Genomic DNA, 84724 nt, shown 5'->3' on the forward strand with positions numbered 1-84724 from the left:
GAGATACGCCAGTACCACCGGACGATGGTGGAGATACGCCAGTACCGCCAGATGACAAACCGGACCCGATCAAATACAACAACAACGTTACCTGGGATCAAGCTGAAAAAACGGTGCAAATCCGTAACGCAACATTTACCTACACTGAGAATGCGGATGGCAGCTATACCCTGACGGCAAAAGATGGTCGCCAGACAATTGTCAAACAGTGGAAGGTAAATGAAGGCAGCAACACGGCAGTCTTCGAAGGTGTTAACAAAGCGGGTGGAATCACCTGGAGCTACGACGACGAGGGTAAAATCCACATCACCAAACAAGCTGGTGTGGTGGTTGATGGAACCTCGGGCAACGACATCAAAGTTAGTGATGCCATTATTACCGACCAGGGCGGTAACACTGCGCTGAATGGCGGTACGGTAATGACCGTGGAAGGCGATAATATCGTTCTGAACAATGACGGTAAAACTACCGCGATTGGCGAAGGTTCCGTGGTGGGGATTCTGACGGGCGATGACATCACCATCAATAATAATGGTGAAACCGAAGTGGATGGCGGTACGGCCGTTATTGTTAACGGTAACAATACGACTATTAATACACAGGGCGATGCCATATTTACCAACGGTGGTACAGGTAGTCTGATTAACGGTGACGATGCCACTATCGATAATAAAGGCAATATGACCGTAGATGGTGAAAATTCGGCTGGCACAAAAATTATTGGTAACGATGCACTTATCAAGCAGGAAGGCGATCTTTACGTCAGCGGCGGCGCCCATGGTATTGACGTAGCGGGTAATAGCACCATCGTAAGTAACAAAGGCAATATTACCGTGGTGGATGATAAATCCATCGGCGTATTGCTGGATGGTAGTAACGCCACATTTATGAACATCGGTGATATTGCGGTTGGCGAAACAGGGCACAACGGAAATCCATTCGGTGTGCTGATCGACGGCGACAACGCCACCTTCGTCAACGTGGGGGATATCACCACTAATAATAGCGGTACTGGGATAAAGGTTGCTGGTAACGAAGGTAGTGTTTCACTTTCAGGCAGGATGTCTGTCAACGACGCCACAACCGGGCTGGACGTGAGCGGCAGCGATAACGACATCACACTGACAACCTATGAACTGAGCATCGCGGGCGAAAATGCGACGGGCGTAAATTTATCTGGCAACGGCAACAATCTCGAAATTTCAGGGGATATGAGCGTTGATGGAGTGAACGCGGTGGGAACCCGGGTGACGGGCGATGATGCAAGCGTTCTTCAGAATGGCGATCTTCACGTCAGCAGTGGTGCACACGGTATTAATGTCAGTGGCGAACGCGTCAAAATCGGCAATACGGGTAAAATCACCGTTGTTGATAAGGGGTCGAGTGGTGTCATGATCGACGGCGACGACGCGCAATTTATCAATATTGGCGAAATCGATATCGCGAAAAATGGTACAGGTGTAGCCATTACCGGCGATCGCGAGCAGGTTGATTTGCGGGGTGATATCAACATCATCCGGGAAAAAGATGACAGCGGGCAATTCCAGGGTGCGACTGGTGTCAAGATGATGAGCAACGGCAGCGAAGTCACTCTGGACGGAAACATCAATCTGATTTCCAACATGGATGATGACATGACCAGCATACCGTTGCCGCTGGATGGGATGAATATCAGCGGTGACAATAACACCATTAATTTGAACGGCAGCGTAAACTTTTCACTTAATGACGGTATGACTATCCCGGAAGACTCCACCAATATTCAGGGAATCAATATTATCGGCGCGGGCAATACCGTCAATCTTCAAGGCGGTATCAACGTTTCGGGGGTTAGCGGGAAACAGATGATTACTGGCGTTAACGTTTCGGGCGCTAATACCGTCAACGTTAGCGGTCACTCCACCGTGGACGCCAGTACGCTTCGCGGCGAGATTTCGCTTGTTTCAGCATCCGGCGGTGCATCGGTAACACTCAACGATGATTCGGTGATTGATGCCGCCGGGACTGTGTTTAATGTCAATTATGTTTATACCAATGCCATTCTTCTGGCAGCGGGCAACGGAACGCATATTGATAACCATGGAATTATTAATGCGACCACATCACAAGAGTTGATGAAATCTCAGAATGGAGCCTCGGTCACGAATTTCGGCACTATAAATGCCTTACCTGGGGAAAATCAGGAAGGTGATTTAAAGGCTGCGGTGATTCACGCCAGCGGCAACGGGTCAAGTGCGATCAATATGGCTGGCGGTACAATTAATGTTATTTCCACCACGACACCTGAGGGTAGTGCTGCTGAAGGCGAGTACCCCGTTCCATGGCATAACCGCGTGTACTTCGCCTTAATGGCGGATAACTATGGGCTGGCCACTAACGAAGCGGGCGCGACGATTAATCTGCACGGCACTGGAACCTATGGCGTTTCTGTGTCGAAAGGCACCGCCACCAATGCCGGAGAAATTAACGTCGACGGTTTTATCCCGGTTCTGGATGAAAACGGAAATATTACTGATAAAACCTTCTGGCAGGCAGACGACGTTTATTTAATGTCTGGCGGTATGCTGGTTGGGTCAACCAACAGTCCGAATCAAACCTGGGGGGATGGAACTGGCCTCAACACTGGCACCATCAACGTCAACAACGAAGGCTTCGGTATGCTGGCCGCGAAGGGGGGAACGGTGACAAACCAGGGCACCATCAATCTGACTTCGGATGAAGGTGTCACTGAAAGGCACAATAACCAGCTGTTCGGCATGGGAGCAATTGAAGGCGGTGTCGCGATAAATGACACGATCGGCGTCATTAATATTGATACCAGTCTCGGCCAGGCATTTTACAATGACGGCACAGGCACCATCATTAATTACGGCACCATCTGTACATTTGGTGACTGTCAAAATGCTGGAGAGTATAACCCTACCGATCCGATTGTGAGCCTGGGCTATACCGGGGGAGACGTGCTCACCGCCGAAGGACAGTCAACCAATTTCACCAAGAATGTGGTGATCATAGACAGCACTCCAGGCAGCGTGACTAATGCGGGTATCGTTTCTGGTCAGACCGTCACTGTGCTGGAGGGGGAACTGGATAACACCAGCACCGGGAATATCAGTAGCCTGGTTAAAGTTGACGAAGGTGGCGTGGTTAATAACGCCGGTACGCTTAATAATATTGAAATTGCCGATAATTCACTGGTGAACAACACGGGCACCGTCAATAAATTGGTACAGAACGCGGGTGTCTTTAACAACAGCGGTACTGTCACTGGTCGTATCGATCAGCGAAACGGCACCTTCAATAACCTGCAGGGTGGTACGGTTAAAAACGGTTCTAAATTAGCCAACAGCGCGGTGGTGAATAACGAAGGTGAATGGATCCTTGGCGAGAGCAGCGGCGGCACTAATGCCGGTATGTTAGAAATCAACAATAACGCCGTCTTTAATAACAGCGGCGAGTTTGTTCTCGATAACAACAAAAACGCCGTCCACCTGAATCAGTCTGGTACGCTGTACAACACCGGGCATATGTCATTGCTGGATTCCTCAAATAATGGAGCCGTGAATATTTGGGGCGGCAACGGGCGCTTTATCAATAACGGTAAAGTGGATTCAACCGCCAAATCTGTTGTTGTCAGCGCCAGTAACGCGGCGGCGACCGACGCGTTCTTCTGGAACATGAGCGAAGGTGAGATTAATTTCGACCGTGATAACGCCAGCGCGGTGAAATTCACCCATAACAACTATGTCGCGCAGAATGACGGCACCATGAACATCAGCGGCAACAATGCCGTGGCGATGGAAGGGAACAATAATGCGCAACTGGTCAACGAGGGCATCATTAACCTGGGTACGGAAGGCACGACCGATACCGGCCTGATCGGTATGCAACTGGATGCTAACGCTACGGCGGACGCAGTCATTGAGAACAACGGCACCATTAATATTTATGCCAATGATTCTTTTGCTTTCAGTGTGCTGGGGACGAATGGTCACGTCGTCAACAACGGTACGGTGATGATCGCCGATGGTGTGACCGGATCTGGCCTGATTAAACAGGGCGACAGCGTGAACGTGGAAGGGGTTAATGGTAACAACGGTAATACTACCGAAGTCCATTACGGCGATTACACGTTACCAGATGTGCCGAACACCACGGTGACATCGTTTGCTGATAACTCAAGTGGCGAAGCTGGCGCTACCAACAACCTCAGCGGCTATGTTGTGGGCACTAACGCCGACGGCAGCGCAGGCCGGTTGATGGTCAATAACGCCAGCATGAACGGCGTGGAGATCAACACTGACTTCGCTGCTGGTACAGCAGAGACCACCGTTAACTTTGATAACGTGGTGCAGGGCAGCAACCTCACTGACGCGAACGCCATCACGTCCACTACTGTGATGTGGAATGCGCAAGGAAGTACGGATGCGAGCGGCAACGTAGACGTGACGATGACCAAAAACACCTACACCGATGTCGCAACGGATGCCTCCGTTGACGGTGTGGCGAAGGCGCTGGACGCGGGCTACACCAATAACGAGCTGTACACCAGCCTGAACGTGGGCACCACGGCGGAACTGAACAGCGCACTGAAGCAAATCAGCGGCAGCCAGGCAACCACCGTGTTCCGTGAAGCGCGCGTGTTAAGCAACCGCTTCAGTATGCTGGCGGATGCCGCACCGAAGGTGGGCAACGGTCTGGCGTTCAACGTGGTGGCAAAAGGCGATCCGCGCGCGGAACTGGGCAACGACACGCAATACGACATGCTGGCGCTGCGTAAAACGCTTGACCTGAGTGACAGCCAGAGCCTGAGCCTGGAGTACGGCATCGCCCGTCTGGATGGCAACGGTTCTGACAAGGCAGGGGACAACGGCGTCACAGGCGGCTACAGCCAGTTCTTTGGTCTGAAGCACCAGATGGCGTTCGAAAACGGGATGAACTGGAACAACGCCCTGCGTTATGACGTTCATAACCTCGACAGCAGCCGTGCCGTAGCCTACGGCGACGTAAGTAAAACAGCCGATACCGACGTGAAGCAGCAGTACCTTGAGTTCCGCAGTGAAGGGGCGAAAACCTTTGAACCGCGCGAAGGGCTGAAAATCACGCCGTATGCCGGAGTAAAACTGCGTCACACGTTGGAAGGCGGTTATCAGGAACGTAACGCCGGTGACTTTAACCTGAATATGAACAGTGGCAGCGAAACGGCGGTGGACAGCATCGTCGGGCTGAAACTGAACTACGCAGGGAAAGACGGCTGGAGCGCGAACGCCACGCTGGAGGGCGGGCCGAACCTGAGTTATGCGAAGAGCCAGCGCACGGCGAGCCTTGCCGGGGCAGGCGGTCAGCAGTTTAACGTTGACGACGGGCAGAAGGGCGGCGGCATCAACAGCCTGGAAAGCGTCGGCGTGAAGTACAGTAGCAAAGAAAGTTCGCTGCATCTGGATGCTTACCACTGGAAAGAGGACGGCATCAGTGACAAAGGCGTGATGCTGAACTTTAAGAAAACGTTCTAATTTTTCGCATGTGACACAAAAACCGCAACGCTGATACTGGTTGCGGTTTTTTATTGCCGAATACGATCTTATACAGCCTGAGTTTTGGCTGTCTTTCAGGTCAAATAAGTGCTGCGCATCCGGTAATCTTATTTATGCCTTCACATCATTTATCTCTTTTCATTTCTATACTGATTTTTCTTTATCCGTTTTATTAAAGGGCAGGATGTTATGAGCAGCGACACATTTACTCTAGGGACAAAATCCGTTAACCGTCTTGGTTATGGCGCGATGCAGTTGGCAGGGCCTGGTGTTTTCGGTCCGCCGAAAGATCGCCATGTTGCTATTACCGTGCTGCGTGAGGCACTTGCTTTGGGCGTTAATCACATTGATACCAGCGACTTTTATGGCCCGCACATCACCAACCAGATCATCCGTGAAGCACTGCATCCCTATTCTGACGACCTGACGATTGTCACCAAAATTGGCGCTCGCCGTGGTGAGGATGCCTCCTGGCTGCCTGCATTCTCTCCCGCTGAACTGAAAACGGCGGTGCATGACAACCTGCGAAATCTGGGGCTTGATGTGCTGGATGTGGTTAACCTGCGCGTAATGCTGGGGGATGGTCACGGTCCGATGGAAGGATCGATTGAAGCCAGCCTGACCGTGCTGGCAGAGATGCAGCAGCAGGGACTGGTAAAACATATCGGTTTGAGCAATGTCACGCCGACACAAGTCGCTGAAGCGTGCAAAATCGCTGAAATCGTTTGTGTGCAAAACGAATACAACATTGCACACCGTGCCGATGACGCATTAATTGATACTTTGGCTCGCGATGGTATTGCGTACGTGCCGTTCTTCCCGCTCGGCGGTTTTACGCCGCTGCAATCCTCCACACTTTCGGATGTTGCTGCAAGCCTGGGCGTGACACCAATGCAGGTGGCGCTGGCGTGGCTGTTGCAACGTTCAGCGAATATTTTGCTGATCCCCGGTACGTCTTCCATTGCGCACTTGCGGGAGAATATGGCTGCAGGGAAATTAGTGTTATCTGATGATGTGTTGGCAACACTGGACAGCATTGCGAAAAAGGCGGGTTAAGTAAAAAGCCTCCCGCATTTGCAGGAGGCCCCTTAAAAATTATGCTGCAACAACTGCGTCAATTGCTGCTTTTGCGTCTGCCTGCGCTTTCGCCGCCATTTCAGGACCGTAGGCAATACCTTCCGCAAAGACGAATTTCACATCGGTAATACCGATAAAGCCCAGGAACGTGGACAGATACGGCGTTACCAGATCCGTCGGCCCATCTTTATGGATACCGCCACGGCTGGTAATCACGATGGCTTTTTTACCTGTTACCAGACCTTCCGGACCGTTTTCGGTGTAGCGGAAAGTAACGCCTGCACGCGCAACCAGGTCAAAATAGTTTTTCAGCTGAGTCGAGATGTTAAAGTTGTACATTGGTGCCGCAATCACAATAACGTCATGGGCTTTCAGCTCGGCAATCAGCTCATCGGAAAGAGCCAGAGCTTCCTGTTGACGTGGGGTCAGCGGCGCATCGCTCGGACGCAGAGCGCCAACCAGTTCGCCATCCAGCACCGGAATCGGATTTGCAGCCAGGTCACGAACGGTGATTTCATCAGCAGTGTGTTTTTCGCGCCATTGTTCAACAAAATAATCGGACAACAAATTAGACTGAGAGTACCCTGCCAGGATGCTGGATTTAAGAACTAATACCTTGCTCATGGTGTTTCCTTATAGATGTTTGAATGGGCGATGCCCCGTTGCTTGTTGACACTTTATTCACAATCCTGCCACAGAGATAGCGCAATAAATCGAAGCCTATGTTCGAATTTATTGAACAACGCATAGAAAGCCGCGATGTGGTACTCTATATCTATCATTTAAAAGAAAATTAATCAGGCAGACTACTGCCCTCTAACGTTATGACAGAACAACAAAAATTGACCTTTAATGTCTTGCAACAGCGGCTGGATTCGCTAATGCTGCGTGACAGGCTGCGCTTTTCCCGCCGTCTGCATGGTGTGAAAAAGGTTAAAAATCCTGATGCACAACAGGCCATTTTCCAGGAAATGGCAAAAGAGATTGACCAGGCGGCAGGGAAAGTCCTGCTGCGTGAAGCGGCGCGTCCGGAGATTACTTATCCGGACAATTTGCCGGTTAGTCAGAAAAAACAGGACATTCTTGAAGCGATTCGTAACCACCAGGTCGTCATCGTTGCCGGGGAAACGGGGTCAGGTAAAACCACTCAGTTACCGAAAATCTGTATGGAACTGGGGCGCGGAATTAAAGGGCTGATCGGTCATACCCAACCGCGCCGTCTGGCAGCAAGAACCGTCGCGAATCGTATTGCCGAAGAGTTGCAGACCGAGCCGGGTGGTTGCATCGGTTATAAGGTTCGTTTTAGCGATCACGTAAGCGATAATACGATGGTCAAACTGATGACTGACGGTATCTTGCTGGCGGAAATCCAGCAGGATCGCCTGCTGATGCAGTATGACACCATCATCATCGATGAAGCGCACGAGCGTAGCCTGAACATCGATTTTCTGCTCGGTTATCTGAAAGAGTTGCTGCCGCGTCGTCCAGATCTGAAAGTGATCATCACCTCGGCGACCATCGATCCTGAACGTTTCTCACGCCACTTTAATAATGCGCCGATCATCGAAGTCTCCGGTCGCACTTATCCGGTGGAAGTGCGCTATCGTCCGATTGTTGAAGAAGCGGATGACACCGAACGCGACCAGTTGCAGGCCATTTTCGATGCGGTAGAAGAGCTAAGCCAGGAAAGTCCTGGTGATATCCTGATCTTTATGAGCGGCGAGCGGGAAATTCGCGATACCGCCGATGCGCTGAACAAGTTGAATCTGCGTCATACCGAAATCTTGCCGCTTTACGCAAGACTGTCTAACAGTGAACAGAATAGGGTGTTCCAGTCGCACAGCGGGCGGCGCATTGTGCTGGCGACCAACGTCGCAGAAACTTCGCTGACCGTACCGGGTATTAAATACGTGATCGACCCCGGTACGGCGCGTATCAGTCGCTACAGCTATCGCACCAAAGTGCAGCGTTTGCCGATTGAGCCAATTTCGCAGGCTTCTGCTAATCAGCGTAAAGGTCGCTGCGGACGTGTGTCAGAAGGGATCTGTATTCGTCTCTATTCCGAAGATGATTTCCTGTCGCGCCCGGAGTTTACCGACCCAGAAATTCTGCGTACCAACCTGGCATCGGTTATTTTGCAGATGACCGCGCTGGGGCTGGGCGATATTGCCGCGTTCCCGTTTGTCGAAGCGCCGGATAAACGCAATATCCAGGATGGCGTGCGTCTGCTGGAAGAGCTGGGCGCGATCACCACTGATGAACAGGCCAGCGCCTATAAACTGACGCCGCTCGGTCGCCAGCTCTCGCAACTGCCTGTCGATCCTCGTCTGGCGCGAATGGTGCTGGAAGCGCAGAAACATGGCTGCGTGCGTGAGGCGATGATTATCACTTCCGCGCTCTCCATTCAGGACCCGCGTGAGCGTCCGATGGACAAACAGCAGGCATCGGACGAAAAACATCGTCGCTTCCACGACAAAGAATCCGACTTCCTGGCATTTGTTAATCTGTGGAATTATCTCGGCGAACAGCAAAAGGCGCTCTCTTCTAACGCCTTCCGTCGCCTGTGCCGCACCGATTACCTCAACTATCTGCGCGTGCGCGAATGGCAGGACATCTACACCCAGTTGCGCCAGGTAGTGAAAGAACTCGGTATTCCGGTCAACAGCGAACCGGCGGAGTATCGCGAAATTCACATCGCCTTACTGACCGGTTTGCTTTCGCATATCGGCATGAAAGATGCCGATAAACAGGAATATACCGGCGCACGTAACGCGCGTTTTTCCATCTTCCCGGGTTCTGGTTTATTCAAAAAGCCACCGAAATGGGTAATGGTGGCAGAACTGGTAGAAACCAGCCGCTTGTGGGGGCGCATTGCGGCACGCATCGATCCGGAATGGGTGGAGCCCGTCGCTCAGCACCTGATCAAACGTACCTACAGCGAACCTCACTGGGAAAGGGCGCAGGGCGCGGTGATGGCGACGGAAAAAGTTACCGTCTATGGCCTGCCGATTGTTGCCGCGCGTAAAGTTAACTATAGCCAGATCGATCCGGCGTTATGTCGTGAACTCTTTATCCGTCACGCACTGGTGGAAGGTGACTGGCAGACGCGTCACGTATTCTTCCGCGAAAACCTGAAACTGCGGGCAGAAGTGGAAGAACTGGAACACAAATCACGTCGCCGCGATATTCTGGTGGATGACGAAACGCTGTTTGAGTTTTACGACCAGCGCATCAGTCACGATGTCATCTCCTCGCGCCACTTCGACAGTTGGTGGAAAAAGGTCAGCCGCGAAACGCCAGATTTGCTCAACTTTGAAAAGAGCATGTTGATCAAAGAAGGTGCGGAAAAAATCAGCAAGCTGGATTACCCGAACTTCTGGCATCAGGGCAATCTCAAGCTGCGTTTAAGTTATCAGTTTGAGCCAGGGGCGGATGCTGACGGTGTGACCGTGCATATTCCGCTGCCGTTACTTAACCAGGTGGAAGAGAGTGGTTTTGAGTGGCAGATCCCCGGTCTGCGCCGCGAACTGGTGATTGCGCTGATTAAATCGTTGCCGAAACCGGTACGGCGTAATTTTGTACCCGCACCAAACTACGCTGAAGCGTTTTTAGGCCGCGTCACACCGCTGGAGCTGCCGTTGCTCGACAGCCTTGAGCGCGAGCTGCGGCGGATGACCGGCGTTACCGTTGACCGCGAGGACTGGCACTGGGATCAGGTGCCCGATCACCTGAAAATCACCTTCCGCGTGGTGGATGACAAAAACAAGAAGCTAAAAGAAGGGCGCTCGCTACAAGATCTGAAAGACGCGCTGAAAGGCAAAGTGCAGGAAACACTGTCTGCGGTGGCGGATGACGGTATCGAGCAGAGTGGCTTACATATCTGGAGTTTTGGTCAACTGCCGGAAAGCTACGAACAGAAACGTGGCAACTACAAAGTGAAAGCGTGGCCTGCGCTAGTGGATGAACGCGACAGCGTAGCGATCAAACTGTTTGATAATCCGCTGGAACAGAAGCAGGCGATGTGGAACGGCCTTCGCCGTTTGCTGCTGCTGAATATTCCATCGCCGATCAAATATTTACATGAGAAGTTGCCAAACAAAGCCAAGTTAGGGCTGTACTTTAACCCGTATGGCAAAGTACTGGAGCTGATCGACGACTGTATCTCCTGCGGTGTGGATAAATTGATCGATGCCAACGGTGGCCCAGTCTGGACGGAAGAAGGCTTTGCTGCGCTGCATGAAAAAGTGCGTGCCGAGCTGAACGATACGGTGGTGGATATTGCGAAGCAGGTCGAGCAAATCCTCACAGCGGTGTTCAATATCAATAAACGCCTGAAAGGGCGCGTTGATATGACGATGGCGCTGGGACTTTCAGATATCAAAGCGCAGATGGGCGGGCTGGTATATCGCGGTTTTGTCACCGGTAACGGCTTCAAACGTCTGGGTGATACGCTGCGTTATTTGCAGGCGATTGAAAAACGCCTGGAAAAACTGGCGGTTGATCCACATCGCGACCGTGCCCAGATGCTGAAAGTCGAAAACGTCCAGCAGACATGGCAGCAATGGATCAACAAACTGCCGCCTGCTCGTCGTGAGGATGAAGACGTGAAAGAGATTCGCTGGATGATAGAGGAGTTGCGCGTCAGTTACTTCGCCCAACAACTCGGTACGCCGTATCCGATTTCAGATAAGCGTATTCTGCAAGCGATGGAGCAAATTAGCGGATAACGCTGCTATTTGCCTGATAAATCTAAAACCCGGTAAGCCTATGCTGCCGGGTTTTTTATTAAATCTGAAAACGATAAGGGCAAAAGTTCAGGGATTCAGGAGAATACAATTCTCTGCTGCAAGATGAATAATGTTTATCTACAGCTTTTCTGTAAAACATATGCCAGGTTTGCGGAGAGGCGATTAACGAAATACGACCTCCTCCTTTCAGAGTGCTCCGCTTCTCATTATTATCTCACGCAGTATTCTTAAGGGAACGAGAAGGAGGAACCATGAATATTACCCCGTTTCCGACGCTTTCGGCGGCAACCATCGATGCCATAAACGTTATCGGTCGATGGCTGGCGCAGGATGATTTCTCCGGTGCTGCTCCGTATCAGGCTGATTGCGTGATCCTTGCAGGTAATGCGGTTATCCCTACTATCGACGGCGCTTGCAAGATTGCCAGTGATCAGCAAATTCCGTTACTGATCAGCGGTGGTATCGGTCACTCGACAACATTTTTATACAGTGCTATCGCACAGCATCCGCATTACAACACCATTCGCACAACAGGCAGGTCAGAAGCTACCATCCTCGCAGATATTGCCCATCAGTTCTGGCATATACCACATGAAAAAATCTTGATTGAAGACCAGTCAACAAACTGCGGAGAAAATGCCCGCTTCAGCATCGCGTTACTGAATCAGGCCAAAGAACGGGTTCACACGGCTATCGTCGTGCAGGACCCCACCATGCAGCGGCGCACGATGGCGACATTCCACCGTATTACAGGTGATAATCCCGATGCGCCTCGTTGGTTAAGTTATCCAGGATTTGTACCACAATTAGTGAATAACGCAGACAGTGTCGCATTTGCTAATTCACTGGAAGGGTTATGGCCAGTTGAGCGTTATTTATCGCTTCTTACTGGCGAGCTACCTCGTTTGCGTGATGATAGCGATGGCTATGGGCCACGCGGGCGCGATTTTATCGTTCATGTTGACTTTCCCGCTGAAGTCACCCAGGCCTGGCAGACGCTGAAACACGACGCTGTGCTTATTGAAGCGATGGAAAGTCGTTCACTACGTTAAAAATTGCCCGTTTGTGAAATACCGTTGGCAAACGGGCATGATTCTTTACTTTTACTTCTGCCTTTTATTCCTTTCACACTTGTTTTTATGAAACCCTTCACAGAATCGTTTTTCCACGATGCCGTCATCTACGATGATTGATGTTTACACAGGAACAGACTTTTTTGACCGGGACGAGTCGCGTTTGCTTACTGACGAGCTTTCTCTGCTAGCTGGAATGACCAATACAGGGCCATTATCCTGAATACACCTTCAGTTGTTGTGAATGCTATTGCTCAGCAGATCGGATGCACTCCGGTATCTCTTCCGCTTCAGGGACGGCAGGCTCCGCACCTTGTATCCTCCCGTTAAATCCGGGCGACAGAGCATATCAGTGGCTCCGTTGCTGTCAGTGAACAACCAGGAATTCATACATTTGAATATGGCAACTGCATCTTGTGCAGAAGATAGAGCGTTGATTTTATTTAAGAACTGAAGGGGGGAGTATGATGTGCCTGATTTAACCTTTCAGACAAAAGGGATTTTTTATGGCAGCAGGCGAGAATACTGAGCCGGGTAATACCGGCTATCACCGGTATGAAACTACCGGGGAGAACACGCACTACACCGATGTTTTATGTAGTGGAAAAGTCATCCGGTGCCGGTCAGAGGGATCACGCTGACGGTGGGGGTGTTCTTTGATGGTACCGGGAATAACCGGGCAAACGCAGACGATCTGCGGCTGGCGCATGCCCACTGCGCCGGTTTGGTCGGTGAGGAACGAGCCAGGGCGTGCGCGAAGTATGAAGAACACGCCAGAGAGGGGGCAGGCAATGCCAGCTGGCAGGGCGGCATCACCAATATTTCCCGGCTCAATGACCTTTACAAATCTGATACTGCCCTTGGTGAAGATGAGATGGAGGCACAGGTGAAAGCCTACGTCAGTGGCATCGGGACGGCAGATGGGAAAAGCGACTCGTTGCTGGGGATGGGGCTGGGCAGCAGCCTTATCAGGCGGTTTGAGGGAGTGGTAACTAAGACCGATGAAACTCTTGAGGAAATAGCTTCTGCACTGAATGTATTTAGCAGTCGTAACCGCGATAAAGTGGCGATCGCGAAGGTGCAGTTTGATGTGTTCGGGTTCAGTCGCGGCGCGGCAGCGGCACGGCACTTTGCCAACCGGGTGATGAACCAGGATACGGCGATAGTGGCTGCGATAGAGAACGGGCTGGATATGTCCGGACACCATGGAAAATCTGCGGGAGAGGTGCGTTTTCTGGGGCTTTTTGACACAGTGGCAGCCATCGGGAGCCTGCTGAATTTCTACGATATTAACGGACGCAGTAATCCTGGTGTCAACCTTGAGTTGCGTCCTTCTGTGGCGCAGAAGGTGTTTCAGATAAGCGCAATGCACGAGTGCCGTTATAACTTCAGTCTGAACAGCATCGTGGGGATGTGGCCGGAGCTGGCACTGCCGGGGGCGCATTCGGACATTGGCGGGGGCTACAACGCGGGCGAGGATGAGATTTCCCTGCTGACGATGCCGGACTTTGACGTGATACCGGAGAGCGCGGACGAGACGCAAACTGCGGTGTACCGTCAGGCGGAGAAGATGCGTCAGGCGCTGTTTTCACTGCCGGCGCTGAAGTACCTGATGCCACACGGTAAGGTGGAGACAAAAATGATTTCGTGGCGCTGGTTAACCTTGACAAGGCTCGGGCTTTTATTTTTGAGAAGAAAGCCGGCGCGGCGGTGTTTATGACGCGCAGGGCGGTGCCGAACGACTGGGAAAAGGTGTGTATGCGGGTGATGCTCGATGCGGCACAGGACGCCGGGGTTATGTTTGGAGATATTGACCCGCAAAACCCTGACACAGCTCTTCCTGCTGAGCTGGTTCCCCTTGTGTGACAAAGCAACAGCCCAGGGGCGTGCGATCCGGCGCGGCGCAGAGCCGGAGGGCTTCACGGCGGAGGAGATGCGAACCATCGGGCGTTATCTGCACTGTTCGGCGAACTGGAACATCGACTCGGACCTGAGCCTGTGGGTGAGTCCGTCCTCGGGAGAGGTTTTTCTGCGAAACCACTATGCGCCGACTGACGACCGCTCGTTCGTGTGGCCGATGGCTCCGGGCAAAGGGGGGGTGCGGACGGTGTGGAGGATGGATGACCAGCAGCAGTGGGAAGACCGGGCGCGGGCGAACGTGGACGTGCTGGACGAACTGTTCTGAGGAGGAAGGGATGAGACGATTACCGCTGATGGTGGCCGTGCTGGGGGGCATTCTGCTTTCAGGCTGCCATGACCGCCGGGCAGGCGTGAAGACGCTGCTGGGAGACGGCGTGGAGCAGTGGGGAAAGAAGCTGCCTTACGATAACTGGAATTTTAGTTTTATATACCCGAAAAATCTGCCTGCACTAGTGACGATGGTGTACCTGGAGGACGGGGATATTCGGGAAAGTATCTTCCGTCGGTTAGATCCTATAGACATCAGTGATCTGAGTGTCGGGCGCTGGCATGATTTGATAGGGGGGTATGGCGGGTATTTTAACCGGGGAAAAGCACTGCCGGTACGAATGACGGTGTGCTGGGACTCGGTTATTGACAAGAAAGCGTATGAAACGGAGATCTGGTTCAGTCGGGAGACGTGGCAGCAGATGGCTACGGCATATCCTGATCCGTATCATCCAGGTAAACCTTACTACCGGAAGCGAATGGCTGTTGGTCTTGCTCCAGGCGGTACTGTACGGATCTGGCTTGAGGATAACGGGAACCCATCCGTACTCCAGCAACCAGCACGGCAGCTTACCCTGACGGGGGATGATATGCTGATATGCAAAGGGGTAACGAAACATCCTAACGGGTATGTTTATTACGGAAAGACACCAGATTTCATCAAAGGGAAAACCTATCCGTATGGTAACTGGTAGGGCATAACGATGAGAAAACTCAAAAGGATCTTCTTGAGATCCTTTTGAGCATCAATCTGATTGTTTTGACGGGTTAAACTTCAATACTGCGAACGCGCCAGTGAAATCAGTGCGCTGATTGTCGAGTAAGGGGCAAAATCCAGCAATTGGCTGAAATCGAAGTGGGCGCGGCGTTATGAGGGAAAAATTATTCAAAGCGATCATATTCTTCTGTTTAAACGTGCCCTTGGCGTGACCACTGGTATTCTGCCGTGGAACTTCCCGTTCTTCCTTATTGATTGCCCACAAAATGTCGCCTGCTCTAGTGACCGGTAAACATGGCTTGCATGAGTACCTTCAAACCCAGGTAGTCTATTTACAGTCATAATGTGTAAAACAGGCGGAGGCATTTTTCTCCGCCTGTATCTGTCAGAGTTTGGCGAATTTTTCGAGAGTGCGAATAAGCTGGGTAACAAACCCATATTCGTTATCGTACCAGGCGACTGTTTTCACCAGTTGTAGATCGCCCACGGCGGTAATCTCCGTTTGCGTGGCATCAAACACCGAACCGAAATGGCTACCAATGATATCGGAAGAGACTATTTCTTCATCGGTATAACCAAATGACTCGTTATTGTTTGTCGCTTTTTTAAGCGCGTTGTTCACCTCTTCGGCAGTGACTTTTTTCCCGAGAATAGACACCAGTTCGGTGACCGAACCTGTTTTCACGGGTACACGCTGCGCATGGCCTTTCAGTTTGCCGCTCAGTTCCGGGATCACCAGGCCAATGGCTTTTGCCGCGCCAGTGGTGTGGGGAATGATATTTTCTGCCGCCGCACGTGAAGCGCGTAGATCTTTACCACGCGGACCATCCACCAGTGACTGGGTGCCGGTATAAGCATGAATGGTCGTCATCGTGCCGACTTCTATTCCGAAACTGTCGTGCAAGGCTTTAGCCATCGGCGCAAGACAGTTTGTGGTACATGACGCTACAGAAACAATGGTGTCGTTACCATCCAGAGTGTCGTCATTGACGTTATAAACGATAGTTTTCATCTCACCGGCAGGGGCGGAAATCAGTACTTTCCTGGCGCCAGCATCCAGATGCGCCTGCGATTTTTCTGCAGAGGTATAAAAGCCTGTACATTCGACAATGATTTCTGCACCTTTCGCTTTCCACGGAATATTTTTCGCCTCTTTTTCGGCGTAAACCGCAATGCTTTTCCCATCAACGATAAGTGAATCTTCAGTGAAATCAACGTTCCAGGGGAACGGGCCGTAGTTTGAATCATGTTTCAGCAGATAGGCGAGAATTTTCGGGGATGTGAGATCATTAATAGCGACAACGTCTATGTTGCTTTTGACCTCAAGTAATCGACGCAACACCAGTCGACCGATACGACCAAAACCGTTAATGCCAACTTTACTCATGGTTTTCTCCTGTAAGGAACTCTTGGGTGAAAATTGATCCTTTCCAGGCTTAGACCAGGATGGCGGGATGAGCAATCTACATTCGTGCAGCGAAACGTAACGTACTGAAAAAGGGCGAACAATATTTAATGAAATTTTAAGAAAAGCTGGTTATGTTAACGATAAGTTGTTTTAAATCAGGAAATATTATGGAAAATAAATACGCAAGGTTACAAATTGGCATTCACTGGCTGGTCTTTTTGCTGGTTATTGCAGCCTATTGTGCAATGGAGTTTCGTGGCTTTTTCCCACGTAGCGATCGGCCGCTCATCAACATGATCCATGTTTCCTGCGGCATTTCGATTCTCGTATTAATGGTGCTTCGTCTTGTGCTAAGACTGAAATACCCAACCCCGCCAATTGTGCCTAAACCGAAACCGATGATAACGGGGCTTGCGCATCTTGGGCATCTGGTCATTTACCTGCTGTTTATCGCGCTGCCGCTGATTGGCATCGTGATGATGTATAACCGTGGCAATCCCTGGTTTGCGTTCGGTGTAACGATGCCTTACACATCAGAGCCAAATTTCGATCTGGTAGATATTTTAAAGTCATGGCATGAAACGCTGGCAAATTTGGGATATTTCGTTATCGGGCTACATGCTGCTGCTGCATTGGCACACCACTATTTCTGGAAGGACAACACGCTTCTGCGCATGATGCCGCGTAAGCGTTCCTGACGACAATAAAAGAAAACGCCTGTACTAAACCAGACCCGTGGTACAGGCGAAGAATACGGGTCTACATCGGAAGCATCTATTATATTTATTTGTATGACAAATAAAACCATAATTAGTATTTATGCGTTTGTCTGGTTTATATTTAACCATTTTATCTTTCAGTTAATATTGAAATCCATTTTCCTCAATCTTTGATCTCGCTAAGTGAAATCAAGTCCACCCAGCGTATAACTTTTATACCGAACATAAAATTTGGTAAACAATGGCTGGTGGCAAATTTGTTTGTAACGATGGATCTATCAGCGCATCGAAAAAGACATGTACTAACTGAAAGGAAAAAAGGGGTGCCATGAGAAAATGAACTCGCCATCCAGATGCGCGGGGAAAACTCCCCGCGCAGACCCTTACCTGGACTTACAGGCCATGAGAGCCGCCACCTCCTTATTACCGTCCCAGAACCGCAGTTCGTAGAGCGTCTGTCGGGTCAGAAGTGTGAATGCCAGTATTGTGAAACAAATAATGAGCAGACACACCACCAGGGGGTTGCGCTTCATAGCCTTTCTCCTTGCCGGATGGCAGGTAAGAGACTAACATCTGAATTGTGGGTTTCATTCGTTGGCCTCGGTTGATAGAAATATCGGTCGGGGCCTCCGTCTTTCTGATTCCCGGTTAGCCTGAAAACAGAAAGTCTCAGGCACCCGCGATCATCCTATGTAGTTTCTATTAGCATGGAAATAATCACTTTACGAAATTGCGTGACGGCTTCCGGCAAATTTTAATCAGATAACATAAACGACAGGATTAAATGCGAGCCAGGTTCCGGTTGCAGTTGCAGTATGAAAAGGGGTGCCATGAGAAAATGAACTCGCCATCCAGATGCGCGGGGAAAACTCCCCGCGCAGACCCTTACCTGGACTTACAGGCCATGAGAGCCGCCACCTCCTTATTACCGTCCCAGAACCGCAGTTCGTAGAGCGTCTGTCGGGTCAGAAGTGTGAATGCCAGTATTGTGAAACAAATAATGAGCAGACACACCACCAGGGGGTTGCGCTTCATAGCCTTTCTCCTTGCCGGATGGCAGGTAAGAGACTAACATCTGAATTGTGGGTTTCATTCGTTGGCCTCGGTTGATAGAAATATCGGTCGGGGCCTCCGTCTTTCTGATTCCCGGTTAGCCTGAAAACAGAAAGTCTCAGGCACCCGCGATCATCCTATGCAGTTTCTCTTAGCAGAGAAATAATCACCTTGCGAAATTGCGTAACGCTTTCCAGAATTTCACGCAATACATCTCAAAAAGCATCCTTATTCGCCAGCCTATTCATTGCGGCGCCCGATGATCTCTTAACGCATAAAATGTTGTGAAAATGTGAAGTGAAAACGTTTTTGGCAGTAAGCAATTACCACCGATTGCCGATGATTCTCTCTCGGGAGTAAATCTGGAAGAGAGACAACGGCCATGCATACAACACCCTCACACCGCTTAGGTTTTTTATATCACATCAGGCTGGTTCCGCTATTTGCCTGTATTCTGGGCGGCATATTACTTCTATTTGCCCTGAGTTCAGCTCTGGCTGGGTATTTTCTCTGGCAGGCTGACCGCGATCAGCGTGACGCTACTGCAGAGATCCAGATTCGCACCGGTTTGGCAAATAGCTCTGATTATCTGCGTTCAGCCCGCATCAATATGATTCAGGCCGGGGCGGCGAGCCGTATCGCAGAAATGGAAAAGATGAAGCGAAATATCGCACAAGCGGAATTGCAGATTAAACAATCGCAGCAAGGTTATCGTACTTACCAGAATCGCCAGGTGAAAACGGCTGCAGATAAAGCTCTGGATGCTGAATTAAATCAACGTTTTCAGGCTTATATAACTGGCCTCCTGCCTATGCTGAAATATGCCAAAAACGGCATGTTTGAAGCGATTATTAATCATGAAAGTGAGCAGATCCGAACGCTGGATAATAGTTATACCCATATATTAAACAAAGCCGTTGAAATACGTAGCGCCAGAGCGAACCACCTGGCGGAGCAGGCGCATCAGCGCACTCGACTGGGTGTGATGTTTATGATTGGTGCGTTTATCCTTGCCCTGGTCATGACGCTGATGACCTTCATCGTTTTGCGTCGGATTGTGATTCGACCTCTGCAACATGCCGCGCAACGTATTGAACAAATCGCCGGTGGCGATCTGACAATGAACGACGAACCTACGGGGCGCAGCGAAATAGGACGATTAAGTCGTCATCTACAGAAAATGCAGCATTCTCTGGTGATGACCGTCGGGACGGTACTCCAGGGGGCGGAGGAGATTTATCGCGGCACCAGCGAAATCTCCGCTGGCAATGCTGACCTTTCTTCGCGCACGGAAGAACAGGCGGCGGCGATTGAACAAACCGCTGCCAGCATGGAGCAACTGACTGCGACGGTGAAACAGAATGCGGACAATGCACACCACGCGAGCCGTCTGGCACAAGAGGCTTCCGTTAAAGCAAGCGATGGCGGGAAGACAGTCTCTGGCGTGGTGAAAACAATGGGCGATATCTCCAGTAGCTCGAAAAAAATTTCCGAAATTACCGCCGTGATCAACAGTATTGCTTTCCAGACAAATATTCTGGCGCTCAATGCCGCCGTTGAAGCTGCGCGAGCTGGTGAGCAAGGTCGCGGATTTGCGGTTGTCGCCAGCGAAGTGCGTACACTTGCCAGTCGCAGCGCCCAGGCGGCGAAAGAAATTGAAGGCTTGATTAGCGAATCAGTCAGATTAATTGGGCAAGGATCCGATGAGGTTACAACCGCCGGGAAAACGATGAGTGCCATTGTGGATGCCGTGGCGAGCGTCACACATATCATGCAGGAAATTGCCGCTGCCTCCGATGAGCAAAGCAGGGGGATAACGCAGGTCAGCCAGGCGATTTCTGAAATGGATAAAGTAACGCAACAGAATGCCTCTCTGGTGGAAGAGGCCTCTGCAGCGGCAGTGTCTCTTGAAGAGCAGGCGGCACGATTAACTGAGGCTGTGGATGTATTCCGCCTGAAGAAACAATCGTTACCTGCGAATCAACGAGGGGCAGGGCGCTCGGTTAGTTTGGCAACGGCGTGATAATGTCAAAGAAGGGATCGCAAGATCCCTTCACCTTTCAGAATGGCATTGATTTCCGAATTGCGTTAATCATTAGCTGACAGCCGGAAGAGAGCGTTGCATCTACGCGGGTCAGTATTCCAATCGGTTCGCCTGCACCATGTCCCGGAACAGGCAGCGCCACCAGCGTGGCATGACGCAGGTCGTCTTTTACAGCGCCAGAAGGGACAAACCACACATAGTCATATTCAACCGTAAGCTGACGCGAAAGCGATGCTGAAAGCGTTTCAATACAACCCGAAGGAATTTTGCAGCCCTGGCTTTGTACTAACGCATCTGAATGTTGGCGGGGCGCAGTGCCTTCTGGCGATACGACAACCGGCCATTCCAGCACCCGACTTAACGTCACGTTTTCCTGAAGAAGCGGGTGGTTAGGCCGGACAACCAGTTTCAGTGATTCGAGAAACAGCAATTCGTAATTAAGCCCGGTCATCAGTTCAGGATCTGACATCCGACCAACACCGATATCAATTTCCCCCGTTTTTAAGCCTGCCAGAATCATGGTGTTACTCATAGTGGCAACTTGCAGAGTGGTCTCTTTTTGTTGCTGATGAAACTGACCAATAACGGAAGGCAAGATCCCCAGTGCAGCAGTGGGTAATGCACCAACCCTTACAACATCATTGTTAAGCCCTTCTTTACGATTAAGCGCCTGACCTGCGGTGTTGATAGCGTCAAGCACTCTGACTGCATGGGTTAAAAATTGCTCGCCAGGTAAGGTAAGCTGTGCGCCCTGACGTCCACGGTCAAATAAGCGGGTGCCTGTCAATTGTTCAAGTTCATTCAATGTTTTAGAGAGCGCAGGTTGACTCAAATTAAGGGTTTCAGCCGCGCGCCCCAAAGTTCCTTGTTGTGCGACAGCTACGAAAGTATGAAGGTGGCGCAAACGGATGCGCTGACTAAACAGACTATTTTTTTCCATAAGCGATGTTAAAAACGAAGCGGTGCCGCTGACAAGTGAAGTTGTTTGATTATGATAACTTGATTGCAAAATATTATTAACATATAAAGCAATTTTGTTACGTTTCCAGGCGTGGTTTTACTGATTTCGTGGGGAGATCACAGTTTGTAAATTCTTCCCACCAGAGTAAATGTGGTTACCTACACTCCAGATTACTGACCACTGGAGGCAGAGATTATGGCGAACAGCATCACGGCGGATGAGATTCGGGAACAGTTTTCGCAGGCTATGTCAGCCATGTATCAGCAAGAAGTTCCACAGTACGGTACGCTGCTGGAACTGGTGGCTGACGTCAATCTGTCTGTGCTGGAAAACAATCCCCAATTGCATGAAAAAATGGTAAATGCGGACGAACTGGCGCGACTTAACGTTGAACGTCATGGGGCGATTCGCGTCGGCACCGCGCAAGAACTTGCCACTCTACGGCGGATATTTGCCATTATGGGGATGTATCCGGTCAGTTATTACGATCTCTCGCAGGCTGGCGTGCCGGTACATTCCACGGCATTTCGTCCTATCGATGATGCCTCGCTGGCGCGTAATCCTTTCCGGGTTTTTACCTCATTACTTCGCCTTGAGCTCATCGAAAACGAAACCTTGCGCCAGAAGGCGGCGGAGATTTTACATCAGCGCGATATCTTTACCCCGCGTTGTCGACAGCTGTTAGATGTATATGATCAGGAGGGCGGCTTTAGCAAAGCTCAGGCGCGGGAGTTTGTGCAGGAAGCCCTGGAGACGTTTCGCTGGCATCAGTCAGCAACAGTAGATGAAGAAACCTATCGCGCGTTGCACAACGAACATCGACTGATTGCTGATGTGGTCTGTTTTCCTGGCTGTCATATTAACCACCTGACGCCACGCACGCTCGACATTGACCGGGTGCAGTCGATGATGCCCGAATGCGGTATTGAACCCAAAATTCTGATCGAAGGGCCGCCGCGCCGCGAGGTGCCGATTTTACTGCGCCAGACCAGCTTTAAGGCGCTGGAAGAGACCGTGTTGTTTGCTGGGCAAAAGCAGGGAACGCATACCGCACGCTTTGGTGAGATAGAGCAACGTGGTGTGGCGTTAACGCTGAAAGGACGGCAACTGTATGATGAGCTTCTGCGTAACGCCGGAATCGGACAGGATAATCTCACTCACCAACTGCATTTGCAGGAAACCTTCAGCGCCTTCCCGGACAGTGAATTTCTGATGCGCCAGCAGGGATTGGCATGGTTTCGTTATCGCCTGACGCCATCGGGTGAGGCGCATCGTCAGGCAATCCATCCCGGTGACGATCCACAACCTTTGATCGAACGTGGTTGGGTAGTGGCGCAACCTATTACTTATGAGGATTTCCTGCCGGTTAGTGCAGCGGGGATCTTCCAGTCTAATCTGGGTAATGAAACGCAAATGCGCAGTCACGGTAATGCCAGTCGGGAGGCTTTTGAGCAGGCGCTGGGGTGTCCGGTATTTGATGAATTTCAGTTGTACCAGGAAGCGGAAGAACGCAGTAGACGCCGCTGTGGTTTGCTTTAAATTCTGGCCATCCGACTTTGCAAAAATTTGCCTGATTTTACAAACGAATCAGGCTCTTCCCATCGACAGAAAAAAATTGCCGATTTATGCATATTCTCTGAGTTCAACAATTGGATTATTAATAAATATTGTCTAGAGTGAGCGGTCATTAATAAGCATTTTCTTGCCGCTGAATACGACCAGCGCGGGACCATTCACTACACCAGAAGGACTCACTTTCAGGTATGGATCGTAGACGATTTATTAAAGGTTCAATGGCTATGGCCGCCGTGTGCGGGACTAGCGGCATTGCTTCTCTTTTTTCTCAGGCTGCGTTCGCAGCAGAATCTGACATTGCCGACGGGCAAACCCAGCGTTTTGACTTCTCTGTTTTACAGTCGATGGCGCACGACTTAGCGCAAACAGCGTGGCGTGGTGCGCCGCGTCCGTTACCCGATACGTTGGCGACGATGACGCCGCAGGCTTATAACAGCATTCAGTATGACGCCGAAAAATCACTCTGGCATAACGTTGAGAACCGCCAGCTGGACGCTCAGTTCTTCCATATGGGGATGGGATTCCGTCGCCGTGTTCGCATGTTCTCTGTTGATCCAGCAACACATCTGGCGCGCGAAATACACTTCCGTCCGGAGTTGTTCAAATACAACGATGCGGGTGTTGATACCAAACAATTAGAAGGGCAAAGCGATCTCGGTTTTGCGGGGTTCCGTGTATTTAAAGCCCCGGAACTGGCGCGCCGCGACGTGGTTTCTTTCCTGGGAGCCAGCTATTTCCGTGCCGTTGATGACACTTATCAATACGGTTTATCGGCGCGTGGTCTGGCGATCGACACTTACACCGACAGCAAAGAAGAGTTTCCCGACTTTACCGCCTTCTGGTTCGATACGGTAAAACCTGGCGCGACCACTTTTACCGTTTATGCGTTGCTCGATAGCGCCAGCATTACCGGTGCTTACAAGTTCACCATCCACTGTGAGAAGAACCAGGTGATTATGGATGTCGAAAATCATCTGTATGCGCGTAAAGACATTAAACAGCTGGGCATCGCGCCGATGACCAGTATGTTCAGTTGCGGGACTAACGAACGTCGTATGTGCGACACCATTCATCCGCAAATCCATGATTCCGACCGTCTTTCCATGTGGCGGGGCAATGGTGAGTGGATCTGCCGTCCGCTGAATAATCCGCAGAAATTGCAGTTCAATGCCTATACCGATAACAATCCAAAAGGGTTTGGCTTGTTGCAGCTGGATCGTGATTTCTCCCATTATCAGGACATTATGGGCTGGTATAACAAACGCCCAAGTCTGTGGGTGGAACCGCGTAACAAGTGGGGTAAGGGCACTATCGGTTTGATGGAGATCCCGACGACCGGCGAAACGCTGGATAATATTGTTTGTTTCTGGCAACCAGAAAAAGCAGTCAAAGCGGGCGACGAACTGGCGTTTCAGTATCGTCTTTACTGGAGTGCGCAACCTCCCGTTCATTGTCCATTAGCACGAGTCCTGGCGACGCGTACTGGCATGGGGGGCTTCCCTGAAGGCTGGGCGCCAGGTGAGCATTATCCGGAAAAATGGGCTCGTCGTTTTGCCGTCGATTTTGTCGGTGGTGATCTGAAAGCTGCTGCGCCGAAAGGGATTGAGCCTGTTATCACACTTTCCAGTGGTGAAGCGAAACAAATAGAAATTCTCTACATTGAGCCGATTGATGGTTACCGTATTCAGTTTGACTGGTATCCGACTTCGGATTCAACTGATCCGGTCGATATGCGTATGTATTTGCGCTGCCAGGGCGATGCCATCAGTGAAACATGGTTGTATCAGTATTTCCCTCCAGCACCGGATAAACGCCAGTATGTTGACGATCGCGTGATGAACTAAGCGTCATTTTTTCGGCATCTTCTTCCGGGAGGGTGCCGTCTGGTTAAACACGATCCCGCTCGCATTTTTCCTCAAGTTAAATGGGTAATCTGATGTTGTATATTCCATATACATGTTGTCAGCCACTAACAGGGAGTGCGTATGTTTCCAGAATATCGAGATTTAATATCCCGTCTGAAAAACGAAAATCCTCGCTTTATGTCCTTGTTCGATAAACACAATAAACTTGATCATGAAATTGCCAGAAAGGAAGGTTCTGACGGTCGAGGATACAATGCGGAAGTCGCCCGCATGAAAAAACAGAAATTACAAATGAAGGATGAGATGCTTAAAATCCTGCAACAGGAGAGCGTCAAAGAGGTGTAAACTTTGCTGAGCCGCCTGCCAGGCGGCTTTTTTAACGACTGCAAAGAGTGACTGGAGATAAGATGACTGAAACGATAAAAGTAAGCGACTCACTTGAATTACATGCCGTTGCAGAAAGTCACGTCACACCCCTTTATCAGTTAACCTGTAAAAATAAAAACTGGTTACAGCAGTCGCTAAACTGGCCGCAGTTTGTTCTCAGCGAAGAGGACACGCGAAAAACGGTGCAGGGGAATGTGATGCTGCATCAACGCGGCTATGCCAAAATGTTTATGATTTTTAAAGAAAATGAACTCGTCGGCGTTATATCGTTTAATCGAATTGAACCGCTGAATAAAACCGCTGAAATTGGCTACTGGCTGGACGAATCCCATCAGGGGCAGGGGATCATTTCTCAGGCGCTACAGGCATTGATTCACCATTACGCCCAGTCTGGTGAACTTAGACGCTTCGTGATCAAATGTCGGGTGGACAATCCGCAAAGCAACCAGGTTGCCTTGCGCAATGGTTTTATCCTCGAAGGTTGCCTGAAACAGGCTGAGTTCCTTAATGATGCTTATGATGATGTGAACTTATACGCGCGCATTATCGAATCATAATAACCCTGCCAGAGGCGTTCGCGTAATACGTTCCTCACCGTTAATGACTTTTGGACCACGGACATGAATCGTGTCGCCATCAAAGGCTTCAACGACGGCGTGGTCGGTTACCTCGACATGGTTTTCAATCATTACCGCACCTGCAATACGGCTCTCACCTTGTATTATAACGTGCTCGTCGAGCAGAACCGGGCCGCCACGCACAACGGCATTTCCGCCAATCAGAACATGATGTTTTAACACGCAATTGCCTTCTACAATGGCATATTCCGCCACCTGAGAGCTGTAATGAATTGTTGGAATCGCATCTTCTCCAGTTCCGGCAATCACACGTGCGTGACCGTAGACTTTCGCACAGTCACACAGCCAGACGTTATTTTCTTCATTACCTTCAATACGCGCAAAATCAAAAACTTCGGCACGATGCTCAATAAAAGCATGGCGGACGACGGCATCGCCATAAATTTGCGCCTGATGGACAACGCGCGAGGCGCTGACGCTGGCTCGGTCATAAATTTGCAGCAGAAGATGGTGGTCGGGCGTTAACCCTTGTGCGGCGACGATCATTGAATGTTGATCGATACAGGCCTGACCAAAAATTCTACACTGACCGCAAACTAATGAATCACGAATTGTGACACTGTCACTTATATGAACGCCCTGGCTGATTTCACTATTATCGATCCAGGTGTTATCCGTCGCGCAAACCTCTCCCCATAGCACGCTGGTCCCGGTGATGCGCGTATTACCGGAAACAACCGTTCCGTCGAACGCGAGGGCATTCTGGTCGTAAATCCAGCAATTTCCTTCCTGCGCCAGCACAGTTTCGCTATCGATCCAACCACCAGCCGTTCCTGCTATCACATCGTTAAAATCGGCTATGGCAATAATCTGCCGTAATAGCACACTTTTTTTGAGGCCATCTTCTTGATAACTAAAGGCTCGTTGCTCTTCACTTAGACGATATTTGTGCATAGCGTTTTCCCGCAGGTGACTTACTATAATCGTAGCAAATTCTGCGACTCTGGCTATGTTTGAGAAATTTCCATAAAATGCATTTCAAATATACTTTATAAATTAAACAAAATGAGTAAGAAGATGCAGAGCGATAAAGTGCTCAATTTACCAGCAGGTTATTTTGGCATTGTGTTGGGGACGATAGGGATGGGATTTGCCTGGCGCTATGCCAGCCAGGTTTGGCAGGTCAGTCACTGGTTGGGGGATGGGCTGGTGATTCTGGCGATGGTCATCTGGGGATTATTGACCACCGCATTTATTACCCGACTTATGCGCTTTCCGCACAGCGTGCTGGCGGAAGTGCGCCATCCGGTGATGAGCAGTTTTGTTAGTTTGTTTCCGGCGACGACGATGCTGGTGGCAATTGGTTTTGTGCCGTGGTATCGCCCGCTGGCAGTGTGTCTGTTCAGCGTTGGGGTAGTGATTCAACTGGTTTACGCCGCCTGGCAAACTGCCGGATTATGGCGCGGTTCTCACCCTGAAGAAGCGACGACACCGGGGCTTTATTTGCCGACGGTTGCCAATAACTTTATCAGCGCGATGGCCTGCGGTGCGCTGGGTTATACCGATGCCGGACTGGTATTTTTAGGGGCTGGTGTCTTCTCCTGGTTAAGCCTTGAACCGGTGATCCTTCAACGACTGCGCAGTTCGGGAGAATTACCCACGGCGCTGCGGACATCGCTCGGCATTCAGCTTGCCCCTGCGCTGGTGGCTTGTAGCGCCTGGTTGAGCGTCAATGGCGGCGAGGGTGACACGCTGGCGAAAATGCTCTTTGGCTACGGGCTGCTGCAATTGCTGTTTATGCTGCGCCTGATGCCGTGGTATCTCTCACAGCCGTTTAATGCCTCATTCTGGAGTTTTTCGTTCGGTGTTTCTGCGCTGGCAACCACCGGTTTGCATCTGGGAAGCGGCAGCGATAATGGCTTTTTCCATACACTGGCGGTGCCGCTGTTTATCTTTACCAATTTTATTATTGCATTACTGCTCATCCGTACTTTCGCGCTTCTGATGCAGGGAAAATTGTTAATCAGAACTGAGCGCGCCGTTTTAATGAAATCCGAGGACAGAGAATGATCATTCGTGACGAAAACTACTTTACTAACAAATACGAACTCACCCGCACACACTCCGAAGTTCTGGACGCTGTGAAAATCGTTAAACCGGGGAAAACGCTGGACTTGGGCTGTGGCAACGGTCGTAACAGCCTTTACCTTGCAGCCAATGGTTATGATGTTGACGCATGGGATAAAAATGCCATGAGTATTGCCAACGTTGAGCGCATTAAAGCCATTGAAAATCTGGAAAATTTACGTACTCAGGTTATCGATCTGAATAGCCTCACGTTTGATGGGCAATATGATTTTATTCTTTCGACAGTGGTGCTGATGTTCCTGGAGGCGAAAACCATCCCAGGGCTGATTGCCAATATGCAACGTTGTACTAAACCTGGCGGTTACAACCTGATTGTGGCAGCGATGGATACCGCTGATTTTCCATGTACCGTCGGCTTTCCGTTTGCCTTCAAAGAAGGAGAGCTACGTCGTTATTATGAAGGCTGGGATTTATTGAAATACAATGAAGATGTCGGTGAATTACACCGCACCGATGCCAACGGTAATCGTATTAAACTGCGTTTCGCTACTATGCTGGCACGTAAGAAATGACCTGAAAAGGATCAACGTAAGAAGTTTGCCTGTTGATCTATTCGGTAAGCATATTTTTTAGCAGGATGATGTGAAATAAGTCACAGCGGATGTGCTTTTTTATCGCCTCAAGTCTCTGAAAATAAATCAATGATGATTGACTCAGCTCCTTTTTCAGCATTGACTATATTGTCGAAAAAGGGGCCGATAAATTTATTTCTGCCAACACTTTTTTTGCCACAACACGAAGCGGTGCTTTTTGCTATAACTTAAAAAGTAATATAATCATCTCAGGAAACTATTCATGCGTACCACATCAATTGCGAAAGTTGCAGCTTTATGCGGCTTGTTGGCTCTGTCCGGCTGTGCCTCTAAAATCACCCAGCCGGATAAATACTCTGGCTTTTTAAAGAATTACTCTGATCTTCAGGAAACAACATCGGCAACAGGTAAACCCGTTTTACGCTGGGTTTCCCCTGATTTCGACCAAAGTAAATATGACAGTATTGTCTGGAATCCAATCACTTATTATCCGGTGCCGAAACCCTCTACCCAGGTAGGGCAGAAAGTGTTGGATACAATTTTGAGCTATACCAATACCGAAATGAAAGAGGCTATCGCGCAGCGTAAACCACTGGTGACTACCGCTGGTCCGCGTAGTCTGATTTTCCGTGGTGCCATTACCGGTGTTGATACCAGCAAAGAAGGGCTGCAATTCTATGAAGTGGTTCCTGTTGCATTAGTGGTAGCGGGAACACAAATGGCAACCGGTCACCGTACCATGGATACCCGCCTGTACTTTGAAGGCGAACTGATTGATGCGGCTACCAATAAACCTGTTATCAAAGTCGTTCGTCAGGGCGAAGGTAAAGATCTGAATAACGAAAGTACGCCAATGGCTTTTGAAAACATTAAGCAAGTTATTGATGACATGGCGACCGATGCCACCATGTTTGACGTTAACAAAAAGTAATGCCAGTCGCGCCATCGTAAGATGGCGCTTCTTATTATCGGTTTCTGTCAGCAATTAAATTCAACACCACGTAACAGACGCCGCCGGCAATTAATCCCCAAAACGCCGAACCAATCCCAACCAATGTCAGCCCGCTCGCTGTTACCAGAAATGCCACCACAGCAGCGTCGCGCTCACGCTCATTATGCAGCGCCTGATACAAACTACCGCCAATGGTGCTTAACAGCGCCAGACCAGCCAGCATCTGGATCCAGCTAACCGGTAGGGCTGCCATCATTCCGGTAATGGCGCTACCAAACAGACCAGCAAGCAAATAAAAGACGCCCGCAACGGCGGCAGCCAACCAACGCCTATCTTTGTCCGGATGCGCTTCCGGGCTTTGGCAAATAGCGGCAGTAATTGCCGCGATACCGACGGAATAAACCCCGAAAGGGGAAAAAAACAGCGCCAGCAACCCTGTGAATACAATCAGTGGCGAAACCGGAGCCGAATACCCGGCTGCTTTCATTGCCGCAATACCCGGTGCGTTTTGCGACGCCATTGTCACCAAAAACAGAGGCAAGGCAACGCTAAGGCTATGAGCAAACGAAAAGTCAGGGGCTATATAAGCAGGGAGAACGGGTTTAAAGATAACGTCAGTTGTTACAACGTCACCTTGTGCGATAACGATCACGATCCCAATAATCATCGCGGCGATCACCGCATAGCGTGGCGCAAAGGCTTTCGTCGTCAGCCACACCAGCAACATACTGCCACACAACGTAAACTGACCATCCAGACTGGCAAACGCCTGTAAACCAAAGCGTAATAAAATCCCGGCAAGCATTGCTGCTGCAAGTGAGTGCGGAATAATGCGCATCAGACGAGCAAAGAGTCCCGTTATGCCGCAGAGGACAATTAATGCGTTAGTGACTATAAAAACGCCAATGGCTTCGCCGAGCGTTAATCCCTGTAAACCGGTGACTAACAACGCCGCGCCAGGCGTTGACCAGGCGGTGAGAACAGGCACGCGATACCATAATGTCAGAGCCAGCGTACTGACGCCCATTGCCAGTCCCAGCGCCGTCATCCAGCCGGAGATTTGTGTAGTGGTTGCTCCGGCGACGATCGCCGCTTGCCAGATTATTGCTGCTGAACTGGCGTAGCCAATCAATACCGCCAGAAACCCCGCCAGTAGCGTGGGTGGGGGAATAGAAAACAGACGCATAGTCACCTCGTGCGTTATAGCGTACAGGCACCGTATCATTTGTCCGTTATAACGCACAAGTGATAAACTCCTGTTTTGCAGGAGGACTCGCATGGAAAATCTCGCTCACTATTTATCCGCCACGCTAAAACAACTACGTCAGCAGCGCGGCTGGAGTCTTTCGCGACTGGCAGAAGCCACGGGCGTTTCTAAAGCGATGTTAGGGCAGATCGAGCGCAATGAATCCAGCCCGACGGTCGCGACATTATGGAAAATTGCCACCGGGATGAACGTGCCATTTTCGACATTTATTTCGCCGCCACAGACCGTCACGCCATCAGTTTATGATCCACAACAGCAGGCAATGGTGATCACTTCGCTGTTTCCTTATGATCCGCAACTCTGCTTTGAACACTTCTCGATTCAGATGGCACCCGGTGCAATAAGCGAATCGACGCCGCACGAAAAGGGGGTAATTGAGCATGTTGTCGTCATTGATGGGCAGTTAGATCTGTGCGTTGATGGTGAATGGCGTAGCCTTAATTGCGGAGAAGGTGCTCGTTTTGCTGCCGACGTCACGCATACCTATCGTAATGGCGGCAAGCAAGCCGTGCATTTTCATTCCCTTATTCATTACCCACGCAGTTAAGCGGGAAAACTATTTCGCAACGTCGCGCTTGTGGCTAAAATAGCCGCCATTTTTCAGCTACTGGATAAGAATGTGACCGTATCTTCTCATCGCCTTGAACTGTTAAGTCCGGCACGCGATGCCGCCATTGCCCGCGAAGCTATTTTGCACGGTGCCGATGCTGTTTATATCGGCGGCCCTGGTTTTGGTGCCCGTCATAATGCCAGTAATAGCCTGAAAGATATTGCCGAGCTGGTGCCATTTGCCCATCGTTATGGTGCAAAAATTTTCGTCACGCTTAACACCATTTTGCATGACGATGAACTGGAACCTGCGCAGCGACTGATTACCGACCTTTACCAGACAGGCGTTGATGCACTGATCGTTCAGGATATGGGGATTCTGGAACTTGATATTCCGCCGATTGAACTACACGCCAGTACGCAGTGTGATATTCGCACTGTAGAGAAAGCGAAGTTTCTTTCGGACGTCGGTTTTACGCAGATTGTGCTGGCGCGTGAGCTTAATCTGGAGCAGATCCGCGCGATTCATCAGGCCACGGACGCGACCATTGAATTCTTTATTCATGGCGCACTGTGCGTGGCCTATTCGGGTCAGTGCTACATTTCTCATGCGCAAACAGGGCGTAGCGCCAACCGTGGCGATTGCTCGCAGGCGTGCCGTTTGCCATACACATTGAAAGACGATCAGGGGCGGGTGGTTTCCTATGAAAAACATCTGCTGTCGATGAAAGATAACGATCAGACTGCCAACCTGGGCGCGTTGATTGATGCAGGCGTGCGTTCCTTCAAGATTGAAGGGCGTTACAAAGATATGAGCTACGTGAAGAATATCACCGCCCATTATCGCCAGATGCTGGATGCCATTATTGAAGAACGTGGCGATCTGGCGCGAGCTTCATCCGGTCGTACCGAGCACTTCTTCGAACCGTCGACGGAAAAAACCTTCCATCGTGGCAGCACAGACTACTTTGTTAATGCGCGTAAAGGCGATATTGGCGCGTTCGATTCACCGAAATTTATCGGCCTGCCGGTGGGTGAAGTCGTGAAAGTAGCGAAAGATCATCTTGATGTTGAGGTTACCGAACCGCTGGCTAACGGCGATGGCCTGAACGTAATGATTAAACGTGAAGTCGTCGGCTTTCGTGCCAACACGGTAGAGAAAACCGGGGAAAATCAGTACCGCGTCTGGCCAAATGAGATGCCAGCAGAGCTGCACAAAATTCGCCCGCACCATCTGCTTAATCGCAACCTCGACCATAACTGGCAGCAGGCGCTGACCAAAACCTCCAGCGAACGTCGAGTGGCGGTAGACATTGAACTGGGCGGCTGGCAGGAACAATTGATTCTGACTCTGACCAGCGAAGAGGGCGTCAGTATCACGCATACCCTGGACGGGCAGTTCGACGAGGCGAATAATGCCGAAAAAGCACTCAACAATCTGACCGAAGGATTGTCGAAGCTGGGGCAGACTATCTATTACGCTCGTAATGTACAAATTAACTTGCCGGGGGCGCTGTTTGTGCCAAATAGTCTGTTAAATCAGTTCCGCCGTGAGGCTGCTGAAATGCTGGATGCTGCGCGTCTTGCCAGTTATCAGCGCGGTAGTCGTAAACCGGTTGCTGACCCTGCGCCAGTTTATCCGCAAACACATTTGAGTTTCCTCGCGAACGTTTACAACCAGAAAGCGCGTGAATTTTATCATCGCTATGGTGTGCAACTGATTGATGCTGCCTATGAAGCGCATGAAGAGAAGGGCGAAGTGCCGGTAATGATCACCAAGCACTGTCTGCGCTTTGCCTTCAATCTGTGTCCGAAGCAGGCGAAAGGCAATATCAAAAGCTGGAAAGCAACGCCAATGCAGCTGGTTAATGGTGATGAAGTGTTAACGCTGAAGTTTGATTGCCGCCCGTGTGAGATGCACGTCATCGGCAAAATCAAAAATCACATTCTGAAAATGCCGTTACCGGGGAGTGTTGTCGCCTCCGTAAGCCCGGATGAACTGATGAAAACATTGCCGAAGCGAAAAGGGTAAAAACGCAAGTTTTCAGACCTGTTCACAACTTATTGAATTTGCAGATATTACAGGCCGGGTAAGGCGTTCATACCGTATCCGGCAACAAACGACTCAACGCTGTCCCGCTTCTGGTTTGCGTGACTTTTGCCAGTAAAAATGCTCGCGCAAACCTTCTGCCGATTCTTCCGCAACGGCGCGCAATTCATCACTGTCCGCTTCATGACGCAGTTGATGATCCACATTTTTTACCCACAAAAATTCATGTCCTTTGTGTCCTGCCATCAACTGTCCAGAGAACAGCGCACACGTTAATAAGACAACCGATAACGCCTTCGTAAACATCCCGACACCTTTTTCTTACCTTTTGCCGCTATGATGCCGATAGTTTCTTGAGGTTATTATTCAGTTTTGCAAATTAGCGCAAAGAAATTCTGGAATCAGCCTTCCTGATTTTGCATCGCATTCTGCCGTTGCGGCAATTAAGTGCTATTTTCGAGCAAATTACATACGGAGGTAAACAATAATGTTTACTTTGTTGATATACTCAGCGGCAGGGAGGCGATGTGAAACAAAACGAGTTCAGACGTTGGCTCGAATCTCAGGGCGTAGATGTGACGAATGGCAGCAACCATTTGAAACTCCGGTTTCGCGGGAGGCGCAGTGTCATGCCGCGTCACTCCAGCGATGAGATCAAAGAACCATTGCGTAAAGCCATTCTGAAACAACTCGGTTTGAGTTAATCGCCAGTTAAAAGGTTAATGACATGCGAGAGACAGTCGAAATTATGCGTTATCCCGTCACTCTTACACCCGCGCCGGAAGGCGGTTATGTGGTTTCTTTTGTAGATATTCCTGAAGCGTTGACTCAGGGAGAAACAGTCGCTGAAGCGATGGAGGCAGCAAAATATGCCTTAATCACCGCATTTGATTTTTATTTTGAAGACAACGAGCTTATCCCGTTACCTTCGCCATTAAATAATAACGATCACTTTATTGAAGTACCTTTAAGCGTCGCCTCTAAGGTATTGCTGCTAAATGCTTTTTTGCAGTCAGAAATCACCCAGCAAGAGCTGGCGAAGCGAATTGGTAAACCTAAGCAGGAGATCACCCGCTTGTTTGATTTGCACCACGCGACAAAAATCGACGCCGTCCAGCTTGCGGCTAAAGCTCTGGGCAAAGAGTTATCGCTGGTGATGGTTTAATTACAGTTAACGAAAAGTTGTCATTTTTAACAACTGATATAGACTGCCGGATCATCTGCACATAAAAACGATCCGATAATGAAAAAATACCAGCAACTGGCAGAACAATTACGTGAGCAAATTGCGTCGGGCATCTGGCAACCCGGCGATCGTTTGCCTTCGTTGCGTGAACAGGTGGCGCTTTCTGGCATGAGTTTTATGACCGTCAGCCATGCCTATCAGTTGCTCGAAAGTCAGGGGCATATTATCGCGAGACCGCAGTCGGGTTATTACGTTGCGCCACAGGCATTAAAACTGCCGAAAGCGCCAGTCATTCCGGTCACACGTGATGAAACGGTCGATATCAATACCTATATTTTTGACATGTTGCAGGCCAGTCGCGATCCTTCAGTGGTGCCGTTTGCATCCGCTTTTCCCGATCCGCGCTTGTTTCCGCTTCAACAACTTAATCGCTCCCTGGCCCAGGTAAGCAAAACCGCAACGGCGATGAGCGTGATTGAAAACTTACCGCCAGGAAACGCAGAACTGCGGCAGGCTATTGCTCGTCGCTATGCTCTACAGGGCATCACAATTTCGCCTGATGAGATCGTCATCACCGCCGGGGCGCTGGAAGCACTAAATCTCAGTTTACAAGCGGTAACCGAACCGGGTGACTGGGTGATTGTCGAGAATCCTTGTTTTTACGGCGCGTTACAGGCGCTGGAGCGGTTACGGCTGAAAGCGTTATCGGTGGCGACGGATGTTAACGAGGGGATCGACCTTCAGGCGCTTGAACTGGCGTTACAAGAGTATCCAGTGAAAGCGTGCTGGTTAATGACCAACAGCCAGAACCCGCTCGGTTTTACCTTAACGCCACAGAAAAAAGCGCGGCTGGTAGAACTCCTTAGTCAGTACAACGTGATGCTGATTGAAGATGACGTCTACAGCGAACTTTACTTCGGACGGGAAAAACCGCTGCCCGCAAAAGCGTGGGATCGCCACGATGGCGTGCTGCATTGTTCATCATTCTCCAAATGCCTAGTGCCAGGTTTTCGCATCGGTTGGGTCGCCGCAGGAAAACATGCGCGTAAAATCCAACGTTTGCAGTTGATGAGTACACTTTCCACCAGTTCACCGATGCAGCTTGCCCTGGTGGATTACCTTTCTACACGCCGCTATGATGCGCATCTGCGTCGTCTACGTCGTCAGCTCGCGGAACGCAAACAACGCGCCTGGCAGGCGCTGCTGCGTTACCTGCCTGCGGAAGTGAAAATACACCATAACGACAGTGGTTATTTTCTCTGGCTGGAACTTCCCGAACCGTTAGATGCGGGAGAATTAAGTCTGGCGGCACTGGCGCATCACATCAGTATTGCGCCGGGTAAAATGTTTTCTACTGGCGAACGCTGGTCGCGTTTTTTCCGTTTTAATACCGCGTGGCAATGGGGAGAGCGTGAAGAGCAGGCAGTAAAAGAATTAGGCAAACTTATTCAAGAACATCTTAAGTAGCTTTCAATTTAATTCCTCTCAGGTTGGGTAATATGAATTTCGAATAGAAGCCATATTTCGTAACCCCTTGTCTATACTCCAGAAGATAGCTTCACAGACGGCATAATGCGCGTTAGCTCACAACCTGATTAAATTTTCTCAGGGGCGAAGGTGTGCCTGCAAGCCGCCGTCTATGGTTAAACAAGGAGATATTTTTACGGCACGGCGGCTGAACAATTAATTACGACAGGAGTAAGACCTTATGAGCAAGACATTTGCCCGCAGCAGCCTGTGTGCGCTCACCATGACAATAATGACTGCCCACGCCGCCGAGCCCCCCACCAATTTAGATAAATCGGAAGGGCGCCTGGATATAATCGCCTGGCCGGGATATATCGAACGCGGACAAACCGATAAACAATACGACTGGGTAACGCAATTCGAAAAAGAGACAGGTTGCGCGGTGAATGTGAAAACCGCCGCGACTTCCGATGAAATGGTCAGCCTGATGACCAAAGGGGGTTACGATCTGGTTACGGCGTCCGGCGATGCCTCGCTGCGTTTGATTATGGGTAAACGCGTGCAGCCGATTAATACCGCGCTCATCCCTAACTGGAAAACACTCGATCCTCGTGTAGTAAAAGGCGACTGGTTTAACGTCGGCGGTAAAGTTTATGGTACGCCGTATCAGTGGGGGCCTAACCTGTTGATGTACAACACCAAAACCTTCCCGACACCGCCGGATAGCTGGCAAGTGGTTTTTGTTGAGCAGAATCTGCCGGACGGCAAGAGCAACAAAGGCCGGGTACAAGCCTATGATGGCCCCATCTATATTGCCGATGCCGCGTTGTTTGTCAAAGCTACGCAGCCGCAGTTGGGCATCAGCGATCCATACCAACTTACCGAAGAACAATATCAGGCGGTGCTGAAAGTGCTGCGCGATCAGCATGGGTTAATCCATCGCTACTGGCATGACACCACCGTACAAATGAGCGATTTCAAAAACGAGGGTGTCGTGGCTTCCAGCGCCTGGCCGTATCAGGCCAACGCGTTGAAAGCCGAAGGCCAACCGATCGCCACCGTATTCCCAAAAGAGGGCGTTACCGGCTGGGCCGACACCACCATGTTGCATAGCGAAGCGAAACATCCGGTTTGCGCTTACAAATGGATGAACTGGTCATTAACGCCAAAAGTGCAGGGCGATGTGGCAGCCTGGTTTGGCTCATTGCCGGTCGTGCCGGAAGGATGTAAAGCCAGTCCGTTATTAGGCGAAAAAGGCTGTGAGACCAACGGTTTTAACTATTTCGATAAAATTGCTTTCTGGAAAACGCCTATAGCAGAAGGGGGCAAGTTTGTTCCCTACAGTCGCTGGACGCAGGATTACATTGCCATTATGGGCGGTCGCTAACTTCGCTGAGGTGTTTTATGACGTACGCAGTGGAGTTTGACAACGTCTCGCGGTTGTACGGTGACGTGCGCGCGGTAGATGGCGTCAGTATTGCGATAAAAGATGGTGAGTTCTTTTCAATGCTGGGGCCGTCCGGCTCCGGCAAAACCACCTGCCTGCGCCTGATTGCCGGATTTGAACAACTTTCCGGCGGGGCGATCGCTATCTTTGGTAAACCCGCCAGCAATCTGCCACCGTGGGAGCGGGATGTTAATACCGTTTTCCAGGACTATGCGCTGTTTCCCCATATGTCGATTCTCGATAATGTGGCCTACGGGCTGATGGTCAAAGGAGTGGAGAAAAAACAGCGTTACATCATGGCGCAAGAGGCGCTGGAAAAAGTGGCGCTGGGTTTTGTTCAGCAACGTAAACCATCACAACTTTCTGGTGGTCAGCGCCAGCGGGTTGCTATCGCCAGAGCGTTAGTGAATGAACCGCGCGTATTATTGCTGGATGAACCACTCGGCGCGCTGGATCTCAAGTTGCGTGAGCAGATGCAACTTGAGCTGAAAAAGCTGCAACAATCTCTCGGCATTACGTTTATTTTCGTCACCCACGATCAGGGGGAAGCATTATCAATGTCCGACCGTGTGGCGGTGTTCAACAACGGTCGCATTGAGCAGGTCGATTCACCACGTGATCTCTACATGCGCCCGCGCACGCCGTTTGTTGCCGGATTCGTGGGTACATCCAACGTTTTTGATGCGCTGATGGCAGAGAAACTTTGCGGAATGATGGGTAGCTTCGCATTGCGCCCGGAACATATTCGCCTCAATACACCTGGCGAAGTGCAGGCTAATGGCACGATCCAGGCGGTGCAGTATCAGGGGGCGGCGACCCGTTTTGAACTGACACTGAGCGGCGGTGAAAAACTGCTGGTTAGTCAGGCCAATATGACGGGGGAAGAACTCCCCGCTACGCTTACTCCAGGACAACAGGTGATGGTTTCCTGGTCGCGTGATGTGATGGTGCCGCTGGTTGAGGAGAGGTGAATGGCGATGAATGTATTGCAATCACCTTCACGTCCAGGTCTGGGTAAGGTGTCCGGTTTCTTCTGGCGTAATCCGGGGCTGGGGCTGTTTTTACTGCTGCTTGGCCCGTTGATGTGGTTTGGCATCGTCTATTTCGGTTCGCTGCTGACGATGTTATGGCAGGGTTTTTATACCTTTGATGATTTCACCATGTCGGTAACACCGGAACTGACACTGGCGAATATCCGCGCGCTGTTTAATCCGGCCAATTACGACATCATTCTCCGCACGCTGACTATGGCTGTGGCAGTCACTATCGCCAGCGCCATTCTGGCTTTTCCAATGGCGTGGTATATGGCGCGCTACACCAGCGGTAAGATGAAAGCGTTTTTTTACATTGCAGTAATGTTGCCGATGTGGGCGAGCTATATCGTCAAAGCCTATGCCTGGACGTTATTGCTGGCGAAAGATGGCGTGGCGCAGTGGTTTTTACAGCATTTGGGGTTGGAACCGTTATTAACTGCGTTTCTCACGCTACCGGCGGTGGGTGGTAATACACTGTCAACTTCCGGACTGGGACGCTTTCTGGTGTTTCTCTACATCTGGCTGCCGTTCATGATTCTGCCGGTGCAGGCGGCGCTGGAGCGTTTGCCCTCGTCACTTTTGCAAGCCTCAGCGGATTTAGGCGCACGTCCACGGCAAACCTTCCGTTATGTGGTGTTACCGCTGGCGATCCCTGGCATTGCAGCCGGCTCTATTTTTACCTTCTCGCTAACGCTGGGCGATTTTATTGTCCCGCAGCTGGTTGGCCCGCCGGGGTATTTTATCGGCAACATGGTTTACTCGCAGCAAGGCGCGATTGGCAATATGCCGATGGCAGCAGCGTTCACCCTGGTGCCGATTGTTCTCATCGCACTGTATCTGGCGTTCGTGAAACGTCTGGGAGCGTTCGATGCACTCTGAGCGCGCACCGTTTTTCCTCAAACTGGCGGCCTGGGGCGGCGTGGTTTTCCTCCATTTTCCCATCCTGATTATCGCGGCCTATGCTTTTAACACTGAAGATGCGGCGTTTAGTTTTCCACCGCAAGGTCTGACGCTGCGCTGGTTTAGCGTGGCAGCACAGCGTAGTGATATTCTTGATGCCGTGACACTGTCACTTAAAGTGGCGGCGCTGGCGACATTAATGGCGCTGGTGTTAGGGACGCTGGCAGCCGCCGCGCTCTGGCGACGAGACTTTTTCGGCAAAAACGCCATTTCGCTGTTACTGCTGCTGCCTATTGCGTTGCCGGGCATTGTCACAGGCCTGGCGTTATTAACCGCGTTTAAAACTATCAATCTGGAGCCGGGATTTTTCACCATCGTAGTCGGTCATGCGACTTTTTGCGTAGTGGTGGTGTTTAACAATGTCATCGCCCGTTTTCGCCGTACCTCGTGGAGTCTGGTAGAGGCGTCAATGGATCTTTGAGCCAATGGCTGGCAAACCTTCCGCTACGTGGTGTTGCCGAATCTCAGTTCGGCGCTACTGGCAGGAGGAATGCTGGCGTTTGCCTTGTCGTTCGATGAAATCATCGTTACGACTTTTACGGCAGGTCATGAACGAACGTTACCGTTGTGGTTGCTCAATCAGCTTGGGCGACCGCGTGATGTACCGGTAACCAACGTGGTGGCACTGCTGGTTATGTTGGTAACAACCTTGCCGATCCTGGGAGCCTGGTGGCTAACCCGCGAAGGCGACAATGGTCAATAACCACTGATACAGGAATATGCTATGCAACATAAGTTACTGATTAACGGAGAACTGGTTAGCGGCGAAGGGGAAAAACAGCCTGTCTATAATCCGGCAACGGGGGAAGTATTACTGGAGATTGCGGAGGCATCCGCAGAACAGGTGGATGCTGCTGTTCGCGCGGCAGATGCAGCATTTGCTGAATGGGGGCAAACCACGCCAAAAGCGCGTGCGGAATGCCTGCTGAAACTGGCGGATGTTATCGAAGAAAACGGTCAGGTTTTTGCCGAACTGGAGTCCCGTAACTGTGGCAAACCGCTGCATAGTGCGTTCAATGATGAAATTCCGGCGATTGTCGATGTCTTCCGCTTTTTCGCCGGAGCGGCGCGCTGTCTGAATGGTCTGGCGGCAGGTGAATATCTTGAAGGTCATACTTCGATGATCCGTCGGGATCCGTTGGGGGTTGTGGCTTCTATCGCGCCGTGGAATTACCCGCTGATGATGGCTGCGTGGAAACTGGCTCCGGCGCTGGCGGCAGGGAACTGCGTCGTGCTTAAACCATCAGAAATTACCCCGCTGACAGCGTTGAAGCTGGCAGAGCTGGCGAAAGATATCTTCCCGGCAGGCGTGATCAACGTACTGTTTGGCAGAGGCAAAACGGTGGGTGATCCGCTGACCGGTCATCTCAAAGTGCGGATGGTGTCGCTGACGGGCTCTATCGCCACCGGCGAGCACATCATCAGCCATACCGCACCGTCCATTAAGCGCACTCATATGGAACTTGGCGGTAAAGCGCCAGTGATTGTCTTTAATGATGCTGACATTGAAGCGGTTGTCGAAGGTGTACGTACATTTGGCTATTACAATGCCGGGCAAGATTGTACTGCTGCCTGTCGTATCTACGCGCAAAAAGGCATTTACGACGTACTGGTAGAAAAACTCGGTGCCGCAGTGGCAACGTTGAAATCAGGCGCGCCGGATGATGAATCCACAGAGCTTGGCCCGTTAAGTTCACTGGCGCATCTCGAACGCGTCAGCCGGGCGGTGGAAGAGGCGAAGGCGACGGGACACATTAAGGTGATCACCGGCGGTGAAAAGCGGCAGGGTAATGGTTATTATTATGCGCCTACACTGCTGGCGGGTGCGTTACAAGAAGATGCTATCGTCCAAAGAGAGGTATTTGGGCCGGTAGTCAGCGTGACGGTCTTCGACAACGAAGAGCAAGTAGTTAACTGGGCGAATGACAGCCAATATGGCTTAGCTTCTTCAGTATGGACGAAAGATGTGGGTAGAGCGCACCGCGTCAGCGCGCGTCTGCAATATGGCTGCACCTGGGTTAATACCCATTTCATGCTGGTAAGTGAAATGCCGCACGGCGGGCAGAAACTCTCAGGCTATGGCAAAGATATGTCACTTTATGGGCTGGAAGATTACACCGTAGTACGCCACGTAATGGTTAAACATTAAGGATAATGTTGTAAATCTGGAGAGTGTGAGAAGATCTAACGCACTGTCAGAGAGTTGATTTTTCTCTGACAGTGCGTACTGCGTGCAATTTTGCTACATCAGATAAACCATCCAAATCTCATAGAGATAAGAGTAAACAACCCAACAGCAGCAAAGAGATTTATCAGCACTACAGTTCTACTGGAAACGTTCATTTTTGCCACCTTTTGTCATAGCCCTTATGTGTATAGTACGGGTTAAGAAAATCCGCAATCATACTTATTCTGAAGATGGACAAGAACATGCCGTAGGTTATTGAATTTATCTCAAATGGACTGAAAACTTGATATACATCAAGAAATGACGCATATTTGCGCGCGTTTTATTCATCTGGCTGGATGCCCGTACATGTCTCTTTTTCAATGTTTGCTTGTTTTTTATGCTGTCATGGCAGCAATCGCCTTTCTCATTACCTGGTTTCTTTCCCACGATAAGAAGAGCATTCGCTTTTTGAGCGCCTTTCTGGTGGGGATTACATGGCCGATGAGTTTTCCGGTGGCGCTACTGTTTTCTCTATTTTAAATCTCACTCGCTGGCTTGACGGCACAACGCAGACTTATATCATTTGGGTGAATCGATAAATTTCACAAGTGGCTAAGGAGAAAGTATGTCGCATCTGGATGAAGTCATCGCGCGCGTGGATGCCGCGATTGAGGAGAGCGTCATTGCCCATATGAACGAGTTGTTAATCGCCCTGAGCGATGACGCAGAGTTAAGCCGGGAAGATCGCTACACACAGCAGCAGCGTTTGCGTACCGCAATCGCTCATCACGGTCGCAAGCATAAAGAAGATATGGAGGCGCGCCACGAACAATTAACCAAAGGCGGCACCATCCTCTGATTAGAACGTGCGTCTGGCCACCAGCCAGGCGCCAACTACCAATAAAACTGCCCCGCAAATTGGGCCAATCAGCGCCCGAAGTGGCACGCCATGACTGCGGAAAATATCCAGCACCAGACCACCAATAAGTTGACTGGCGACCAGTACAGCAATGGTCGTTGCCGCGCCAACATTCTGATATCCGCTGATACTGGCGAAAACAAAAAACGATCCCAACAAACCAGGGATTAGAGTCCACCAGCGCACGCTGGAAACCAGTTCGCCAAAGCCTGCTGTTCCTTGCCTAAACCACAAAATAGACACGAACAGCACAATCCCCACCAGTGAATTCAGCAGCATGGCGATGAGAATGGTAGAGGATGTCTGGGTGATGCGTACCATCAATGTGTTTTGCACCACAAGACCAATCCCGGCAGCGATCAAAAAGGCAAGGGTAAGCGACTGATTCATTCGAGTGAATCCGGTTCGCTACGATCGTCGAGTTGTAATTGCATAAAGGTGAGATCCAACCAGCGACCAAATTTAGTACCAACCTGTGGCATTTGCGCTGTGACGACAAATCCCAGCGACTGGTGCAGATGCAACGACGCCTGATTTTGTGATTCTATGCCGGCAACCATCACATGCTTACCGCAGTTCCGCGCTTCATCAATCAACGCGCGTAACAATTTTCGCCCAAGACCTTTACCCTGATGATCCGGATGGACATAAACCGAATGTTCCACGGTATGGCGAAAACCGTCGAAACTACGCCAGTCACCAAACGAGGCATATCCTGTAACTACGCCATCTTCTTCGCTCACCAGCACCGGATAACCCGATAAAGTCCGTGCTTCAAACCAGGCAATGCGGTTATCTGTATCCACAGTCTGGTCGTTCCAGATAGCTGCCGTATGCAGTACAGCATGGTTATAAATTTCCGCAATTGCAGCACAATCGGCTTTGCGGGCAGAACGGATGGACATCTTAAGCCTCGATAAAATAATGATGATGACGTTATCAATACTATCGAAAACAGCCCGAAGCAACGGATTCCTCAATGAAATTATTGCGTGTCGCAGAGGGGATGTGACGGCTGCAAACAAAACCAATCCAGTGAGCCTGCTACTATTGATGGATTCATGCCAAAAGCACAGGAGAGCATTATGGAGCAACAAAAGCAGCGTAATCGCCGTTGGGTTCTGGCGTCGCGTCCACACGGCGCGCCGGTTCCGGAGAATTTCCGTCTTGAAGAAGATGATGTCGCCACACCGGGTGAAGGACAGGTGTTATTACGCACGGTCTACCTGTCGTTGGATCCGTATATGCGCGGGCGCATGAGCGATGAGCCATCTTATTCACCACCAGTTGATATTGGTGGCGTGATGGTCGGTGGCACGGTGAGTCGGGTGGTGGAATCTAATCATCCGGATTACCAGCCTGACGACTGGGTGCTGGGTTACAGCGGTTGGCAGGATTACGACATATCCAGTGGCGATGATCTGGTGAAACTTGGCGATCATCCGGAAAATCCTTCGTGGTCACTGGGTGTGCTGGGAATGCCTGGCTTTACGGCTTATATGGGGCTGCTGGATATCGGTCAACCCAAAAAGGGAGAAACGCTGGTAGTTGCTGCGCAACGGGGCCGGTTGGCGCGACAGTGGGGCAAATCGGCAAACTAAAAGGCTGCCGCGTGGTGGGTGTTGCCGGTGGCGCGGAAAAATGTCGTCATGCCACAGACGTTCTGGGTTTTGATGTTTGCCTTGATCATCACGCAGATGATTTTGCCGAACAACTGGCGAAAGCGTGTCCGAAAGGCGTGGACATCTATTATGAAAACGTTGGTGGTAAGGTGTTTGATGCGGTGCTGCCTTTACTCAATACATCCGCGCGTATTCCCGTTTGCGGTTTAGTGAGCGGTTATAACGCCACCGAACTGCCTTCCGGGCCGGATCGGTTACCGCTACTTATGGCTACGGTGCTGAAAAAACGTATTCGCCTGCAAGGGTTTATTATTAGTCAGGATTACGGTCATCGCATCCATGAGTTCCAGCAAGAGATGGGGCAATGGGTGAAGGAGGGGAAAATTCACTATCGTGAACAAATTACCGATGGTTTAGAGAACGCCCCGCAGACATTCATCGGCCTGCTGAATGGTAAAAACTTCGGCAAAGTCGTGATCCGTGTTGCGGATGATGATTAACATTTCAGGTGGCGGCATTCTTGCCGCCACTAATGAATATTATTCAAATCGCCATGCGAGATTTACGCCTACACCATAATTCCGCCCAGGCGCAGGCTCGTAATATCGACCATTGGATTCATTAACAATCACCGAGCCGACATATTCTTTATCGAATAAATTATCGACACGACCAAATAAATCTATTGTCATATTACGATAATTATATTTGTAACCGGTGAACAAACCGACGAGAGTATAAGAGGGCGCTTTTGCTGTATTTTCGTCATCCGCCATGATATCGCCCATATAACGTGCTTCTGTGCCTGCATACCAGCCTTCTTCTGGTACATAACCTAACGATGCAAAGCCCATATTGCGGGCGATCCCGGGCATTCGGTTACCATTACAGTCCTGAGCGTTACAAACATTGCTGCGATAAGTTGCGTCAAGCCACGTCCACGACGCTTTCACACGGAAATCTCCGGCAAAACGCTGATCCCACGCCAGCTCGGCCCCCTGACGACGCGTCTTCCCGGCATTTTTATAAGTGGTACGCCCGCCGCTACTGCTATCAACAACGATTTCATCATCGGTATCGGTCTGGAATAACGCAGCGGTAAGCAGTCCATCGCCGATACGTGTTTTACTGCCGATTTCGATTGTGTCGTTGGTGGACGGTTTTAAACCAAAGTTCATGCCACTTTGCCCGTCGGCACGGTAAGAAAGCTCATTAATGGTTGGTGTTTCAAAACCGCGTCCGGCTGCCAGATAGACGTTCCAGGCATCGGTCATGGCGTATTTCAACGATCCCGCAGGAAGCCATTTGTGATAACTGGCATCACCGCTGTCATCACCGTTACCGGGGGTAACGTAATGATCGTTAGAATCAAACCACACGGAGCTGTAGCGCACGCCAGCATCCAGCGACAGTTTGTCGGTTAGTTGCCACTGGGTTTGTAAATAGGGATCGACGTTCCACATCAGATTGCGTTCGTCGCGACGCAAATCACCTTTTTGTCCGTACTCCGGCACGCCGTTATTAAGGCGGAAGTTATTGTAACCCTTTCGGTTTTCACTCATGTTTTCATAGTTCAGGCCAGTAGTGAAAGTGACCGGAACACCCAGTTCGCCACGATGTGTCCAGCGACTGTCTATACCCTGGTAATGACGTTGCAGGGTAATTACACCGCCTGCGTGTGACGGGTTAAGCTGCGGGGTCATCGGGATCGACTGATACTGGGTCGTTTCCCGTTCGCCTGCGTACATCATCACGCTCATCTCATCCTGCGCGCTAAGGCTGCGCTCGTAGCGTAATCCAGCCTGAGTTTGTTTGATGGTTTTACGCGTGTCGTACTGTTCAGCACGAGGCGCTTGTTGCGGATTCGCTTTCCATTCTGTTTCGGTCAACCCACCAGGGTCATCGGCTTTGATGTCCACACTGTTGAAAATCAGGTTTAACTTACTGGCGTCATCAATGCGTACGCCCAGTCTGGCATTGGCTAAATTTTTCTGTGCGCCGCTATGGTCACGATAGCCGTGAGTTGTAAAACGCGTGGTCGAAACGGTGTAATCAACATCACCAGGTTGGGTGCCGTCGCCCATTGCGCCCGTCGCTTTCAGTCCATAGCGCCAGCTACCATAACTGCCATAGTAACTGCTGGCTTCAATAGTTGGTGGCTGTTCGCCGGTTTGTGTGGTGACGTTCATTACGCCGCCAGACGCATTGCCATACAGGGCAGAGAAGGGGCCTCGTAGCACTTCCACGTTTTGCACACTACTTAAATCGATATTAGACGTTTGCCCTTGTCCGTCAGGCATAGTGGCGGGAATGCCATCAACATACAGGCGAATACCGCGAATACCGTAAGTGGAACGGGAACCAAATCCGCGAATAGACAGTTGTAGATCCTGCGCATAGTTCTGCCGGTTTTGTACCTGCAAACCAGGCACACTGGTCAGTGATTCAGACAAATTGATGCGCGGCGTTGCCAGACGCATCTCCTCGCCATCGACCACGCTTACCGCAGCGGGTGTGTCCAGTTCAGAAACTACCTGCGGCGCGGCGCTAACAATCATGGTTTGTTCATTAGCGGCAAAAGTGGAAGGAGAAAGGATAATCAGTGCGGGCAAAACGGTCTGTCGGACGGAAAAAATCTTCATGAAAAAAGCCAGGTTAAGAATGGGAAAACACCGTCATGGTAATGAATTTGTAAATTTATAGAAAACAAAACGGCACAATACGTTAATCAATTGGGAAAATTGTAGTCGTGGTGACAAGAAATGCTCCACATTTGAGAAAATAATGATTACCATTCCCATTTATAACAAGGGCGTAACGAAGATTATGCTCAACGAAGCATTGTGAAGCAGCTATAAATCGGTTCATCAAAGGGAGTCGTCATGCATTTACGTCATCTGTTTTCATCGCGCCTGCGTGGTTCGCTACTGTTAGGTTCATTGCTCGTTGCTTCATCATTCAGTACGCAGGCAGCGGAAGAAATGCTGCGTAAAGCGGTAGGTAAAGGTGCCTACGAAATGGCTTATAGCCAGCAGGAAAACGCGCTGTGGCTCGCCACATCGCAAAGCCGCAAACTGGACAAAGGCGGTGTGGTTTATCGTCTCGATCCGGTGACTCTGGAAGTCACTCAGGCAATTCATAACGATCTCAAGCCGTTTGGCGCCACTATCAACAACGCGACTCAAACGTTGTGGTTTGGTAACACAGTAAACAGTGCGGTCACGGCAATTGATGCCAAAACGGGCGAAGTGAAAGGGCGTCTGGTGCTGGACGATCGCAAACGTACAGAAGAAGTGCGTCCGCTACAGCCGCGTGAGCTGGTTGCTGATGATGCCACGAACACTGTTTACATCAGCGGTATTGGGAAAGAGAGTGTGATTTGGGTGGTTGATGGCGAGAATATCAAACTGAAAACCGCCATCCAGAACACCGGTAAAATGAGTACCGGTCTGGCGCTGGATAGCAAAGGCAAACGTCTTTACACCACTAACGCTGACGGCGAATTGATTACCATCGATACCGCCGACAATAAAATCCTGAGCCGTAAAAAGCTGCTGGATGATGGCAAAGAGCATTTCTTTATCAACATCAGTCTCGATACTGCCAACCAGCGAGCGTTTATCACTGATTCCAAAGCGGCGGAAGTGTTAGTGGTCGATACTCGTAACGGCAATATTCTGGCGAAGGTAGCGGCACCGGAATCACTGGCTGTGCTGTTTAACCCAGCGCGTAATGAAGCCTACGTGACGCATCGGCAGGCGGGTAAAGTCAGTGTGATTGACGCGAAAAACTACAAAGTAGTGAAAACGTTCGACACGCCGACCCATCCTAACAGCCTGGCGCTTTCTGCCGATGGCAAAACGCTGTATGTCAGCGTGAAGCAAAAATCGACTAAACAGCAAGAAGCCACTCAGCCGGACGATGTGATTCGTATTGCGCTGTAACAGACACGGGGGAGTTTGTCTTTCGTAGGCCGGATGCGGCGCAAGCGCTGCATCCGGCACGAACAAAGAGCACCTCGTCAGCAATATGAATGTGCCCGGCTCGTAGCCGGGCACATTTTGCAATTAACCCGCCGTCTCTGGTTTAAACACAATTTCCTGTTTTTCTTCTTCGACTACCGGCGCAGTGCTGTGAATTTCGGCTACGCGTTTGCGTACACCAAACCAACCCATAACTAGCAGAATACCGATAATCGGCAGCGCCGCGATGGTGTAAGTCCCGTTCGGGTAATCGAACGCCATCAGCACCAGAACACTCAGTAAAAACAGTAATGTCAGCCAGGAAGTGAAGGGCGCGCCAGGCAGTTTAAAACTGACATCCGCTGCTTTACCTTCTTTGATGGCTTTACGCAGACGCATCTGACAAACAATGATAAACGCCCACGAGGCAATAATTCCCAGTGATGCGAAGTTCAGGACAATCTCAAATACGCGCGACGGCACCAGATAATTGAGGAATACGCCGACGACATACACAACCAGCGTCGCCAGAATCCCGGCATACGGCACATGCTGGCGACTCATCTTCGCCATAAAACCCGGCGCAGATCCGCCCATCGCCATCGAACGCAGAATACGCCCGGTGCAGTACAGGCCAGAGTTCAGACTGGAGAGCGCGGCGGTCAGCACCACAATATTCATGATGCTGCCAATGTAAGGCACACCGAGTTTAGAGAAGAAGGTCACAAAAGGACTTTGACCGGCCTGATACGCACTCCACGGCAATAACATAACCAGCAACACCACGGAACCGACATAAAACAGGCCAATACGCCAAATCACGCTGTTAATTGCTTTTGGCACCATAGTCTGCGGATCTTTACATTCTCCGGCGGCAGTTCCGACCATTTCGATGGAGGCAAAAGCAAATACCACGCCCTGAATTAACACCAGCGCAGGCAGCAAACCGTGCGGGAAGAAGCCGCCATTATCGGTAATTAAATGAAAGCCAGTGGTGTTGCCATCCAGCGGCTGACCGCTACCGAGGAACACTGTACCCACGACCAAAAAGGTCACAATGGCGAGCACTTTAATCAGCGCAAACCAGAACTCCATCTCTGCGAACCATTTCACACCAATCATATTCATGGTGCCAACGATGGTCAGCGCAGCGAGCGCAAATACCCATTGCGGCACGCCGCCAAACGCGCCCCAGTAATGCATATACAGTGCGACGGCGGTGATATCGACAATCCCCGTCATCGCCCAGTTTATGAAGTACATCCAGCCGGCAACATAAGCGGCTTTCTCACCCAAAAACTCACGGGCATAAGAGACAAAACTACCACTGGAAGGGCGATGTAATACCAACTCACCCAACGCACGCAAAATAAAAAACGAAAACAGGCCGCAGATTAAATAGACCAGTGCCAGTGCCGGGCCGGCCATTTGCAGTCGGGCACCTGCGCCTAAAAACAAACCTGTCCCAATCGCGCCGCCAATGGCGATCATCTGCACCTGACGATTGCCCATCGCTTTGTGATAACCCTCTTCGTGGGCATTAAGCCAGCGACGTTTCGCGGCGTGTTGATCTGAAGTGTCGGTGTCGTGTTTACTCATTGCTCTCCCTGATTGCTTCGTTGAAAAAGTCTTATAAGTCGCCATGAACAATGTTTATTCATCCTGGCGATGACAGTTATCACCATTATTCTTTATGGGTATAAAACTATCGGCGCAGCATCCTACCTGTTATCGATAAACGATGCAAAATATCCCCTTACAAGTTGAGTGGGGATTAAAAGGATTGCTGAAAAAATGACAAATCTTAGTCCGGGCAGCCCTGTTTACTGACCTACACTTAAGCTTTAACGCTGTGCGGGGGAGATATGATTAAGGTTTATGGGGTTCCACCATGAGTGAACTGATGCTGACTTTGGCTGATATTCCCTATAAGTTTGTTGATGTCAGCGGAATAGAGTTATTTAGCCCACCGATTTCGCCCATTTTCTTTCGCTCGATATAACGCGGCATCGGCATCAGCAACTATTTGTTCAGCCGTTTTTGCAGGAGCAGAACAGGCAATCCCCTGACTAACCGTAACAAATGCACTAACAGCAGATGCCTGATGCGGGATAGCTGCCAGTTTAAGTTCTTGCTTAACTCTGGCTGCTATCGCTTCGGCTTCCTGCAAGCCCGCATCGAAAAGAATAATGGCAAACTCTTCGCCACCATAGCGCGTAACTACATCTTCGGGCTGGCGAATTGCGCGTTGCAGTGCGTCGGCAACTTGTATCAGACAACGATCGCCAGCAGGGTGCCCATAAGTGTCGTTGTAGCGTTTAAAAAAATCGACATCCAGCATAATTAAAACGAACGACGTCTTTTGTTCTACGGCATCGCGTAAAATACTATCCAACGCTCGTCGGTTTGCCACTCCAGTTAGAGGATCGCGATGAGCTAATGCATCGAGGCGATGAATCAACTGGTTGTTGTACTTATTTTGTTGCCATGCTTCTTCAAACCAACGCAACAAAATAAACCGTCCGCCATAGAGAGCCAGTGAAAAAATGCTCCAGATAACAGCAAAATGAATATTCACATGCTGATTGAGCACAAGACTGGCTAACGGGATGGTAAACCATAAGGGAATGATAAATGCGAGGAGTGATGGGGTGTGGAAATATAGCGCAACAACGGCGCTAAGCATTAGTAATACACACAGTGGATATGAAAAAGGCAGCGTCCAGTGTGCAATAAAATAAAAACAACACCATGACCATAGTAGGCTTAGAATAACCAATAACTGCTGAATATACTGTACTTTGTTGCGTGGGCTAACTAATAAAAGACCACTGATTAGCAGAATACCTAATGATGAAATATCAATAGTGTGTACAATATTTTTCTCATTAAACCATGGAGTCGTGCCTTCATTAAACAAAACCCCTCGAAGCAAAACCAACGATGCAAAACTGATGTTAATCAATGCAAACCACGGCAGGCTAATCGCCATACCGCGAATAACCATATTCTGGCGATTTTTCCATGAATAATGAGGGTGTTTTCTTTTGTCAGAATTCATTTTTGTTTATAACCCAAAAAGGGCAGGGAACCTGCCCGACTTACACGAAAATTATGGCGTTACAATATTGAACCAGAATTCAAAGTTATCCATATACCCTAACAGTTCGTTGAGTTTTTCCGCATTTCCAGTGATTTTTACTTCGCCCTTATCCGTGGCTTCTTTTAATGTCTCTTCCTTCAGGATGATTTTATTCAAGACATCGCGGGAGAGGGTGATAGTCGCATCGGCGTCAGAGGCTTGCGTATCAGCAGTGTGATTGAGTACACCGTTTTCCAGTTCCACCTTATAAGTGCCGCCATCTTCACCGAAATCAAAATTCAATACTGCTTTAGCGTCTGCCGCTTTCTCGCCATTTATATGCACAGCAAGATAATCAAAAAACATTTCCGGCGTCATGGCACGAACGGTGTCAGGACTGGCTGTATTTGGCGTAGGCAGTTTTTGCACACCATTGCGTAATTCCTGTGCGCCAGTGAGATAAAAATTACGCCACGGCCCGGATTCGGCCTGGTAGCCTAACTGTTCAAGCGCATCGGCTTCCAGATTCCTTGCTGCCTGGTTGTTTGGATCGGCAAACACTACCTTACTGACAACCTGGGCAACCCAGCGGAAATTTCCCTGGTCATAATCCTGTTTGGCTTTTTGTAAAATGGCATCAGCACCGCCCATATATTCCACGAATTTTTTAGCGGCGTCTTCTGGTGGCAGTTCATCGAGAGTCGCAGGATTACCATCAAACCAGCCGAGATAAAGCACATAAGTTGCTTTCACATCATGGCTCACTGAACCGTAATAACCGCGATTCGCCCAGGTGTTAGCAAGTGAAGAGGGCAATTTGAAGTTTGCGGCAATTTCATCACGAGTCAGCCCCTGATTCGCCATGCGTAGCGTTTGATCGTTGATATAACGGTACAAATCGCGTTGGCTTTTTAGCAGTTTGACAACGTTATCGTTACCCCAGGTTGGCCAGTGATGCTGGGCGAGAATAATCTCCGCTTTATCGCCCCACAGATTGAGTGCTTCGTTGATGTATTTAGACCACGGAAGAGGTTGACGAATTTTGGCACCACGCAGCGAATAGGTGTTGTGGAGGGTGTGCGTGACATCTTCTGCGGTTTCGATCAGTTTCTTTTCTTCAATAAACCACAGCATTTCGGAAGGTGCTTCGGAACCGGGTGCCATCAGAAAATCATAGGTCAGCCCGTCGATAGTCTCTTTTTGTCCGGTTTTGGTGATGTAGTTGGTAGGGGCAATCAATGTAACCGTTCCGGCTGAGGTCGTTGTTCCCAGCCCAGCGCCGACCTGACCTTTAGCATCAGGTTTCAACAAGTTACCGTACATATAACTGGCTCGTCGGCTCATTACATTGCCAGCCATAATATTTTCTGAAACAGCCTCTTCTAAAAATCCGGCTGGCGCATAAATTTTTGTTTTTCCTGATTTAACGTCAGCTTCATCAACTACACCGCGAACGCCGCCGTAGTGATCGACATGACTGTGCGTGTAGATAACCGCCACCACTGGTTTTTGACCGCGATTTTTATAATAAAGATCCATGCCAACTTTAGCTGTTTCTGCTGAAACCAGTGGATCAACAACGGTAATACCTTCTTTACCTTCAATGATGGTCATATTTGATAAATCGAGATTGCGAATCTGATAGACGCCTTCAGTCACTTCAAATAAGCCGCTGATATTTATCAGTTGCGCCTGACGCCATAAACTTGGATTGACAGTATCAGGTGCTTTATCGCCTTCTTTGATAAAAGAATATTGCTGTGGGTTCCAGATAACATTCCCTTGTTCACCCTTAATCACTTCCTGAGGTAAAGGAGCAATAAAACCTTTATGAGCATCAGCAAAATCGCTGTTATCGGAAAACGGCAATTGACTATAAAGTGCGTTATTCGCTTGTTGGGTGGCAGCGGAGGCCTCTTTGGGCGCTTCTGCTGCGATGAGAGGAAGTGAACATGTTGTGAATAATCCCATGACTAGCAGACTTTTAGCAATATGGTTAAGCTGCATCGCAAGTGTCTCCAGAAGGACTTTATAAAAGAAAGGATATTACGAGTGAAAATTATGATTGAGGGCAAGAATAACTATAATTGGCATTAATAAATCAGCAAGCTGGATGTCGTGAATTTTCTTAATATGATAAGAAATAAAGAATAGATTCTGTATGTTACAGGACGGGTGCGTATTGGCGCGGAAGCTAATAGTATATGTACGTTATTAAAGTGACGGCGTATATATCGCACATCATTTCGCATCAAATAACACATGACGTTTTCGGCTTGTGCTAATTTTGCTGGCAGTCTTTAAAAAGGAGCACAACAATGCCACACATAGACATTAAATGTTTTCCCCGTGAACTGGATGAACAACAAAAAACGGCACTGGCGGCGGAGATTACCGACGTCATTATTCGCCATCTGAACAGTAAAGAGAGTTCGATAAGCATTGCACTACAACAGATACAACCGGAATCATGGCAAGCGGTCTGGGACGCCGAGATCGCGCCCCAAATGGAGACGTTGATAAAGAAACCCGGTTACAGCATGTAATGCTTAACCTGCCGTAACACGCTTGCCGCTGGTAACAAAGGTGCCAGCGCCTAAATGATGTAGCGTATTGAGTTTATCTCCATCAAACTGCCAGCGGCCTTCGACAAAAACACGAGCGTCTGCCGCTGCTGATACCACTTCGCCAAACAGCGTGTCGTATTTTTCTTGCGCAGAAGTCGCGGGAAGCAAGCGGCATTCCATCCATGCCAGACATTTCTCTTCGACCACCGGCAAGCCAAGCACCGGACCTTTCACAACCGGAATGCCATAACAGTTAAACTTATCTTCATCACGCCCAGAAATGCTGCCCACTGCCCACGTCCAGTTTGTTGCTGCGACTCCTGGGATCACAATGCCAAACATGCCACTACGTTCAATCAACTCCCGTGACCATGTCGATTTATCAACCACAATTGCCACGCGTGGTGGTTCGAACTCTACGGGCATCGACCAGGCCGCAGCCATAATGTTACGTCGCTGGGATTGCTCATCGAAACTGGTGATCAAGACGGTAGGGCCGTGGTTTAACAGACGGCTGGCATGATGCAATTCAACGGGAATAAATTGGCTCACGGTATCGCCTCGCTAAGAAGGTTGTTTTAAAAGCGTAGCTCGTAACGCAATAAGTAACGAAATTAACGGGATTGGCGATTTGCGAACGTGATGCTTGTCCGCGATCGCACAAAATAGCCGGTGTGGCGTCCATTCCAGGTTATAAGTTGAGAAAACCACTAAGGGAAACGCCTGATGACGCCCATTCTGAATCACTATTTTGCCCGTATTCGCTGGACGGGTGCTGCTGCGGTCAATATCGATACGCTACGAGCATTACACCTGAAACACAATTGCACTATTCCATTTGAAAATCTCGACGTTTTGCTGCCGAGAGAAATCCAGCTTGATGATCAATCGCTGGAAGAGAAACTGGTGACTGCGCGACGTGGAGGTTACTGTTTTGAGCAGAATGGTGTGTTTGAGCGGGTGTTACGCGAGCTGGGATTTAACGTTCGCAGTTTGTTAGGTCGCGTAGTGTTATCTAACCCACCATCGTTGCCGCCGCGCACGCATCGTCTGTTGTTAGTGGAACTGGAAGGTGAACAATGGATTGCCGACGTCGGTTTTGGTGGTCAGACGCTGACCGCGCCAATCCGTTTAGTGCCGGATATCGCGCAAACCACGCCACACGGAGAGTATCGGTTGTTGCAGGAGGGTGATAGCTGGGTTTTGCAGTTTAATCATCATCAGCACTGGCAGTCGATGTATCGTTTTGATCTCTGCGAGCAGCAACAAAGTGATTATGTGATGGGCAATTTCTGGTCGGCGCACTGGCCGCAGTCGCATTTTCGCCATCATCTGTTGATGTGCCGCCATTTGCCGGACGGTGGCAAGCTGACGCTGACCAATTTCCATTTCACCCATTATGAAAATGGGCACGCGGTGGATCAGCGGAATCTGCCAGATGTGGCGTCGTTATATGCCGTGATGCAGGAACAATTTGGGCTGGGCGTGGATGATGCGAAACATGGGTTTACCGTGGATGAACTGGCACTGGTGATGGCGGCGTTTGATACGCATCCGGAGGCAGGGAAATAGTTTGTGCCGGAGGCGGCGCAAACGCCTTGCCTGGTCTAAATTGGCTAACAAATTCAATAAATTAAGATGCGCTTGCAGGCCAGATAAGCGAAGCGCATCAGGCAATTGGGACCGGCAACGGTTTCAGAGATCAATTGCCCATTCGGCATGAAACAAAATCACCGCCGCGCCAGAAATGGTGACTTTCTCCGGTTGGTTATCACGAATTGTCACCGTCACTTCAATCACGCCGTCACGCCCTAATGCGCGCCCCTGATGGCCTTTAACACGCAACACGTTGCCATCGTGGGGCAATACGTTGTGATGTACTAACCATGCACCCATCGGGCCATTGGCATTGCCAGTCACCGGATCTTCCACAATACCAATCGCAGGCGAGAACATGCGACCATCGGTTTCGTTTTTGCCTGGGCGGATCTGGAAAGGGAAGAAACCATTGCAGCCAATCTGTTTGCTGATAGCGGTCAGCGCAGCAAGATCAGGCGAAAGGGCATCGATATCCACTTCTGGTTTCAACGGGATCATCACTTTTGAGTGTCCTGTTGTTGCCACCTGAATTGGCAAGCCTGGCAGAATATCGTCCTCAGTGAGATGAAGCGCGTTGATAATCGCTGCACGTGTTTCACCTTCCAGCGGTGGCTCAAAGCCCGGCGTACCTTGTTCCAGCGAAATACGATAATCATCGTTATGCTTTTCGATAGTCACGCGGTGTTTTCCTGCCAGCGATGTTTGCCAGACCGTGCAATTTCCTAAACCTAACACCTTTGCACGTACATAGTGCGCAGCTACTGTCGCGTGACCACAAATCGGAACTTCAACCGTTGGCGTAAAGTAGCGGATGCGCACATCGCTGTCGTCGCTGTGCAGCAGAAAAGCAGTTTCCGAATGACCTAATTCGCGGGCGATAAGCTGCATTTGCGCTTCGCTAAGATTATCGGCGGGGAAAACAACACCGGCAGAATTGCCGCGAAATGGTTGAGAGGTAAAAGCATCGACGTGGTAAACCTGCGGTTTCATTAATGTTCTCCTGTGGCTGGAGAACTATCATAGCCTGCAAGTGGCCGGAGAGCGAAGAGCTATCCGGCCAGGGTGAAATTATCGCCGCGAACGTACAATCTGATACCGACGGGTAAAGTACTCAAACGGCGCGCTCCACACATGCACCAGTCTAGTGAACGGGAAGAGCAGGAAGATGGTCATTCCCAACACCAGATGCAGGCGGAAGACGAACGCTACGCCGTTGAGCATTTCTGACGATCCGCCACGGAAAGTGACAATGCTTTGCGCCCAACCCACCAGCTTCATCATTTCGCTACCATCAGGATACTGTGCTGAAAACGGTATGGTACTTAGCCCCAACAGACACTGGACCAGCAAAATGCTCATGATGATGATATCCGGCGTAGTGGAAGTGGCACGCACGCGCTGATTTGTCAGCCTGCGCCACAGCAGTCCTGCGCCACCAATCAACGTCAACACACCGCAAATGCCTCCGAGCACCATCGCCATTAGTTGTTTCGCTGCCACTGGCAAAAACCACGCGTACATCCAGTGCGGCGTTAACATGCCGAACAGGTGCCCGAAGAAAATCCCCAAAATGCCAATATGGAACAGATTCGACCATATCACCATCCCGCGTTTATCGAGCATTTGACTTGAGGAGGCGCGCCAGGTGTACTGCCCGTAGTCGTAGCGCAGCCAGCTGCCGAGGAAAAACACCGTCGCACAAATGTACGGGTAGATATCGTAAAAAAAGACGTTCAGATACTGAATCATTTCCCACCTCCCGCACTGATGTCGACATACTGCGGCGCGACATCCTGGCTAAAGCGTCGCTGATATTGATTAAGCGGCGAGCTGTCACACGCCGTGGCGTTATCTTCAATGAACTTCACCTGTTCTTCTTCCCACACCGCATCCAGCGCCTGGCGGGTGTCGTCACGCTCTTCACTGCGAATCTGTTTTGTGACGCTGTCACTTGATAGAGGGCTTTCTGCCAGTTGCAACAGGGCGTCAAATAACGCGTACCACGGTGCCTCGCGTTGTTTTAAGCGTCCGCCAAGCAGGGCGAGGATCGGCGCAACGTTGAGTAATCCTTCTTTCGCCTGATCGTCCGGAAGTACGCTTAAATACTCCAGATACAGCGGTAGATAATCGGGCAGTTCCCTACAATTCAGTTGCAGACCGACCTTTTCATACTCCGCCAGCAGGTCCACCATTGCCTGGCCGCGATCGCGGGACTCGGCATGAACATGTTCAAACAGCAGCAGCGACGTGGTGCGCCCGCGGTCAAACACTTCACACCATTCGGCCTGTTTATCCAGCAGCGGCGCGTTGAGCAGGTCGAGTGCAAAATCGGTGAGCATCGGCGCGTCGCGGCGGATAAGCGCCAGCGCGTCCTCCTTGCATTCCCACAACAGCTCGTTCGGATACTCCATCAACAGGCCGATCACTTTGAGGATCTGCATTATTCGCCCTCCGCTTTGTCGCGCACTTCGGTGATGTTGATGGCATCGATACGGCTACTGTTGAACAGGTTGAATTTGCTGTCCGAGCCGTGACAACCGTCGCCAAAGGTAAAACCGCAGCCGTTGCGTTCTGCGAAGGCATCGCCCGCCATTTCCCGATGGCTGGTCGGGATGACAAAACGATCTTCATAGTTGGCAATGGCGAGATAGCGATACATCTCTTCGACCTGGGCGACGCTCAGGCCTACTTCGTCGATGGCACGGGTATCAGTAACGCTTTCCACGGTTTGTGAACGCATATAGTGGCGCATCGCCATCATCCGTTTCAGCGCCCGCAGTACCGGACCGGTATCGCCGGCACTCAACATATTGGCGAGATATTGCACCGGAATACGCAGGCTTTCGATGGCGGGCAGCACGCCTTCGCTTTTGGGCAGTCCGCCCGCGTCGGCGTAAGACTGAATCGGCGACAGCGGCGGCACGTACCAGACCATCGGCAGGGTGCGATATTCCGGGTGCAGTGGTAGCGCCAGTTTCCAGTCCATCGCCATTTTGTAAACAGGCGAACGCTGAGCTGCCTCAATCACGTTTTGCGGGATACCTTGTTTCAGGGCTTCTTCGATCACTGATGGATCGTGCGGATCGAGGAACACTTCGCACTGGCGTTCATAGAGATCAACTTCGCGCTCGGTGCTCGCCGCCTCCTCGATGCGGTCGGCGTCGTAGAGCAGTACACCAAGATAACGAATGCGACCCACGCAGGTTTCGGAGCAGACCGTTGGCTGACCAGACTCAATTCGCGGATAACAGAAGATGCATTTTTCTGACTTGCCGCTTTTCCAGTTGAAGTAGATTTTTTTGTATGGACAACCGCTAATGCACAAGCGCCAGCCACGACATTTATCCTGATCGATCAGCACAATGCCGTCTTCTTCGCGTTTGTAGATAGCGCCGCTGGGGCAGGTCGCCACGCAGCTAGGGTTAAGACAGTGTTCGCACAGGCGCGGCAGGTACATCATGAAGGTGTTTTCAAACTGACCGTACATCTCCTTTTGCATGGCTTCGAAGTTGCGGTCGCGGGCGCGTTTTTCAAACTCGCCGCCCAGCAATTCTTCCCAGTTTGGCCCCCAGATCACTTTGTCCATCCGTTTGCCGTCAATCAGCGAACGTGGGCGGGCGGTGGGAATGTGTTTACCTTCCGGCGCGCTATGCAAATGTTCGTAGTCGAAGGTGAAAGGTTCGTAGTAGTCGTCAATCTGCGGTATCACCGGGTTGGCGAAGATTTTGGTTATTACGCCCATCTTGCTGCCCAGGCGCGGGCGGATCTTGCCATTCACATCACGCACCCAGCCGCCTTGCCACTCTTCCTGATCTTCCCAGTTTTTCGGATAACCAATGCCCGGTTTGGTTTCGACGTTGTTAAACCATGCGTACTCCATGCCTTCGCGCCCGGTCCAGACGTTTTTACAGGTCACAGAACAGGTGTGGCAGCCGATACATTTATCGAGGTTAAGCACCATGCCGACTTGCGAACGTATCTTCATTTTTTCGCCTCCTGTACCTGATCGCGACCTTCATCGTCCAGCCAGTTAACGTTTTTCATCTTGCGGATCATGATGAATTCATCGCGGTTCGAGCCGACGGTGCCGTAGTAGTTAAAGCCCCAGGCCAGTTGCGCGTAACCGCCAATCATATGCGTCGGCTTCGGGCAAACGCGGGTGACTGAGTTGTGAATACCGCCGCGCATTCCGGTCACTTCCGAGCCGGGGATATTCATAATGCGTTCCTGGGCGTGATACATCATGGTCATACCCGGCGGCACTCGCTGACTGACTACCGCACGAGCCGTCAGCGCACCGTTGGCGTTAAACACTTCCACCCAGTCGTTATCAACAATGGTCAGTTCGCGGGCATCGGTTTCGCTGATCCAGACAATCGGCCCGCCGCGCGAGAGCGTCAGCATTAGCAGGTTTTCACTGTAGGTAGAGTGAATGCCCCATTTCTGGTGCGGCGTCAGGAAGTTAAGTGCTTTTTCCGGGAAGCCATTTGGCGGGATCTGGCGCATTTCACTGACACTGCGGGTGTCGATAGGTGGACGATAAGCCACCAGGCTTTCACCAAAGGCACGCATCCAGGGATGATCCTGATAGAGCTGCTGGCGCCCAGACAGCGTGCGCCACGGAATTAACTCGTGAACATTGGTGTATCCCGCGTTATAGGAGACGTGATCGCTTTCCAGACCGGACCAGGTGGGGCTGGAGATGATTTTACGCGGCTGCGCCTGAATATCGCGAAAGCGAATCTTCTCGTCCTCTTTGTGCAGCGCCAGATGAGTATGTTCGCGCCCGGTGATCTCGCCCAGCGCCTGCCAGGCTTTTACCGCCACATGGCCGTTGGTTTCTGGTGCCAGCGCCAGAATGACCTCTGATGCATCAATGGCGGTGTCAATCAGCGGACGCCCCTGAGCCGGGCCATCGCGTTTGGTGTAATTGAGTTTGCCGAGGAAATCGATTTCATCCTGGGTATTCCACGAAATCCCTTTACCGCCGTTGCCAAGTTTGTCCATCAACGGCCCCAGCGAGGTAAAACGTTCATAGGTAGCAGGGTAGTCGCGCTCCACCGCCACAATATTCGGCGCGGTTTTACCAGGGATCAGGTCGCATTCGCCTTTGCGCCAGTCGAGCACTTCACACGGCTGGGAGAGTTCTGCCGGAGAGTCGTGTAATAACGGTTGCAGTACAATATCTGTTTCTTTGCCAAGATGCCCCACGCAGACTTGCGAGAATGCTTTGGCGATACCTTTGTAGATTTCCCAGTCGCTGCGTGACTCCCACGCCGGATCGACCGCCGCTGAAAGTGGATGAATAAACGGATGCATATCCGAGGTATTCATATCGTCTTTTTCGTACCAGGTCGCGGTAGGCAGGACGATATCGGAGAATAAACAGGTGCTGGACATGCGGAAGTCAAGCGTCACCAGCAGGTCGAGCTTGCCCTCTATCGCGGCGGTTTGCCACTCAACTTCTTCCGGTTGAATTCCCTCCGTCAGCCCAAGTTCTTCCCCCTGAATACCGCTTTCCGTACCCAGCAGATATTTCTGCATATACTCATGGCCTTTGCCGGAGGAGCCAAGCAGGTTAGAACGCCAGACAAACAGGTTACGCGGATGATTGCTGCCGTTATCCGGCTGCTCGCAGGCCATACGCAAATCGCCCGATTTCAGCGCCTGAGCGGTAAATTCGGCGGGTGACAATCCGGCCTTGTCGGCTTCGGCTTTCAGGGAGAGCGGGTTACGCCCCAACTGCGGCGCAGAAGGTAGCCAGCCCATGCGTTCGGCGCGAACGTTGAAATCAATCAGATGACCGCTGTATTTACTGGCATCGGCAAGCGGTGAGAGCAATTCCTGAGCGGTGACTTTTTCATAGCGCCACTGGCTTGAGTGATTGTAAAAAAATGAGGTGCTGTTCATCTGGCGCGGTGGGCGGTTCCAGTCAAGCGCAAAGGCCAGTGGTAACCAACCGGTTTGCGGACGCAGTTTTTCCTGACCGACATAGTGCGCCCAGCCGCCACCGCTTTGCCCGACACAACCGCAGAAGATCAGCATATTGATCATCCCACGGTAGTTCATATCCATGTGATACCAGTGGTTAACACCAGCACCGAGGATAATCATCGAACGTCCGTGGGTTTTATGGGCAGTATCGGCAAATTCACGGGCGATGGTTTCAATATACTGACGCGGCACGCCGGTAATTTGCTCGCCCCAGGCCGGCGTGTAGGCTTTGATTTCAGCGTAATCCTTCGCGCTGTTTTCGTCTTCCAGCCCGCGATCAAGACCGTAATTTGCCAGCACCAGATCATAAACGCTGACCACCGGACAGGTACTGCCATCGGCGAGCGTCAGATTTTTCACCGGAAGCTGGCGTACCAGAATCGGATCGTGTTTTACGCTGCGAAAATGCGGGTTTTCAATGCCGCCAAAGTAGGGGAAGGCCACGCCTGCAACGTCGTCGTGTTGACCGAGCAGGGTTAACGACAACTCTGTTTCTGAACCTGCGGCAATGGATTCCAGATTCCATTTGCCTTTTTCTCCCCAGCGAAAACCAATCGAACCGTTCGGCACCACCAGTTCCCCAGCGGTATTAACTGCCACGGTTTTCCACTGCGGATTGTTGCTTTCACCCAGTCCATCCACCAGGTCAGACGCGCGGATCATGCGTCCAGGCACGTAGCTGCCATCGTCGCGCGGTTCCAGCATTACCAGCATCGACATATCACTGTAGCGGCGGCAGTAGTTGATAAAGTAGTCGCTGGGGTTATCGAGGTGAAACTCTTTTAAAATCACATGTCCCATCGCCATTGCCAGTGCGCTATCGGTGCCTTGCTTTGGCGCCAGCCACTGGTCGCACAGTTTTGCTACTTCCGAGTAGTCCGGGGTAATAGCGATAGTTTTGGTGCCTTTGTAACGTACTTCGGTAAAGAAGTGGGCGTCTGGCGTGCGCGTCTGCGGTACGTTAGAACCCCAGGCAATGATGTAGCTGGAGTTATACCAGTCGGCGGATTCCGGCACGTCGGTTTGCTCGCCCCAGGTCATCGGCGAGGCGGGCGGCAGGTCACAATACCAGTCATAGAAACTTAAACAGGTGCCGCCGAGTAGCGACAGGTAGCGCGTTCCGGCGGCGTAAGAGACCATCGACATCGCCGGGATCGGCGAGAAACCGGCAACGCGATCCGGGCCGTAGGTTTTGATGGTCCAGACGTTAGCGGCGGCAATCAGTTGATTCAGTTCCTGCCAGTTGGAGCGGATAAAGCCACCGCGCCCGCGTATCTGCTTGTAGCTCAGGCACTTTTGCGGGTCATTCATAATCGATGCCCACGCCAGTACCGGATCGCTGTGTTGTTTAAGTGCTTCGCGCCACAGTTCAATCAGCCGTTTACGAATTAGCGGGTATTTCAGGCGGTTGGCGCTGTAGAGATACCAGGAGTAACTTGCGCCACGCGGGCAGCCGCGAGGTTCATGATTGGGCAGGTCAGGGCGAGTGCGCGGGTAGTCGGTCTGTTGGATTTCCCAGGTCACCAGACCGTTTTTAACGTAGATTTTCCAGCTACAGGAGCCGGTACAGTTAACGCCGTGGGTGGAACGCACGATTTTGTCGAACTGCCAACGCTGGCGATAGCTGTCCTCCCAGTCGCGGTTGCTATGCATCACCTGTCCGTGACCATCGGCAAAGGTTTCGCCCTTTTGTTTGAAGTAGCGAAAGCGATCCAAAAGTTTACTCATGACATGACTCCTGCTCCAGGAATGATTTGGGATCTGATGCCAAACGCCTTCTCCGGCCTACGGGTGCGACACGACGCGTCAGGCATCGATCTCTTATTTTTGGCTAAACTTTCGCCGACCATAGACCAGCCAGGTCAGCAGTACACAGATGATGTAAAAGATTAAAAACACTTTCATCGCGCCCACCGGAGAGCCGGTCATATTCAGCGACATGCCAAACGCCTGCGGAATAAAAAAGCCGCCCACTGCGCCAATGGCTGAGATAAAGCCCAGAGCTGCCGCCGTTTCGGTGATCGCTTCTCGCTGCGCTTCATCATCGCTGCCGCCTTTCATCTTGACGCGATAAATGGTTATCTGGCGGAAGATGACGGCAATCATCTGGAAGGTGGAGCCACTACCCAGACCCGCTGTCAGGAACAACCCCATAAACACGGCGAAAAATGCGATGAAATTGCCGGAACCTGTACCAGGCAGAGTGAGGAACAACAGGGCACTGAAAAGCGCCATAAAAATAAAGTTGATAAGCGTCACCCGCACGCCGCCAAATTTATCGGAGATAGCACCGCCAACTGACCGGGCAATCGCGCCGATAAACGGCCCAAAGAACGCCAGTTGCAGAATATTCACATCCGGGAACTGAGTTTTTGCCAGCATGGCAAAACCAGCGGAAAAACCGATAAACGAACCGAAGGTGGCAAGATAGAGCAAACTCAACAGCCAGAGATGCAGACGTTGTAAAACGGGCAACTGGTCGGCAATTGACGCGCGTGAACTGGCGATATCGTTCATCCCAAACCAGGCGGCGATAGTGGCGATCGCCAGCAGTGGCACCCAAATCCATGCGGCGTTCGCCAGCGACATCACCGAGCCATCGGCCTGCGGTACGCCATTAACACCGAGAAAGGCAAATACCGGAACAAAAATCACCAGTGGCGCAACCAGTTGCATCACGCTGACGCCTAAATTGCCTAATCCGCCATTAATCCCTAATGCGCTACCTTGTTTTGCTTTTGGGAAGAAAAAACTGATATTGCCCATACTGGAAGCAAAGTTCGCGCCAGCGAAACCACACAGCAAGGCAATAACAATAAATATTCCAAAAGGAGTATGGGGATTTTGTACGGCAATACCGAGCCAGACGCAGGGAATAATCAGGATCGCGGTACTAAAAACAGTCCAGCGACGCCCACCAAATATAGGCACCATAAAGGAGTAGGGGACACGTAATAATGCGCCAGAAACGGAGGGTAATGCGGTTAATAAAAAAAGCTGATCGGTCGTAAAATTAAAGCCAATTTTATTGAGATTAACGGTGACTGCGCTAAATAACATCCAGACACAGAATGCAAGAAGTAAACAACTGACTGATATCCAGAGATTTCTTCGTGCTATATGTTTTCCTTTATTTTCCCAGAAGGCCGGATTTTCTGGCTTCCAGTCGCGCAAAAGATAACGATTACTTTTCTCATTTTGCAGTGCCATATTCTTCCTCACATGCACACGTTGGTAATGAAAAAAAGAAAGACAGGACGTTGGGCGTGATGACCCACTTTTAGAATTAAGAGAATCAGGTGAGATACTGACTGAAAGAATAGATAAGAAAGCGCAGCCGCGCGGCGAGAATGCGGTTTATCTGAAGGGTTATGTGTTACTGAATGTAACAAAGATATATCATTGCCTTCACTAATATTTCAATCCGCATAGCCTGAACGTGTTTTGTTGCAGCATGAAGCGTTGCTATCTTTCTTTATCGGTGACGTGTCGCCAGCCAACAGAGCAGAGAGCCGCCACAGACCATGAGTGCGCCTTGCCAGAATGAGAACGATAGCGGTGCGTTGAGTAGCACGGCAGCCAGAGCAGAGGAAAGTACAGGCGTAAAATAAGAACCAACCGCCATAATCGTTACGTTGCCATGTAAAATACCGACATTCCAGGCGGCGTAAGCAAATCCTAAAGTTAATGCCGCAGATATGAGTTTAACGATGACGGGGAAGCTAAAAACCATCTCTGGTTGTGGCGTTATAAAATAGTAAATCCATAGACTTGCTCCCGTCAGAAGAACGAAAACGGTAATGCCGTTAAATCCACGGGCATATTTATTAGTGACTGTGCAATAAGCTGCCCAGATAAACGCACCAATAAACGCCAAAAAATAACTTAATGGACTGGTGGTAATATTATTGATGATTTCATCATATTGCAGCCCATTGTCGCCGCCTAATACCCAACAGACACCTATCAAGGCTAAAAGCAATCCGGGAATAATCAGCCAGTTTGTTTTCTGACCATTAAAAAGAATGGCGAAAAGTATCGTCAGGCTGGGCCATAAATAGTTCACCATACCCACTTCTATCGCCTGATGGCGGGTAGCAGCATAACCTAAGGAAAGCGCGAGGCAGATTTCATAACTCACGAACAATACGCTGCCCGCAAGTAAATAGCCTTTCGGGATCTGCCGGATACGTGGGAATCCAACGGTGAATATTAACAGCAGTCCGCTTAATGAATAGATCGCCGCCGCACCACCGACCGGACCAAGCCCCTCACTGACGCCGCGAATTAACCCCACCATCGTGCTCCACAGGACGATCGCTATCAGCCCTATGAGCGTTGCTTTTTGTCGTGTCATGCTCGCTGTTTTGTCTCTCTTGCCGTTAAAAATTAAGCTGAATTTTATAGCATTTTTTTAACTGGCCTGTCAGGCAGTGGTGCGTTTTTCTACCGCTATTGAGGTAGGTCAATTTGCGCAGGCGGATTATTTTGTGGCAAACACGTGTTCTTTTTGATTTCGCGCAAAAAGATTCAGAATTTTACTGTTAGTTTCCTCGCGCAGTAATACCCCTGAAAAAAGAGGAAAGCAATGGACGTCAGTCGCAGACAATTTTTTAAAATCTGCGCGGGCGGTATGGCTGGAACAACGGTAGCGGCATTGGGCTTTGCCCCGAAGCAAGCACTGGCTCAGGCGCGAAACTACAAATTATTACGCGCTAAAGAGATCCGTAACACCTGCACATACTGTTCCGTAGGTTGCGGGCTATTGATGTATAGCCTGGGTGATGGCGCGAAAAACGCCAGAGAAGCGATTTATCACATTGAAGGTGACCCGGATCATCCGGTAAGTCGCGGCGCACTGTGCCCGAAAGGCGCCGGTTTGCTGGATTACGTGAACAGCGAAAACCGTCTGCGTTACCCGGAATATCGTGCGCCAGGCTCTGATAAATGGCAGCGCATTAGCTGGGATGAAGCATTCTCCCGTATTGCGAAGCTGATGAAAGCTGACCGTGACGCCAACTTTATTGAAAAGAATGAGCAGGGCGTAACGGTAAACCGTTGGCTTTCTACCGGTATGCTGTGTGCTTCCGGCGCCAGCAACGAAACCGGGATGCTGACCCAAAAATTTGCCCGCTCCCTCGGGATGCTGGCGGTAGACAACCAGGCGCGCGTCTGACACGGACCAACGGTAGCAAGTCTTGCTCCAACATTTGGTCGCGGTGCGATGACCAACCACTGGGTGGATATCAAAAACGCTAACGTCGTAATGGTAATGGGTGGTAACGCTGCTGAAGCGCATCCCGTCGGTTTCCGTTGGGCGATGGAAGCGAAAAACAACAACGATGCAACCTTGATCGTTGTCGATCCCCGTTTTACGCGTACCGCTTCTGTGGCGGATATTTACGCACCTATTCGTTCCGGTACGGACATTACGTTCCTGTCTGGCGTTTTGCGCTACCTGATCGAAAACAACAAAATCAACGCTGAATACGTTAAGCATTACACCAACGCCAGCCTGCTGGTGCGTGATGATTTTGCTTTCGAAGACGGTCTGTTCAGCGGTTATGACGCTGAAAAACGCCAGTACGATAAGTCGTCCTGGAACTATCAGTTCGATGAAAACGGCTATGCGAAACGCGATGACACGCTGACTCATCCGCGCTGCGTGTGGAACCTGCTGAAAGAGCACGTTTCCCGCTACACGCCGGACGTCGTGGAAAACATCTGCGGTACGCCAAAAGCTGACTTCCTGAAAGTGTGTGAAGTGCTGGCCTCCACCAGCGCGCCGGATCGCACAACCACCTTCCTGTACGCGCTGGGCTGGACGCAGCACACCGTCGGTGCGCAGAACATCCGTACTATGGCGATGATCCAGTTGCTGCTCGGCAACATGGGTATGGCTGGTGGCGGCGTGAACGCACTGCGTGGTCACTCCAACATTCAGGGGCTGACCGACTTAGGTCTGCTCTCTACCAGCCTGCCGGGTTATCTGACGCTGCCGTCAGAAAAACAGGTTGATTTGCAGTCTTATCTGGAAGCGAATACGCCGAAAGCGACGCTGGCGGATCAGGTGAACTACTGGAGCAACTATCCGAAGTTCTTCGTTAGCCTGATGAAATCTTTCTACGGCGATGCCGCGCAGAAAGAGAACAACTGGGGCTACGACTGGCTGCCGAAGTGGGACCAGACCTACGACGTCATCAAGTATTTCAACATGATGGACGAAGGCAAAGTCAGCGGTTATTTCTGCCAGGGCTTTAACCCGGTTGCGTCCTTCCCGGACAAAAACAAAGTGGTTAGCTGCCTGAGTAAGCTGAAGTACATGGTGGTTATCGATCCGCTGGTGACTGAAACGTCTACTTTCTGGCAGAACCACGGCGAGTCGAACGATGTCGATCCGGCGTCTATTCAGACTGAGGTATTCCGCCTGCCTTCGACCTGCTTTGCTGAAGAAGATGGTTCTATCGCCAACTCCGGTCGCTGGTTGCAGTGGCACTGGAAAGGTCAGGACGCACCGGGCGAAGCGCGTAACGACGGCGAAATTCTGGCGGGTATCTACCATCACCTGCGCGAGCTGTACAAAGCTGAAGGTGGTAAAGGCGTTGAACCGCTGATGAAGATGAGCTGGAACTACAAGCAGCCGCACGAACCGCAGTCTGACGAAGTGGCAAAAGAGAACAACGGCTATGCGCTGGAAGATCTCTATGATGCCAATGGCGTGCTGATTGCGAAGAAAGGTCAGTTGCTGAGTAGCTTTGCGCATCTGCGTGATGACGGTACGACCGCATCTTCTTGCTGGATCTACACCGGTAGCTGGACAGAGCAGGGCAACCAGATGGCCAACCGCGATAACTCCGACCCGTCCGGTCTGGGGAATACGCTGGGATGGGCCTGGGCGTGGCCGCTCAACCGTCGCGTGCTGTACAACCGTGCTTCAGCGGATATCAACGGTAAACCGTGGGATCCGAAACGAATGCTGATCCAGTGGAACGGCAGCAAGTGGACGGGTAACGATATTCCTGACTTCGGCAATGCCGCGCCAGGTACGCCAACCGGGCCGTTTATCATGCAGCCGGAAGGGATGGGACGCCTGTTTGCCATCAACAAAATGGCGGAAGGTCCGTTCCCGGAACACTACGAGCCGATTGAGACGCCGCTGGGAACTAACCCACTGCATCCGAACGTGGTTTCTAACCCGGTCGTTCGTCTGTATGAACAAGACGCGCTGCGGATGGGTAAAAAAGAGCAGTTCCCGTATGTGGGTACAACTTATCGTCTGACCGAGCACTTCCACACCTGGACCAAGCACGCATTGCTCAACGCAATCGCCCAGCCGGAACAGTTTGTGGAAATCAGCGAAACGCTGGCGGCAGCGAAAGGCATCGCCAATGGTGACCGTGTCACTGTCTCCAGCAAGCGTGGCTTTATCCGCGCGGTGGCTGTGGTAACGCGCCGTCTGAAGCCGCTGAATGTAAACGGTCAGCAGGTTGAAACGGTGGGTATTCCGATCCACTGGGGCTTTGAGGGTGTCGCGCGTAAAGGTTATATCGCTAACACTCTGACGCCGAATGTCGGTGATGCAAACTCGCAAACGCCGGAATATAAAGCGTTCTTAGTAAACATCGAGAAGGCGTAAGGGGGCGAACAGATGGCTATGGAAACGCAGGACATTATCAAAAGGTCCGCAACTAACTCCATCACGCCGCCTTCTCAGGTGCGTGATTACAAAGCAGAAGTCGCGAAACTTATCGACGTTTCCACCTGTATCGGCTGTAAAGCTTGTCAGGTGGCGTGTTCGGAGTGGAACGACATCCGTGATGAAGTGGGGCACTGCGTCGGGGTTTACGATAACCCCGCCGATCTGAGCGCCAAGTCCTGGACGGTGATGCGCTTTAGCGAAACCGAACAGAACGGCAAGCTGGAGTGGCTGATTCGTAAAGACGGCTGTATGCACTGTGAAGATCCGGGCTGCCTGAAGGCGTGCCCGTCTGCTGGTGCAATCATTCAGTACGCTAACGGGATTGTCGATTTCCAGTCGGAAAACTGTATCGGCTGTGGTTACTGCATTGCCGGGTGTCCGTTTAATATTCCGCGCCTCAACAAAGAGGATAACCGGGTATATAAATGCACGCTCTGCGTCGATCGCGTCAGCGTCGGCCAGGAACCGGCTTGTGTAAAAACTTGCCCGACCGGGGCTATCCACTTCGGCACCAAGAAGGAGATGCTGGAGCTGGCGGAACAGCGCGTGGCGAAACTGAAAGCGCGTGGTTACGAACATGCTGGCGTCTACAACCCGGAAGGGGTCGGTGGTACGCACGTTATGTACGTGCTGCATCACGCCGATCAGCCGGAGCTGTATCATGGTCTGCCGAAAGATCCGAAGATCGATACCTCGGTAAGCCTGTGGAAAGGCGCGTTGAAACCGCTGGCAGCGGCTGGCTTTATCGCCACTTTTGCCGGGTTGATTTTCCACTACATCGGTATTGGCCCGAATAAGGAAGTGGACGATGACGAGGAGGATCATCATGAGTAAGTCGAAAATGATTGTGCGCACAAAGTTTATTGATCGCGCCTGTCACTGGACCGTGGTGATTTGCTTCTTCCTGGTGGCGCTGTCCGGGATTTCGTTCTTCTTCCCGACGCTGCAATGGCTGACGCAAACCTTCGGTACGCCGCAGATGGGGCGCATTTTGCACCCGTTCTTCGGCATTGCGATTTTCGTCGCGCTGATGTTTATGTTCTTCCGCTTTGTGCATCACAACATCCCGGATAAGAAAGATATTCCGTGGCTGTTGAACATTGTCGAAGTATTGAAAGGCAATGAGCACAAAGTGGCGGATGTTGGTAAGTACAACGCCGGACAGAAGATGATGTTCTGGTCAATCATGAGCATGATTTTCGTGCTGCTGGTGACCGGGGTGATTATCTGGCGTCCGTACTTTGCGCAGTACTTCCCGATGCAGGTTGTCCGTTATAGCCTGCTGATCCACGCGGCAGCGGGTATCATCCTGATCCACGCCATCCTGATCCATATGTATATGGCATTCTGGGTGAAAGGGTCGATTAAAGGGATGATCGAAGGGAAGGTGAGCCGTCGCTGGGCGAAGAAACACCATCCGCGCTGGTATCGTGAAATCGAGAAGGCAGAAGCGAAAAAAGAGAGTGAAGAAGGGATATAATCTCTTTTGAACTTTAAGCAGAAAATGGCGCTGTAAAAGGCGCCATTTTTTTACTGCGTAACCAGACGGCGTAGTCGCGACACATCCACCGTTTTTTCAGCCTCTGCCAGACTCCACGCGTTTTGCAGATTCAACCACATTTGCGGCGAACTGCCGATCACCACGGAAAGTTTAATCGCCATTTCTGGCGTCAAAGCCGCTTTTCCGGTCAGCAATCGGCTTGCCGTTGAGGGAGCAATTTCCATTGCTCTGGCAAACTCGCGCAGGCTGACATTAAGTTCGTCCAGTGATTCCTGAATAATGTCCCCCGGGCGGGGATGATTGGCCATTTTCATCAGTGTCTTTACTCTCAGTAGTGTTCCTTCACTGGGAACACTATCATTATTGTTCCTTCTTACGCAACAATAATCCATTTAGCCATTTCATGTTGGAGAGTGTGCGATGCTGCGACACCAGGACTGGCAGTCGCAGCAATGGTCTCTTAGCGGCGGAAATCAATCACCATACGGCCACGGATTTTGCCTTCTTCCATCTCGGTAAAGATGGTGTTGATGTCCGCTAACGGACGCAGGGCGACTTTGGGCACCACTTTGCCTTCGGCGGCAAACTGGAAAGCTTCGGTGAGATCCTGGCGCGTGCCGACCAGTGAACCGACCACTTCAATACCATCCAGCACAAGGCGTGGGATGTCCAGGCTCATGGACTCCGGCGGCAGACCGACTGCCACAACACGCCCGCCTGCACGAACGGCATCAACCGCCGAGTTAAACGCGGCTTTGGCTACTGCTGTAACAACCGCAGCGTGTGCACCGCCCGCTTTCTCCTGCACAATTTTGGCGGCGTCTTCGGTGCGTGAGTTAATAGCTAAATCAGCGCCCATTTCAGTTGCCAGTTTTAACTGCTCATCATTGACATCAATGGCGATCACTTTGGCGTTAAAGACATTCTTCGCGTATTGCAGGGCGAGGTTACCCAGGCCACCAAGACCATAGATAGCAATCCACTGACCGGGACGAATTTTTGACAGCTTCACCGCTTTATAGGTGGTGACGCCCGCACAGGTAATGCTGCTGGCAGCAGCCGAATCCAGGCCATCTGGCACTTTTACTGCGTAATCAGCAACCACGATGCACTCTTCCGCCATGCCGCCATCAACGCTGTATCCGGCGTTTTTAACTGAACGGCAGAGCGTTTCGTTACCACTGTTACAGTATTCGCAATGACCGCATCCTTCGTAAAACCATGCCACGCTTGCGCGATCGCCTGGTTTTAATGAGGTGACACCTGGGCCAACTTCTGACACAACACCAATGCCTTCGTGTCCAAGAATCACGCCGGTTTTATCACCAAAATCGCCATTCTTAACATGAAGATCGGTATGACATACGCCACAACACTCCATTTTCAGCAGGGCTTCGCCATGTTTCAGTGAGCGCAGCGTTTTATCCGTAACGTCAACATGATGATCCTTCGTAACAACCGCAGCCTTCATAGTTCCTCCTTTTCGGATGATGTTCTGCATAGCAGGTGAGGCAAATGAGATTTATTTGCCACTACCCAGTATGGATGAGATCTGAAAAAGGGAGAGGGAAATTGCCCGGTAACATTCACTACCGGGCGGAGGCTTAGATGGAGGTACGGCGGTAGTCGCGGTATTCGGCTTGCCAGAAGTTGTCGTCAATGGCCTGTTGCAGAGCTTCGGCAGACGTTTTCACCGCCACGCCTTGCTGCTGCGCCATTTTGCCAACGGCAAAAGCAATCGCTCTGGAGACTTTCTGGATGTCTTTCAGTTCCGGCAGTACCAGACCTTCGCCGTTCAGCACCAGCGGCGAATACTGAGCAAGAGTTTCACTTGCCGACATCAGCATCTCATCGGTGATACGTGACGCGCCGGAAGCAATAACACCCAGCCCGATGCCTGGGAAAATAAAGGCGTTGTTACACTGGGCGATAGGGTAGATTTTATCTTTCCATACCACCGGATTAAACGGGCTACCGGTGGCAACCAGCGCGTTACCTTCAGTCCAGGCGATAATGTCCTGTGGAGTGGCTTCCACGCGTGAAGTCGGGTTAGACAACGGCATCACGATCGGACGCGGACAGTGTTTGTGCATCTCACGGATGATCTCTTCCGTAAACAGCCCGGTCTGTCCGGAGACGCCAATCAGAATATCTGGTTTTACATTGCGCACCACATCCAGCAGTGACAGCACATCGCTGTCGGTATCCCAGTCTCTGAGGTTTTCGCGCTTCTGCACCAGTTTGGTCTGGAAAGGCAGCAGGTTTGGCATCTTGTCGGTGAGCAGACCAAAGCGATCGACCATAAACACTTTCTGTCGCGCCGCTTCTTCGCTTAATCCTTCGCGCTGGGTCTGGGCGATAATCATTTCGGCAATGCCGCATCCCGCTGAACCTGCGCCGAGGAAGACAATCTTTTTCTCGCTTAACTGACCACCTGCTGCGCGGCTGGCTGCGATCAGCGTTCCGACCGTTACCGCTGCGGTGCCCTGAATGTCATCGTTAAAAGAACAAATTTCATGGCGATAGCGGTTAAGCAACGGCATCGCATTTTTTTGTGCAAAGTCTTCAAACTGCAGCAACACGTTCGGCCAGCGTTGCTTCACTGCCTGGATAAATTCGTCAACGAATTCATAGTATTCATCGTCAGTGATGCGCGGATTACGCCAGCCCATATACAACGGGTCATTAAGCAGTTGCTGGTTGTTGGTGCCGACATCCAGCACCACCGGAAGGGTATACGCCGGGCTGATGCCGCCACAGGCGGTATAGAGCGACAGTTTACCGATTGGAATACCCATCCCGCCGATGCCCTGGTCACCAAGACCCAGGATACGTTCGCCATCCGTCACCACAATCACTTTAATGTTGTGATTCGGCACGTTTTGCAGAATGTCGTCCATATTGTGGCGGTTCTGGTAAGAGATAAACACGCCGCGCGAACGGCGGTAGATCTCAGAAAAACGCTCACAGGCTGCGCCAACGGTCGGGGTGTAAATAACGGGCATCATCTCATCAAGATGATTGTTTACCAGTCGGTAGAAGAGGGTTTCGTTAGTGTCCTGGATGTTACGCAGGTAGATGTGCTTGTCGATTTCGGTTTTGAATCCCTGATACTGGATCCATGCTCGTTCCGCTTGTTCTTCGATGGTTTCGACTACTTCCGGCAGTAACCCCAGCAGGTTGAAGTTACGGCGTTCTTCCATGCTGAAGGCGCTGCCTTTATTCAACAACGGAAATTCCAGCAGTACAGGGCCAGCGTAAGGAATATAAAGCGAACGCTGTTTTTTTGTTTTTGGTTCCATGTCACTCACTCTTTTTTGAATATCCATCCCTGGGGTTTTTATCGTCTTTGCTTTACCGCCAGGGCGTCGCCCCCAAGTATAAAGCAGATAAAAACAAAAACACCATTGCGCAGGCAATGGTGTTTAATCGTCATTGAGGACTGATTGTTAAGAATTACTTTTCAGCGGGGCGTTTTCTGCCGGTTGGGTTATTTACCACGCTGGATTTGTCACCTTCGGTAACTATTTTGCGCTGGTTAGAAATTTTATGGTCCAGTCCAAGAATATGACGTGCCTGACGGTTCGATTTCATTTTAACTCCTCAATCCTGTTGCTAGTTTTAAGGACAACATCGCCGTAGCGAAGAAACACGTGCTAAACCCCTAAATTAGGTTGCCGATCAAGCATAGCAGCTTAAAGCGTAGGGTGCTGGCCACTGACCACATAATTGATGGTTTGCTGGTAGATATCACTGAGGATGTCGTTATCAGAAGCTTCCACCCATTTGGTCAGCTCCATGAGAATGTCATCTTCAGTGACAACACCGTGCTCTGCCCGAAGGCCTTGCTCAATGGCATTAACCAGAGCGGGTTCTGCTGTTGAATTTTCTGCCTGATAATAAGTAAACATAGTGATTCTCCGTGTCTGTGTATTTATGGTGTCTGCTACGGATCGCAGATTTATAAAGCACATTCAGCATGGCAAATATTTGCCGCTTCGTTGTTAAGATTAGTCCTGGTTGATGAATTTTATATTTTAACTGCATGAATTTCATGGCTATTGTTATTGGTGTTCGTTGCTTAATATTGCTGCGATATCTTTTAATCCATATATTCCCAGCCTTCTGTTGCGGTAATTTGATTTAAGTGCAGAGGTAATATTTTCGCCGGATTTTATTCGGAATATCCTGCTTATCCTCGTGCTGTTTCTCACGTAGTCTATAATTTCCTTTTTAAGCCCACAGGAGAGCAACAATGACAATCCATAAGAAAGGTCAGGCACACTGGGAAGGCGATATCAAACGCGGGAAGGGAACAGTATCCACCGAGAGCGGCGTGCTGAACCAACAGCCGTATGGATTTAACACACGTTTTGAAGGCGAAAAAGGAACCAACCCTGAAGAATTGATTGGCGCGGCACATGCCGCTTGTTTCTCGATGGCGCTTTCATTAATGCTGGGGGAAGCGGGATTCACGCCAACATCGATTGATACCACTGCCGATGTATCGCTGGATAAAGTCGATGCTGGTTTCGCGATTACCAAAATCGCACTGAAGAGTGAAGTTGCCGTACCGGGTATTGATGCCTCAACCTTTGACGGCATTATTCAGAAAGCAAAAGCCGGATGCCCGGTTTCTCAGGTACTGAAAGCGGAAATTACGCTGGATTACCAGTTGAAAGCATAAGTACTCGCCGGATGATGTTGTCATCCGGCAAGCATTTACACCAATATTTTCTGCTTATCCCAATGAAATCTTGCATTTAAACTGCATCGTCATTCTTTTCATTATTCCCGCCTGTTCTCGAGCAATCATTATTACATCAGGTTGTAAATTTCTATTTGATTCAGAATAACAGTAAAATTTTGTTTATTTATGTTTTCTGTTTGATGACGATAAACATTTATGGCATTGTAATATTCAGTTGATTTAATTAATTTGAATTAATTAAATTTAATTAATGAGCTAATTAACATTGTTTAATAAGGATGAAACTATGTTGATGAAAAAGGTCTCTTTTGCTATTGCTTTAATTTATCTAAGTCAGTATGCAAGCGCATCTTCAGAATTTAATTTCTTATCTGACAATGTTTTTGGTGATTCTTCTCTTTCATTTCTGAATGGTGAGTCAGGTGAGTTTGTTTATAGCGATGGCGGCAAACTTAGCCAACTGGACTGGAAAATTCAAAATACCCCCATTATTAAAATGGGGCTAACCTGGGATGCAATCTCATGGCTGACGCTTAATGCTAAAGGCTGGACGACGATTGCGTCTGCCGGTACGCTAATGGATGATTATGACTGGCTGGAGCCGGGGCAGCACCACTGGAGCGATTGGTCACATCACCCGGCAACGCGGTTGAATTTTGCAAATCAGTTTGATCTCAATATGACAGGTTGGTTTTTAAAGGATCAAAACTACCAACTCGGCGCCATGTTAGGCTATCAGGAGACACGTTTCAGTTGGACGGCGAAAGGAGGTTACTATAGTTATGATAATGGTGCCGACACTGGAGATATTCCTCATAACCAAAGAGTTATTGGCTACCAACAAAAATTCAGTGCGCCTTATTTAGGTCTTTCTGGTAAATATGTCTATCATGATTTTGATATTATTGCTCAATTTAAATATAGCGCCTGGGGAGAAGGGAAAGGAACAGATCAGCATTATTTGCGCAACATTACATTTAAAGATAAAGTATCCAACCAAAAATATTATTCAGGTCTTATTAATGTGGGGTATAACATTAATTCACAGGCGCGTGTTTTCACAGAAATGTCATGGAGTAGATTCTCTAATGATATTGGTAACACAGTAATTTTTTATAAAGAAAAGGGTGAAAGCGTAAAAGAGAAAGATTCGCCAGGGATGCAAAACTATAATTACATTATTGGCGCGGGCATTCAGTACAAATTTTAATATAGCGACGGGCGAATGGCGGAATATGAATACGTGAAATCTTGCCCGCCTGCGCGGGCAAGATGTACTAAGCGTCGATTTGAAGCGGTAGCGTAGTAGACATCCAGCCAGGGATCTCCTCAGCGGGCAAAGGACGTGAGAAGAAATAGCCCTGAATCACGGGGCAGTGGATCTTGCGTAACATCTCAAACTGTTCTTTCGTTTCCACACCTTCTGCCACTACGGTTAAGTTCAGGCTTTGTCCAATGCTGGTAATGGCTTCTAATAAGGCACGGATGCGTTTTTCGCTCAGGCAACGATCGACAAAACTTTTATCGATTTTAATTTCCGTTACCGGCAGGCTGACTAAGCGTGACAGGCCGGAAAAGCCTGTACCGAAATCGTCGACAGATAAACCTACGCCCATATCCCGCAGGATCTGAATGCGTTTAAAGATCTCCGTATCGTGTTCCATCATCATGCTTTCAGTGATTTCCACCGTCAGCTGGTGGCCGTCAATCTGCCAGGCTTCCATCGCATCGCAAACCTGATTGGGTAGCTGATTACTGCGAAAATGCAGCGCAGATAAGTTTACGGATAACGCCGGGATATGAATATTCTGGCTTCGCCATTCTGCTAACTGGCGACAGGCTTCAGCAATTACCCAACGACCAATATTTTCAATTTCACCAATCTCTTCTGCGAGGGGAATAAACCGGGAAGGGGGAACATGTCCATGCTGCGGGTCATACCAGCGAGCAAGAGCTTCAATACCATACAGTTCGCCCGTTTCGGCGAAGATCTGCGGCTGGTAAACCAGCTTCAACTGGTTGTTGCTGATTGCTTCTTTCAGCGCCGCGCCTAATATCAACCGCTCTTTAACCATCTCGTTCATTGTCGGGCTAAAGAACTGCCAGCCGTTACCGCCGTTTTTGCGAATGAAATCCATTGCATTGTGGGCGGTAGAAAGCAGGTAGTCACGGTTTTTACCAACGTCGTAACTGATACCAATGCTTAAGGTTAAAGGAAAAGGCTGATCGTCAATGATGACCGGTTTGCTAACGACGTTGCGTAGCTCATCAGCGATTTGGGTAATGTTGCTGACTTCATCCTCCAGACTAATGAGGACAAACTGTGCACCTTCAACGCGGCAGAGATACTGATCGGGTTTGAGTTTTTCACGAAAGCGATTAACGACTTCTAACAATGCCTGATCGGCCCACGCATAGCCGAGGCTGTCGATCACATCCTGAATATGGTCGACGCCAATAAGATAAACCACCGGAGAGACGGCTCTATCAACAAGGTCATCGAGGTAATTGTGCAGATTATTGCGATTTGGCAAACCGGTCATCGGATCAAACTGGATTAACTGTTCGATGTGCTGGCGGCTTTTCTCCTGTTCCAGCGCCAGTGCGGCCATATGCTGGCTGATGTCTGCCACGCGTTCGACAAATGCACTGGTTTCTGTCCCTGCAGCCGTCTTGATTTGCAGAACTCCCGCTGGTGCGCCATCGCGCTGGCGAATGGTAACAGCCCAGCTTTGTGCATTCTTTACTTCTGTCCCATGAGAGGACGAAGCCCAATGCACTGGCATCCCATTACGCAATGCATACAGCGAAACATGCGATTCATGAAGAATGGATTCAATATTACGGCAAATGATTTCACCCATTTCGTGAAACGGTGGGCTGCTGCACATGGCGGCGAGGATGTTGCCTTCCAGCTGGCGGATTTGCCGTTCTTCAGTGATATCTGAGAAGGTCATTACCAGGTTTTGTAGATGAGCAAGCACGTCATAGACCGGACTGATAGACGCTTTAATCCAGATATTTTCACCCGTGCGCGTTAATAGCAAAAATTCATCTTGATCGCGGGAGGTTTTCCACAAAAGCTGCTGTAAGCGGATGCGGTTATCTGTCGGGTATTCAGGAATGTTAAGCAGCGCATCGGGCTGCATACCGCTGGCTTCGCTGATGCAATAGCCGAACATTTCTGTAAACGCGCGATTGCACTGAACGATATGACGCTCAGGATCAAGCACAATCACAGGTCGGTCGAGATGATCCACGGCAATGAGCAACTGCCGGGTCTGTTCTTTCTGCGCCATTTCAACGCTGGCATCTCGCACCAGCGCCAGGTAATAAATTTTCCCCTCGGCAGTCACTTTTGACAGGGCAAATCGTGTCCATATTTTACTGCCATCTTTTTTCTCCAGCTGCAATTCCCGACTCATTCCTTCAACACGCGCTTTACCACCTTCGCGGTTATGCCGGATGTATTCAGGGTGTGCAGGGCGCAAATTATGGGGAATCAGCATATCGATGTTATTGCCAATGACCTCTTCGCGTTTATATCCCCAAAGCTTCTCTGCAGCGGGGTTGAAAAACATCACTTCATCATTTTCGTTAATTAACACCGCGCCCATCATATTTTGCTCAAGCGCGGGAAAAAAAATGCCATCAGCGGCATTCTCTGCATCGGTTAGCTTCATGATTACCTCTGCATCCGGGCGAATCTAAAGACTGGCTTTCCAGAGTTCAACACGGTTTCTACCTCGTCTTTTGGCGATATACAGAGCTTCGTCGGCTATTTGAATTAAACGTTCATAATCCGGATGTCCATTAAACATGGCGGCGCCAATGGACAGAGAGAGGTAAATATCTTCGCCGTTTGCAGCTTTCAGTTTGGTTTTTTCTACCCGACTGCGGATACGTTCTGCGGTACGTAAAGTGTCAGTTTCTGAGGCTTCCGTCAGTACAATGATAAATTCATCACCACCGTAGCGGAAAACATAATCACTACTACGGACGTTGTCGTAAAACGCCTGCGAGACTTTACGCAGAATTTCGTCGCCGGTGTTATGTCCCCATGTGTCATTGATCTCTTTGAATTTATCAACATCGATGATTAGAACAGACAACGGCGTGCCAGCCCGATTGGCATGGGCAATTTCACGTTTGAAGATAGTCGGCAGGAAACGACGGTTAAGTAGCTTAGTCAACACATCCATTCCCACTTCATGGCGAGAAACTTCTTCAAACAGTTCTCGTAGTAAGGTGGTAATTTGCGATACGGTATTTCGTATCTGCAATAAAAACTTCACTCGCAGACTTTTGTTACTCAGATTTTTGGCATGGAGTATTGTCTGATTAAAAACCCCGTCGAAATCCTGAATAAGGCGGGAGATATGACCTACTTCGGCAATACCGCTAAAATAATGACGACCTTTATGGTTAAACCATAAGCCAAAATCCGCCTGGCTTAACGGTAAGCTGCTGCCTAAATCAGAATCTAACAGGACTTTATAAATAACATCTAATTCCCATGAAAGTAATGAGGCTATTTGCCGTTCTTTTTCTTCTTCGGCATTTTCCAGTAGTGAAAAGATACGATAGTTCTCGTCTTCTTTAGCCGCACTACTGTCGCTAAAGGTAAACGCCCGGGTCATAACTTCCATGGCTATATCGATACTGTTAATCGAAAAATGATAAACCTGAAGTTTATCCGCAGGCGAATAATCAGAGGAAAATATCGCTGGATAGAGGATTTTCTTCAATACACGAAAACCCATCTCAACGATTTCTACGGGAATGCCAATACGGGCATGTACTTCGGCCACGGTATGTTGGATTTGTATAAGCCTATCAACATCGTCCGCTTGCGCAGAGAGCACATCGATAATCCATGTTTCCAGAGCACTTTTAAGTTGCCTTTCAACCTGTTCGTTACTTAAAAACTCTTCGGCATGTGGGTCAGTGCGTACAATACGATAAAACTCATTGCTCAGGTAATGGGCATGTGCAACAGCAATTTCTGCGGCTTTAGCGCGAATGAGAGGGGAAGCCTGGGTCACTAATCCAGTCCACTCATCTTTCATTCTTTTAAAGTACATCTCCATAATTCAGCCCCTTATACGACTGGAAAGGCAGATGGGATCGAAAAACGAAACGCAACATACTGGACAGACTTATCGCACCATATTCTCCTGAAATATGAGGATATAATGAAAAGAAATAAACGGATTAGACAGTTTTAATCTACGCTACTGTTCTTCTGAAGAGTATAGCCCATCGTGATTATTTTTCGGTGGTGACGAATATCGTATTGTTTTTCATGTTGATACTAATTAATCAGAGGATTATAGCAATCGGCTTATATGGAGATAATTTTATTTAAGAGGTTACGGCATTTTGCAGAGTGACAAGCCGGTGCTTACATCACCGGCATGACACAGTAAAACAGGGCGTTTAACTTCCCCAACGACTTTGCAGATAACTAACGGCTTGTTGGGTCTGTGGCTTATTAAGGTAATCTTCGCGGAACAGAATCGTGCCGCTAATTTCGGGTACAGCATCGTTAAGATCAAGCTGCTTTTTTAGTTCTGGCACGCCGCCGTTAACCATCCAGTCAGGTTCTATCTTTGAGGGCTCACCCACTTTATAGAAGGCAACACCGATATATAGACGGGTTTTGGTCGGTTTGACGACATCTGCCCACCATTTTGCCAGTACGTCATAGCGTGCTGCGCTACGTGAGAAAGGCCAGTAAATTTGTGGGGCAATATAGTCCAGTAAACCTTGTTCTACCCAACGGCGGGTATCTGCATAGGATTCGTCATACGCTGCTGCGCCTCGGGTATCGGAACCGAGCGGATCGTGTGATCGGTTGCGCCAGACGCCCGCCGGGCTAACGCCAAATTCAACCTCTGGTTTAATGCTTTTAATGGTGTGCGATACCTTTGCAATTAATTGCTGGGTATTGTTACGCCGCCAGTCTGCTTTTGATGCAAAAGCTCTCCCATATTTGCGGTACGTCTCGTTATCGTTCAGCAGCGAACCCGGTGATTCAGTGTAGAAATAATCGTCGAACTGCACGCCATCTATCGGATAACGGGAAACCACTTCCGCAACTATTGATGTGATCCAATCCTGAACCTCAGGGATACCAGGGTCGAGAACAAAACGGTCGCCCGACGTTCTGATCCAGTCGCGATGCTGCACGTAGACACTGGCTGGTTGCTGTGACAGGGTGCTATTCAATTCCCTGATAGTTCCGGGTTTTGTGTTAACCGACACGCGGTAGGGGTTAAACCAAGCGTGCACTTTCATCCCACGCTTGTGGGCTTCGTCGAGCATAAATTGCAGCGGATCGTAACCTGGATCTTCACCAATCTTGCCAGTCATAAGATCGGACCACGGCAAAATTTCCGATGGCCAAAGGGCTGTACCATCGGGCTTTACCTGGAAAAAAACCGTATTTATACCGAGACGTTGTAGATGATCTAACTTGTCAATCATCGCCTGTTGTTGTACGCGGGCTCGGCTGGTGGGATTACTGATATTAACCGAGGAAACAGGCGGCCAGTCGAGGCGAGACACAGTGGCCAACCAGATACCGCGCATCGGTTGCGCTGATTGATGTGTAGTCGCTGGTGGTTTTGATCCTGCTGGTGGTGTAGTTATTGACGTTGGCGGTGTGGTCTTACAACTACACAGTAAAAGAGCCAGAGCAACGAGTGTGGCTGGCTTTTTGATCGCTAATTTCACGTTTCGGGAGCAGATATCCATATATGCTGGTTTCCGGTAAACAGATGTGTTGCTCATTCTCGTACTTATCTGGGGCAAGTCAATACGATAACAGGTACGAAAAAGGGAGCGATTAACGATCGCTCCCTTGTCTTGTCCCCTTCAGAGAGGGTTAATGTTTCTTGTCATTCATCACAATATAGTGCGGTGAACGAGCACGCGGGTGCAGGAAGAAGTGACCTTTCGGTGCGTTCTGGCTGTTAATTGGCTCCAGTGTCACACCGGTATTCGCTTTGCCTTTACGATCGTGGATGGCATAGAGAATAAAGGGCAGGGCAAGTACCACCAGGAAGCTAACGACCAGTAATTCGACATACATATCGGTAGAGTCACCCTGGATATTATCCGGCGGCAGGAAGGAAACAATAAACGCCATGATTGAGGTCAGCAGGCCGACAATAGCCACAACCAGTTTCACGCCTTTACCGCCTGGGATATTAAATGTGCGTTTTAAGTCAGGATGTTTAAGGACTAACACAATGTAGCCAATAAACAGCATGAAATAAGCACACAGATAAATCACCACCGTCAGAGCCAGTGCGATCAGGAAGGACATGTTGTTACCACCACCGGTATTGGTGAGGATAATCAAGGCGATAGAGGTAATCACCAACTGAGAAATAACCAGAGTGACCGGCACGCCATTTTTATTCATTTTGGCGAACGCTGGAGGTAACAGGTTTTTCTGCGCTGTGACATACATCCCGCGAGAAGGACCGACAATCCAGGAAGCGATTTCTGCCAGAACACCCAGCAGCAGCAGTGCGGAGATCACGCGAACCGTCCACTCAATTTCCGGTGCCACGTGGGACATCAGAACGGTAAAGGTTTGCATTACCCCAGCGGACAGGTTGATTTCATTACCCGGAATGACCATCGCAATGGACAAACCACCAACCGAGCTTAAACAGATTGCCGCCACCATCAGCAATAACATTGCCAACGGATAATCGCGCCCTGGATTGCTCATTTCATTGACGTGGGTTGCGGAGGCTTCTACCCCCATATAACTCAATATGAAGGCAACAAACACAACCAGGGTGCCAACTTTAGAGAAATCCGGGAAGAAGGTTTTTGCATCCATTTCGATAGCAACTGGCGCACCGGAGTGCAGGTAAATCGCCGCTAATGCAATCAAAATAAATGCGGGTAACAGAATACCGGCGAAGAAGCCGACTTTAGCAATTCGCGCCGTATATTTAGTACCGCCGAACTGAGTTAATGCCAGCACCCAAAGAATGATGAGTGCCGCAATGGTTTTTGTTACCGGATCTTCATTCAGTGCTGGCCATTTAAGAATGTAGGAAAGTGCCCCTAACACGAAATAGAGCATCGGAATAAAGCCGATTGCGATTTGCAAATAACCAAATGAGATCGCTGCAAATCCCCATTTTAACCCCAGGGTATTCGATACCCAGGCGAAAACGCCACCTTCCTCCCAACCGTCCACGGTAGCCATTTCCGCAGCACAGAGTCCAACGGGAATAAACCATAAAATCCCGCCTAATAGCAGGAAGAAAACTAATGAAAAACCGGATGTTGCAAAGGTAGGATATTCATAAACAGCCATTACCATCGATGCCGTAATAGCGAAGAATCCAAGTAATGTTAGCTGCTTAGCTTTACCTGTCTGTACTGATGTAGCCATATTTTCCCCCTAAAACGGTATTCCTGTCGGAACCGCGCCTGTCTTGTTCTGAAGCGTATTCAGAGCAATATTTTCCATTGCTAATGCCAGTGAACAGACTTTGGAATTTGTCCCGAAACGAGATCGTTCCGGGACACCGTTACCACTTAAACGTTATCAGGTATGTTTAAAGCTGTTCTGCTGAGCAATACCCTGCAGTTTCGGGTGATCGCTGAGATATTTCAGGGAGGCTTTGTAGTCTTCCAGCAACAGTTCAGCGAAGTCCATTTCGAAGCCACGGCGGCACATAATACGCATCACCACAATGTCGGTGGCTTCACCGCCGAGGGTGAAGGCCGGAACCTGCCAGCCGCGCAGGCGCAGACGTTCAGAGAGGTCATACAGGGTGTATCCCGGATCTTCGCCGTCTTTCAGTTTGAAACAAACTGCCGGAATACCTTCGTCCGGTCGACCCGTACAGATGAACTCATACGGTCCCAGTTTAGCGATTTCATCCGCCAGGTAAGTGGCGACCTGGTAAGAGGCGTTTTGTACTTTGGTGTAGCCTTCGCGACCAAGGCGCAGGAATTCATAGTATTGCGCAATTACCTGGCCGGCGGGGCGAGAGAAGTTGATGGCGAAAGTCCCGATTTGACCGCCAAGATAGTCAACGTTGAACACAAGTTCTTTCGGCAGTGCTTCTTCATCACGCCAGATAACCCAGCCGCAGCCGAGCGGAGCCAGACCAAATTTATGACCTGAAGCACTGATCGATTTCACGCGCGGCAGGCGGAAGTCCCAGACAATATCCGGTGCCACGAACGGTGCCAGGAAGCCACCGCTGGCGGCGTCGATGTGCATGTCGATGTCGATACCGGTGTCGGCCTGGAATTTATCCAGCGCATCGTGCAGCGGTTGCGGGAACTCATAGTTACCGGTGTAGGTCACACCAAAAGTCGGCACCACGCCGATGG

Annotated in this window: 68 protein-coding genes and 5 pseudogenes; 40 read left to right on the forward strand and 33 right to left on the reverse strand. The window is 50.2% G+C overall.

Going from position 1 to position 84724, the window contains the following annotated elements:
- Both HEM79_RS22495 and HEM79_RS16740 read left to right on the forward strand, forming a co-directional pair.
- A partial coding sequence (locus HEM79_RS22495) for a BigA/YdbA N-terminal beta-barrel domain-containing protein (RefSeq protein ID WP_203218639.1) occupies positions 1-5513 on the forward strand: 5513 nt, incomplete at its 5' end.
- 210 nt (positions 5514-5723) lie between these two features.
- Complete coding sequence (locus HEM79_RS16740; protein WP_176241039.1) at positions 5724-6590, forward strand: aldo/keto reductase family oxidoreductase; 867 nt, start codon at positions 5724-5726, stop codon at positions 6588-6590.
- Positions 6591-6629: 39 nt separating this feature from the next.
- Here the strand turns inward: HEM79_RS16740 and azoR are convergent, their stop codons facing one another.
- Positions 6630-7235, reverse strand: coding sequence for an FMN-dependent NADH-azoreductase (gene azoR, locus HEM79_RS16745; protein ID WP_016158322.1), 606 nt, complete (start codon positions 7233-7235; stop codon positions 6630-6632).
- Between the two features lie 200 nt (positions 7236-7435).
- Between azoR and hrpA the strand changes: the two genes are divergently transcribed.
- From hrpA to HEM79_RS16770, 6 genes and pseudogenes are all read left to right on the forward strand, one after another.
- Positions 7436-11338: an ATP-dependent RNA helicase HrpA gene (hrpA, locus tag HEM79_RS16750; protein ID WP_176241040.1), complete on the forward strand. Its 3903-nt coding sequence runs from the start codon at positions 7436-7438 to the stop codon at positions 11336-11338.
- Between the two features lie 272 nt (positions 11339-11610).
- On the forward strand, positions 11611-12411 hold the full coding sequence (ydcF, locus tag HEM79_RS16755) for a DUF218 domain-containing protein YdcF (RefSeq protein ID WP_176241041.1): 801 nt from the start codon (positions 11611-11613) through the stop codon (positions 12409-12411).
- A 637-nt stretch (positions 12412-13048) separates the two neighbouring features.
- Complete coding sequence (locus tag HEM79_RS22685; RefSeq protein WP_309491261.1) at positions 13049-14152, forward strand: T6SS phospholipase effector Tle1-like catalytic domain-containing protein; 1104 nt, start codon at positions 13049-13051, stop codon at positions 14150-14152.
- Between the two features lie 81 nt (positions 14153-14233).
- Entirely contained in the window at positions 14234-14617 is a 384-nt protein-coding gene (locus HEM79_RS22690) for a hypothetical protein (RefSeq protein ID WP_286178611.1), read from the forward strand.
- 10 nt (positions 14618-14627) lie between these two features.
- Positions 14628-15314, forward strand: a complete 687-nt coding sequence (locus tag HEM79_RS16765; protein ID WP_176241042.1) for a DUF2931 family protein — start codon at positions 14628-14630, stop codon at positions 15312-15314.
- A gap of 90 nt (positions 15315-15404) precedes the next feature.
- Positions 15405-15627 (forward strand): annotated as a pseudogene (locus HEM79_RS16770) (aldehyde dehydrogenase family protein); the annotation flags it as partial.
- A 95-nt stretch (positions 15628-15722) separates the two neighbouring features.
- On the opposite strand, the gene gap reads toward HEM79_RS16770, so the two are convergent.
- On the reverse strand, positions 15723-16724 hold the full coding sequence (gene gap / locus HEM79_RS16775) for a type I glyceraldehyde-3-phosphate dehydrogenase (RefSeq protein WP_176241043.1): 1002 nt from the start codon (positions 16722-16724) through the stop codon (positions 15723-15725).
- A 188-nt stretch (positions 16725-16912) separates the two neighbouring features.
- Here gap and cybB point away from each other — a divergent pair, with 188 nt between their 5' ends.
- Both cybB and HEM79_RS22695 read left to right on the forward strand, forming a co-directional pair.
- Positions 16913-17443, forward strand: a complete 531-nt coding sequence (gene cybB, locus HEM79_RS16780; protein ID WP_176241044.1) for a cytochrome b561 — start codon at positions 16913-16915, stop codon at positions 17441-17443.
- Between the two features lie 265 nt (positions 17444-17708).
- Positions 17709-17774: pseudogene (locus tag HEM79_RS22695) on the forward strand (hypothetical protein); the annotation flags it as partial.
- Positions 17775-17847: 73 nt separating this feature from the next.
- Here the strand turns inward: HEM79_RS22695 and HEM79_RS16785 are convergent.
- Together HEM79_RS16785 and HEM79_RS16790 are read right to left on the reverse strand one after the other, a co-directional pair.
- Positions 17848-17997 carry a type I toxin-antitoxin system Hok family toxin gene (locus HEM79_RS16785; protein ID WP_176241045.1) on the reverse strand — a complete coding sequence of 50 codons (150 nt, stop codon included), beginning with the start codon at positions 17995-17997 and terminating at the stop codon, positions 17848-17850.
- Between the two features lie 352 nt (positions 17998-18349).
- Positions 18350-18499 (reverse strand): type I toxin-antitoxin system Hok family toxin, encoded by a 150-nt coding sequence (locus HEM79_RS16790; RefSeq protein WP_176241045.1) that lies wholly within the window; start codon positions 18497-18499, stop codon positions 18350-18352.
- 400 nt (positions 18500-18899) lie between these two features.
- Here HEM79_RS16790 and HEM79_RS16795 point away from each other — a divergent pair, with 400 nt between their 5' ends.
- On the forward strand, positions 18900-20540 hold the full coding sequence (locus HEM79_RS16795; protein WP_176241046.1) for a methyl-accepting chemotaxis protein: 1641 nt from the start codon (positions 18900-18902) through the stop codon (positions 20538-20540).
- Between the two features lie 37 nt (positions 20541-20577).
- Here the strand turns inward: HEM79_RS16795 and HEM79_RS16800 are convergent, their stop codons facing one another.
- Positions 20578-21501 carry a LysR substrate-binding domain-containing protein gene (locus HEM79_RS16800; protein ID WP_000414571.1) on the reverse strand — a complete coding sequence of 308 codons (924 nt, stop codon included), beginning with the start codon at positions 21499-21501 and terminating at the stop codon, positions 20578-20580.
- Between the two features lie 216 nt (positions 21502-21717).
- On the opposite strand from HEM79_RS16800, the gene hglS reads away from it, so the two are divergent.
- The 4 genes from hglS to rimL all read left to right on the forward strand — a co-directional run bounded on the left by hglS (position 21718) and on the right by rimL (position 25906).
- Complete coding sequence (gene hglS / locus HEM79_RS16805) at positions 21718-23061, forward strand: 2-oxoadipate dioxygenase/decarboxylase HglS (RefSeq protein WP_176241047.1); 1344 nt, start codon at positions 21718-21720, stop codon at positions 23059-23061.
- 224 nt (positions 23062-23285) lie between these two features.
- Positions 23286-24941 carry a glucan biosynthesis protein OpgD gene (opgD, locus tag HEM79_RS16810; protein WP_071990632.1) on the forward strand — a complete coding sequence of 552 codons (1656 nt, stop codon included), beginning with the start codon at positions 23286-23288 and terminating at the stop codon, positions 24939-24941.
- A gap of 141 nt (positions 24942-25082) precedes the next feature.
- The gene (locus HEM79_RS16815) at positions 25083-25307 is read left to right on the forward strand and encodes a YdcH family protein (RefSeq protein WP_010351400.1); all 225 of its coding nucleotides are present in this window, start codon (positions 25083-25085) and stop codon (positions 25305-25307) included.
- Between the two features lie 62 nt (positions 25308-25369).
- A complete protein-coding gene (gene rimL, locus HEM79_RS16820) occupies positions 25370-25906 on the forward strand; it encodes a 50S ribosomal protein L7/L12-serine acetyltransferase (protein ID WP_021550822.1) in 537 nt (178 codons plus the stop codon).
- On the opposite strand, the gene ydcK is transcribed toward rimL, so the two are convergent.
- A complete protein-coding gene (ydcK, locus tag HEM79_RS16825) occupies positions 25901-26881 on the reverse strand; it encodes a YdcK family protein (RefSeq protein ID WP_176241048.1) in 981 nt (326 codons plus the stop codon). The genes rimL and ydcK overlap by 6 nt on opposite strands.
- Before the next feature lie 123 nt (positions 26882-27004).
- Here ydcK and tehA point away from each other — a divergent pair, with 123 nt between their 5' ends.
- From tehA to HEM79_RS16840, 3 genes are all read left to right on the forward strand, one after another.
- Complete coding sequence (tehA, locus tag HEM79_RS16830; RefSeq protein WP_001190281.1) at positions 27005-27997, forward strand: dicarboxylate transporter/tellurite-resistance protein TehA; 993 nt, start codon at positions 27005-27007, stop codon at positions 27995-27997.
- Positions 27994-28587, forward strand: coding sequence for a tellurite resistance methyltransferase TehB (gene tehB / locus HEM79_RS16835; RefSeq protein ID WP_176241049.1), 594 nt, complete (start codon positions 27994-27996; stop codon positions 28585-28587). Before tehA ends, tehB begins: the two co-directional genes overlap by 4 nt.
- Positions 28588-28870: 283 nt before the next feature.
- Entirely contained in the window at positions 28871-29539 is a 669-nt protein-coding gene (locus HEM79_RS16840) for a DUF3313 domain-containing protein (protein WP_021550819.1), read from the forward strand.
- A 34-nt stretch (positions 29540-29573) separates the two neighbouring features.
- On the opposite strand, the gene ydcO is transcribed toward HEM79_RS16840, so the two are convergent.
- Complete coding sequence (gene ydcO / locus HEM79_RS16845; RefSeq protein WP_176241291.1) at positions 29574-30785, reverse strand: BenE family transporter YdcO; 1212 nt, start codon at positions 30783-30785, stop codon at positions 29574-29576.
- Between the two features lie 52 nt (positions 30786-30837).
- Between ydcO and HEM79_RS16850 the strand changes: the two genes are divergently transcribed.
- Together HEM79_RS16850 and rlhA are read left to right on the forward strand one after the other, a co-directional pair.
- The gene (locus HEM79_RS16850) at positions 30838-31374 is read left to right on the forward strand and encodes a helix-turn-helix domain-containing protein (RefSeq protein WP_176241050.1); all 537 of its coding nucleotides are present in this window, start codon (positions 30838-30840) and stop codon (positions 31372-31374) included.
- 72 nt (positions 31375-31446) lie between these two features.
- A complete protein-coding gene (rlhA, locus tag HEM79_RS16855) occupies positions 31447-33408 on the forward strand; it encodes a 23S rRNA 5-hydroxycytidine C2501 synthase (protein WP_176241051.1) in 1962 nt (653 codons plus the stop codon).
- Positions 33409-33501: 93 nt separating this feature from the next.
- Here the strand turns inward: rlhA and HEM79_RS16860 are convergent, their stop codons facing one another.
- Positions 33502-33732, reverse strand: coding sequence for a YncJ family protein (locus HEM79_RS16860; RefSeq protein WP_000494239.1), 231 nt, complete (start codon positions 33730-33732; stop codon positions 33502-33504).
- Positions 33733-33953: 221 nt separating this feature from the next.
- On the opposite strand from HEM79_RS16860, the gene HEM79_RS16865 reads away from it, so the two are divergent.
- The 8 genes and pseudogenes from HEM79_RS16865 to patD all read left to right on the forward strand — a co-directional run bounded on the left by HEM79_RS16865 (position 33954) and on the right by patD (position 41669).
- Positions 33954-34130, forward strand: coding sequence for a type II toxin-antitoxin system HicA family toxin (locus HEM79_RS16865; protein ID WP_021550815.1), 177 nt, complete (start codon positions 33954-33956; stop codon positions 34128-34130).
- 44 nt (positions 34131-34174) lie between these two features.
- The gene (gene hicB, locus HEM79_RS16870; RefSeq protein WP_077629270.1) at positions 34175-34591 is read left to right on the forward strand and encodes a type II toxin-antitoxin system antitoxin HicB; all 417 of its coding nucleotides are present in this window, start codon (positions 34175-34177) and stop codon (positions 34589-34591) included.
- A gap of 78 nt (positions 34592-34669) precedes the next feature.
- Entirely contained in the window at positions 34670-36079 is a 1410-nt protein-coding gene (locus tag HEM79_RS16875) for an aminotransferase-like domain-containing protein (RefSeq protein WP_176241052.1), read from the forward strand.
- Between the two features lie 241 nt (positions 36080-36320).
- Positions 36321-37466, forward strand: coding sequence for a putative ABC transporter substrate-binding protein YdcS (gene ydcS, locus HEM79_RS16880; protein WP_176241053.1), 1146 nt, complete (start codon positions 36321-36323; stop codon positions 37464-37466).
- Between the two features lie 17 nt (positions 37467-37483).
- A complete protein-coding gene (locus HEM79_RS16885) occupies positions 37484-38497 on the forward strand; it encodes an ABC transporter ATP-binding protein (protein ID WP_176241054.1) in 1014 nt (337 codons plus the stop codon).
- Positions 38498-39439: an ABC transporter permease gene (locus HEM79_RS16890; RefSeq protein WP_176241055.1), complete on the forward strand. Its 942-nt coding sequence runs from the start codon at positions 38498-38500 to the stop codon at positions 39437-39439.
- A pseudogene (locus tag HEM79_RS16895) lies at positions 39429-40223 on the forward strand (ABC transporter permease). Before HEM79_RS16890 ends, HEM79_RS16895 begins: the two are co-directional and overlap by 11 nt.
- Positions 40224-40244: 21 nt before the next feature.
- A complete protein-coding gene (patD, locus tag HEM79_RS16900; protein WP_176241056.1) occupies positions 40245-41669 on the forward strand; it encodes an aminobutyraldehyde dehydrogenase in 1425 nt (474 codons plus the stop codon).
- A gap of 98 nt (positions 41670-41767) precedes the next feature.
- Here the strand turns inward: patD and yncL are convergent, their stop codons facing one another.
- Positions 41768-41863, reverse strand: coding sequence for a stress response membrane protein YncL (gene yncL / locus HEM79_RS16905; RefSeq protein ID WP_071598995.1), 96 nt, complete (start codon positions 41861-41863; stop codon positions 41768-41770).
- Positions 41864-42056: 193 nt separating this feature from the next.
- On the opposite strand from yncL, the gene HEM79_RS16910 reads away from it, so the two are divergent.
- Together HEM79_RS16910 and ydcY are read left to right on the forward strand one after the other, a co-directional pair.
- Positions 42057-42230, forward strand: coding sequence for a GhoT/OrtT family toxin (locus HEM79_RS16910; protein ID WP_000051844.1), 174 nt, complete (start codon positions 42057-42059; stop codon positions 42228-42230).
- Between the two features lie 85 nt (positions 42231-42315).
- Complete coding sequence (gene ydcY / locus HEM79_RS16915; protein ID WP_000018633.1) at positions 42316-42549, forward strand: DUF2526 family protein YdcY; 234 nt, start codon at positions 42316-42318, stop codon at positions 42547-42549.
- Here ydcY and HEM79_RS16920 read toward each other — a convergent pair whose 3' ends face one another.
- Together HEM79_RS16920 and HEM79_RS16925 are read right to left on the reverse strand one after the other, a co-directional pair.
- Entirely contained in the window at positions 42550-42999 is a 450-nt protein-coding gene (locus HEM79_RS16920) for a DMT family transporter (RefSeq protein WP_176241057.1), read from the reverse strand. It lies immediately after the preceding gene.
- On the reverse strand, positions 42996-43514 hold the full coding sequence (locus tag HEM79_RS16925) for a GNAT family N-acetyltransferase (RefSeq protein ID WP_021550810.1): 519 nt from the start codon (positions 43512-43514) through the stop codon (positions 42996-42998). The genes HEM79_RS16920 and HEM79_RS16925 overlap by 4 nt, the downstream gene beginning before the upstream one ends.
- A 180-nt stretch (positions 43515-43694) precedes the next feature.
- Here HEM79_RS16925 and curA point away from each other — a divergent pair.
- Positions 43695-44731 (forward strand): annotated as a pseudogene (curA, locus tag HEM79_RS16930) (NADPH-dependent curcumin/dihydrocurcumin reductase).
- A gap of 39 nt (positions 44732-44770) precedes the next feature.
- On the opposite strand, the gene pqqU reads toward curA, so the two are convergent.
- On the reverse strand, positions 44771-46873 hold the full coding sequence (gene pqqU / locus HEM79_RS16935; RefSeq protein WP_194313722.1) for a TonB-dependent receptor PqqU: 2103 nt from the start codon (positions 46871-46873) through the stop codon (positions 44771-44773).
- A gap of 240 nt (positions 46874-47113) precedes the next feature.
- Between pqqU and yncE the strand changes: the two genes are divergently transcribed.
- Positions 47114-48175: a 7-bladed beta-propeller protein YncE gene (gene yncE / locus HEM79_RS16940; protein WP_000550658.1), complete on the forward strand. Its 1062-nt coding sequence runs from the start codon at positions 47114-47116 to the stop codon at positions 48173-48175.
- Positions 48176-48298: 123 nt separating this feature from the next.
- Here yncE and ansP read toward each other — a convergent pair whose 3' ends face one another.
- Positions 48299-49792, reverse strand: coding sequence for an L-asparagine permease (gene ansP, locus HEM79_RS16945; RefSeq protein WP_176241058.1), 1494 nt, complete (start codon positions 49790-49792; stop codon positions 48299-48301).
- Between the two features lie 292 nt (positions 49793-50084).
- On the opposite strand from ansP, the pseudogene HEM79_RS22710 reads away from it, so the two are divergent.
- Positions 50085-50150, forward strand: a pseudogene (locus HEM79_RS22710) (glutathione S-transferase); the annotation flags it as partial.
- On the opposite strand, the gene HEM79_RS16950 reads toward HEM79_RS22710, so the two are convergent.
- Both HEM79_RS16950 and HEM79_RS16955 read right to left on the reverse strand, forming a co-directional pair.
- Complete coding sequence (locus tag HEM79_RS16950) at positions 50151-51200, reverse strand: GGDEF domain-containing protein (protein ID WP_176241293.1); 1050 nt, start codon at positions 51198-51200, stop codon at positions 50151-50153. It abuts the pseudogene before it with no gap.
- 105 nt (positions 51201-51305) lie between these two features.
- Positions 51306-53282 (reverse strand): alkyl/aryl-sulfatase, encoded by a 1977-nt coding sequence (locus tag HEM79_RS16955; protein WP_176241059.1) that lies wholly within the window; start codon positions 53280-53282, stop codon positions 51306-51308.
- 311 nt (positions 53283-53593) lie between these two features.
- Between HEM79_RS16955 and pptA the strand changes: the two genes are divergently transcribed.
- Complete coding sequence (gene pptA, locus HEM79_RS16960) at positions 53594-53821, forward strand: tautomerase PptA (RefSeq protein WP_001120153.1); 228 nt, start codon at positions 53594-53596, stop codon at positions 53819-53821.
- Between the two features lie 3 nt (positions 53822-53824).
- Here the strand turns inward: pptA and HEM79_RS16965 are convergent, their stop codons facing one another.
- On the reverse strand, positions 53825-54394 hold the full coding sequence (locus HEM79_RS16965; protein WP_176241060.1) for a flavin reductase family protein: 570 nt from the start codon (positions 54392-54394) through the stop codon (positions 53825-53827).
- Between the two features lie 174 nt (positions 54395-54568).
- Between HEM79_RS16965 and nhoA the strand changes: the two genes are divergently transcribed.
- Positions 54569-55414 (forward strand): N-hydroxyarylamine O-acetyltransferase, encoded by an 846-nt coding sequence (nhoA, locus tag HEM79_RS16970; RefSeq protein WP_176241061.1) that lies wholly within the window; start codon positions 54569-54571, stop codon positions 55412-55414.
- A gap of 123 nt (positions 55415-55537) precedes the next feature.
- Here nhoA and HEM79_RS16975 read toward each other — a convergent pair whose 3' ends face one another.
- The 7 genes from HEM79_RS16975 to yddG all read right to left on the reverse strand — a co-directional run bounded on the left by HEM79_RS16975 (position 55538) and on the right by yddG (position 65792).
- Entirely contained in the window at positions 55538-56431 is an 894-nt protein-coding gene (locus HEM79_RS16975; protein ID WP_176241062.1) for a PhzF family isomerase, read from the reverse strand.
- A 78-nt stretch (positions 56432-56509) separates the two neighbouring features.
- A complete protein-coding gene (gene narI / locus HEM79_RS16980) occupies positions 56510-57190 on the reverse strand; it encodes a respiratory nitrate reductase subunit gamma (RefSeq protein WP_000617116.1) in 681 nt (226 codons plus the stop codon).
- Entirely contained in the window at positions 57187-57882 is a 696-nt protein-coding gene (gene narW / locus HEM79_RS16985; RefSeq protein WP_176241063.1) for a nitrate reductase molybdenum cofactor assembly chaperone, read from the reverse strand. Before narW ends, narI begins: the two co-directional genes overlap by 4 nt.
- Entirely contained in the window at positions 57882-59426 is a 1545-nt protein-coding gene (gene narH, locus HEM79_RS16990) for a nitrate reductase subunit beta (RefSeq protein WP_176241064.1), read from the reverse strand. The genes narW and narH overlap by 1 nt, the downstream gene beginning before the upstream one ends.
- Complete coding sequence (gene narZ / locus HEM79_RS16995; RefSeq protein ID WP_176241065.1) at positions 59423-63163, reverse strand: nitrate reductase Z subunit alpha; 3741 nt, start codon at positions 63161-63163, stop codon at positions 59423-59425. Before narZ ends, narH begins: the two co-directional genes overlap by 4 nt.
- A gap of 93 nt (positions 63164-63256) precedes the next feature.
- Positions 63257-64645 carry a nitrate/nitrite transporter NarU gene (gene narU / locus HEM79_RS17000; RefSeq protein ID WP_032225171.1) on the reverse strand — a complete coding sequence of 463 codons (1389 nt, stop codon included), beginning with the start codon at positions 64643-64645 and terminating at the stop codon, positions 63257-63259.
- A gap of 265 nt (positions 64646-64910) precedes the next feature.
- The gene (yddG, locus tag HEM79_RS17005; protein WP_176241066.1) at positions 64911-65792 is read right to left on the reverse strand and encodes an aromatic amino acid efflux DMT transporter YddG; all 882 of its coding nucleotides are present in this window, start codon (positions 65790-65792) and stop codon (positions 64911-64913) included.
- 231 nt (positions 65793-66023) lie between these two features.
- Here yddG and fdnG point away from each other — a divergent pair, with 231 nt between their 5' ends.
- The 3 genes from fdnG to fdnI are packed head-to-tail and all read left to right on the forward strand — an operon-like array spanning position 66024 to position 70614.
- Positions 66024-69071 carry a formate dehydrogenase-N subunit alpha gene (gene fdnG / locus HEM79_RS17010; protein WP_077633351.1) on the forward strand — a complete coding sequence of 1016 codons (3048 nt, stop codon included), beginning with the start codon at positions 66024-66026 and terminating at the stop codon, positions 69069-69071.
- A gap of 12 nt (positions 69072-69083) precedes the next feature.
- Entirely contained in the window at positions 69084-69968 is an 885-nt protein-coding gene (gene fdnH / locus HEM79_RS17015) for a formate dehydrogenase N subunit beta (RefSeq protein ID WP_001240582.1), read from the forward strand.
- Entirely contained in the window at positions 69961-70614 is a 654-nt protein-coding gene (gene fdnI / locus HEM79_RS17020) for a formate dehydrogenase-N subunit gamma (RefSeq protein ID WP_000045638.1), read from the forward strand. The genes fdnH and fdnI overlap by 8 nt, the downstream gene beginning before the upstream one ends.
- 50 nt (positions 70615-70664) lie before the next feature.
- Here fdnI and HEM79_RS17025 read toward each other — a convergent pair whose 3' ends face one another.
- The 5 genes from HEM79_RS17025 to bdm all read right to left on the reverse strand — a co-directional run bounded on the left by HEM79_RS17025 (position 70665) and on the right by bdm (position 74546).
- Complete coding sequence (locus HEM79_RS17025) at positions 70665-70949, reverse strand: HigA family addiction module antitoxin (protein ID WP_000781370.1); 285 nt, start codon at positions 70947-70949, stop codon at positions 70665-70667.
- Between the two features lie 146 nt (positions 70950-71095).
- Positions 71096-72106, reverse strand: a complete 1011-nt coding sequence (adhP, locus tag HEM79_RS17030) for an alcohol dehydrogenase AdhP (RefSeq protein ID WP_000642427.1) — start codon at positions 72104-72106, stop codon at positions 71096-71098.
- Between the two features lie 133 nt (positions 72107-72239).
- Positions 72240-73937 carry a malate dehydrogenase gene (maeA, locus tag HEM79_RS17035; RefSeq protein ID WP_000433477.1) on the reverse strand — a complete coding sequence of 566 codons (1698 nt, stop codon included), beginning with the start codon at positions 73935-73937 and terminating at the stop codon, positions 72240-72242.
- 154 nt (positions 73938-74091) lie between these two features.
- A complete protein-coding gene (sra, locus tag HEM79_RS17040) occupies positions 74092-74229 on the reverse strand; it encodes a stationary-phase-induced ribosome-associated protein (RefSeq protein WP_000841554.1) in 138 nt (45 codons plus the stop codon).
- 101 nt (positions 74230-74330) lie between these two features.
- Positions 74331-74546, reverse strand: a complete 216-nt coding sequence (bdm, locus tag HEM79_RS17045) for a biofilm-dependent modulation protein (RefSeq protein WP_000495766.1) — start codon at positions 74544-74546, stop codon at positions 74331-74333.
- Positions 74547-74890: 344 nt separating this feature from the next.
- Between bdm and osmC the strand changes: the two genes are divergently transcribed.
- Positions 74891-75322 carry a peroxiredoxin OsmC gene (gene osmC, locus HEM79_RS17050; RefSeq protein WP_000152304.1) on the forward strand — a complete coding sequence of 144 codons (432 nt, stop codon included), beginning with the start codon at positions 74891-74893 and terminating at the stop codon, positions 75320-75322.
- Between the two features lie 310 nt (positions 75323-75632).
- Positions 75633-76556, forward strand: a complete 924-nt coding sequence (locus HEM79_RS17055) for an omptin family outer membrane protease (RefSeq protein ID WP_176241067.1) — start codon at positions 75633-75635, stop codon at positions 76554-76556.
- A 67-nt stretch (positions 76557-76623) separates the two neighbouring features.
- Here HEM79_RS17055 and dosP read toward each other — a convergent pair whose 3' ends face one another.
- The 5 genes from dosP to HEM79_RS17080 all read right to left on the reverse strand — a co-directional run.
- The gene (gene dosP, locus HEM79_RS17060) at positions 76624-79029 is read right to left on the reverse strand and encodes an oxygen-sensing cyclic-di-GMP phosphodiesterase DosP (protein WP_105286806.1); all 2406 of its coding nucleotides are present in this window, start codon (positions 79027-79029) and stop codon (positions 76624-76626) included.
- A gap of 24 nt (positions 79030-79053) precedes the next feature.
- Complete coding sequence (locus HEM79_RS17065) at positions 79054-80436, reverse strand: diguanylate cyclase (RefSeq protein ID WP_000426303.1); 1383 nt, start codon at positions 80434-80436, stop codon at positions 79054-79056.
- A gap of 349 nt (positions 80437-80785) precedes the next feature.
- A complete protein-coding gene (locus tag HEM79_RS17070; RefSeq protein WP_176241068.1) occupies positions 80786-82105 on the reverse strand; it encodes a family 10 glycosylhydrolase in 1320 nt (439 codons plus the stop codon).
- Positions 82106-82235: 130 nt separating this feature from the next.
- Positions 82236-83771, reverse strand: a complete 1536-nt coding sequence (gene gadC, locus HEM79_RS17075; RefSeq protein ID WP_000246004.1) for an acid resistance gamma-aminobutyrate antiporter GadC — start codon at positions 83769-83771, stop codon at positions 82236-82238.
- A 156-nt stretch (positions 83772-83927) separates the two neighbouring features.
- On the reverse strand, positions 83928-84724 hold a 797-nt coding region (locus tag HEM79_RS17080; protein WP_286178613.1), incomplete at its 5' end, for a pyridoxal-dependent decarboxylase.

Origin of the sequence: Escherichia sp. 93.0816 (assembly GCF_013368855.2) — a bacterium.
Taxonomy (GTDB): domain Bacteria; phylum Pseudomonadota; class Gammaproteobacteria; order Enterobacterales; family Enterobacteriaceae; genus Escherichia; species Escherichia ruysiae.

Coding starts and splice junctions, on each gene's coding strand:
- bdm (WP_000495766.1), bottom strand. CDS start 74,546: ATGTTTACTTATTATCAGGCAGAAAATTCAACAGCAGAACCCGCTCTG.
- HEM79_RS16910 (WP_000051844.1), top strand. CDS start 42,057: ATGTCTCTTTTTCAATGTTTGCTTGTTTTTTATGCTGTCATGGCAGCA.
- HEM79_RS16950 (WP_176241293.1), bottom strand. CDS start 51,200: ATGGTTATTCGCGGTATGGCGATTAGCCTGCCGTGGTTTGCATTGATT.
- cybB (WP_176241044.1), top strand. CDS start 16,913: ATGGAAAATAAATACGCAAGGTTACAAATTGGCATTCACTGGCTGGTC.
- hglS (WP_176241047.1), top strand. CDS start 21,718: ATGGCGAACAGCATCACGGCGGATGAGATTCGGGAACAGTTTTCGCAG.
- ansP (WP_176241058.1), bottom strand. CDS start 49,792: ATGAGTAAACACGACACCGACACTTCAGATCAACACGCCGCGAAACGT.
- HEM79_RS17070 (WP_176241068.1), bottom strand. CDS start 82,105: ATGGATATCTGCTCCCGAAACGTGAAATTAGCGATCAAAAAGCCAGCC.
- HEM79_RS16885 (WP_176241054.1), top strand. CDS start 37,484: ATGACGTACGCAGTGGAGTTTGACAACGTCTCGCGGTTGTACGGTGAC.
- HEM79_RS16740 (WP_176241039.1), top strand. CDS start 5,724: ATGAGCAGCGACACATTTACTCTAGGGACAAAATCCGTTAACCGTCTT.
- sra (WP_000841554.1), bottom strand. CDS start 74,229: ATGAAATCGAACCGTCAGGCACGTCATATTCTTGGACTGGACCATAAA.
- narI (WP_000617116.1), bottom strand. CDS start 57,190: ATGATTCAGTATCTGAACGTCTTTTTTTACGATATCTACCCGTACATT.
- yncL (WP_071598995.1), bottom strand. CDS start 41,863: ATGAACGTTTCCAGTAGAACTGTAGTGCTGATAAATCTCTTTGCTGCT.
- yddG (WP_176241066.1), bottom strand. CDS start 65,792: ATGACACGACAAAAAGCAACGCTCATAGGGCTGATAGCGATCGTCCTG.
- HEM79_RS16975 (WP_176241062.1), bottom strand. CDS start 56,431: ATGAAACCGCAGGTTTACCACGTCGATGCTTTTACCTCTCAACCATTT.
- hicB (WP_077629270.1), top strand. CDS start 34,175: ATGCGTTATCCCGTCACTCTTACACCCGCGCCGGAAGGCGGTTATGTG.
- ydcK (WP_176241048.1), bottom strand. CDS start 26,881: ATGCACAAATATCGTCTAAGTGAAGAGCAACGAGCCTTTAGTTATCAA.
- HEM79_RS16850 (WP_176241050.1), top strand. CDS start 30,838: ATGGAAAATCTCGCTCACTATTTATCCGCCACGCTAAAACAACTACGT.
- HEM79_RS17025 (WP_000781370.1), bottom strand. CDS start 70,949: ATGAAAATGGCCAATCATCCCCGCCCGGGGGACATTATTCAGGAATCA.
- fdnI (WP_000045638.1), top strand. CDS start 69,961: ATGAGTAAGTCGAAAATGATTGTGCGCACAAAGTTTATTGATCGCGCC.
- nhoA (WP_176241061.1), top strand. CDS start 54,569: ATGACGCCCATTCTGAATCACTATTTTGCCCGTATTCGCTGGACGGGT.
- HEM79_RS16875 (WP_176241052.1), top strand. CDS start 34,670: ATGAAAAAATACCAGCAACTGGCAGAACAATTACGTGAGCAAATTGCG.
- osmC (WP_000152304.1), top strand. CDS start 74,891: ATGACAATCCATAAGAAAGGTCAGGCACACTGGGAAGGCGATATCAAA.
- HEM79_RS16800 (WP_000414571.1), bottom strand. CDS start 21,501: ATGGAAAAAAATAGTCTGTTTAGTCAGCGCATCCGTTTGCGCCACCTT.
- HEM79_RS16815 (WP_010351400.1), top strand. CDS start 25,083: ATGTTTCCAGAATATCGAGATTTAATATCCCGTCTGAAAAACGAAAAT.
- HEM79_RS16920 (WP_176241057.1), bottom strand. CDS start 42,999: ATGAATCAGTCGCTTACCCTTGCCTTTTTGATCGCTGCCGGGATTGGT.
- HEM79_RS16860 (WP_000494239.1), bottom strand. CDS start 33,732: ATGTTTACGAAGGCGTTATCGGTTGTCTTATTAACGTGTGCGCTGTTC.
- gadC (WP_000246004.1), bottom strand. CDS start 83,771: ATGGCTACATCAGTACAGACAGGTAAAGCTAAGCAGCTAACATTACTT.
- narU (WP_032225171.1), bottom strand. CDS start 64,645: ATGGCACTGCAAAATGAGAAAAGTAATCGTTATCTTTTGCGCGACTGG.
- rimL (WP_021550822.1), top strand. CDS start 25,370: ATGACTGAAACGATAAAAGTAAGCGACTCACTTGAATTACATGCCGTT.
- HEM79_RS17065 (WP_000426303.1), bottom strand. CDS start 80,436: ATGGAGATGTACTTTAAAAGAATGAAAGATGAGTGGACTGGATTAGTG.
- HEM79_RS17055 (WP_176241067.1), top strand. CDS start 75,633: ATGTTGATGAAAAAGGTCTCTTTTGCTATTGCTTTAATTTATCTAAGT.
- maeA (WP_000433477.1), bottom strand. CDS start 73,937: ATGGAACCAAAAACAAAAAAACAGCGTTCGCTTTATATTCCTTACGCT.
- adhP (WP_000642427.1), bottom strand. CDS start 72,106: ATGAAGGCTGCGGTTGTTACGAAGGATCATCATGTTGACGTTACGGAT.
- pptA (WP_001120153.1), top strand. CDS start 53,594: ATGCCACACATAGACATTAAATGTTTTCCCCGTGAACTGGATGAACAA.
- tehB (WP_176241049.1), top strand. CDS start 27,994: ATGATCATTCGTGACGAAAACTACTTTACTAACAAATACGAACTCACC.
- HEM79_RS16790 (WP_176241045.1), bottom strand. CDS start 18,499: ATGAAGCGCAACCCCCTGGTGGTGTGTCTGCTCATTATTTGTTTCACA.
- HEM79_RS16785 (WP_176241045.1), bottom strand. CDS start 17,997: ATGAAGCGCAACCCCCTGGTGGTGTGTCTGCTCATTATTTGTTTCACA.
- patD (WP_176241056.1), top strand. CDS start 40,245: ATGCAACATAAGTTACTGATTAACGGAGAACTGGTTAGCGGCGAAGGG.
- narH (WP_176241064.1), bottom strand. CDS start 59,426: ATGAAGATACGTTCGCAAGTCGGCATGGTGCTTAACCTCGATAAATGT.
- HEM79_RS16925 (WP_021550810.1), bottom strand. CDS start 43,514: ATGTCCATCCGTTCTGCCCGCAAAGCCGATTGTGCTGCAATTGCGGAA.
- gap (WP_176241043.1), bottom strand. CDS start 16,724: ATGAGTAAAGTTGGCATTAACGGTTTTGGTCGTATCGGTCGACTGGTG.
- ydcF (WP_176241041.1), top strand. CDS start 11,611: ATGAATATTACCCCGTTTCCGACGCTTTCGGCGGCAACCATCGATGCC.
- fdnH (WP_001240582.1), top strand. CDS start 69,084: ATGGCTATGGAAACGCAGGACATTATCAAAAGGTCCGCAACTAACTCC.
- ydcO (WP_176241291.1), bottom strand. CDS start 30,785: ATGATACGGTGCCTGTACGCTATAACGCACGAGGTGACTATGCGTCTG.
- narW (WP_176241063.1), bottom strand. CDS start 57,882: ATGCAGATCCTCAAAGTGATCGGCCTGTTGATGGAGTATCCGAACGAG.
- HEM79_RS16795 (WP_176241046.1), top strand. CDS start 18,900: ATGCATACAACACCCTCACACCGCTTAGGTTTTTTATATCACATCAGG.
- HEM79_RS16955 (WP_176241059.1), bottom strand. CDS start 53,282: ATGCAGCTTAACCATATTGCTAAAAGTCTGCTAGTCATGGGATTATTC.
- ydcY (WP_000018633.1), top strand. CDS start 42,316: ATGTCGCATCTGGATGAAGTCATCGCGCGCGTGGATGCCGCGATTGAG.
- tehA (WP_001190281.1), top strand. CDS start 27,005: ATGCAGAGCGATAAAGTGCTCAATTTACCAGCAGGTTATTTTGGCATT.
- HEM79_RS16840 (WP_021550819.1), top strand. CDS start 28,871: ATGCGTACCACATCAATTGCGAAAGTTGCAGCTTTATGCGGCTTGTTG.
- HEM79_RS16890 (WP_176241055.1), top strand. CDS start 38,498: ATGGCGATGAATGTATTGCAATCACCTTCACGTCCAGGTCTGGGTAAG.
- azoR (WP_016158322.1), bottom strand. CDS start 7,235: ATGAGCAAGGTATTAGTTCTTAAATCCAGCATCCTGGCAGGGTACTCT.
- dosP (WP_105286806.1), bottom strand. CDS start 79,029: ATGAAGCTAACCGATGCAGAGAATGCCGCTGATGGCATTTTTTTTCCC.
- ydcS (WP_176241053.1), top strand. CDS start 36,321: ATGAGCAAGACATTTGCCCGCAGCAGCCTGTGTGCGCTCACCATGACA.
- narZ (WP_176241065.1), bottom strand. CDS start 63,163: ATGAGTAAACTTTTGGATCGCTTTCGCTACTTCAAACAAAAGGGCGAA.
- yncE (WP_000550658.1), top strand. CDS start 47,114: ATGCATTTACGTCATCTGTTTTCATCGCGCCTGCGTGGTTCGCTACTG.
- opgD (WP_071990632.1), top strand. CDS start 23,286: ATGGATCGTAGACGATTTATTAAAGGTTCAATGGCTATGGCCGCCGTG.
- pqqU (WP_194313722.1), bottom strand. CDS start 46,873: ATGAAGATTTTTTCCGTCCGACAGACCGTTTTGCCCGCACTGATTATC.
- HEM79_RS16765 (WP_176241042.1), top strand. CDS start 14,628: ATGAGACGATTACCGCTGATGGTGGCCGTGCTGGGGGGCATTCTGCTT.
- hrpA (WP_176241040.1), top strand. CDS start 7,436: ATGACAGAACAACAAAAATTGACCTTTAATGTCTTGCAACAGCGGCTG.